102 protein-coding genes (1 of these 102 running past the window's edge) are annotated in these 114,256 nt (G+C 68.9%); 48 read left to right on the top strand and 54 right to left on the bottom strand.

Annotation, left to right across the window (positions count from 1 at the left end; genetic code table 11):
• The 4 genes from FNH13_RS07110 to FNH13_RS07095 form a co-directional block, all read right to left on the bottom strand.
• Positions 1–433, bottom strand: the beginning of a protein-coding gene (locus FNH13_RS07110) for an arsenate reductase/protein-tyrosine-phosphatase family protein (RefSeq protein ID WP_143782819.1). 578 nt of this gene lie to the left of the window's left edge; the window shows 433 of its 1,011 coding nt (coding positions 1–433); the start codon lies at positions 431–433; its stop codon lies off the left edge, out of view.
• On the bottom strand, positions 434–763 hold the full coding sequence (locus tag FNH13_RS07105; RefSeq protein ID WP_165700046.1) for an ArsR/SmtB family transcription factor: 330 nt from the start codon (positions 761–763) through the stop codon (positions 434–436).
• Positions 764–848: 85 nt separating this feature from the next.
• Positions 849–2,396, bottom strand: coding sequence for an arsenic transporter (locus FNH13_RS07100; RefSeq protein ID WP_321169225.1), 1,548 nt, complete (start codon positions 2,394–2,396; stop codon positions 849–851).
• A gap of 158 nt (positions 2,397–2,554) precedes the next feature.
• Entirely contained in the window at positions 2,555–2,827 is a 273-nt protein-coding gene (locus FNH13_RS07095; protein ID WP_143782817.1) for a DUF2180 family protein, read from the bottom strand.
• On the opposite strand from FNH13_RS07095, the gene FNH13_RS19235 reads away from it, so the two are divergent.
• Positions 2,735–3,268, top strand: coding sequence for an HAD-IC family P-type ATPase (locus tag FNH13_RS19235; protein ID WP_321169224.1), 534 nt, complete (start codon positions 2,735–2,737; stop codon positions 3,266–3,268). The two genes, FNH13_RS07095 and FNH13_RS19235, sit on opposite strands and share 93 nt — an antisense overlap.
• A gap of 662 nt (positions 3,269–3,930) precedes the next feature.
• Here FNH13_RS19235 and FNH13_RS07085 read toward each other — a convergent pair.
• The 3 genes from FNH13_RS07085 to FNH13_RS07075 all read right to left on the bottom strand — a co-directional run bounded on the left by FNH13_RS07085 (position 3,931) and on the right by FNH13_RS07075 (position 7,133).
• Positions 3,931–4,941, bottom strand: coding sequence for a DUF4037 domain-containing protein (locus tag FNH13_RS07085; RefSeq protein ID WP_143782816.1), 1,011 nt, complete (start codon positions 4,939–4,941; stop codon positions 3,931–3,933).
• Between the two features lie 324 nt (positions 4,942–5,265).
• On the bottom strand, positions 5,266–5,727 hold the full coding sequence (locus tag FNH13_RS07080; protein WP_143782815.1) for an arsenate-mycothiol transferase ArsC: 462 nt from the start codon (positions 5,725–5,727) through the stop codon (positions 5,266–5,268).
• Positions 5,724–7,133: an FAD-dependent oxidoreductase gene (locus FNH13_RS07075; RefSeq protein WP_143782814.1), complete on the bottom strand. Its 1,410-nt coding sequence runs from the start codon at positions 7,131–7,133 to the stop codon at positions 5,724–5,726. Before FNH13_RS07075 ends, FNH13_RS07080 begins: the two co-directional genes overlap by 4 nt.
• Positions 7,134–7,249: 116 nt before the next feature.
• On the opposite strand from FNH13_RS07075, the gene FNH13_RS07070 reads away from it, so the two are divergent.
• The 5 genes from FNH13_RS07070 (at position 7,250) to arsA (ending at position 12,221) form a co-directional block, all read left to right on the top strand.
• Positions 7,250–7,921, top strand: a complete 672-nt coding sequence (locus FNH13_RS07070) for a metalloregulator ArsR/SmtB family transcription factor (RefSeq protein ID WP_143782813.1) — start codon at positions 7,250–7,252, stop codon at positions 7,919–7,921.
• Positions 7,922–7,948: 27 nt separating this feature from the next.
• A complete protein-coding gene (locus tag FNH13_RS07065; RefSeq protein WP_143782812.1) occupies positions 7,949–8,611 on the top strand; it encodes an arsenate reductase ArsC in 663 nt (220 codons plus the stop codon).
• 256 nt (positions 8,612–8,867) lie between these two features.
• Positions 8,868–9,188 carry an ArsR/SmtB family transcription factor gene (locus tag FNH13_RS07060; RefSeq protein WP_143782811.1) on the top strand — a complete coding sequence of 107 codons (321 nt, stop codon included), beginning with the start codon at positions 8,868–8,870 and terminating at the stop codon, positions 9,186–9,188.
• Between the two features lie 16 nt (positions 9,189–9,204).
• Positions 9,205–10,452, top strand: a complete 1,248-nt coding sequence (gene arsD / locus FNH13_RS19495) for an arsenite efflux transporter metallochaperone ArsD (RefSeq protein ID WP_143782810.1) — start codon at positions 9,205–9,207, stop codon at positions 10,450–10,452.
• 2 nt (positions 10,453–10,454) lie between these two features.
• Entirely contained in the window at positions 10,455–12,221 is a 1,767-nt protein-coding gene (gene arsA, locus FNH13_RS07050) for an arsenical pump-driving ATPase (RefSeq protein WP_143782809.1), read from the top strand.
• Here the strand turns inward: arsA and FNH13_RS07045 are convergent.
• Positions 12,126–12,581 (bottom strand): MerR family DNA-binding transcriptional regulator, encoded by a 456-nt coding sequence (locus tag FNH13_RS07045; protein ID WP_228266634.1) that lies wholly within the window; start codon positions 12,579–12,581, stop codon positions 12,126–12,128. The two genes, arsA and FNH13_RS07045, sit on opposite strands and share 96 nt — an antisense overlap.
• Here FNH13_RS07045 and FNH13_RS07040 point away from each other — a divergent pair.
• Both FNH13_RS07040 and FNH13_RS07035 read left to right on the top strand, forming a co-directional pair.
• Positions 12,580–12,891, top strand: coding sequence for a thioredoxin family protein (locus FNH13_RS07040; protein ID WP_143782808.1), 312 nt, complete (start codon positions 12,580–12,582; stop codon positions 12,889–12,891). The genes FNH13_RS07045 and FNH13_RS07040 overlap by 2 nt on opposite strands.
• A complete protein-coding gene (locus FNH13_RS07035) occupies positions 12,891–14,243 on the top strand; it encodes a dihydrolipoyl dehydrogenase family protein (RefSeq protein ID WP_143782807.1) in 1,353 nt (450 codons plus the stop codon). Before FNH13_RS07040 ends, FNH13_RS07035 begins: the two co-directional genes overlap by 1 nt.
• A 72-nt stretch (positions 14,244–14,315) precedes the next feature.
• Here the strand turns inward: FNH13_RS07035 and FNH13_RS07030 are convergent, their stop codons facing one another.
• Complete coding sequence (locus tag FNH13_RS07030) at positions 14,316–14,846, bottom strand: DinB family protein (RefSeq protein ID WP_202878883.1); 531 nt, start codon at positions 14,844–14,846, stop codon at positions 14,316–14,318.
• A gap of 131 nt (positions 14,847–14,977) precedes the next feature.
• Between FNH13_RS07030 and FNH13_RS07025 the strand changes: the two genes are divergently transcribed.
• Entirely contained in the window at positions 14,978–15,292 is a 315-nt protein-coding gene (locus FNH13_RS07025; protein ID WP_143782806.1) for a hypothetical protein, read from the top strand.
• A gap of 275 nt (positions 15,293–15,567) precedes the next feature.
• On the opposite strand, the gene FNH13_RS07020 is transcribed toward FNH13_RS07025, so the two are convergent.
• Both FNH13_RS07020 and nrdR read right to left on the bottom strand, forming a co-directional pair.
• Positions 15,568–18,456, bottom strand: a complete 2,889-nt coding sequence (locus tag FNH13_RS07020; protein ID WP_143782805.1) for a vitamin B12-dependent ribonucleotide reductase — start codon at positions 18,454–18,456, stop codon at positions 15,568–15,570.
• Between the two features lie 148 nt (positions 18,457–18,604).
• A complete protein-coding gene (nrdR, locus tag FNH13_RS07015) occupies positions 18,605–19,105 on the bottom strand; it encodes a transcriptional regulator NrdR (RefSeq protein WP_143782804.1) in 501 nt (166 codons plus the stop codon).
• 531 nt (positions 19,106–19,636) lie between these two features.
• Between nrdR and FNH13_RS07010 the strand changes: the two genes are divergently transcribed.
• The 5 genes from FNH13_RS07010 (at position 19,637) to FNH13_RS06990 (ending at position 25,057) form a co-directional block, all read left to right on the top strand.
• Positions 19,637–20,272: a hypothetical protein gene (locus FNH13_RS07010; RefSeq protein WP_143782803.1), complete on the top strand. Its 636-nt coding sequence runs from the start codon at positions 19,637–19,639 to the stop codon at positions 20,270–20,272.
• A 115-nt stretch (positions 20,273–20,387) separates the two neighbouring features.
• A complete protein-coding gene (locus FNH13_RS07005; protein WP_143782802.1) occupies positions 20,388–20,867 on the top strand; it encodes a (2Fe-2S)-binding protein in 480 nt (159 codons plus the stop codon).
• Positions 20,864–23,338, top strand: coding sequence for a xanthine dehydrogenase family protein molybdopterin-binding subunit (locus tag FNH13_RS07000; protein WP_143782801.1), 2,475 nt, complete (start codon positions 20,864–20,866; stop codon positions 23,336–23,338). The genes FNH13_RS07005 and FNH13_RS07000 overlap by 4 nt, the downstream gene beginning before the upstream one ends.
• Positions 23,335–24,195, top strand: a complete 861-nt coding sequence (locus FNH13_RS06995) for an FAD binding domain-containing protein (protein WP_143782800.1) — start codon at positions 23,335–23,337, stop codon at positions 24,193–24,195. Before FNH13_RS07000 ends, FNH13_RS06995 begins: the two co-directional genes overlap by 4 nt.
• A gap of 4 nt (positions 24,196–24,199) precedes the next feature.
• Positions 24,200–25,057, top strand: a complete 858-nt coding sequence (locus tag FNH13_RS06990; protein WP_228266633.1) for an SRPBCC family protein — start codon at positions 24,200–24,202, stop codon at positions 25,055–25,057.
• Positions 25,058–25,554: 497 nt separating this feature from the next.
• Here FNH13_RS06990 and FNH13_RS06985 read toward each other — a convergent pair whose 3' ends face one another.
• Genes FNH13_RS06985 through FNH13_RS06970 form a run of 4 tightly spaced genes read right to left on the bottom strand, consistent with a single transcriptional unit; the run spans position 25,555 to position 29,427 of the window.
• The gene (locus tag FNH13_RS06985) at positions 25,555–26,688 is read right to left on the bottom strand and encodes an XdhC family protein (protein ID WP_143782799.1); all 1,134 of its coding nucleotides are present in this window, start codon (positions 26,686–26,688) and stop codon (positions 25,555–25,557) included.
• Entirely contained in the window at positions 26,681–27,844 is a 1,164-nt protein-coding gene (locus FNH13_RS06980) for a vWA domain-containing protein (protein ID WP_143782798.1), read from the bottom strand. The genes FNH13_RS06985 and FNH13_RS06980 overlap by 8 nt, the downstream gene beginning before the upstream one ends.
• 5 nt (positions 27,845–27,849) lie before the next feature.
• The gene (locus FNH13_RS06975; protein ID WP_143782797.1) at positions 27,850–28,797 is read right to left on the bottom strand and encodes an AAA family ATPase; all 948 of its coding nucleotides are present in this window, start codon (positions 28,795–28,797) and stop codon (positions 27,850–27,852) included.
• A 9-nt stretch (positions 28,798–28,806) separates the two neighbouring features.
• Entirely contained in the window at positions 28,807–29,427 is a 621-nt protein-coding gene (locus tag FNH13_RS06970; RefSeq protein WP_228266632.1) for a nucleotidyltransferase family protein, read from the bottom strand.
• A gap of 43 nt (positions 29,428–29,470) precedes the next feature.
• Here FNH13_RS06970 and FNH13_RS06965 point away from each other — a divergent pair, with 43 nt between their 5' ends.
• From FNH13_RS06965 to FNH13_RS06950, 4 genes are all read left to right on the top strand, one after another.
• Positions 29,471–29,860 (top strand): pyridoxamine 5'-phosphate oxidase family protein, encoded by a 390-nt coding sequence (locus FNH13_RS06965; RefSeq protein WP_202878882.1) that lies wholly within the window; start codon positions 29,471–29,473, stop codon positions 29,858–29,860.
• A 95-nt stretch (positions 29,861–29,955) separates the two neighbouring features.
• Positions 29,956–31,287 (top strand): aminotransferase class V-fold PLP-dependent enzyme, encoded by a 1,332-nt coding sequence (locus tag FNH13_RS06960; RefSeq protein WP_165700045.1) that lies wholly within the window; start codon positions 29,956–29,958, stop codon positions 31,285–31,287.
• A gap of 56 nt (positions 31,288–31,343) precedes the next feature.
• Positions 31,344–32,588 carry a CaiB/BaiF CoA transferase family protein gene (locus FNH13_RS06955; protein ID WP_143782795.1) on the top strand — a complete coding sequence of 415 codons (1,245 nt, stop codon included), beginning with the start codon at positions 31,344–31,346 and terminating at the stop codon, positions 32,586–32,588.
• A 64-nt stretch (positions 32,589–32,652) separates the two neighbouring features.
• On the top strand, positions 32,653–33,417 hold the full coding sequence (locus FNH13_RS06950; protein WP_143782794.1) for an enoyl-CoA hydratase/isomerase family protein: 765 nt from the start codon (positions 32,653–32,655) through the stop codon (positions 33,415–33,417).
• Between the two features lie 91 nt (positions 33,418–33,508).
• Here FNH13_RS06950 and FNH13_RS06945 read toward each other — a convergent pair whose 3' ends face one another.
• From FNH13_RS06945 to mhpA, 5 genes are all read right to left on the bottom strand, one after another.
• Complete coding sequence (locus FNH13_RS06945; protein ID WP_143782793.1) at positions 33,509–34,180, bottom strand: FadR/GntR family transcriptional regulator; 672 nt, start codon at positions 34,178–34,180, stop codon at positions 33,509–33,511.
• A gap of 50 nt (positions 34,181–34,230) precedes the next feature.
• Positions 34,231–34,608, bottom strand: a complete 378-nt coding sequence (locus FNH13_RS06940; RefSeq protein ID WP_143782792.1) for a nuclear transport factor 2 family protein — start codon at positions 34,606–34,608, stop codon at positions 34,231–34,233.
• A 102-nt stretch (positions 34,609–34,710) separates the two neighbouring features.
• On the bottom strand, positions 34,711–35,691 hold the full coding sequence (locus tag FNH13_RS06935) for an intradiol ring-cleavage dioxygenase (protein WP_143784987.1): 981 nt from the start codon (positions 35,689–35,691) through the stop codon (positions 34,711–34,713).
• Between the two features lie 69 nt (positions 35,692–35,760).
• A complete protein-coding gene (locus tag FNH13_RS06930) occupies positions 35,761–36,873 on the bottom strand; it encodes a maleylacetate reductase (protein WP_143782791.1) in 1,113 nt (370 codons plus the stop codon).
• Between the two features lie 56 nt (positions 36,874–36,929).
• Positions 36,930–38,567 (bottom strand): bifunctional 3-(3-hydroxy-phenyl)propionate/3-hydroxycinnamic acid hydroxylase MhpA, encoded by a 1,638-nt coding sequence (gene mhpA / locus FNH13_RS06925; RefSeq protein ID WP_165700044.1) that lies wholly within the window; start codon positions 38,565–38,567, stop codon positions 36,930–36,932.
• Positions 38,568–38,909: 342 nt separating this feature from the next.
• Here mhpA and FNH13_RS06920 point away from each other — a divergent pair, with 342 nt between their 5' ends.
• A complete protein-coding gene (locus FNH13_RS06920) occupies positions 38,910–40,541 on the top strand; it encodes an alpha/beta hydrolase (protein ID WP_165700043.1) in 1,632 nt (543 codons plus the stop codon).
• A gap of 49 nt (positions 40,542–40,590) precedes the next feature.
• Here the strand turns inward: FNH13_RS06920 and FNH13_RS06915 are convergent, their stop codons facing one another.
• Positions 40,591–41,142 carry a glycine cleavage system protein R gene (locus FNH13_RS06915; protein ID WP_143782788.1) on the bottom strand — a complete coding sequence of 184 codons (552 nt, stop codon included), beginning with the start codon at positions 41,140–41,142 and terminating at the stop codon, positions 40,591–40,593.
• Positions 41,143–41,306: 164 nt separating this feature from the next.
• Here FNH13_RS06915 and FNH13_RS06910 point away from each other — a divergent pair, with 164 nt between their 5' ends.
• The 8 genes from FNH13_RS06910 (at position 41,307) to FNH13_RS06875 (ending at position 48,577) form a co-directional block, all read left to right on the top strand.
• Positions 41,307–42,107 (top strand): hypothetical protein, encoded by an 801-nt coding sequence (locus FNH13_RS06910; RefSeq protein ID WP_143782787.1) that lies wholly within the window; start codon positions 41,307–41,309, stop codon positions 42,105–42,107.
• Between the two features lie 172 nt (positions 42,108–42,279).
• A complete protein-coding gene (locus tag FNH13_RS06905) occupies positions 42,280–42,720 on the top strand; it encodes a YdeI/OmpD-associated family protein (protein ID WP_228266631.1) in 441 nt (146 codons plus the stop codon).
• Positions 42,721–42,884: 164 nt separating this feature from the next.
• Positions 42,885–43,706 carry an amino acid ABC transporter substrate-binding protein gene (locus FNH13_RS06900; protein ID WP_143782785.1) on the top strand — a complete coding sequence of 274 codons (822 nt, stop codon included), beginning with the start codon at positions 42,885–42,887 and terminating at the stop codon, positions 43,704–43,706.
• A gap of 3 nt (positions 43,707–43,709) precedes the next feature.
• Positions 43,710–44,375, top strand: a complete 666-nt coding sequence (locus FNH13_RS06895) for an amino acid ABC transporter permease (protein WP_143782784.1) — start codon at positions 43,710–43,712, stop codon at positions 44,373–44,375.
• Complete coding sequence (locus FNH13_RS06890; RefSeq protein ID WP_143782783.1) at positions 44,362–45,150, top strand: amino acid ABC transporter ATP-binding protein; 789 nt, start codon at positions 44,362–44,364, stop codon at positions 45,148–45,150. The genes FNH13_RS06895 and FNH13_RS06890 overlap by 14 nt, the downstream gene beginning before the upstream one ends.
• A 126-nt stretch (positions 45,151–45,276) precedes the next feature.
• The gene (locus FNH13_RS06885) at positions 45,277–46,623 is read left to right on the top strand and encodes a cytochrome P450 (protein WP_143782782.1); all 1,347 of its coding nucleotides are present in this window, start codon (positions 45,277–45,279) and stop codon (positions 46,621–46,623) included.
• A 10-nt stretch (positions 46,624–46,633) separates the two neighbouring features.
• On the top strand, positions 46,634–47,497 hold the full coding sequence (locus FNH13_RS06880) for a DUF72 domain-containing protein (protein WP_143782781.1): 864 nt from the start codon (positions 46,634–46,636) through the stop codon (positions 47,495–47,497).
• Positions 47,498–47,557: 60 nt separating this feature from the next.
• Entirely contained in the window at positions 47,558–48,577 is a 1,020-nt protein-coding gene (locus FNH13_RS06875; RefSeq protein ID WP_143782780.1) for an LLM class flavin-dependent oxidoreductase, read from the top strand.
• 131 nt (positions 48,578–48,708) lie between these two features.
• Here the strand turns inward: FNH13_RS06875 and FNH13_RS06870 are convergent, their stop codons facing one another.
• Together FNH13_RS06870 and FNH13_RS06865 are read right to left on the bottom strand one after the other, a co-directional pair.
• Positions 48,709–49,308: a hypothetical protein gene (locus FNH13_RS06870; protein ID WP_143782779.1), complete on the bottom strand. Its 600-nt coding sequence runs from the start codon at positions 49,306–49,308 to the stop codon at positions 48,709–48,711.
• Between the two features lie 303 nt (positions 49,309–49,611).
• A complete protein-coding gene (locus tag FNH13_RS06865) occupies positions 49,612–51,789 on the bottom strand; it encodes a cell wall-binding repeat-containing protein (RefSeq protein ID WP_165700042.1) in 2,178 nt (725 codons plus the stop codon).
• A gap of 267 nt (positions 51,790–52,056) precedes the next feature.
• Between FNH13_RS06865 and FNH13_RS06860 the strand changes: the two genes are divergently transcribed.
• The 6 genes from FNH13_RS06860 (at position 52,057) to FNH13_RS06835 (ending at position 56,807) form a co-directional block, all read left to right on the top strand.
• Positions 52,057–53,577: an FAD-dependent oxidoreductase gene (locus FNH13_RS06860; protein WP_143782777.1), complete on the top strand. Its 1,521-nt coding sequence runs from the start codon at positions 52,057–52,059 to the stop codon at positions 53,575–53,577.
• A complete protein-coding gene (locus FNH13_RS06855) occupies positions 53,574–54,197 on the top strand; it encodes a GNAT family N-acetyltransferase (RefSeq protein ID WP_143782776.1) in 624 nt (207 codons plus the stop codon). The genes FNH13_RS06860 and FNH13_RS06855 overlap by 4 nt, the downstream gene beginning before the upstream one ends.
• The gene (locus FNH13_RS06850) at positions 54,194–54,724 is read left to right on the top strand and encodes an O-acetyl-ADP-ribose deacetylase (RefSeq protein ID WP_143782775.1); all 531 of its coding nucleotides are present in this window, start codon (positions 54,194–54,196) and stop codon (positions 54,722–54,724) included. The genes FNH13_RS06855 and FNH13_RS06850 overlap by 4 nt, the downstream gene beginning before the upstream one ends.
• Positions 54,725–54,728: 4 nt before the next feature.
• Positions 54,729–55,286 (top strand): hypothetical protein, encoded by a 558-nt coding sequence (locus FNH13_RS06845; RefSeq protein ID WP_143782774.1) that lies wholly within the window; start codon positions 54,729–54,731, stop codon positions 55,284–55,286.
• Between the two features lie 82 nt (positions 55,287–55,368).
• A complete protein-coding gene (locus FNH13_RS06840) occupies positions 55,369–56,472 on the top strand; it encodes an MBL fold metallo-hydrolase (RefSeq protein WP_143782773.1) in 1,104 nt (367 codons plus the stop codon).
• Positions 56,473–56,564: 92 nt separating this feature from the next.
• Complete coding sequence (locus tag FNH13_RS06835) at positions 56,565–56,807, top strand: hypothetical protein (protein ID WP_143782772.1); 243 nt, start codon at positions 56,565–56,567, stop codon at positions 56,805–56,807.
• A 54-nt stretch (positions 56,808–56,861) separates the two neighbouring features.
• On the opposite strand, the gene FNH13_RS06830 is transcribed toward FNH13_RS06835, so the two are convergent.
• The 3 genes from FNH13_RS06830 to FNH13_RS06820 form a co-directional block, all read right to left on the bottom strand.
• Positions 56,862–58,859, bottom strand: coding sequence for a cation:proton antiporter (locus FNH13_RS06830; protein ID WP_143782771.1), 1,998 nt, complete (start codon positions 58,857–58,859; stop codon positions 56,862–56,864).
• A gap of 160 nt (positions 58,860–59,019) precedes the next feature.
• On the bottom strand, positions 59,020–60,432 hold the full coding sequence (locus FNH13_RS06825) for a dihydrolipoyl dehydrogenase family protein (RefSeq protein ID WP_202878881.1): 1,413 nt from the start codon (positions 60,430–60,432) through the stop codon (positions 59,020–59,022).
• 164 nt (positions 60,433–60,596) lie between these two features.
• Complete coding sequence (locus FNH13_RS06820) at positions 60,597–61,505, bottom strand: cation diffusion facilitator family transporter (RefSeq protein ID WP_143782770.1); 909 nt, start codon at positions 61,503–61,505, stop codon at positions 60,597–60,599.
• Between the two features lie 111 nt (positions 61,506–61,616).
• On the opposite strand from FNH13_RS06820, the gene FNH13_RS06815 reads away from it, so the two are divergent.
• Positions 61,617–62,369, top strand: coding sequence for a response regulator transcription factor (locus tag FNH13_RS06815; protein ID WP_143782769.1), 753 nt, complete (start codon positions 61,617–61,619; stop codon positions 62,367–62,369).
• A 3-nt stretch (positions 62,370–62,372) separates the two neighbouring features.
• Here FNH13_RS06815 and FNH13_RS06810 read toward each other — a convergent pair whose 3' ends face one another.
• The 9 genes from FNH13_RS06810 to FNH13_RS06770 form a co-directional block, all read right to left on the bottom strand.
• Complete coding sequence (locus FNH13_RS06810) at positions 62,373–63,506, bottom strand: sensor histidine kinase (RefSeq protein WP_143782768.1); 1,134 nt, start codon at positions 63,504–63,506, stop codon at positions 62,373–62,375.
• 7 nt (positions 63,507–63,513) lie between these two features.
• Positions 63,514–64,077 carry a GNAT family N-acetyltransferase gene (locus FNH13_RS06805; RefSeq protein ID WP_143782767.1) on the bottom strand — a complete coding sequence of 188 codons (564 nt, stop codon included), beginning with the start codon at positions 64,075–64,077 and terminating at the stop codon, positions 63,514–63,516.
• A 6-nt stretch (positions 64,078–64,083) separates the two neighbouring features.
• Complete coding sequence (locus FNH13_RS06800; RefSeq protein ID WP_143782766.1) at positions 64,084–65,301, bottom strand: phenylacetate--CoA ligase family protein; 1,218 nt, start codon at positions 65,299–65,301, stop codon at positions 64,084–64,086.
• A gap of 127 nt (positions 65,302–65,428) precedes the next feature.
• Positions 65,429–66,271 (bottom strand): ABC transporter ATP-binding protein, encoded by an 843-nt coding sequence (locus FNH13_RS06795; protein WP_267873011.1) that lies wholly within the window; start codon positions 66,269–66,271, stop codon positions 65,429–65,431.
• Positions 66,268–67,473, bottom strand: a complete 1,206-nt coding sequence (locus tag FNH13_RS06790; RefSeq protein ID WP_143782765.1) for an ABC transporter substrate-binding protein — start codon at positions 67,471–67,473, stop codon at positions 66,268–66,270. The genes FNH13_RS06795 and FNH13_RS06790 overlap by 4 nt, the downstream gene beginning before the upstream one ends.
• An 82-nt stretch (positions 67,474–67,555) precedes the next feature.
• On the bottom strand, positions 67,556–68,626 hold the full coding sequence (locus FNH13_RS06785) for a branched-chain amino acid ABC transporter permease (protein ID WP_143782764.1): 1,071 nt from the start codon (positions 68,624–68,626) through the stop codon (positions 67,556–67,558).
• Positions 68,627–68,633: 7 nt separating this feature from the next.
• Positions 68,634–69,506 carry a branched-chain amino acid ABC transporter permease gene (locus FNH13_RS06780; RefSeq protein WP_143782763.1) on the bottom strand — a complete coding sequence of 291 codons (873 nt, stop codon included), beginning with the start codon at positions 69,504–69,506 and terminating at the stop codon, positions 68,634–68,636.
• A 70-nt stretch (positions 69,507–69,576) separates the two neighbouring features.
• Complete coding sequence (locus FNH13_RS06775; protein ID WP_228266630.1) at positions 69,577–71,625, bottom strand: AMP-binding protein; 2,049 nt, start codon at positions 71,623–71,625, stop codon at positions 69,577–69,579.
• Positions 71,618–72,595: an ABC transporter ATP-binding protein gene (locus FNH13_RS06770; RefSeq protein ID WP_143782762.1), complete on the bottom strand. Its 978-nt coding sequence runs from the start codon at positions 72,593–72,595 to the stop codon at positions 71,618–71,620. Before FNH13_RS06770 ends, FNH13_RS06775 begins: the two co-directional genes overlap by 8 nt.
• 178 nt (positions 72,596–72,773) lie before the next feature.
• Here FNH13_RS06770 and FNH13_RS06765 point away from each other — a divergent pair, with 178 nt between their 5' ends.
• Genes FNH13_RS06765 through FNH13_RS06755 form a run of 3 tightly spaced genes read left to right on the top strand, consistent with a single transcriptional unit; the run spans position 72,774 to position 76,260 of the window.
• Positions 72,774–73,562 carry an IclR family transcriptional regulator gene (locus FNH13_RS06765; RefSeq protein WP_143782761.1) on the top strand — a complete coding sequence of 263 codons (789 nt, stop codon included), beginning with the start codon at positions 72,774–72,776 and terminating at the stop codon, positions 73,560–73,562.
• Positions 73,555–75,405 (top strand): AMP-binding protein, encoded by a 1,851-nt coding sequence (locus tag FNH13_RS06760; protein ID WP_143782760.1) that lies wholly within the window; start codon positions 73,555–73,557, stop codon positions 75,403–75,405. The genes FNH13_RS06765 and FNH13_RS06760 overlap by 8 nt, the downstream gene beginning before the upstream one ends.
• 51 nt (positions 75,406–75,456) lie before the next feature.
• A complete protein-coding gene (locus FNH13_RS06755) occupies positions 75,457–76,260 on the top strand; it encodes a crotonase/enoyl-CoA hydratase family protein (RefSeq protein ID WP_143782759.1) in 804 nt (267 codons plus the stop codon).
• 5 nt (positions 76,261–76,265) lie between these two features.
• Here the strand turns inward: FNH13_RS06755 and FNH13_RS06750 are convergent, their stop codons facing one another.
• Both FNH13_RS06750 and FNH13_RS06745 read right to left on the bottom strand, forming a co-directional pair.
• Positions 76,266–76,589, bottom strand: a complete 324-nt coding sequence (locus FNH13_RS06750; protein ID WP_143782758.1) for a hypothetical protein — start codon at positions 76,587–76,589, stop codon at positions 76,266–76,268.
• Positions 76,590–76,593: 4 nt separating this feature from the next.
• A complete protein-coding gene (locus FNH13_RS06745; protein WP_143782757.1) occupies positions 76,594–77,007 on the bottom strand; it encodes a hypothetical protein in 414 nt (137 codons plus the stop codon).
• Positions 77,008–77,134: 127 nt separating this feature from the next.
• Here FNH13_RS06745 and FNH13_RS06740 point away from each other — a divergent pair, with 127 nt between their 5' ends.
• The gene (locus FNH13_RS06740) at positions 77,135–78,508 is read left to right on the top strand and encodes an amidohydrolase family protein (RefSeq protein ID WP_143782756.1); all 1,374 of its coding nucleotides are present in this window, start codon (positions 77,135–77,137) and stop codon (positions 78,506–78,508) included.
• Between the two features lie 96 nt (positions 78,509–78,604).
• Here the strand turns inward: FNH13_RS06740 and FNH13_RS06735 are convergent, their stop codons facing one another.
• Together FNH13_RS06735 and FNH13_RS06730 are read right to left on the bottom strand one after the other, a co-directional pair.
• Positions 78,605–80,434 (bottom strand): Type 1 glutamine amidotransferase-like domain-containing protein, encoded by a 1,830-nt coding sequence (locus FNH13_RS06735; RefSeq protein ID WP_165700041.1) that lies wholly within the window; start codon positions 80,432–80,434, stop codon positions 78,605–78,607.
• 184 nt (positions 80,435–80,618) lie between these two features.
• Positions 80,619–82,724, bottom strand: coding sequence for a RecQ family ATP-dependent DNA helicase (locus FNH13_RS06730; protein WP_143782754.1), 2,106 nt, complete (start codon positions 82,722–82,724; stop codon positions 80,619–80,621).
• 310 nt (positions 82,725–83,034) lie between these two features.
• Between FNH13_RS06730 and FNH13_RS06725 the strand changes: the two genes are divergently transcribed.
• The 4 genes from FNH13_RS06725 to FNH13_RS06710 all read left to right on the top strand — a co-directional run bounded on the left by FNH13_RS06725 (position 83,035) and on the right by FNH13_RS06710 (position 88,775).
• Positions 83,035–84,654 carry a S1C family serine protease gene (locus FNH13_RS06725; RefSeq protein WP_143782753.1) on the top strand — a complete coding sequence of 540 codons (1,620 nt, stop codon included), beginning with the start codon at positions 83,035–83,037 and terminating at the stop codon, positions 84,652–84,654.
• 133 nt (positions 84,655–84,787) lie between these two features.
• The gene (locus FNH13_RS06720; RefSeq protein WP_143782752.1) at positions 84,788–85,507 is read left to right on the top strand and encodes an HAD family hydrolase; all 720 of its coding nucleotides are present in this window, start codon (positions 84,788–84,790) and stop codon (positions 85,505–85,507) included.
• Positions 85,507–88,062 carry a glycoside hydrolase family 65 protein gene (locus tag FNH13_RS06715; RefSeq protein ID WP_143782751.1) on the top strand — a complete coding sequence of 852 codons (2,556 nt, stop codon included), beginning with the start codon at positions 85,507–85,509 and terminating at the stop codon, positions 88,060–88,062. Before FNH13_RS06720 ends, FNH13_RS06715 begins: the two co-directional genes overlap by 1 nt.
• Before the next feature lie 194 nt (positions 88,063–88,256).
• Complete coding sequence (locus FNH13_RS06710; RefSeq protein ID WP_143782750.1) at positions 88,257–88,775, top strand: hypothetical protein; 519 nt, start codon at positions 88,257–88,259, stop codon at positions 88,773–88,775.
• A gap of 78 nt (positions 88,776–88,853) precedes the next feature.
• Here FNH13_RS06710 and FNH13_RS06705 read toward each other — a convergent pair whose 3' ends face one another.
• Positions 88,854–89,279: a hypothetical protein gene (locus FNH13_RS06705; protein ID WP_143782749.1), complete on the bottom strand. Its 426-nt coding sequence runs from the start codon at positions 89,277–89,279 to the stop codon at positions 88,854–88,856.
• Positions 89,280–89,504: 225 nt separating this feature from the next.
• Here FNH13_RS06705 and lexA point away from each other — a divergent pair, with 225 nt between their 5' ends.
• Complete coding sequence (gene lexA, locus FNH13_RS06700) at positions 89,505–90,263, top strand: transcriptional repressor LexA (protein WP_143782748.1); 759 nt, start codon at positions 89,505–89,507, stop codon at positions 90,261–90,263.
• A 248-nt stretch (positions 90,264–90,511) separates the two neighbouring features.
• Here lexA and FNH13_RS19230 read toward each other — a convergent pair whose 3' ends face one another.
• The 5 genes from FNH13_RS19230 to FNH13_RS06675 form a co-directional block, all read right to left on the bottom strand.
• Positions 90,512–92,134, bottom strand: coding sequence for a PRC-barrel domain-containing protein (locus FNH13_RS19230; RefSeq protein ID WP_228266629.1), 1,623 nt, complete (start codon positions 92,132–92,134; stop codon positions 90,512–90,514).
• A gap of 234 nt (positions 92,135–92,368) precedes the next feature.
• Complete coding sequence (locus tag FNH13_RS06690; protein WP_165700040.1) at positions 92,369–93,196, bottom strand: response regulator transcription factor; 828 nt, start codon at positions 93,194–93,196, stop codon at positions 92,369–92,371.
• Positions 93,197–93,303: 107 nt separating this feature from the next.
• Positions 93,304–94,638 (bottom strand): patatin-like phospholipase family protein, encoded by a 1,335-nt coding sequence (locus FNH13_RS06685; protein ID WP_228266628.1) that lies wholly within the window; start codon positions 94,636–94,638, stop codon positions 93,304–93,306.
• Positions 94,639–94,825: 187 nt separating this feature from the next.
• Positions 94,826–95,890, bottom strand: a complete 1,065-nt coding sequence (locus FNH13_RS06680; protein ID WP_143782746.1) for an aminotransferase class V-fold PLP-dependent enzyme — start codon at positions 95,888–95,890, stop codon at positions 94,826–94,828.
• Between the two features lie 132 nt (positions 95,891–96,022).
• The gene (locus FNH13_RS06675; RefSeq protein ID WP_143782745.1) at positions 96,023–96,733 is read right to left on the bottom strand and encodes an AIM24 family protein; all 711 of its coding nucleotides are present in this window, start codon (positions 96,731–96,733) and stop codon (positions 96,023–96,025) included.
• A 108-nt stretch (positions 96,734–96,841) separates the two neighbouring features.
• On the opposite strand from FNH13_RS06675, the gene FNH13_RS06670 reads away from it, so the two are divergent.
• From FNH13_RS06670 to FNH13_RS06660, 3 genes are read left to right on the top strand one after another with little or no spacing between them, the layout of a single operon-like run.
• A complete protein-coding gene (locus FNH13_RS06670; protein ID WP_143782744.1) occupies positions 96,842–97,306 on the top strand; it encodes a hypothetical protein in 465 nt (154 codons plus the stop codon).
• A gap of 39 nt (positions 97,307–97,345) precedes the next feature.
• A complete protein-coding gene (locus FNH13_RS06665; RefSeq protein ID WP_143782743.1) occupies positions 97,346–98,293 on the top strand; it encodes a LysR family transcriptional regulator in 948 nt (315 codons plus the stop codon).
• A gap of 10 nt (positions 98,294–98,303) precedes the next feature.
• Positions 98,304–99,179 (top strand): NAD-dependent protein deacetylase, encoded by an 876-nt coding sequence (locus tag FNH13_RS06660; protein WP_228266627.1) that lies wholly within the window; start codon positions 98,304–98,306, stop codon positions 99,177–99,179.
• Positions 99,180–99,232: 53 nt separating this feature from the next.
• Here FNH13_RS06660 and FNH13_RS06655 read toward each other — a convergent pair whose 3' ends face one another.
• From FNH13_RS06655 to leuS, 4 genes are all read right to left on the bottom strand, one after another.
• Positions 99,233–101,722 (bottom strand): ComEC/Rec2 family competence protein, encoded by a 2,490-nt coding sequence (locus FNH13_RS06655; protein WP_228266626.1) that lies wholly within the window; start codon positions 101,720–101,722, stop codon positions 99,233–99,235.
• Positions 101,719–102,759 (bottom strand): ComEA family DNA-binding protein, encoded by a 1,041-nt coding sequence (locus FNH13_RS19490; RefSeq protein WP_143782742.1) that lies wholly within the window; start codon positions 102,757–102,759, stop codon positions 101,719–101,721. The genes FNH13_RS06655 and FNH13_RS19490 overlap by 4 nt, the downstream gene beginning before the upstream one ends.
• A 200-nt stretch (positions 102,760–102,959) precedes the next feature.
• Positions 102,960–103,829 (bottom strand): DegV family protein, encoded by an 870-nt coding sequence (locus FNH13_RS06645; RefSeq protein ID WP_143782741.1) that lies wholly within the window; start codon positions 103,827–103,829, stop codon positions 102,960–102,962.
• A gap of 56 nt (positions 103,830–103,885) precedes the next feature.
• Positions 103,886–106,783 (bottom strand): leucine--tRNA ligase, encoded by a 2,898-nt coding sequence (gene leuS, locus FNH13_RS06640; protein WP_143782740.1) that lies wholly within the window; start codon positions 106,781–106,783, stop codon positions 103,886–103,888.
• A 273-nt stretch (positions 106,784–107,056) separates the two neighbouring features.
• On the opposite strand from leuS, the gene FNH13_RS06635 reads away from it, so the two are divergent.
• On the top strand, positions 107,057–107,296 hold the full coding sequence (locus tag FNH13_RS06635) for a CopG family transcriptional regulator (protein WP_143782739.1): 240 nt from the start codon (positions 107,057–107,059) through the stop codon (positions 107,294–107,296).
• Positions 107,293–107,721 (top strand): type II toxin-antitoxin system VapC family toxin, encoded by a 429-nt coding sequence (locus FNH13_RS06630; RefSeq protein WP_143782738.1) that lies wholly within the window; start codon positions 107,293–107,295, stop codon positions 107,719–107,721. The genes FNH13_RS06635 and FNH13_RS06630 overlap by 4 nt, the downstream gene beginning before the upstream one ends.
• A gap of 74 nt (positions 107,722–107,795) precedes the next feature.
• Here the strand turns inward: FNH13_RS06630 and FNH13_RS06625 are convergent, their stop codons facing one another.
• From FNH13_RS06625 to FNH13_RS06605, 5 genes are all read right to left on the bottom strand, one after another.
• Positions 107,796–108,191, bottom strand: coding sequence for a PIN domain-containing protein (locus FNH13_RS06625; protein WP_165700039.1), 396 nt, complete (start codon positions 108,189–108,191; stop codon positions 107,796–107,798).
• Positions 108,188–108,448, bottom strand: a complete 261-nt coding sequence (locus FNH13_RS06620) for a type II toxin-antitoxin system Phd/YefM family antitoxin (RefSeq protein WP_202878880.1) — start codon at positions 108,446–108,448, stop codon at positions 108,188–108,190. Before FNH13_RS06620 ends, FNH13_RS06625 begins: the two co-directional genes overlap by 4 nt.
• 86 nt (positions 108,449–108,534) lie before the next feature.
• Positions 108,535–109,512, bottom strand: a complete 978-nt coding sequence (meaB, locus tag FNH13_RS06615) for a methylmalonyl Co-A mutase-associated GTPase MeaB (protein ID WP_143782737.1) — start codon at positions 109,510–109,512, stop codon at positions 108,535–108,537.
• The gene (gene scpA, locus FNH13_RS06610; protein WP_143782736.1) at positions 109,502–111,715 is read right to left on the bottom strand and encodes a methylmalonyl-CoA mutase; all 2,214 of its coding nucleotides are present in this window, start codon (positions 111,713–111,715) and stop codon (positions 109,502–109,504) included. Before scpA ends, meaB begins: the two co-directional genes overlap by 11 nt.
• A complete protein-coding gene (locus FNH13_RS06605; protein WP_143782735.1) occupies positions 111,712–113,577 on the bottom strand; it encodes a methylmalonyl-CoA mutase family protein in 1,866 nt (621 codons plus the stop codon). Before FNH13_RS06605 ends, scpA begins: the two co-directional genes overlap by 4 nt.
• Positions 113,578–114,256 lie beyond the last annotated feature (679 nt).

Below are 114,256 nucleotides of genomic sequence, written 5' to 3'. Positions count from 1 at the left end.
TACGCGAGAAGGTGGTCCGGAAGCGCTGTGCCAACTGGTCGGCGATCCGCCTGACCACCGCTGGGTATCCGCTCCAGTCGGTCTCGCGGGCCATCGGGAACCCCTGCGGAAGTCCCCCGGGGCCAGTCGACTTGGGGGCAATAATGGCGCGGAAATGCTGCCAGGAGTCCACGGTGAGGGTCACGACCTCATCTAGGAGCGCGACCAACCCGCTGTCGACCAGGACCTCGAGCTGCACCTCCAGGTCCGAAGGCGTCAGATGCAGCTGGGCCGCCAGGTCTGACTTGCTGAGTGCGTGGTCTGGCTCCTGGGCCAGGAAGGAGAGCGCGAGCAGCCGCACTGGCTCCGTCAGGGCTTGGAGCTGGGCCGCGCGCCGGCGCAGCACCTCGCTGGGCCCCGGTGAACCAGTGCCCGGAGGCGTTTCTCGTGTCATCTACGTCACGAGGTCGGTGACCGTGTCGATCAGGTCAGGGTGAATCGAGTACCAAACTTCCCGGCCGATGGGCTCGCGCTCCACGACCCCGGACTCGAGCATCAGATGTAGGTGCTGAGAGACGGTCGGCTGCCGCAGCCCCACGGCATCCGTCAGGGTACGCACCGTTGCCCGACCATCTGCAGCGCCCAGGATGCCGCTGAGCAACTGGAGTCGGGTGGCGTTGGCCAGGACCCGCAGAGATCGGGCCACCAAAGCAGCGTGCTCCCGCTGCAGTCCCCTCGGGGCTTCGTTGGGCGCTGAGGGCTCGGGTTTCCGCTGGGCACTCATAGCCATAGCCTATCGCCTATCTTTGAACCGCCTCCGCCGTCGACCTGCCCTTGTCGACCTCTGTGACGCGGGGTCGAGGCGCCGGTCACGGGCCGAGGATGGTGAGCCAGAGAGCCAGGGCAAGCAGCGTCACGGCGAGGACGGGGATGGTCAGGACGATCCCGACCTTGAAGTAGGTGCCCCACCCGATGTGCATGCCCTTGCGGTCTAGTACCGACAGCCACAGCAAGGTCGCTAGGGAGCCGATCGGTGTGATCTTGGGGCCGAGGTCGGCACCGATCACGGCGGCGTAGGCCATCATCTGTCCCGTCAGCCCGGTGGCGCCGGAGGCCTCAATGCCAAGGGCGGCGATCAGGGTCGTCGGCATATTGTTCATGACCGAGGACATCCCTGCCACGAGGAACCCGGTGCCCGTCGCGGTGGCCAGATCTCCGTGCTGGGCAAGGTTCGCGAGTAGCTGGCCCAGATGGTCGGTCAGACCTTCGCTCCGGAGGCCGTACACGACGAGATACATGCCCAGGCTGAACACCACGATCTGCCACGGCGCAGACTTCACCACCGACCACACTGCAATCTGGGGCTGAGCAGCAGGGATTACCGTCGTCCTGGCAGGATCTGCCCCTACGGTCAGCGGAGCGCCTCCGGTGGCCTGGGCCGCAACCAGACCCTCGTTCACGTCCGTGGCGCGCTCGACGCCGGACAGACGGCGAAAGAGTGCGTGTGGTTGGCGCGCCGCGATGAGGGCGAGGACCAGCGCGCACAGCACGGCGACAGCGGCAACGGGCACTCCGATGGCGTCCGTTGCGAAGTAGCCGCCGAGCAGGACAACCAGGACGACCACGCCAGCGCGGAAGGTCATCGGGTCCGTCACTGCCGCTCTGGGGCGCGGCAAAGCTGACACGTCATACGAGCCTGGGATGGACTTGCGGAAGAAGATCCGCAGCACAGCCAGGCTCGCGGCCAGAGAAACCAGTGCGACGGGCACCATCACTAACGCATAACGCGCAAAGCCGATGTCGAAGAAGTCAGCGACCACGATGTTGACCAGGTTGGAAACGACGAACGGCAAGCTCGCGGTGTCGGCGATAAACCCAGTGGCGATGACGAGGCCAAAAGCGACTTTCGGTTCGAACTTCAACCCCACGATCATCCCGAAAACGATGGGCGTCAGGGTCAGGGCGGCGCCGTCGTTGGCGAAGAGTGCAGCGATTGCTGCACCCAGAACGACGATCAGGTTGAACAGGGCACTGCCGTTACCCCGCGCCCAGCGCGCCACGTGAAGCGCGGCCCACTCAAAGAACCCAGCCTCATCGAGGATCGAGCAGATGATGATGACCGCGACGAAGGTGAGGGTGGCGTTCCACACGATGTCCCACACGACGGGGATGTCTGCGAGATGAACCACCCCGGCAAGCAGAGCAACAACCGCGCCACCCAGGGCGCTCCATCCAATGCCCAGGCCCTTGGGCTGCCAGATCACCAGCACGAGGGTGGCAAGGAAGATGATGACGGCGAGCAGCATCGTCAGTTCCTCCTCGTCGCCGAGGGTGTCGAGAAGACGTGCGTGAGGCTGGTCGCGCTGCGGGAGGCGCTCGACCCCCACCAGGATCCCGCCGTGGGGGGCAGAACGCACCGGGAGGACGGGCACGACGCGTTGCCGGGGCTGCCATAAGGAGTGCTCCAGTTCTTTGAGATGTCGGGGCTTGGGCGTAGCGACGCCCGCCACGCATAGTGGCGGGCGAGAGTGGCTGGTTCAGCCGAGCGAGGCGAGTGCCTACGCTCGCGAGTTTGCTACCGCGCAGCGGTAGCCGCAGCTATCTTGTGCGGGCGCGAGCCGGGCACGGCCGTGCGTGATCCGTTCATGGAGGCCTCTGCGCATGCCGCACAAGAGATCTCTCGGCTGTTGGGTAGCAGCCTCGACGGCGACCCCACTCCGTTCTGTCGGTACCGCTCCGTCTCGCGAACCGAGGCATGCTCCAAACAGACCCCCGCGCCACAGTGCATACACACAGCCACAGCCCTCACCGAGGCCTGACCACCCAACTCATGATCCCAACAGTTCATGGAAAACTCCTTGTATCGACGTGTGTCAATATGACATTACTCGACACGGCGCCACAGGTCAAAGTGGCAGATGATTCCACCAGAACCGTGGTGGCCGTGGCCGCCGACTGCGAACCGCTCGGGGTGATTGCTCCGGGGGATGAGATTCGCGCTGACGCCATCGAGGCCCTGGCCCAGATGCGCGACGCCGGCCTGGATCCGGTGCTGGTCACCGGCGACAACGAACGCGCTGCCCGCCACGTCGCCGCCCAGCTGGGCATCGAAGACGTCCGCGCCGGGGTGTTGCCCGAGGGCAAGCCGACATCGTCCGAGACCTCTAAGCCGACGGGACCCGGGTGGTTATGGGTCGGGGACGGCATCAACGACGCCTCCGCCCTCATGCAGGCCGACGTCGGCATCGCGATCGGGCGGCGGCACCGACATCGCAGTCGAGTCCGCTGACATCATCGTCGCGCGCGAGGACCTGCGCTCGGTCATCACCGCCCGGACAATTAGCCGCTCCAGCTACCGAAGCACCCGCCAGAACGTCGCGTTAGCCTACTTGTTCAACGGCGTCGGCATCCCCTTGGCCACCACCGGGCTGGTGTACCCGGTGTGGGCGATGGTCGCGATGGCCCTATCCGCCACAACCATCTTCATCAACTCCATCGGCGGACGACCCTCCCTGCAATTCCAGGCCATCGGCAGCGTTGGGCGCAGGGGCACTCCCTGTGACGTGCCGACGAGGACCCGGCTCACTCGCAAGGGTCGCAGTGGCCCGATAGACGACCCATTCGAACACCACGAACCACTTGAGCACAGGTAACGACGGGCGAGCGGGACAGCCCCCAAGGTCCTCGCCGCTGCATAGGTATGCAAGTTCTAGCGCCACCGGCAACACACGGATTTGCCGCGGGTCTGTCGTTCCGGAGGTGCGTCATATCGCCGCGTTTCGCCCGCTATGGCCTATCCTCGGGATTCGGGGATCTCGATCATCTGCCGATGTGCGGATGCTGAGCAGCCGGGCCATCGGTGGCCTGAATGCGCCGAGTTGCTGGTGTTCAAGCACCCTGGATGACGATGCGCCCTGGGTGTCGGCCTAGTCCGGGTTCCCGAGCGCTGTTCTAGTCGAAGAGACGCAGGAGCAGGTGGCGGTTCTTCGGTGCCCAGTACAGCTCTCGGAACTGGTCTACGGGTCCGACCGGCCATCTCTGCGCAATGGGCACGACCGCTGGGTCACGGAGTAGGGGGAGGAGTAGATCCGGGATCGCGGCCCAGGCGACTTTAAAGGGTCGGTTCCACAGGTGCACGACCTCCGTTCCTACCGGGGCGGTCAGGCCGAGTGAGTTGTGCATCAGGATCAGCATTTCGTAGGCCGTCATCAGGGCGGCTTCGCGGTCTTGCCAGGACTGCGCGCGGCTGACGTTCTGCAGGACCGGGGTGAGCTCCGGGCCACACCCGAGGCGTGAGAAGGCCGTCCCGAACCACTTCGAGTACGGCGCGTACTGCCGTTCCATCAGGAAGGGGAGCCGCATGAGATCACCGACAAGACGTGCCCCAATCAGTGCGGAGCCCAGTTCATCGCCCGCGGCTCCTGCTCTGCCTACCAGGTTCATCTCCGGGTGGACGCGCCACCAACCGGTGATGAGCAGGTACAGCCAGACGTCGTGGGGGTAGTAGGCCAGACGGTCCCGGGCTGACTGCAGGCCCACCTCGTCGGGGAAGACGACCCCCGCGGTGAACATGCGCAGACCGTGTTCCGGCAGTGTCAGCCAGTCGCGGGGGGCGAGGTCACGGTCGAGGTCCAGCTCCAGCTGTTGCCGGACGTAGCCGCGGACGGTGTGGACCTCGTAGTCGATCGGGCAACCGGCGAAGGTCAGCGGCAGATCCCCTTGCAGCGCCTCCCGGACCTGGGCGCCGCGGCGCGCCTCGTCGTCCTCGGCGAGAAAGATCAGGGCACGGGGCTTCCAGTCGTGGTCGGTCGATATCTCGTCGTCGAATCCGAGCACCTCCGACCCGCGGCCCAGCAGTGCCGCGGAGTGCGGCAGGTTAGGGAACCTGGCGCTCAGGATGGGCTGCACGACTTCCTCGTACAGCCGCCGACTCAAGACGGCCCCCGGAACGAACATGGACATGCCATCGGCCTCCTCAGGGAACTCAGTGTGGACCCATGCACCCCTCCGTGGAAACCTCAGGGGGCCGTTTCTGCGAACCGCGCGAGTTGCTAGTGAAGACCTACTGACCCAGCCACTACTCGGGCCGGCTTGTGAACGCTTGCCGGCCTCCACGGCAAGCGTGTCGGCGAGGTGCGTCATAACGCCGCGATCTGCCCACTATGACGCGCTCGAGGCGCTCGTCTTGGGGCCGATGCTCAGACGCCTGTCCGGATGCCCGTGTCGGCGGGGAGGGACCTTGGGCAATACCCGCGAGTTCGGGACACGTGGGACAGATCGACTAGTTCAGTGGCGGATGTGGGGACGCGCGATCAGGTGATGGGCCAGTCTCAGACCTCCCGGAGTAGGCGCGGGGCTTCCGTTTAAACCCAGGTCGGCGACCCGTCCGTCGATATGGTCTCGGAGCGGGCGGATGGCCTCCACGTCCCAGCCGTCCGGGTTCGGCAGGTCCCAGGTCTCATAAGAGATCCCCTCGATCTGCGGGACGTCCAGGCCGGGCTTCATCGAGATCACGACGGTCGCGTTGCGAACGAGCTCTTCGGTCACTTTGGTCGGAATGTATGCGGAGTCGTCAATGCCGATCTCCGCGAGGCTGGCGATGGTGCCGGCGCTTGCGGTCTCGGCCGGGTCGATGCCTGCGGAGAGCACGACGGCTCGGTCGCCGGCCTGTTCTCGTGCGAGCGCGGCGCCGAGGGCGGAGCGGCCGGCGTTGTGCGTGCAGATGAAGAGCAGGGTCGGCTTGGTCATCGGTTGTCCTTCTGGATGGTGGCGCGTTCGGTGTCGAGCTGGTGTTCCTTGACCCATGCTTGGGTGGCCATCTGGACGGCGTCCCAGGGTGAGCCCAGGGGTGGGGTGTAGGAGAGGTCGAGCTCGGTCATCGCGGAGACGGTCATCTCGTGGAACAGCGCGGTGGCATAGGTGTCGACCCGCTTGGAGATCTCGGCTCCGCGGGTGCCGATGAGCTGTGCGCCGAGCAGTCGGCCGGTGTTCGCGTCGCCGGTGATGCGGATGGAGATCGGCGTCGCGCCCGGGTAGTAGGCCTTGTGGTCGTCGGGGGTGGCCGTGGTGCTGATCGGGGCGAAGCCTGCCGCGAACGCTTCGTGGTCGCGCAAGCCTGTGCGGGCAGCGACGAGGTCGAAGACCTTCACGACCTGGGTGCCGAGGGATCCGGAGTACCTCACCGATCCGCCGAGCGCGTTCTCCCCGGCGACGCGGCCCTGCTTGTGGGCGGTGGTGCCCAGCGGCAGGTACGTGGTGCCGAGCAGGCGGTGATGCGTGACGACACAGTCGCCAGCGGCCCAGACATGCGGGAGCCCAGTGGACATGGTCTCGTCGACGAGCACAGCGCCCCGTGGGCCAGTCTTGGCGCCTGCCTCGACGAGGAGCTCAGTGTCGGGCCGAACTCCCACGACTACGAGGACGAGGTCGACGTCCCAGGCGAGCGTCTCGCCGTCGGTGGTGGCGCCGTCGACGTGCAAACCAGTGGCGGTCTTGCTGATCTTGGTGACGGTGGAGTTGGTGTGGACGTCGACGCCGTTCTTGACGAGCTCGTCGTGAACCAGAGCGCCGAGCTCGACCTCGACGGTGTGGAGGACTTCGGGGAGCATCTCGACCTGGATGACCTCGATCCCGCGCATCGTGAGACCTTCGGCCATCTCCAGGCCGACGTAGCCGGCCCCGACGATGAGCGCCCTCTTGGGCTGGATCCGGTCCAGGGATTCGGTGAGGGCGAAGGTGTCGCCCATCGAGTGCAGCAGGTGCACCCCGTCGACCGCGTCCAGGGAGTCGAGTCCCTCAATGGGCGGGCGGACCGGGACGGCACCGGTGCCAACGATCAGCTCGCCGTACTCCAGGAAGTCGCTGCTGCCATCGGGGTTACGGACCGCGAGGCGTTGCCCACCGACGTCGATCGAGGACGCCCAAGTGTCGAGGCGCAACTTCATCCCGGTGGCTTCGAGATCGGCGTGGGTGCGGTGGGCCAGGTTGCGCCAGTGGGTGACCTCCCCGGAGATGTAATACGGGATCCCGCAGATCGAGAAGTTGGGATAGGCGTCGGCGACGACAACGGTGACCTCGACCGACGGGTCGAGCTCTCGCGCACGCAGAGCAGCGGAGATGCCTGCGTCACTGCCGCCAATGGCGATGAGTCTCATGGTCTCGTCCTTGATGCTCGGAGGTCAGGGGTGTGCGGCGGTCGCAGCGTCGTCGGCACGGGCCGGAGCACGGCAACATCTTGACCTGTTGATATATCCCAGTCAAACTTGAGTCAATGAACTTTGAGTCTGATGGATCTCTTGATCGGCGGGCTGCCATCTATGCCGCGTTGGGCGATCCGGCGCGTCTGCGCATCGTGGACATCCTCACCACCGGGGATGCCGCGCCCTCGGAGCTGGCCGAGGCCCTGGGGATGCCGTCGAATCTCCTGGCGCACCACCTCAAGGTTCTGCGCGAGGTGGGCCTGGTCTCCAGTCACCGATCCCAGGGCGATGGGCGCCGGCAGTACCTGCGCCTGGTCGAGCACACCCTGAGCGTCGCTCCTCAGGCGGCCGTGCCGCCACCGCCGCGGGTGGTGTTCGTGTGTACGGCCAACTCCGCGCGGTCCCATCTGGCTGCCGCCCTGTGGCGACAGGCCAGTGATGTGCCCTCGACCTCGGCGGGCACGCACCCGGCCGCCCGGATCGATCCGGGCGCGATCGAGGTGGCCGGCCGCCGCGGGTTGCCGCTTCCACGCCTGCGACCGCGCGCACTGGCGGACGTGGTCGGCGAGGGCGACCTGGTGATCACGGTGTGCGACCTGGCGCACGAGGAGCTAGGCGTGTCTCACGAGTTGCACTGGTCGATCCCCGATCCAGTGCGGGTCGGCACCGGTGCCGCGTTTGACGCCGCCTATGAGCAGATCGAGAGTCGCGTACTCGCCCTCGCCCCTCGCCTCGCATCCTGATCTGCACCACGAACTGGAGGCTCCACGATGAGCACGAACCCGACCATCTCCCTTGACCAGCAGCTCGCCCTCAAGAGGTCCGCGTCACGACTGGCCGAGGAGTTCTCGACCGCCTTCAACACCGAGACGATCGAGCGGTTTCTGAACTCCTCCTTCGATGAGTTCGCCGACAAGTCAACGATCCCCAACTTCTTGCCGTTGCTGGCCGAGCGGTTCGCCCGCCAGCGCCTTCAGGCGCTGGCGCGGATCGAGGGACATGTCACCGACACCAATCCGGTGGTGCTGTTCCTGTGCGTTCACAACGCCGGCCGCTCACAGATGGCCCTCGGCTTCTTCACCCACCACGCCGCGGACCAGGCGATCGCCTGGTCGGGCGGGTCGGAACCCGGCACCGAGATCAACAAGGTCGCAGTCGCCGCGATGGCCGAGAAGGGCATCGACATCTCCGGGGAGTTCCCCAAACCGTGGACCGACGAGGTCGTCCAGGCCGCCGACGCCGTCATCACCATGGGCTGTGGCGACGCCTGCCCGATCTTCCCCGGCAAGAAGTATGAGGAGTGGGCCCTCGATGATCCGGCCGGGCAGGACATCGCCTCGGTACGACCCATCCGCGACGAGATCGAGCAGCGAGTCCTCAAGCTCTTGGATGAGCTCGGCGTCCCGCAGGCCGCCCGCCGCCAGCCGCTCTGAGAACGCGACCAACCTCGGTGAGTGGGGTACAGAGGCCGTGATCGAAGCGGTGCAGATCGGCGTGTGCCTGCTGACCCCGATCGCTTGTGTGGTCGCGCTGGTCGTCGTATGGCGCGACGACCACAAGTGGCTGTAGGACCCGGGACGGGACCCGCCCCGGGGGGCCGCGTCGTCGGCCGACCTTACCGGTCGAAGTGAGACCCTTTCAACAGTCATCACTGTTGACAGCAGTGATCGCTGATGTTACGTTCGATGTATGGCGACTCGAACCCGCACCACTCCGGCTGACCGAGCCCGACAGATCGCTCCGGTCCTCAAGGCTCTCTCGGATGAGAACCGGCTGATGATCCTGCTCGCGGTCGCGGACCAGGAGTCGACGGTCACCGAGCTGGTCGCGACCACGGGACTCGGACAGACCCTGGTGAGCCATCACCTCAAGAGCCTGCGCGAGAACGGCCTGGTCATCGCGACGCCGGTCGGTCGCTCCAACGTCTACGCCCTGTGCTGCGACGCCGTCGCCGAACCGATCGCCCTGCTGTCCACCCTGGCCGGCACCACCAACTGCCCCACCGACTGAGGAGCCGATCATGCCCATGAATCAAGCGGAAGACATCCGCAGCGCCGTCCAGGAACGGTACGCCGACGCGGCACGCAACGTGTCGTCCTGCTGCGGTCCGGCCGCCTGCTCCGACACTGACCCCTTCGGACAATCCCAGTACGACGACTCCGATCGGACCTCGCTGCCCCACGAGGCCGTCACGGCATCACTGGGCTGCGGAAACCCGACGCTGCTGGCTGCTCTCAAGCCAGGCGACGTGGTGCTGGACCTGGGCTCGGGAGGCGGCATCGACGTGCTGCTCTCCGCACGCCGGGTGGCCCCCGACGGCATGGCCTACGGCCTGGACATGACACCTGAAATGCTCGAACTCGCCAACGCCAACAAGGCCAAGGCCGGGGTCGAGAACGTCGAGTTCCTGCTCGGGACCATCGAGGACATCCCACTCCCCGACGACTCGGTCGACGTGATCATCTCCAACTGCGTGGTCAACCTGTCCGTCGACAAGGGCCAGGTCTTCCGAGAAGCATTCCGGGTCCTACGCCCCGGCGGACGGCTCGCGATCTCCGATGTGGTCTTGTCCCGGCCACTGACCCCGGAACTCACCGCGGTGATGGCGCTGTGGACCGGCTGCATCACCGGCGCTCTCGTCGAGGAGGAGGCCATCAAGCTGATGGAAGCCGCCGGTTTCGAGCAGGTGAGCATCGAACCGACGAACGTCTTCGGGCGCAGTGAGCTTGAAGGACTCGCCTCCGGTCTCAGCTCAGAGGATCTGGCTGGAGTCGGTGACCTCGGATCGCTTGTCGCGGACTTCGACGGCGTGATCCGCAGCGCTTCCCTGCGTGGGACCAAGCCCGGCACACTCGCCACCCGCCCCGCGACCGAATCTCGGGAGATCCACGTGCACAGCGTCCGCGTCTACGAACCGGCACTGTGCTGCAACACCGGAGTCTGTGGTGAGGATGTCGACCAACGGCTCGTCGAGTTCAGCGCCGACCTCAACCACCTGACCGAGCAGGGCGCCGACATCGCTCGACACAACCTGGCCAACGATCCCCTCGCCTTCGCCGCGGATGAGTCGGTCCGCGGTTTCCTCGAAGTCGCTGGTTCCGAGGGGCTACCGCTGACGACCGTCGACGGGGTCACCGTCCTGACCGGCACCTACCCCACCCGGGACCAACTGCTCCGCTACACCGGCCTGACCCAGGCGCCCGTCGTTCCGGCGGGAGCGATCGAGCTCACCGTCGCGGAGAGCACCGGCTGTGGCTCGACGGGTTGCTGCTGATCATGCAGTTCCTTCAGGACGCTCCCCAATTCCTGTTCTTCACCGGCAAGGGTGGTGTCGGGAAGACCTCGGTCGCCTGCGCCACGGCCGTCACGCTGGCCGGGCAGGGCAAACGGGTCCTGTTGGTCAGCACAGATCCGGCGTCAAACGTCGGCCAGGTCTTCGATGTCGTGATCGGCAACACCATCACGGCGATCGAAGGCGTTCCGGGACTGTCGGCGTTGGAGATCGATCCGGAACAGGCAGCCGAGGCCTATCGGGAACGGATCGTCGGCCCCGTGCGAGGACTCCTACCGGACAAGGAACTGGCCTCCATCACCGAGCAGCTCTCCGGGTCCTGCACCACCGAGGTCGCCTCCTTCAACGAGTTCACCGCCTTCCTCGCCGACCCGGCCGTCTACGGCGGCTACGACCATGTCCTGTTCGACACCGCACCCACCGGCCACACCGTCCGCCTGCTCCAGCTCCCCGGCTCCTGGACCGACTTCCTCCAGTCCGGCAAGGGTGACGCCTCCTGCCTGGGTCCGCTGGCCGGCCTGGACAAGCAACGCTCGACCTACGCCGCCGCAGTCGAAGCCCTCAAGGACCCGACCCGCACCCGTCTGGTCCTGGTCGCCCGCGCGCAGACATCCTCGTTGAAGGAGATCGAGCGGACCAACGACGAACTCGGCGAGATCGGCATCCACGCCACCCACGTGGTCATCAACGGCGTCCTGCCGCCCGAAGCCGGAGACGAGGCACTCGCCGCCGCCGTCCGAGCCCGCGAGACCGCGGCACTCACCGCGATGCCGGCCGGTGTCGCGACACTGACCCGAGACGTGATCGGCCTCCGGCCGACCAACATGGTCGGCCTGCCCGCGCTGAGGTCCCTGTTGAGCAACGACACGGTTGATGCGTCCGAGGACGCGGGCGCTGCAGCCCTGGAAGTCACGCTCCCGGGGCCGTTGGCAGCGCTGGTCGACGAGATCGAGAAGGGCGAGCACGGCCTGGTCCTGTGCATGGGCAAGGGCGGAGTCGGGAAGACCACCATCGCCGCAGCCATCGCCGTCGAACTCGCTCACCGAGGCCACCCCGTACACCTGACCACGACCGACCCCGCGGCCCACCTGGAGGAGACCCTGCACGGCTCCGTCACCGGTCTACGGGTTTCCCGCATCGACCCACTAGAGGCGACCAGGGAGTACCGCGACCGGGTCCTGGCTACCAAGGGCAAGAACCTCGACGAGGCCGGGCGCCGCAACCTCGCCGAAGACCTGCTCTCACCGTGCACCGAGGAAGTCGCGGTCTTCCAACAGTTCTCCAAAGCTGTGCACGAGTCACGGCGCGAGTTCGTAGTCATCGACACCGCACCCACCGGTCACACTCTGCTCCTGCTGGACGCGGCCGGGTCCTACCACCGCGACGTCGCACGGCAGATGGGAGATGCGATGGCTTACACCACCCCCCTGATGCGACTCCAGGACCCCACCCAGACCAAAGTCCTGCTCATCACCCTCGCCGAACCCACGCCGGTCACTGAGGCCGAGGTCCTCCAGCAAGATCTCGAACGCGCCGGAATTCATCCTTGGGCGTGGGTCATCAACAACTCGCTGCTCGCCGCACGACCAGAATCCCCGTTCTTGCAGGTTCGCGCACAGAACGAGGTCGACCAGGTCGCCCGCGTCGAGTCCCTGTCAGACCGGGTCGCGGTCGTTCCCCTGTTGTCGGATGAGCCGGTGGGCGTGGAACGGCTCGGATCGATCGTTACCGGACAGGTGGTCCCGGTGTAGCTCGCACCTGTGAACGTCGGGAACCGAGCCCCTTGAGGCTGCGTCCGTCGATGTCGCTGTGCTGGAGGGAGTCCTCAGATTGCCCCGAGGTTGAGGCGTCGGGCTTCGACGGCGGCGCGTTCGCCCGCGCGGGCGCGGGTGTAGCGGATGCGCCGCTCGCTGGAGGGCAAGGGCGCTGGACTCGTCGTAGTTCCGGTAGCCGTTGGCGCCCCGCTTGGGGCTGGGCAGGAGGCGCTTGCGCTCGTAGAAGCGAATGGTCTGGCCGTACAGCCCGGCCGCGTCAGCAAGCTCTCCGATCAGCACCTCTTCGTCCTTCCGTTTGACATTGCACCCCGGTACAACGTTTACGGTCGGTCTCATGGACATCACGCTGTTGTACTTCGACGACTGCCCGAACTGGGCGCTCATCGATCAACGCCTTGCCGCGATCGCCGCCGACCACGCGGACGTCGTCGTGAAGCGTCGCCGGGTCGAGACCCCGGAGGAGGCCGAACGGCTCGGTTTCCTCGGCTCGCCCAGCATCCTGGTCGACGGAGTCGATGCCTTCGCCGAACCGAACGCCGGGGTCGGGCTCTCGTGCCGGGTCTACCGCACCCGGGACGGCTTGGCCGGGGCGCCCACGCTGGAGCAGCTTCGGGTCGTTCTCGGCGTGGCGCAGAAGGACAACTAATGAGCCGCAGCTACGACCTGATCGTGATCGGCGCCGGCATGGCCGGGGTCGCGGCGGCCAACATGTGCGCGTCGCGGGGCTGGAGCGTCGGCATCGTCGACGCGCTGCCCTACGGGGGCACGTGCGCGTTACGCGGGTGCGACCCGAAGAAGATCCTGCGCCGCGGCGCCGAGATCATCGACAGCGCCCGGCTGATGCGCGGCAAGGGCATCACCAGCGACGGCCTGGCGATCAGCTGGGCGGACCTGATGAAACACAAGCACGGCTTCACCGACCCGGTCCCAGCACGTATGGAGGACACCCTCAGGGCCAACGGCGTCGACACCCTGCACGGTCCGGCCCGGTTCACCGGCAAGAACAACCTCGAGATCGAGGACGCCCACCACACGGCGAGACACTTCCTGATCGCCACCGGCGCCCGCCCGCGCACGCTGGGCTTCCCGGGCGACCAGCACCTGGTCGACAGCACCGACTTCCTGCAGCTGCCCGAGCTCCCGCAGCGGATCCTGTTCGTCGGCGGCGGCTTCGTCTCCTTCGAGTTCGCCCACATCGCGGCCCGGGCCGGTAGCGCCCCGACCATCATCGACCGCGGGCCCCGCCCCCTCAAGGCGTTCGACCCCGACCTCGTCCACCTCCTCATCGCCCGTGGCGCCGCCTCCGGGATCGAGCTGCTGCGCTCCACCACCATCACCTCGATCGAGAAGTCCGAGGCCGGCTACCAGGTCACCGTGGACCGATCCGGCCGCACCGAGACGATGGTGTTCGACCTGATCGTGCACGGCGCCGGCCGGACGCCCGAGCTGACCAGCTTGGACCTGGACTCGGCCGGCGTCGCGTGGGACGAGCACGGGGTGCACGTCGCGCCCCACCTGCAGAGCACCACCAACCCGGCCGTATACGCCGCCGGAGACTCAGCCGACACCCCGGGGATGCCGCTGACCCCGGTCGCCGTGATCGAGGGCAAGGTCGCCGCGTCCAACATGCTCAACGCCACCACGAAGGCACCCGACTACACAGGCGTCCCGACCGCGGTGTTCACGATCCCCGAACTCGCCCGGGTCGGGATGCTCGAACAAGAGGCCCGCGACCAGGGCATCGACCTCGAGGTCCGCCACCACGACACGAGCAGCTGGTACTCCAACTACCGCATCGGGGAGACGACCGCCGCGGCCAAGATCCTCATCGACCGCACTACCGACCGGATCGTCGGCGCGCACCTGCTCGGCCCCGACTACGCCGAACTGATCAACGTCCTCGGTCTCGCGATGAAACTCGATCTGACCACCCGTCAGCTCAAGTCCGTGACCGCCGCCTACCCCACGGTCGGATCAGACCTCGGCTCGATGCTCTGAACCCCACGGGCGGCCCTGTGTGCCGCCGACGCCGGTCGTGACATCCCCTGTCACCCGATGCCACGCGAGGCGTCAGAGCCGCAGCAGGGTGAGTTGGGCTCGATGGAAGTCGTAATGCTGGGTGCCGTAGTGGTAGACGTCCGCCACGGTCATCGAGTCGGCGAAGAAGGGGTCCCACCGGACCGGGACGTGCATCCGGCGTTGCAGGGAATCCTCGGTCTCGGCGTCCAAGCGGCGGTGGAGCTTGTCCACGGTGCTGTCGAGCAACCGGGTCAGGCGCGGACCGTGGAACACGAGCGTGCCGCCGCACCCGCCAAGATAATTGACCAGGTGGAAGGGACGCGTGGACGCGTTCAGGACCGCCGCGAACCGTCGACCGTACCCGTCGGGGAGCCGCCCGAACAAGCGAACAACGGGGAGTAACCGCCACACGATGAGGTAGCCGAACGCCATGTGCCACAGCATCTGCTCGTTGGTCCACCTGGTCCCGTCGGTGCACCGACGCAGATCGGATGCGGTGGCCTGCTCAACGAGACCGTGAAGGTCGAGGCGTGCACGCTCCAACTCCGCGTGAATTGGCTGACGGTCGAAAGCCGGCGACACCACCACAGTGTCCCACCTGGCAGCCGCGCTGCAAGCCAACGGCTGCTCATGCCCGGTTCCGCTCGTGTCGATGCAGCAGCGCTCACCCTCAAGGCTTCCGTCCGGCCCTGTGGACGCGCACACTGAGGCATATGAGCGCCGAGCCCGTCAACACCGCCATCGGTGAGCACGATGATGCGAGCGCCGAGTGCTGGTGCTGCGGCTCCACCGATGCCCCCGCCCGGATGGTTCAGCTCGGCGGCCACCCTGAGGTTCACCTCTGTCTGCAATGCGCGCACTTCGTGCACCAACGGGCGCGGGAGATCGAGGACGAGGGGAAGCGCGGGCCGGCCGTGCTCGTCCGGGATCAGTTCCGCAACCTGCGCGCTGAGATGATCCGCCGAGGGTGGCACCAGAACAGGGTCATCGGCGGAAAGCTGCGCTGGCTCGGCAAGTACCTCCCATAGGCTTGGCTTCCACATCGAAGTGCTAGTCGCACCCGGACTGTCCGACCGGGGACGCCGCCGCTGATCTGATCACGAACCGCCGCTCCAGACACCAGAGTGACAGACCACAGCCCACGATCCACGTGTTGCGTCCATCCGCCGCCTTTGACGTTGCCATAGAGAGACCGCACGATCGGCGACCCCTCCCGCCATGACCCCGGAATTGGCGCCGCCATGGTGCGGGGAAGGTTGGTTACTCCCCCGCACCACGACGGATCTCGTGGGCGGTCAGCCTGTCAGCTGCAACCGCTGGTGGAACCGCAGCCCTCGCACACGTAGCACGAGCCGGCGCGCTGCATCTTCGTGCCGCAGGTCATGCACATCGGGGCGTCGGCCGACTTGCCCTGGAACTTGTCCATCAGCTCGGCGGAGGAGTTGATGCCGCCCTCAACCGGGCGGGCCAGAGCCGCGCCGGTGGCGGCCTTCTCCTCGACCTCGGGCCGCTCCTTCTTGGTGGAGGTGGCCACGGACTGGCTGTAGGACTCCAGCTCGTCCTCCAGCGCCTCGTCGCCAGAGTCGTCCGAGCCCGAACCTGCCTGGTAGGACCCGGTCTCCAGCTCGCGGGACCGCTCCTCGGCGGAGTGGATGCCCATGTAGTCGCGGGTCTCGAAGTCCAGGTAGTCCAGCGCCAGGCGGCGGAAGACGTAGTCCATGATCGACTGTGCCATGCGCACGTCCGGGTCGTCGGTCAGGCCGGCCGGCTCGAAGCGCAGGTTGGTGAACTTCTCGACGAAGGTCTCCAGCGGCACGCCATACTGCAGCCCGATCGAGACGGCGATCGAGAAGGCGTCCATCACGCCGGCCAGGGTCGAGCCCTGCTTGCCGAACTTCAGGAAGATCTCGCCGAGGGTCTCGTCGTCATAGGTGCCGGCGGTCAGATAACCCTCCGCGCCACCGACCGAGAACGACGTGGTCTGGCTGGTGCGGCGCTTGGGCAGACGCTTGCGGACCGGGCGATATTCCACGACCTTCTCGACCTTGGCCTCGGCGGCGTCCTTGGCCTTGTCCTTGGCGGTGGAGCCACCGTCGGACAGCGGCTGACCGACCTTGCAATTGTCGCGGTAGACGGCCAGCGCCTTCAGGCCGAGCTTCCAGCCCTGCAGATAGACGTCACCGATCTCCTCGACCGTGGCGGTCTCCGGCAGGTTGACCGTCTTGGAGATCGCACCGGACAGGAACGGCTGCACGGCAGCCATCATCCGCACGTGGCCCATCGGCTTGATGGACCGCTCACCCATCGCGGTGTCAAAGATCTCGTAGTGCTCAGTCTTCAGGCCCGGGGCGTCGATGACGTGACCCTTGTCAGCGATGTGCTCGACGATCGCCTCGATGGTCTCCTCGGCATAGCCGAGCATCTTCAGCGCGCGCGGGATGGTCTGGTTGACGATCTGCATCGAGCCGCCGCCGACCAGCTTCTTGAACTTGACCAGCGAGAAGTCCGGCTCGATGCCGGTGGTGTCGCAGTCCATCATGAAGCCGATGGTGCCGGTCGGTGCCAGGACGGAGGCCTGGGCGTTGCGATAGCCCTGCTTCTCCCCCACCTTGACGACCGCGTCCCAGGCCTTGGTGGCGGCCTTGTGGATGTCGGAGTCCATCACGTGCAGGCTGCGGATCTCGTCGTTGGCCGCCTGGTGCTTGCGCATGACGCGCTTGTGCGCGTCGGCGTTGCGGGCATAGCCGTTGTAGGGACCGACCACACCAGCCAGCTCGGCCGAGCGCTTGTAGGCAGCGCCGGTCAGCAGCGAGGTCAGCGAGGCAGCCAGGGCGCGGCCACCCTCGGAGTCATAGCCGCGGCCGGTGGCCATCAGCAGCGCGCCAAGGTTGGCATAGCCGATGCCCAGCTGGCGATAGTTGCGGGTCGTCTCACCGATCGGCTCGGTCGGGAAGTCCGCGAAGCAGATCGAGATGTCCATCGCGGTGATGACCAGCTCGGCCACCGCCTGATATTTCTGCACGTCGAAGCTGTTGTCCTCGCGCAGGAACTTCAGCAGGTTCAGCGAGGCCAGGTTGCAGGACGAGTTGTCCAGCGACATGTATTCCGAGCACGGGTTGGACGCGGTGATCCGGCCGGTCTCGGGGTTGGTGTGCCAGTCGTTGATCGTGTCGTCATATTGAATGCCCGGGTCGGCGCACTCCCACGCGGCCTGAGCCATCTTGTTGAACAGGCCACGGGCGTCGACGGTCTCGATGACCGAGCCGTCCATGCGCGAGCGCAGGCCGAACTCATCGCCGTCCTCGACCGCGCGCATGAACTCGTCAGAGACGCGCACCGAGTTGTTGGCGTTCTGGTATTGCACCGACACGATGTCCGTGCCGCCCAGGTCCATGTCGAAGCCGGCGTCGCGCAGCGCGCGGATCTTGTGCTCCTCACGCGCCTTGGTCTCGATGAACTCCTCGATGTCCGGGTGGTCGACGTCGAGCACGACCATCTTGGCCGCGCGGCGGGTCGCCCCACCGGACTTGATGGTGCCCGCGGAGGCGTCGGCACCACGCATGAAGGAGACCGGGCCGGAGGCGGTGCCACCGGAGGAGAGCAGCTCCTTGGAGGAGCGGATGCGCGACAGGTTCAGGCCGGCACCGGAGCCGCCCTTGAAGATGAAGCCCTCCTCCTTGTACCAGTTGAGGATGCTGTCCATCGAGTCGTCCACGGCGAGGATGAAGCACGCCGAAACCTGCTGGGGGCTGGCGGTGCCGACGTTGAACCACACCGGGGAGTTGAAGCTGAAGATCTGGTGGATCAGCGCGTAGGTCAGCTCGTGCTCGAAGACCTCCGCGTCCTCGTCGGTCGCGAAGTAGCCGTGCTCCTTGCCCGCCTTGACATAGGTCAGCACGACCCGGTCGACGAGCTGCTTGAGGCCGGTCTCGCGGGCCTCGGTGCCCAGGGCGCCGCGGAAGTACTTGGTGGTGACGATGGTGGAGGCGTTCACCGACCAGAAGTCGGGGAACTCCACGCCGCGCTGCTCGAAGATGGTCTCGCCCGTCTTCCAGTTCTGCTGGACGACGTCACGCTTCTCCCAGGTCACCTCGTCGTAGGGGTGCACCCCGGGGGTGGTGTAGATGCGCTCGATCTTCAGGCCCTTGCCGGCCCGTCGGGAACGGGACCGTGCCGCGCTCGTCTCCGTCATAATCCTGACTCTCCTCTGGTGTGTGCTGACCCTGTTGTTTCAACGTCGTGCTCTGCTGTTCTAGTCCTGCTCCGGCGGTTCCCAACCACCGTCCCACCAACCACTGACAGTCCTTTCAAACCCCCGGTGACCTGCAGAAATACTGTTCCTACGGCGAACCCTGCGTCGCTTCTGCCTGCGCCTCGGAGTCACTCCCGGCCGCGTCCCGCTCGGTGCGCAACAAGGTGATCGCCCCCTCAAAGTCCTCCAGGGACTCAAACGCCTGATAGACGCTGGCGAAGCGCAGGTAGGCCACCTCGTCCAGGCACCGCAGCGGCGCCAGGATCGCCAGGCCCACCTCGTGGGCGTCGATCTCGGCCTGCCCCTGGGAGCGGATGGTCTCCTCGACCTGCTGCCCCAGGATCTGCAGCTCGTCCTCGGTCACCGGTCGGCCCTGGCAGGCCTTGCGCACGCCGGTCAGCACCTTCTCCCGGCTGAACGGCTCGTTCGCCCCGGAGCGCTTGATCACCGAGAGGGTGGCCGACTCGACCGTGCCGAACCGGCGCCCGCACTCGGGGCACTGGCGGCGGCGACGGATGACCGTCCCGTCCTCCTGGACGCGGCTGTCGACCACCCGCGAGTCCGTGTGACGGCAAAATGGGCAGTGCATCTCGAACCTCCTCGGGTGTTCGGGCTGGTGCGTCGTCGGTGGTGTTGCTGCTGGTCTCCCTGTGGGTTTCCATGGGGACGACCTGTGGATGACGTGTGGGTCACGCCGATCCGCTGTGCACAACATGTGGACGAACCACACTGCTGTAACTACTAGATGTAGGGATACTAGGCACGATGGGCACTAGATGCAATGCCCCCGGCCTGTCGGATTTTGTGACGGGTGTGACGTCGCAGGTCAGGGCGTTATGGGCGGGCGTGGCGCGTCCGGCGTGTCGCGGAACGGGCGCGCGTGTCGTGCGGACCGACCGCCTCTCAGACGCCCTCTCCGCACTGAGAGGATCACTGCATGCGACGTCACGGGGCCATGGTTGCCGCCCTCCTTCTCCTTACTGCCTGCTCATCAGACATGTCAGACTCCCCCGACGTCCACGACGTCACAGCGTCCTCTGCCGCCGTCACTCCCGATGAGGCTCCAACAACCAGTTCCCCGGCAGATGACGCATCACGGATTACAAGCCCGGCTCCGTCGGTGACCACCAGCGCCGAGCCGACAACCGATGACGATCCGGAGGAGAGCACCACACCTCCCCCAACTCAGACTGAGGCTGCGCCGTCTCCTGCCCCGGACCCGTGCTCGGCCTACGACATGGGCATCGACCTCGGCTATGGCGGGGCCGTTGAGATCTTTGAGTGCGAGGCAGGTTGGGCCTACGCCACGTCCATCGGAGGCACCGGCGACACTGAGTTCATCGCCCAGCGCGTGGATGGCGTCTGGGTCAGGGTGATGGGCATGGGATCGACCACCTGTCAGGACGAACTCCTGGACATGGGCGCGCCACCGTCCGTCGTGGTGGACGTGCTCCCGTGTGACGTGATGTATCCGCCCGACCAGCCACCACCGGCGGACAACCCACCGTCGTCGGATTGCACGGTCGAGACAGAGATCTTCGGCACGACATACGCAGACCTTGCTGCGGTCAGCTGCGAGGACGCGCGTGCCGTGTGGGCCGCCGCCGCGACAGGCCACCCTGGTTCCTGGGACGAACTCGTGCCGGCACCCGGAGGCTGGGAGTGCACAGTCGTGCCGTACGAGCCCTATCCGCCCATTGCTGGTGCCTGCTCTGGCCCAGGAGACGGCGAACAGTTTTTCGTGCTCAACCCCTGACGCCGCAGGCCTGAATAGCCGAGGGACAGACCGGGATCCACCTCTTGCGGGAACCTGGTTGGCAAGCAAAGATGACGAGGGACAACGATGTCCGTCCCCCGTGTTGGAGGCCCCAGTGACCAAGATCTCCGTGACCGTTGATGGCGTGAACTATCAGGACGAGGTCGAGCCCCGCACGCTCCTCGTCCATTATCTGAGAGAGCAGCTCGGCAAGACCGGCACGGTGGTGGGGTGTGACACCAGCAACTGCGGTGCCTGCACGGTCCACCTCGACGGGCGCAGCGTGAAGTCCTGCAACATGCTGGCCGTCCAGGCCGACGGGCACGAGGTGACCACGATCGAGGGACTGGCCGACGGAGACACCCTCTCCCCCGTCCAAGAGGCCTTCCGCGACTGCCACGCGCTGCAGTGCGGCTACTGCACCCCGGGGATGATCATGCAGGCCACCGACCTGCTCAAGGAGAACCCCTCCCCCGACGAGGCCTATGTGCGACAGCATATGGAGGGCAACCTGTGCCGGTGCACCGGCTATCACAACATCGTCAAGGCCGTCCTGCAGGCGGCCGACGCGAGCCCGAGCGGTGAGCAGGCATGACCATCACCGAGGAGCCCCAGACCGGCAACCGTGAGGTCGGCAAGGACCGGCGCCGCAAGGAGGACCAGCGTCTGATCACCGGCCGCACCAAGTGGACCGACAACCTGCAGATGACCGGGATGCTGCACCTGTCGATGGTCCGCAGCCCCTTCGCCCACGCCACGATCACCAACATCGACACCAGCGAGGCCAAGGCCGCGCCGGGCGTCATCGCCGTGCTGACCGGTGCGGACGTCAAGGACCTGCAGGGCTCGCTGCCCAACGCCTGGCCCGTGACCCCCGAGCAGAAGGCCCCACCGCACCCAGCGATCGCCGTGGACCGGGTCGCCTTCTCCGGCGAGATCGTCGCCTGTGTGATCGCCCGTTCCGCGGCTGCGGCCCGGGACGCCGCCGAGCTGGTCGACGTCGACTATGACGAGTTGCCCGCCGTGATCGACCTCAAGGCCGCAGCCGCCGACGAGGTCCTGGCCCACCCCGAGCTCGGCACCAACGAGTCAGCCCTGTGGATCTTTGACTCTGCCGAGGCCGGCACCGGCGAGGACGTCGAGGCCGCGATCCGCGACGCCGAGGTGCTCATCGAGCGGGAGTTCCGCCAGCAGCGTCTGATCCCCTCCTTCATGGAGCCGCGCAGCGTGGTCGTCGACCCCACGGGTGAGCAGTTCGTGATGTGGTCCTCGACCCAGGTGCCCCACATCCTGCGGCTGATGCTCGCCCTGACCCTGGGCGTGCCCGAGTCCAAGGTGCGGGTCATCGCCCCGGACGTGGGCGGTGGGTTCGGCGGCAAGCTGCAGGTCACCCCGGAGGAGGTGATCACCTTCCTGGCGGCCCGGCATACCGGCAAGCCGTGCAAGTGGAACGAGACCCGCTCCGAGTCCCTGCTGTCCGCGCACCACGGGCGCGACCAGTGGCAGAAGTTGACCCTGGCGGCCAAGAAGGACGGCACCGTCACCGGACTCAAGGTGCACCTGACCGCCAACATGGGTGCCTATCTGGGCCTGGTGACCTCGGGCGTGCCGGTGCTGGGCGCCTTCATGTTCAACGCGATCTACAAGTTCCCGTCCTATCGCTTCGAGTGTCAGAACGTCTTCACCAACCTGACCTGGACCGACGCCTACCGCGGCGCCGGGCGGCCGGAGGCGACCTTCGCGATCGAGCGGATGATGGACGAGCTCGCCATCGAGCTGGGACGTGACCCCCTCGAGGTGCGCGAGCAGAACTGGATCAAGCACGAGGAGTTCCCGTTCACCACCGTCGCCGGGCTGGAGTACGACACCGGCAACTATGAGGCCGCCACCGCCCGGGCCAAGGAGCTCTTCGGGTATGACGAGCTGCGGGCTGAGCAGGCCGCTCGCCGCGAGAGCGGCGACCGGATCCAGCTGGGCATCGGAGTGTCCACCTTCACCGAGATGTGCGGACTGGCGCCCAGCCGGGTGCTGGGCTCGCTGGCCTATGGCGCCGGCGGCTGGGAGCACGCGTCCGTGCGGATGCTGCCCTCGGGCAAGGTCGAGGTCATCACCGGGTCCTCCGCGCACGGCCAGGGCCACGAGACGGCCTGGAGCCAGATCGTGGCCGACGAGTTGGGCGTGCCCTTTGAGGACATCGAGGTGCTGCACGGCGACACCCAGATCTCCCACAAGGGCCTGGACACCTATGGCTCACGCTCCCTCGTCGTCGGCGGCCAGGCGGTCATCAAGGCGGCGCGCAAGGTCGTGGAGAAGGCGAAGCCACTGGCGGCGGACGCCCTCGAGGCCAACGTGGACGACCTGGAGTTCTCCGGCGGACGATTCACCGTCAAGGGCGCCGGCGAGGGACAGGAGGGCGTGGCGATCACCGACCTGGCCCTGCGCGTCTTCGCCGCCCACGACCTGCCCGACGGGGTCGAGCCGGGACTGGACGCGGACGCCACCTACGACCCGGTCAACTTCTCCTATCCGCACGGCACCCACCTGTGCGCCATGGAGATCGACACCGAGACCGGCGAGTCCACGATGCGCTCCTATGTCTGCGTCGACGACGTCGGCACCGTGGTCAACCCACTGATCGTCGACGGGCAGATCCACGGCGGTCTGGTCCAGGGCATCGCGCAGGCACTGTGGGAGGAGGCGGTGTATGACGATCAGGGCACCCTGATCACCGGCTCCTTCGTCGACTACACCCTGCCCACCTCGGCCGACACGATCAGCTTTGTCACCGACCGCACGGTCACCCCGTCGACGACCAACGACCTGGGCGCCAAGGGTGTCGGCGAGGCCGGCACGATCGCCTCCACCCCGGCCGTCGTCAACGCCGTCCTCGACGCGCTGCGACAGTACGGCGTCACGGACATCCTCATGCCGTGCACCCCCGAGCGGGTCTGGAACGCCATCCAGAGCGGCAAGGGAGACCAGCCAACCGTCGAGTCGGCCGCACCTCACTTCGAGGAGTCGGCGCCCAACCAAGACACCCCTGAGACGGAAGGCGGCACGCTGTGATCCCCGCGCCCTTTGACTATGCGGCACCGGCCACCGTCGAGGAGGCCCTGGCCCTGCTGGCCGAGCACGGCGATGAGGCCAAGGTGATGGCCGGAGGGCAGTCCCTCCTGCCGGTCCTGCGGATGCGCCTCAACGCCCCCGAGCTGGTCGTCGACATCTCCGGCATCGAGTCCCTCAAGGGGATCACCGACACCGGTGACGGCATCCGCATCGGTGCGGGTGCGACATACCAGGAGGTCCTGGACTCCGACCTGGTGCGCGAGCACCTGGGGTTGTTGCACAAGGCCGTCTCGGAGGTCGCCGACCCGCAGATCCGCCACCGCGGCACGGTCTGCGGGGCCCTGGCCCACGCCGACCCAGCCGGTGACGTCGGCGCGCCGGTGCTGGCCCTGGACGCCACCATGGAGGTCCAGGCACTCGGTGTCGTCGGTCCCCGTCAGGTGGCTGGGGCCGACTTCTTCGTCGACCTGTTTGAGACCGCCGTCGGCGAGGGCGAGCTGCTCACCGCGGTGACGATCCCCAAGCACACCGGGTGGGGCAGCCGCTATGAGAAGTTCGTCCGGGTCTCCCACCAGTGGGCGATCATCGGCATCGCGGCCGCGGTGCGGTCCGAGGGCGGCGTCATCGCCGAGGCCAAGGTCGGCATGACCAACATGGGCTCCAAGCCGCTGCGTGCCACAGCCGTCGAGGCGGCCCTGGCGGGGCAGCCGGCCACCGAGGAGGCCATCGCCGAGATCTGCGCCCGGGCCGGCGAGGGCACCGAGCCACCGTCGGACCTCAACGGCAAGGCGGACTATCGGCGGCACCTGGCGGGCGTCCTCACCCGGCGCGCGGTGCTGGCTGCGGCGGGAGGCTGAGCCGATGGGCATGGAGCTCAAGCACACCTTCACCGTCCCGGCCTCGCCCGAGAGCACCTGGGCGCTGCTGACCGACCTCAAACAGGTCGGGGGCTGCTTCCCGGGCGCGACGGTCACCGAGACTGACGGCGACACCTTCTCCGGGACGGTCAAGGTCAAGCTCGGGCCGATCCAGATGCAGTATGCCGGGACCGGCTCCTTCCTCGAACGTGACGACGCGGCACACCGGGCCGTCATCGAGGGCAAGGGCAAGGACAAGCGCGGCAATGGCACCGCCAGCGCCACCGCGACGATGACCCTGACCCCCGACGGGGACGGCACCAAGGTGGAGGTCCTCACCGACCTGACGGTCACCGGCAAGCCGGCACAGTTTGGCCGCGGCGTCATGCAAGACGTCTCGGACAAGTTGCTGGGCCAGTTCGTCGGGTGCCTGGAGTCCACGCTCGGGGCTGACGAGGAGCCGACTGCTGAGGCAGAAGCGGCTGAGGCAGCGGTGTCTGCGGCTGCGGCTACGGCTGCGGCGGTGTCTGCGTCGCCGGCTGCATCGGAGCCAGAGTCCGCATCGGAGCCAGCGTCTGCGTCGGAGCCCGTGATCGAACCCGCTGTCGGGTCAACGCCGCAGCCCGCGGCCGACCCGGCTCCGGGTCCGTCCGGCTCCGAGACCCCTCCCCTGGCCGAGCCACGGCGATCGGGCTCCGGGACACCGTCGGTGGGCGGCACACCGTCGTCCGTGGACGACGCGATCGACCTCGGCGAGCTGGTCGGGCCGGTGCTGCGCGAGCGTTACGGCATGGCGCTGGCCGTCGGGGTCGTCGGGCTGGTCCTGGGCATCGTGATCGGACGTGCGCTGGGCAGACACTGACGTCGCGCTGATGACGCTGGCCATGCCCGCGTGGTCCCACAAGCCACTGTGGCCACACGTCAGCGTCCACCTGCATGGATCCTTCACACGAGAAGGCGCGATCGTGTGAAGGATTCATGCACGTGCGCCATCGGCCGGGGTCGTCGGGCTGGTCGTCGGGGTCGTCGGGCTGGCCGCCGGGGTCGTCGGGCTGGTCGTCGGGCTGGTCGTCGGGCTGGTCCTGGGCATCGTGATCGGACGTGCCCTGGGCGGACACTGACGTCGCGCTGATGACGCTGGTCATGCCCGCGGTGGTCCCACAAGCCACTGTGGCCACACGTCAGCGTCCACCTGAACGCATCCTTCACACGAAAAGGCGCGATCGTGTGAAGGATTCATGCACCTGAACGCATCCTTCACACGAGAAGGCGCGATCGTGTGAAGGATTCATGCACGTGCGCCGCCGGGCGACAGCAGACAGGACACTGCCCGACAAGCTGAAGGGCTGCCGGAGCTGGTCATCCGTGCCGGTGGATCGCACCCTCGGTCTCGCTCAGCGGATCGCCCAACCCGCCCCAGCGCAGCGCGATGATCTCGGCAGCAACGCTCACCGCCGTCTCCTCTGGGGTGCGGGCACCCAGGTCGAGACCGATCGGGCTGCGCAGCCGGGACAGCTGCTCGCCGGTCAGGCCGGACTCGCGGAGGCGGGCCAACCTGTCGTCGTGCGTGCGACGCGATCCCATCGCCCCGACATAGGCTAGTTCGGGTGCGTCGTCGCCCAGCAGCACCTCGAGCAGTGGCACGTCGAACTTCGGGTCGTGGGTCAGCACACAGGCGACCGTGCGCGGATCGAGGGCGCCCTGCGCGACCTGCTCCTCGACATACTTGTGGGGCCACTTGACGATGACCTCGTCCGCGTCGGGGAACCGGCTGTGGGTGGCAAAGACCGGCCGCGCGTCACAGACCGTGACCCGATAGCCGAGGAAGGACCCGACGCGCGCCACCGCCGCGGCGAAGTCGATCGCGCCGAAGACGAGCATCCTGGGCCGCGGGGCGTAGGAGGCGATGAAGACGCGCATGCCCTCACCGCGGCGTTGCCCCTCGGGGCCGTACTCCAGTGTCGCGGTGCGGCCCTGGGCCAGCATGCCGCGCGCGTCGTCGACGACAGTGTCGTCCAACCGGTCCGTGCCCAGCGAGCCCGCGGTCGGCTCACCCTCGGGGCGCACCACGAGGTGCCGCCCGACCTCGGTCGGGTCGGGGTGCGCCGTGACCGTGGCGACAGCGACCGGACGTCCCGCCTCTATGTCTGCGACCACCTCCCCCAGCTCGGGGAAGTCCTCCGGAGAGATGCGCTCGACGAAGACATCCAGGATGCCGCCGCACGTCAGACCGACGCCCATCGCCTCGTCGTCGGAGATCCCATAACGTTGCAGGACAGGCGATCCCGAGGCGATCACCTCCTCCCCCAGCTGATAGACGGCACCCTCGACGCAGCCCCCGGAGACCGAGCCGACGGCCTCACCGCCGGGGCCGACGAGCATCGAGGCACCCGGCTGGCGCGGTGCGGACTTCCAGGTCCCGACCACGGTGCCGAGCGCGACGCTCTCACCGGCCTGCCACCAGGCCACCAACTCCTCCAGCACATCACGCACCCGAGACCACCTCCAGGACTTCCTCAAAAGCCGCGAGCGAGTGCCCCGCGACGAACTCATCGACGTGCGGCAGGGCCGCCACGATCCCCGCCTGCACCGGCAGATATCCGGCCTTGCCCCGGTGCGGGTTGACCCACACGACCCGGTGCGCCAGCGACCTCAGCTGACGCATCGCCTCCCCCAGCTGCTCGGGCCCCTCCCGCTCCCACCCGTCGCTGAAGACCACCACCACCGCGCCGCGCGCCATGCCGCGTCGACCCCACCTGCGCAGGAAGACGCTCAGGGACTCACCCAGCCGGGTGCCCCCGGACCAGTCGGGCACCGTCTCCCCCGCCGCCACGAGGGCCCGGTCCGCGTCCCGCTCGCGCAGGGCACGGGTGACGTGGGTGAGCCGGGTGCCGAGGGTGAAGACCTCAGTGGTGCGCGGGGCGGCCTGCACCATCCGGTGCGCCAGGCGCAGCAGGTTGTCGGCATAGGAGCTCATCGAGCCGGACACGTCCACCAGCAGCACGACGCGGCGCGGTCGCACCATCCGGCGGCGCCGGGCGATCTGGCCGGGCTCACCGAGCGCACGCAGGTGGGCGCGCACGGTGGCCCGCCCGTCGATGCTGCCCCGGTGACTGGGCGTATGCCGACGGGTCGGCCTCGTCGGCGGCCGCACCGTGAGCGTGGCGAACAGCCGGCGCAGGGTGGCTTGGTCCTGTGGTGAGAGTCCGGCGACGTCGCGGTGGCGCAACACCTCGGTGGCCGATGCGGCGACCTTGACGATCTCCTCCTCGTCCTCGTCAGCGCCGTCACCGCCGCCCTGACCCGGGTCCTCGAGAGAGGCCTGCAGGACGGTTGGCTGCGGGCGGTCCGGGCTGGCGACGCCGTGCATCGCCCGTCCGCCGAACCAGCTGGTGAAGACCTGGTCATAGGGCTCGATGTCGGCCAGGGAGGCGGTCAGCGTCGCCCGCCCGGCCCAGTAGACCGGGTCGCGCTCGGCCAGCCCGACGGCAGCGCACGCCTGCAGGAAGGTGCGCTCCCGATCGGCGGTGACGGGCAGGCCCGCGGCACGGCAGGCCCGCGCGAATCCGCCGAGGGTCTGCACCGCGCTCCACCCGGCGGCCTCAGTGCTCGTGTCCGGCGCGTTCGTGCCTGCTGCACCCGCGGTCATGTCGGTTACCTCGTGAGCATCCGGTCGAGGGCGACGCGGATGCGCTCGGTGTCCTCGCGGTACTTCACAGCCGCCCCCATCGTCGCGGCTGCCACCTCGGGGTCGAGCCGGCTGACACCGAGAGCGACCACGGCCCGCGTCCAGTCCAGGGTCTCGGCCACGCCCGGCGGCTTGACGAGATCCTCCTCCGAGCGCAGCCGCTGGACCAGGCGGACCACCTCAGCGGCGAGCGACTCCTCGACCTCGGGCAGGCGCGCCCGGACGATCGCCAGCTCGCGCTCCATCCCCGGGTGCTCGATCCAGTGATAGAGGCAACGGCGCTTGAGCGCGTCGTGCAGCTCGCGGGTGCGGTTGGAGGTGAGCACCACCAGCGGCGGCGTCTGGGCCCGGACCGTCCCGAGCTCGGGGATCGTCACCGACCAGGTCGAGAGCACCTCCAGCAGGAAGGCCTCAAACTCGTCGTCGGCCCGGTCGATCTCGTCGACCAGCAGCACGCAGGGTGCCTCGCGCAGCGCCCGCAGGACCGGGCGCGCCAGCAGGAACCGCTCGTCAAAAAGGTTTGCCTCGAGCTCGGCCACCCGCTCCGGTGCGGCAGCGCCTCCCCCGGCCTCGTCCGTGCCGACGCCGGCACGGCCGGAGCTGCCCTGCTCGGTCAGTGCCTGCACGGCTCGCAGGTGCAGGATCTGCCGCGGGAAGTCCCAGTCATAGAGCGCCTGGGACGCCTCGATCCCTTCATAGCACTGCAGGCGGATCAGCGGCACTGCCAGCAACTCGGCGAGGGCCTCGGCCAGCGCCGTCTTGCCTGTGCCGGGCTCGCCCTCCAGAAGCAGCGGTCGATCGAGGTGCTGGGCCAGCCAGGTGACGGTCGTCAGCCCCGCGTCGGCGAGATATCCCGTCCCCGCCAGGGCGTCGGAGAGTGCCTGTGGGCTCGCGAAGACGTCCTCGTCTGACATAGCGACACGCTAGCCCCGACAGGTGGGTTCGTCGACATCGGCCCCGCCGGCCAGGTCGCCGCACTCGACCAACAGCGGCGGGACCGTCCGCAGATAACCGCGGGCTCCGGCGTCGCCGTCGGCACGGCCCAGCACTCCCTCCCAGTGGTCACGCCCGATCAGCACCGGGTGGCCCGGACGACCGTCGTATGCCGCGCGCGCCAGGGCCGCGGTCCCCGCACCGGCGCTGGCAAGCACCCGGGCAACCACCTGGGCGCCGACGTCGGGCAGGTCGACGAGGTGCAGCAGTGCCTGCTGCGGGATGGTCCGACCACGGGTGGCCAGTGCGGTGAGGCCGGCCCGCAACGACTCCCCCATCCCCTGCTCCCAGGTGCCGCACCGGGTCGTCGTCACGGTGTCTAACTCAGTGAGGTCATCGTCCGCGGCGAGGAGCGCCTCGACGTGCTCGGCCTCGGCACCGGTGACGACCAGCACGTCGGCGCAGCCCCCGTCGAGCAGGGCTCGCGCGGCGCTGACCACCCAGGCGCCGTCGGCGTCCACCACGGTGCCCTTGGGCTGGCCGTAGCGGCGTCCGGCGCCGGCGGCCAGGAGCAGGCCGGTCGTGCGGGTGCGGGTCGGATGGGAGGTCACAGGCTCTAGTGTGCCCACCGCTCCACCGGCCATGATGGAGGGCATGAGCATCCCTGTTGACCTGGCCGCCCTCGGCGAAGCGCTCGGCCGTCACGACACGGCATACCTGCTGGTCTCTGGTGAGGCGCGACCGCACGTCGTGCAGGTCTCGCCCGAGCTGGTGGACGGGGTGCTGGTGGCGGCGCAGCCGGGCCGCACCGCGCGCCGGGTCGTCGTGGACCATCCGTCGGTGTCCCTGCTGCTCCCGCCGCGGGAGGCTGGCGGTTACAGCCTCATCATCGACGGAGAGGGGTCCCTCGACGCAGAGGGTGGGCTGCAGGTCGCGCCCTCGACCGCGGTCCTGCACCGGGCTGGAGCACACGAGCCACAGTCCGCGGCGAGCGACTGCGGCAACGACTGTCGACCACTTGAGGACGCAACCCCTGGATCGTGAGGGCGACGGCGCCGTCCGGCACGCCGCGCGGGCCTAGACCGGTGGGGATATTCGGCGGTACAGTTTTTTCGCTCTTTCCCGTGAGGCGGTCAGCCGTGGAAGCGCCCCAGTTTGTGGGCCAAGACGTGGAGGTCCTCTGCGCCGACGGCCAGTCACGCCGCTATGTGCACCTGGACAACACCGCGAGCACCCCGGCACTGACGGAAGTCGTGCGCGAGGTCGAGGAGTTCCTGCCCTGGTACAGCAGCGTCCACCGGGGCACCGGCGTCAAGTCGCGCCGGTCGACCGAGGTCTTCGAGTCGACCCGTGACACGGTGGCTGCCTTTGTCGGGGCGCGTCCGAGTGACCAGGTCGTGCTGGTGCGCAACACGACGGAGGCGATCAATGTCCTCTCCGGTGCGCTGCCCGCGGGCACCCGGGTGCTGGGCACACCAGTCGAGCACCACGCCAACCTCCTTCCGTGGCGGCGTCACGACTTCGAGATGCTGCCCTTCCCGGCGTCCGCGGACGAGCTGTGCGCATCGTGCGACCAGGCCCTGAGGGAGGCCGAGAGACCGTTTGACCTCGTCGCTGTCACAGCCGCGTCGAATGTGACCGGTGAGGTCTGGCCCCTGGCCCGCCTGGCGCAGATTGCCCACCGCCACGGCGCCCGGCTGTTTGTCGACGCAGCCCAGCTCGCCGCGCACCGGGCGATCCACATGGCGGCGGACGGCATCGACCTGTTGGCCTTCTCGGGACACAAGATCTATGCGCCCTTCGGTGCGGGCGCCCTCGTCGGTGATCTCGGCGCCCTCTCGCACTCCGCTCCTTTCATGCGTGGGGGTGGCGCGGTCCTGATGGTGACTGCGGACGAGGTCATCTGGGAGGTCGGGCCGGAGCGCCACGAAGCCGGGTCACCCAATGTCGTCGGTGCCGTCGCGCTCGCCGCGGCCTGCCGTGCCCTGTCAGCGGTCGGCATGGACGAGGTCGCCCGCCACGAGCGCGTGCTCGCTGCCCAGCTGCGCGCCGGACTGGAGCAGACCCCCGGGCTGGAACTGTTCGGGCTGTGGTCGGGTGCGGACATCGACCGGGTGGGTGTGGCCACCTTCCAGCTGCCCGGTTATCGACACCCGCTGCTGGCCGCCATCCTCAGCGCCGAGCACGCGATCGGCGTCCGAAACGGCTGCTTCTGCGCCCACCTGCTGATGGCACGACTGCTCGGCCTGACGACGGAAGAGCTGCAGGCGCTGAGTGCGCAGTTCCACGCCGGTCAGCAGCCGGCGATCCCCGGTGCGGTCCGGGCGAGCATCGGACTGGGGACCACGTCCGCCGACGTGGACCGGCTGGTCCAGGCTCTCGGTGACCTTGCTGACCACGGCCCCCGGGCGACGTATCACTATGAGCCCGACCACGACGAGTACCTGTGCCACCAGCTCAGCCCCGTCTAGGAGCAGCGCCGCTGTAGGGCATGCTGTGGACTTCACCAGGATCAACGCGAGGCCACATGACGACATCCCCGGGACATCCCGCTGACACAGCCCCACGGCATACACCCCCGGGCCGCGGCCCACTGGCCGGCACCCTGGTGGTCGACCTGAGCCGGGCGCTGGCGGGGCCGCACGCGGCGATGATGATGGCCGACCTCGGTGCCCGCGTCATCAAGGTGGAGTCTCCCGGGCAGGGAGATGAGTCGCGCACCTGGGGCCCGCTGGTGCCCAACACCGACGGCGAGGGCTCGACCAGTGCCTACTTCCTGGCGTGCAACCGCAACAAGGAGTCCATCGCCCTGGACCTGAAGTCCGACGACGGACGCGCGACCCTGACCGCCCTCATTGAACGGGCCGACGTGCTCGTGGAGAACTTCCGCACCGGAGTCCTCGACCGGCTCGGCTTCGACGCCGACCGGCTGGCCGAACTCAACCCGGCCCTGATCGTGCTCTCGATCACCGGCTTCGGGCACGACGGACCCGAGGGTGGCCGCGCCGGCTATGACCAGATCGCCCAGGGCGAGGCCGGCCTGATGTCGATCACCGGCTCCGGACCGCAGGACCCGCAACGGGTCGGTGTCGCGATCAGCGACCTGCTGGCCGGGATGCACGGCGCCTACGGGGTGCTGGCCGCGCTCTTGGAGCGGCAGCGAACCGGTCGCGGACAGATCGTGCGGACCTCCCTGCTGGCCTCCGCGGTCGGGGTGCACGCCTTCCAGGGCACCCGGTGGACCGTGGCCGGCCAGGTCCCCGAACCGTTCGGCAACCACCACCCCAGCATCGCCCCCTACGGACTGTTCCACTGCCAGGACGGCGCGGTGCAGATCGCCTGCGGCAACGACCGCCAGTGGCAGAGCCTGTGCGCGGCGCTCGCCCTGTCCGTGCCCGAGGGTGAACTGGCCACCAACACCGATCGGGTGCAGCGCCGCGGTGAGGTCATCACCCTGATCGAGGATGCGCTGGCCGCGCTAGACATCGCTGAGGTGCTCACCCTCATGAATGAGGCCGGCATCGCCGCCGGACGGGTGCGCGACATGCAGGAGGTCTATGACTGGGAGCAGACCCGCTCCCAGGGACTCCTCATCGACGTCGAGCACCCCGGGCTGGGCGACATCCAGTTGCCCGGACCGCCCCTGCGCTACTTCGAGCTGGAGGGCTCGGGTGAGGTGACTCGCACCGGGCACCAGGCGCCACCGCTGCTCGACCAGGACGGTGCGGCCATCCGTGCGTGGTTGGCCAGCACCGACCCCACGTCGTCCTGAGACCACTGGTCATCATCCCCACCTGTGGGTCAATGACTCACAGCCCACGTCCTGAGGAGGAACCATGTCTGCAGACACGGCCGGTGAGGTCCTGTCGCACGTCGAGGGGCAGGTGGCAACCCTGACGCTCTCCCGTCCCGGGAAGCACAACTCCCTCACCCGCGCCATGTGGCGCCAGCTGACCGAGTTGGTGCGCGAGCTAGACGATGACCCGCAGATCCGGGTCATCACCGTGCGCGGCAAGGGCTCGGTCTTTTCCTCCGGCGCCGACCTGCCCGAGGTGATCGAGGCTGCCGGGGCACGCGAGTCCGCCCAGGCGTTCTGCGAGGAGGTCGCAGCCGCTCTGGTTGCCCTGGCCACCAGCAGCAAACTCACCGTGGCCCTGCTGGCCCGGCACGTGTCCGGAGGCGGTGCAGAGATCGCGATGGCCTGCGACCTGCGCCTGGCCCAGGACGACATCCTCTTCTCCATCCCGGTGGCACGCATGGGCCTGGTGCCAGACCGGCTCACGGTCCGCCGACTACTCTCCCTCGCCGGCCCCGGCACCGCCCGAGCGATCCTGCTGCTCGCCCGGCGCCTGGACGCCGAGCACTGCCTGCGCGTGGGACTGGTCGATCAGATCGTCCCGGTCGGCGACCTGGATGAGGCGCTGCACGCAGTGCTCCGCGATCTGAGCGACACAGTGGACTACTCCGTCACCAACACCAAGGCCCTGCTGCTGCGCGAGGAAGCACTGACCAACGGCGACCTGGTCGAGGAGTTCGTGGAGTCACTGGTCTCCGGTGGCGTCGCCCAGAACGGCGCGCGCCACCTCGCTGGCCTGCGCTAACACTCTGACTGTCCCCCGCGCCCGCGCTGCCTCTCCAGCCGCACTCGCTTCTGGCGCGCACGTTCAGAGGCCCTCGGTGGGCGGCGCTCTGTCAGCCGCCCTCGACGTGGTGCGCGTGGGAAGCGCGGTCGCACTCCTCAGGGTCCTGTGACTCGATGGCATCATAGAGCGCCTGGTGCAGGGCGATCCGCTGCAGCTTCTGCTCCATGGTCTTGCCCACAACGGCATCTGTGCTGCGCACGATGATCTCTAGCAGCCCCAGAGACACCGACTTCAGGATCTCGTTGCGTCCGACGCTGCAGATGCCTCGGTGAAAGTCCCAGACTGCCTTGGCAAACTCCAGGTCGTCCTCAAGGACGTCCTTCATGTGCGTCATCTTGCCCTTGAGCATGCGCAGGTCAGCGGCCGTGCGGTGCCTGGCGGCCTCCCTCACCGTGAGCGGGTCGAGGGCATCGCGCAGTGGCAGCACTTCGGCAACCTGGGAACTACCCCGCACCCGGACCAGCGCCTGACCGATGCTGACAAGGGGGTCTGGCTCGGCGGTGAACACTCCCCCGTTGGGACCGGTCTTGAGCGTCAGCAGGCCCTGGGACTGCAGCATGCGGAGCGCCTCGTTCAGGGTCGCCGCGGCCACGCCCGTCTCAACCTGCAGTTCCTTCTTGGTGCCCAGCCTGGTGTTCGCCGGCACCTCTGCGCAGCGCGCGGACAGCCGCTCAGCCACCTCAGCCGCCAAGGAGCGAGGCACATCAACCAACAGAGACATCTGTTAACCCCTTTGTTTGCTTTCCCAGCATTCTCCCACCTAGGTCCGATTCAGGGGAGCAACGGCGTGGGCTGATACGCCACCAGGCGCCAGCCAGCGTCACCCCTGGCCCACACGGCGATGGCCGTGTTGTTGAGATTGCGCTCCTCGCCGTTGACCTCGACCCGTGCCCGCATGCCCCCGACCACGACCCCTGTCGAGCCGTTGATGATGACCTGGGCGATGGGGTGATCGATAGGTCCGTAGACGAAGACCTTGTCCGCGATCTTCTTCACCAGGGTTTCCAGGCTGTCCCGTGCACCGTTGGAGTGGGCGTAAGTCAGGTCGGGGTGGCAGAGGGCGGCGACCGCATCGGCATCGCCTCTCTCCATCGCCTGGTAGCGCGCATCCTCCAGGTCACGTAGTTGCTGCTCGTCGGTCGTCGTCATGTGTATCTCCTGCGTATCCGGGTCGTCGTTCGTGGCCGTCGTTCGTGGTCGTCGTTCATGACCGTCGTTCGTGGTCGTCGTGTGCGGCTGCCTGCGTCGGTGTCAGCGACCTGCCCCGGACCCGAGCACTGCGATCCGGTGGACGTCGGCGGTCTCCTCCGCCGGAGCCGGTGCCAGCACGATGTCGAAGCGGACGCTGGCCCACTCACGCTCGCCGATGTCGCGGCCGTCGGGGGTCGGGGTCCCGGGGGGCTGCAGCACGAAGTCCTTGATGAGCGACTCCTTGACCCCAAAGACGGAGTCCCGGTCCAGATAGTCGCAACCGTCCACGAAGATGTGCGTCACCAGGGTGCGCGAGCCTTCAGCCGAGACCATGAAGTGCAGGTGAGAGGTGCGCATCGGCGAGCGCCCAACGGCCTGCAGCATCTCCCCGACTGGCCCGTCATAGGGAATCGGGTAAGGGGTGGGCGTGATGCCCCAAAACCGGTAGGTCCCGTCCTGGTCACTGAACAGGTGGGCGCGGGCGGCGGTGCGGCCATCGTCATACTGCACGTCGTAGAAGCCATCCTCATCGGCCTCCCACACCTCGATCCGCGCCCCCGACACGGGGTTGCCGTCGGTGCCAGTGACCCGGCCCTCGACCCAGCACGGCTGCCCGGCGGCACCAAAGGCCAGGTCTGCGCCATTGTCGATGCGTGGCGCGCCCTCGACGAAGAAGGGACCGAACACCGTGGCCTCGGTCGCGTCCTGGTAGGCCTCATTGTTGATCGCGATCGTCTGCATGGATAGGCCCAGCGTGTCTGAGAGCAGGACAAACTCCTGCCGTGTCTCGGTCGTGATGTGCCCCGCCCGGGTGAGGAAGTCGATTGCGCCACCCCACTCCTCCTCGGTCAGCCGCACTTCCCGGGCGAACGCGTGCAGGTGCCGGGTGAGCGCCTGCATCAGCTGCTTCAACCGCGGCGATTCCGCCCCCTCGAAGGAGGCGACTACCTGCTCCACCAGTGCCGTCTCGCGGGCGGCCTGCTCGGCGGACACCTCCACCGTGTGGGTCCCCTCATCCCCCGGGGAGCGTTCCGGCGGCATCGGAGCGGGGTATGCCGTGGGGCTGCACTGGTTAGTCATGGCGACTCCTTGGTCGGTCACGGTGGTAGGTCACGAGCGGATCAGGGTCGGGGTGTCACCGGCCCAGGCTGCGCGCAGGAGCGCGCTCACCGAGGCTTCGGTCACCGGTGCGGGGTTGGAGGCGGGGATCACCGCCAGGCAGGCGACTGCGGCTTCGGCTAGGGCCGACTCGGCCAGGCCGGTTCCGGCCAGGTCGCGCGGTGCACCGAGGCTCACACGCAACTGCTCCAGCACTTCGATGGCTGCCGCCGCGGGGGCCTCCTCGACGCGACCGGGTGCCGCGCCGAGGGCGAGAGCCAGACGTCCGGCCTCGGCCGGGACGGCCCACGCGTTGTGCGCCAGCACATAGGGCAGCACCACCGCATGGGTCTGGGCATGTGGCAGGTCGTAGGTGCCGCCCAGCACGTGGCAGATCTTGTGGTGCATGCCAGATCCCGCGGAAGCAAACGAGAGTGCCGCAAGGTAGGCACCATAGAGACACCGCTCGCGCCCCTCCAGGTCGCCCGGATCAGCCACGACCGCAGGCAACCCGGTGGCAAGCGCGCGGGCCCCCTCCAGCGCCATGGCTGCGTTGATCGGATTGGCCCGGGGCGCCCAGAGCGAGTCGACGCAGTGCGCCAGACCGTTGAGCCCAGAAGCAACCGTCAGATCGACCGGCAGCGATGTGGTGAGCTCGGCGTCGTAGATGACGGTGGCCGGCAGCACCCGGGGATCATCACCCGTGGTCTTCGTGCCCCCGTCGGTCAAACCCCACATGGTGGTGGCTTCGGAACCGGCATAGGTCGTGGGCACTGCCAGGATCGGTGCGTCGACCTCCATCGCGATGGCCTTGGCGAGTCCCGTTGTCGATCCACCGCCGACGCTGACGATGACATCGATGTCCGCCCGCGCAGCCGCCGCTTGGGCACGTCTGGCCAACTCCAGCGGGACGTGCTGACGCACCTCACCCCACCGCAGGGTCACCTGCAGGCCCGCCGACACCAAGCCTTCAGCAATCTGGTCGGCAAGCCCAGCCTCGGAGCCGCCGGCGACCACCATCACCCGCCGGCGTCCAAGCCTGGTCACCTCATCTGCCACAGCCTGCGCCGCCAGACCCGACCCAAGGATGACTCGCTGGGCGAGTGTGTCGTGCACGAACGACATACCAACTCCCTCCTGTCCGAGTCGTGTTCTTGTCCCTGAAATATCAGGTGGCAATATCAGGTGTAGGCCAGCGACGACCTACTGAGGTGGTCCTGCGACAGGACTTTCTCGGCAATCCCGCGGACCAGGGCGTCGATGTCCTCACCGCGGCGGGCAGTTGCCGCAGTGTGGAAGTCCGGACGAGTCAGGATGTGCTCGACCTCGAGCTCGGCGAACCATCGCTCGTACACTCCGTCGACGTCCAGCACTCCCGCCCCCGATCCGGGCGGGCCGACCGTGACGGCGATGCCGCCCATGCGCTCGACCAGTCCGCGAGCCTCGGGCGAGACCTGACCCGCATCGTGCTTGGTGAGCAGCGCCCACCCTCGTGTCACGACCTGGTCAAAGCGGCCCACGACGCCGTTGTGGACCACGGCACCCTGCCAGGTGGGGAAGCCACCGCCAGGCGAGTTCTCGTCCCAGACACCGGGACCGAGCTTGGCGTCGTAAGGCTGCACGGGGCCGGTCTTCAGCTGCTCGGCCAGCGCCGCCTTCAGCGTTTCGTCACGCTGCTTCGCCTCCTCGGGGTCGCTCACGCAAATGACCTCGCCCAGACCAACAGAAAAGTCGATGAACCAGCGCGCGTGTGGGCCACGTTCGGCACCATAGGAGTCCAGGAGGTCCACGTCCGAGCGACCCGACAGGATCAGGTCCAGCCGCCACGACAGGCTCATGACGTCCCGCAGGCCGGCGCACATCCCCTCGCCGGCGAAGGGTGGCATCAGGTGTGCGGCATCTCCCGCGATTGCGACGCGTCCCAGCCGCCAGTCGTCGAGGTGGCGGGCCTGGAAGCGCCACACCTTGTGCCGGATGAGCTCGGCGTTGTCCGGGCGCACATCGAACTCCTCGAGGAGTTCCCAGATGCGCTCGGGCTTCTCGAACTCCTCAGCGCTCTCTCCCGGCAGGACCATGAACTCCCAACGACGACGGCCCGGGCCGCCAGGCACCACGGTCAGGGGACGCTCGGGCTTGCACACCTGGTAGTAGGGCGGGTCGTAGTCGTGCTCTTCGTGCTCGATGAGGTCAACCACCACCCAGTCGTAGTTGAACTCCAGGTCGGTCATCGTCAGTCCCAGTGACCTGCGCACGAAGCTGTTCGCCCCGTCCGACCCGACCAGGAGCTTGCCCTGGACGGAGTAGGTCGTGGCGTTATCCGCGATCCTGGTCCCCTCACCTCTGAAATCGGTGGGTTGGAAGGTCACGGACACTGAGTCCGCATCCTGGTCCAGGCCGGTCACCTCATAGCCCTCGAGCATCGTGACGTTGGGCAACGAGGAGGCCAGCACCCGCAGACGCTTCTCCAGCCCTGGCTGGTCGAACCAGTAGCGGTTGCGCCACCCGTCGGACGCCTTCGAGGCCCAGTCGATCACATTGAGCGGCTCCATCTCCCCGTTGTAGAGGTAGTAGAGCTTGTCGTAGTAGTCGATCGTCGGGTCATTCTCCGCGTCGATCCCCACCGCGTTCAGGATCCGGGCGATCTCGTGGTCGAACGTGACAGCGCGTGGCAACGCGTAGGGCGTGGGCCAGCGCTCGATCGCCACCACCCGGTGGCCCTTCTGGGCCGCGAGGATCGTGGTGAGCAACCCGACAGGGCCAAGTCCCACAACGATGAGATCGGTGTCCTGGTCGAGTGATGGGATCGACTCGTGTTCCATGTCGGGATTCCTCTCCGGGGGCGGCACCGTACCGCCTGTCTCCATTGACTGAACACCCACACTAGGGGCATGCCCTGTATTGAACCTATTCAATAGGCCTTTGTCAAGGTGTTCGACGGCTTTGCGCCACACGGGCCCCCCGACGCTCGCCGACCAGCGACGCTAACCTCTCGTCATGAGGATGCGACTCCGCCCATGACCAGCCACTCAGCGCAGTCCACGGATGACCCACGCCCAGCGCGTCCAGACCCACGATCGTCCGACTCCTCCGAGCGCCCTGGGCCTGGCACTCCTCCCCCGCAATGGTGGTCCCGACTCGCCCTGTCGATCCCCGGCTGCTGGGTGGCGCTGCTCTTTGCGTGCCTGTCCTTCTTGCCCTCGCTGATCCCCCGCCCCTCCCTCTTTCAGGGCGCCCTCGCCGGCGCGAGCGCGGCCATCGGCTACGGGCTGGGCGTGTTCGGCGCGTGGCTGTGGCGTGCCCTGGCTGACCGGGAGCCGCACCCGACCACGGACCGCCAACTGCGCGTCCTGGCGCTGGTGGCACCGGTTGCCCTGGTCGCGGCCGTGATCATGGGCGTATTCTGGCAGCGCTGGTCCGCCCCGCTCGTCGGTCTCGAGCCGGAGTCACCCCTGGCCGCGATCCTGGTCCTGCCGGTCGCGGTGCTGGTCCTCCTGCTGATCCTGGGCATCGGCCGCCTCCTGCGCGCCCTGACCCGCCTGGTCACCCGCTGGCTGGGCCGGCACATGGGACCCCGACCAGCACGGGTGCTGGGTGCGATCGCGGTCATCACCGCGGTGGCACTGCTCTTCAACGGCGTGATCTTCGACCGGCTCACCGTCGCCGTCAACAGCGTCTTCTCGCTCTCCAACGGAGGCACCCCCGAGGACCTGAGCGCCCCGACCAGCCCGTTGCGCTCAGGCAGTCCCGAATCCGCCATCGAGTGGGACACCCTCGGCTTCCAGGGGCGCGGGTTCGTCGCCCAGGGCCCCGGCGCCACGCAGATCGCGGCGGTGGCCGAGCGCTCCGGTCACCCCGCGCAAGAGACCATGGATCCGATCCGGGCGTATGCCGGGTTGGACTCCGCCCCTGACGTGGAGTCCCGTGCGCTGCTGGCGGTGCAGGATCTGGAGCGCGCGGGCGGGTTCGAGCGCTCCCACCTGCTGGTCGTGACGACGACCGGCACCGGGTGGGTCGAGCCGACCTCGGTGAGCGCATTCGAGCACCTCACCCTGGGTGATAGCGCGACCGTCTCGATGCAGTACTCCTTCCTGCCCTCGCCCCTGTCCTTCATCGCCGACAAGGACAACGCCCGCAATGCCGGGCGCGCACTCTTCGACGCCGTCTACAACCGGTGGAGCCAGCTACCCGCCGACAGCCGTCCTCAGCTCTACGCCTTTGGCGAGAGCCTGGGCTCCTACGGCGCGGAGGCAGCGTTCAGTGGCGAGTACGACATGAGTAACCGGCTCAGCGGCGCGGTCTTCACCGGACCTCCGCGGTTCAATCACCACTTCGGGGAGTTCCTGCGGGACCGGGAGCCAGGAAGCACGGAGATCGCCCCGGTCTATCGCGACGGCCGCACGGTGCGCTTCACCCAGGACCCGCGACTGCCAGCCGAGCCGGTCGACCAGCCGTGGGAGGGCACCCGGGTGCTCTACATGGTGCACCCCTCCGACGCGATCACCTGGTGGAGCACCGACCTGATGCTGCACCGTCCCGACTGGCTGGAGGAGCCCCGCGGCAGCGATGTGCCCGACCAGACCCGATGGGTGCCCTTCGTGACGTTCTGGCAGGTCAGCGCCGACCTTGGTCTGGCGATGGAGCCCGGCCCGGGCTACGGCCACAACTTTGCGGGCGAGCACGTCGACGCCTGGGCCCAGGTGCTTGGTCTCGAGGACTGGACACCCGAGCGCGCGGCGGTGATCCGCGAGGCGGTCCTGAACAAGGCCCGGGATCCGTTCGTCCCGAGCTCCTGACCCAGGGCCACCTCTGCCTACGCCGGCTCAGGCAGGTCAGGCACCTGGCTCAGGTCGGGTCAGGCACCTCGCCCCACGCCGAGGCCTCACCATCATCGAGCTGTATGTCGAGGCTCAAGCCAGCGGACACCTCATCCAACGCGGTGCGCAGGTCGGTGAGGTCGGTCCCCTCGGGCAGCCCCACGACCGCGAGGGCCTCGAACAGCCGGTCACCGGTCATCGGTGCGTCGCTGGTGGAGGTGTGGAACTCCTGGATGCTCAGTCCGCGCTGGGCGAGTGCCTGGGTGACCTCCCGCACGATGCCGGGCTGGTCCTGACCCACGACGTGCAGCCCCACCGGCTCGGAGCCAGCCTCCACGGCGCCGTCGCCAGCCTCGGAGACATCCACCACCCCGATCGCGCTGAGCCCCTGCAACGCCGAGGTCAACGCCTCCACCTGCTCCTCGGCGGCCTCGATCAGGACCGCGCCGGCAAACTTGCTGCCCAGTCGTCCCATCTGGCTCTCCAGCCAGTTGCCACCGTGCTCGGCAACCGTGCTGGCAAGCTCTGCGACCAGGCCCGGCCGCTCATCGGCAATCACGCTGACCACAAGAGTTCGCATACGTGGAGGTTAGCGCGTGGCACGCCGCCCCCGCCTCCCTCGCTGCCCGCTCGGGTCCGCCCCAGCGCTGCGTGCCCGCCGAAGAAAAAACGTGCTCTTGTCCAACCCTGCGAAAGAACATAGTCTGACGCCACTATCCACACTCTTTGTGCAAGGGGCTATCCGTGCTGACGAAGAATCGCCGGTTCGGCGTTTTCATCTCGACAACAATTTTCGTGACGCTGATCGCTGCTGGTTGTGGCAATGGCGGCCCGGACCCTGAGCCGGCAGCCGACGAGCCAGCGCCAGCGATCGAGGCGGACAACGACGCCAACGCTCCTGCTGACGAGGCCGACCAGGCCGATGCACCAGCCGACGAGGACTCAAGCATCTACAGCGGCGAGCTCGAGACCCTGGGGACGGCCCTCAAGGCGGGGACCGGCGCCGACAGCTTCAGCGTCGACGGCACGACCGTCCGGCTGCACTTCAGTGAGGGCAGCCGCGAGGACGTCTCCGCCCACATCAACTGCTCTGCTGCTGGCTCCGTCGTCGACGAGGGACACACCGTCATCCTGGTCTATCCCGATGGCGAGCGCGACTGCAGCCCAGAGGATTCCGCGGGAGACGCGGAGGTTGCCGACGGCTCGGGTGCCGCGACGGCGTCCTTGACCATCGGAGACCACAGCTGGGAGTTCGGGCAGGTCGTCTGCGCCTTCGGCGAGGAGGAGACCGGCGTCGAGGGATCGGAGTTCAACCTGCGGGCCAGCGACGGGTCAACCATGGTCTACGCCGCCATCGATCCGGGTTACACCTACATCGAGTTCAACGACTCAGCAGCTGCCGACCCAGGCCTGAGTGAGTTCATCACCGACGTCGATCCGACCATCGAGATCACGGGGCAAGAAATCTACGCCGACGCATCCTTCGTCACCTATGAGGACTGGGACACCGTGCAGACGGGAAATCTCACCGCAACCTGCCCTTAAACCCCGCACCACAATCCGCTCACCCTTTTGCGTCGAAACCCGCTCCCCGCGCCCGTGCCGACATGCGCTGAACCCGGGTCGGCGCAAAGAATTCTGTCCCGCTTGAGGTCACGAAAGAAGGCCTTCCCGTGCGGTGATGACCGCGGGGGCCGCCTGCCCCTACTGTGATGTGATGCTGACGCTGCAGACAACCCTTGAGCCCTTCGGTCCGGCGTGCGCCATCTTCCTCACCGACGAGCAGGTGGCCGAGCTGGCGAGCGTGAAGAACCCGCCGGTGATCGTGACCATCAGCGACAGGAGCGAGCGGCTTCGCGTCGCCCGGATGGGTGGGCGCAACTGCATCGGCCTGTCCAAGGCGGCCCGCGCCTCGCTCGGGGTCGAGATCGGGCAGGAGGTCACCGCCACCATCGCAGCGGACACGGCCGAGCGCACCGTGGAGGTCCCACCCGAGCTCGCCGCGGCGCTCGACGCGGACCCCAAGGCCAGAACCGCCTTCGAGGCGCTGTCCTACACCCAGCGCAAGGAGCACGCGCGTCAGGTGTCGACAGCCAAGGCCGCTGCGACCCGCGAGCGGCGGATCGCCAAGATTCTGGAGTCCCTCAACGGGGCATGACACACGCTCGGCCCGGGGGCCGGGCGGGCACGGGTGATGTGCCCTTCGACACATAACACGCACTAGGGATAGCTAGTGCACCATCTTGGGGAATGGGACCCGCGAGGGCGCGGTTGGCGCCTTCGGTAGCACCCACCTCACGACCCGAAGGACACCCCAACCCCATGTCTCTGCGCCGCACCCTGACCGCTGTCACCCTCACCGCTTCTGCCCTGATCCTGACCGCTTGCTCAAGCGACGGCAACGGAGGCGCCGACGGTGACGGCCAGACCGCCGGCGGCGACTCGGCATACGGCCTCGCCACCGAGGGTGTCCTCGTGGTCGCCACCGAGGGGACCTATCGCCCGTTCAGCTATCACGAGGGCGGCAGCGGCGACCTGGTCGGCTATGACGTCGAGGTGGTCGAGGCGGTCGCCGAGAAGCTGGACCTGGAGATCAAGTTCCAGGAGACCCAGTGGGACGCGATCTTTGCTGGCCTGGAGGCCGGACGCTTCGACGTGATCGCCAACCAGGTCTCGATCAACCCGCAGCGCGAGGAGGCCTACCTGTTCAGCACCCCCTACACCGTCTCCCCCGGTGTCATCGTGGTCGCCGAGGGCACCACCGACATCGCCGGCCTGGACGACCTGGCGGGCAAGACCACCGCGCAGTCGCTGACCAGCAACTGGGGCACGATCGCCGAGGACGCCGGTGCCAACGTCGAGTCCGTCGAGGGCTGGGCCCAGGCCGTGGCGCTGCTGGAGCAGGGCCGGGTCGATGCGACGGTCAACGACAAGCTGACCTTCCTGGACTATGCCAAGGAGCACCCGGACAGCCCGGTCACGATCGCCGCCGAGCTGGACGAGGTCTCGCTCAACGCCTTCGCCTTCGGCAAGGACAAGGAGGATCTGGTCACCGCCTTCGACGAGGCGCTGGACGAGCTGGAGGCCGACGGCACCCTCGCCGAGCTGGGCGAGAAGTACTTCGGCGCCGACGTCTCCCAGTGACGCATGCCTGACTCCGCGCAACTCTTCCTGGACTCGCTGTGGCCCATCGTCCGCGGCGGGCTGATGGGCACCATCCCGCTGGCGCTGGCCTCCTTCGCCATCGGGTTGGTGCTGGCGCTGGTCGTCGCCCTGATGCGGCTGTCGAACAACTGGTTCGTGTCGTGGGTCGCCCGGGCCTACATCTCGGTCATCCGCGGCACGCCTCTGCTGGTGCAGCTGTTCGTGATCTTCTACGGCCTGCCCTCTCTCGGCATCCTGATCGACCCCTGGCCCAGCGCGATCGTCGCCTTCTCCCTCAACGTGGGTGGCTATGCCGCCGAGGTGATTCGGGCCGCGATCCTGTCGGTGCCCAAGGGCCAGTGGGAGGCGGGCTACACGATCGGTATGTCGCATGCCCAGTCGCTGCGTCGGCTGATCCTGCCGCAGGCGGCCCGGGTGTCCGTCCCGCCGCTGTCCAACACCTTCATCTCGCTGGTCAAGGACACCTCACTGGCCTCGATGATCCTGGTCACTGAGCTGTTCAAGGAGTCGCAGAAGATCGCGGCCTTCACCCAGGAGTTCATGCTGCTCTATCTCCAGGCCGCCCTGGTCTACTGGGTGTTCTGCCTGGTGCTGTCGATGGCGCAGAGCGCCCTGGAGACCCGATTGGACAGGTATGTCGCACACTAACCCCACGAGCACCCCCCTGCTGCAGGCCAGCGGGCTGAGCAAGAGCTTCGGCGACCTGCAGGTGCTGCGCTCGATCGACCTCACCGTCACCAAGGGCGAGGTGGTCGTCCTGATCGGCCCCAGCGGCTCGGGCAAGACGACGGTCCTGCGCTCCCTCAACGGTCTGGAGATCCCAGACGGGGGACGCATCTCCTTTGCCGGTGGCCCGGACATCGACTTCGCCGCACCGCTGCGCAAGCGTGACCGGTTGGCGCTGCGCGGCCGCTCGGCGATGGTCTTCCAGCAGCACAACCTCTTCCCCCACTTCACCGTGCTGCAGAACATCATCGAGGGCCCGGTCCAGGTGCAGAAGGTGCCCCGGGCCCAGGCCATCGCCGAGGCCGAGGCCCTGCTGGACCGGGTCGGGCTGCTGGAGAAGCGCGACGTCTATCCCTTCCAGCTCTCCGGCGGGCAGCAGCAGCGCGTCGACATCGTGCGCGCGCTCGCCCTCCAGCCGAGCCTGCTGCTCTTTGACGAGCCGACCTCGGCCCTCGACCCCGAGCTGGTGGGCGATGTGCTGACCGTCATCAAGGAGCTGGCCGACGAGGGCTGGACCATGGTCGTGGTCACGCACGAGCTGAGCTTTGCCCGTGCCGCCGCCGACGAGGTCCTGTTCATGGACGGTGGGGTCATCGTCGAGCGCTCCGGCCCGAAGGAGATGTTCACCAACCCGCAGCACGAGCGGACCCGCCAGTTCCTGGACCGGATCCTCAACCCGCTCCACGAGGACCGCTGACCGACGCCCGCGACCACACGGCATACGAGAACTGTGTGGCATCGCAGGGCACACCAGAGCTGTGTGGCATCGGCGCACGGCCGGCCTCGCGTGGAGATCACCCGCCGCGTGTGAGCGACTGGCACCATGTCCACCGATTCGCTGTCCACCGATCCGCTGACCGACCGCAGCCTCGACTTCCTGCGTCACGGCTACCGCTTCGCGCAGACCCTGCGCGCCGAGTCCGACGACCCCCGCGCGCGCGGCCGTCTGCCGGTGCGTCTCCTCGGCTCGGACGCACTCCTGGTGCGCGGCGCCGAGGGAGTCCAGCTCTTCTATGACACCAGCGCGGTGCGACGGCGGGGTGCCATGCCCTCCTTCATCACGGGTGGGCTGTTCGGCCAGGGTTCCGTGCACGGGCTCGATGGTGAGCAGCACGGGCACCGCAAGGCGATGTTCGTCACCTCGCTGATGGGTCCGGGCGCGGCCGACAGAGTGCTTGAGCAGGCCGGGCGGGAGTGGGAGAAGGCCATCCGAGAGCGGTGGTTGTCCGGGGGCAGTGCCTCGGTGTATGACGTGGCAACAGAGGTCTACGGGCGCGCCCTGCTGCGGTGGGCCGGGGTGTCCACTCACCAAGGCACGGCGACCCGTCTGGCTCACGCCGAGGCCGCGATCGTCGACGGCTTCGCGGTGCCGGGTCCGGCCTGGGTCCGCACCCAGGTGATGCGCCGGTGGTGCGACCACTGGTTCCGCCACGAGGTCCGCCGCGCTCGCGCGGGCAAGGTCACCCCACCGGCGGGCACGCACTTCGCGACCGTCCTGGAGCACCGGGATCTTGACGGTCGGCCGCTGAGCGACGCCGTCGCCGCCGTGGAGCTGCAGAACGGCATTCGCCCGGGCATCGCTGTGGCCCGGTTTGCTGCCTTCGCGGCCCTGGCGATGCACGAGCACCCGCAGTGGCGCGAGCGGATCCACGACGAGGTCCTCTCGCGGTGGTCCACCCGGGGCGGGCCGGTGGCGCTGGCGTTCGCCGACGAGGTGCGGCGTTACTACCCCTTCGTCCCGATGCTGCCGGCCGTCGCCCGCCACAGCCTTGAGGTGGACGGCGCCTCGGTGCAGGAGGGGCAGCGGGTGCTCATCGACATCCTCGGCACCAACCGTGACGAGCGCCATTGGCAGGACCCCGACCTGTTCGACCCCGCCCGCTTCCTGGGGACCGACGGCGTCCCCTGGGATGACGAGCTCGGCGTCCACTACGCCGACCACTTCGTCCCTCAGGGCGGCGGCCGCCCCCAGACCGGTCACCGGTGCCCCGGTGAGCGGATCACGCTGGCGCTGCTCGCCCAGACGGTCAGCGAGCTGTCCACCCTGGACGCCCGGGTCGTGACCGACGGTCTGGGCTGGTCGACGCGGCGCATGCCGACCGGTCCCCGCAACGGGGTGCTGCTGACCTCCGTGCGGCGCCGGGAGGCACCGCCCTCCTCTGGCACCTAACGTCGATGGGGTGAGCAACCACCCGGTGCGCATCGGCATCTCCGGCTGGCGCTACCGCCCGTGGCGCGGGGTCTTCTATCCCACCGGGCTGCCTCAGCGCCGCGAGCTGGAGCACGCGGCACGGTGCTTTGACACGATCGAGATCAACGGCTCGTTCTATGCCCTGCAGCGTCCGTCGAGCTATCAGCGGTGGGCCGCCGAGACACCTGAGGGTTTTGTCTTCTCGGTGAAGGGTCCCCGGTTCATCACGCATATGCTCCGGCTGCGCCGGGCACGGGTGCCGCTGGCCAACTTCTTTGCCTCCGGGGTGCTGGCGCTGGGCGACCGGCTCGGGCCGGTCCTGTGGCAGCTGCCCGAACGCCACGGGTATGACCCCGAGCAGCTGGCCGACTTCTTCGCGCTGCTGCCCCGGTCCACGACCGCTGCCGCGGAGCTGGCCCGGGAGCACGACGACAAGGTCGCCGACCGCACCTGGTTGCAGACTTCCGCCGAGCGCGAGATCCAGCACGTCCTGGAGGTGCGCAGCCCAGAGTTCGCCGACAACCCGGAGTTCATCGGGCTGCTGCGTGAGCACGCCATAGGTCTGGTGGTCGCCGACACGGCGCACCGCTGGCCCGAGCTGGACGCGGTGACCTCTCCGGTGGTCTACGTGCGGCTGCACGGCGACACCGAGCTCTATGTCAGCGGCTACTCACCGGCGGCGCTGCAGCGCTGGGCCGAGCGGATCAGGAGCTGGCGGCGCACCCACGACGTCTACGTCTACTTCGACAACGACGCCAAGGTCCATGCGCCGTTCAACGCCCAGGAACTCGTCGGGCTGCTCGAGGTGGCCCCACCTCCCGCAGCCGGTGAGCCGCGCCACACCCCCCGGTGACCAGACCGTCCCGCAGCGCCACGGCGGGAACAAGTCAGGCTGAGGCGGGTTGACCTAGTCATGCCGACGAACTCACGTGTGCCTCTGTCCGTCCTCGAACTGGTTCCGCGCTCGCAGGGCATGACGCCCGCTGACGCGATGCGGCACTCGACGGCACTGGCCACGCGGCTGGACGAGCTGGGCTACGAGCGGCTCTGGGTGGCCGAGCACCACGGCACCGAGGCGTTCATGTCCTCGGCGACCTCCCTGATCCTGGGGCACTTCGCCAACCACACCCCGCACGGCATACGGCTGGGTTCGGGTGGGGTCATGCTGCCCAACCACTCTCCGCTGATGGTCGCCGAGTACTACGGCACCCTGGCCACCCTCCACGGTGACCGTTTTGACCTCGGGCTGGGCCGCGCGCCCGGCACCGATCCCCTGACCGCGGCTGCCCTGGCCCGCAGCGCCAGCGGCCTCAACGACTTCGCCGGCAACGTGCTCGACCTGGTCAGCTATCTCGGTGACGGCGCGACCACGCGGGTGCGCGCCCTGCCCGGCGAGGGCACCAACGTCCCGATCTGGATGCTCGGCTCGTCCACCGGCGGTGCGCAGGTCGCCGCCGCGCTGGGCCTGCCGTTCAGCTTTGCCAGCCACTTCGCCCCGCAGCAGATGCGCGAGGCACTGGCCATCTATCGCGACCGGTTCAACGCCGACGCCGAGACCGCCCAGGTCGACCGGCCCACCGTGATGGCCGGCATCAATGTCCTCGTCGCCCCGTCGGAGGCCGAGGCGCACTACCTGTTCACGACGGCCCAGCAGATGGTCGCGGCGATCCGGACCGGCGGCTCGGCACCGCTGGCTCCCCCGGTCGACGACCTGGCCACCGTGATCCCCGAGGCCGCTCTGCCGATGATCAACGAGTTCCACTCCGTCAAGGCGGTCGGCGACCCCACGCAGGTGGTGCCGGTGCTGGAGGAGTTCGCTGCGGCCTACGACCTCGACGAACTCATCATCACGACCTACACCCACGACCCCGGCATGCGGCAGCGCTCCTTCGAGCTCCTCGCCGACGCCTGGGGGATCACGCCCCGCGTCTGACCCTGCCGGGTCCCACCGGCCGGCGGCGCTCCAACCCGGGACTTACCGGTCGGCGGCGCCCCGACCCGGGACTTACCGGTCGGCGGCGCCCCAACCAGGGACTTGCCCGGCCAGCCGCGCTCCGACTTCCCTCAGGGGTGGCGGGGCGCTGCCTGGCGGGCCAGTGCCAGCGGCGCGATCAGCGCGACGTCGCTGTCTGCGATGGTGCGCAACTCTTCCTCGTTGAGGACCTGCTCACCAGGGTCCTTGGTGTTCACCTGCGGCGGGATGCGCAACTTGTCGCGATAGGGCGTGGGCTCGCCGCGCGTGGCGTCGAGGACTTCCTTGACGTGATAGTCACGGGCGTCCTGCGCGGTGCGCTTGCCCGTCACGATGTCGTGCACCAAGTTGAACTTGAGGGTGTCGCTGGCGATGCTGCGACACCGCACCGACACCTCTCCTGCCGTGCGGTCGACCCGGATACTGCCGTCGAAGAGGGCCAACTCGCTCAGCTTCTCCGGCGACACTGCGTAGTCGATGACGCACTCGATGCAGTCGACGTGTGGCACCGGGAAGTTGTGGTTTTCGTACCACTCGGTCGCCACGACCCGCTTCCACGGCGCCGCGCCGTGCCAGGTCAGTTCGGTGGCGCTGACCTCGTTGGGCTCGCCGAACTGCTTGATCACCAGCTGTGCCGCTGTGCGGCTCTCGTGCGGCCACTCCTGGACCGCGATGATGCTCCTTGACTTCATGACGTGACCTCCTGTCTACTTTTTTCACAATACGCCTGAAAAATGGTTTCCGTGAGCAGAGGGCACACCTGCCCACTCAAGTTCAGGCTCCCAAAGGCTCCTGCGGGCGGGGTGAGCACCGTGGCCACATCATTGGGGTGCAGAACCAGGCACCGGTGACCGGTTCTGCACCCCAATGATGTCGGCGGGACCGCAACCGAGGTCGCCGAGGCTGAGGATGCGGTCTCGCGCGCCTGATCCACGGCAGAGGGCGGGATCAACTGTGCCCGGGACGGAGACGTCGTCCCGGGCCCAGTCGTGCGCCTAGCGGACGTACTTCCCGAGTGAGATCGCGACGCTGTTGCTCACCGCCCCCGGTGCGCCGATCACATAGCCGTGCGCGGGCCGCAACCGGGTCAGCTGGGTTTGGATCGGCCCAGGCAGGGAAGTCGGCCTGGTCAGGAGCACCGGGCTGTTGGTGGAGCCGGCCAGGGCCGCGCTCGCGAGCGCGTCAGGGAAGTCCAGACCGGTGGCGACATACGCACCTGGGACGTTCGCCGGGAACCTCGCCGCCACAGCGGCCGAGGTCGCATAGCGGTCTGTCCCAGACACACGGGTGACCTTGTTGGTGCTCGCCGTGGCGTACTGCGCCAGGGACTGGGCGACCCCGCTCGACACTGCTCCCGTGCCGCCGAGAACGACGATGCGCTGCGGCTTGAGCCTCGTCAGCTCGGCGCGCACTGAGGCGGGGATGGCGTCGGCGTTCACGAGCAGCAGCGGCGACCCGTTCGCCCCAGCGAGAGCCGCACCTGAGAGCGCGTCCGGGAAGGCGCGTCCCGTCGCGATGTATGCCGTGGAGACGCCTGAGGGGAACAGCGCGCTGATCTTGGCAGAGGTCTCGTAACGGTTGCTCCCGGAGATGCGGGTCACTGCGTCGGATCCCGACGCCTGTGCGTAGGTGCGCAGTTGCTGCAGCACGGTGTTGTTGATGGCGCTCGCGCCGCCCAGCACGACGATGCGGTGGGGCTTGAGCCGTTGCAGCTCGGTGATGGTGGCGTTGGGTAATGACCCGGAGCGGGTCAGCAGCACCGGCGCATCCACGGCGCCGGCGCGGGCTGCCCCCGCCAGAGCGTCGGGGAAGTCTGTTCCGGCGGCGACGAAGGCCACCGAGGCTCCCGACGGGAACCGCTGGGACACCGCCGCAGCCGTGGCATAGCGGTCGGATCCCTGCAGGCGGGTCACCTTGCTCGGGTCGACACTCGAGCACACCTCACCTGCGGCACGCGCGCAGAAGGTGTAGGTGCCGGCTCCGTCGGAGTACCGCGGGACCACCCGCAGGTGGTAGCGCCCCGCCAGCGTCGGGACCGTGGTCAGGGTGCACGTGTTGCCCGAGGAGCAGCTCCTGCTGGCGACCTGCGTGCCAGCCTGGTTGTAGAGGCTCACGGTGGTGGACAAACCGGTCGCCGTGACGTCGACGATGTGCTCGGAACCCGGCTTGACCGGGAAGTTGAAGAAGTCGGAGTCTGCCCTGTCCCGGGTCCCGGATCGCCGTGTCTCCAGGACGGAGTCGTGGACCTCACCCCGCCCGACCGGATACCCAGTCATCCTCGTGTTGTTGGACTCGTGGACCGAGGTCCAGCTGTGGCCCTGGTCGTACTGCCGCAGGACCCGCAACTTGTAGGTGCCGCTGTCGCTGCTGTATCTGGAGGTTGCTCGGACGAAGTAGGTCCCCGGGATGGACACGTTGAACGCCACGTACTGCTCGACGACACCCGTGCCTCCGGTGCCGCTGGCGACCTGGTTGCCGCCGGCGTCCCAGCCAGAGGTCACCATCTGCATCGCCGCGTCCAGGTACTCGACGGTGTAGACGCCGGGCTGGGGTGCGTGGAAGCGGATCCAGTCGACGTCTGCTCCGGCACCCGTGTGGGCGCTCGAGACGGGCTCGATGGCACGGCTGACCACATTCGACTGGCCCACGGTCACGGCGGGCGCGAGCATCCGGTGGCCGTCGGGCTCACCGTTGGACCCCCAGGTCAGCCCCTGGTCATACTGCGGGAGGACCCGGATGCGATAGGTCCCACGCTGACTGGTGTAGCGGCCCGCGACCCGCACGTGGTAGGTCCCGGGGATGCTGACGTTGACCACCATGCGCTGCGAGACTCCCCCGTCGCCACCGGTGCCGCTGGCGACCTGGGTGCTGCCGTGGTAGCCGACAAGCCGCGTGTTCAGGGTCGAGGCGACCTCGATGGTCTCCACGACATAGGTGCCTGCCGTGGGTGCCGAGAACCTGAACCAGTCCATCTCCCCGGCAGGATCGATGGCATCGGCAAGGCCGGTGTGCGACCCGACGGTGATGGCCCTGGCCTGGTCCCGCGGAGCGTTGATCTCGTGCTCATCGGGGCCCAGGTTCTCGGAAGTCGTCTCGTCCGGCGACGCGGTGACCGCGACGTCGTCAGCAGGTGGGGCGGCGAGGGAAGTGCCGGGGACAAGGATGAGAACCATCGCGCACACGGGCGCTATGGCTCGTCTCCACAGGGAGGGTCGGCTGAGTTTCATACGGGGGCTGCCTTTCTCACACGGAGTGGTGCGTGGCACACGGCACGCGCGCTGAGTGTAGGGACGGTCGGTCGCACATCTGTCGCGCTCACGTCGCGCTCGCCCCGGCATGCTCACTTGCCGGCGTGCTCACTTGCCGGCGTGCTCACCTGCCGACGTGCCCACATGATGGGAGGGAAGCACCCAGCACCCGGAAGGGACCAGGAGGTAGCCATGCTCGACCTGCCCACCCCACGGTCGTTGTGGCACAGCGACACCCAGACCCCTGCACGCGGTGGGGAGGTGCCCACAGACAACGACGTCGTGGTCGTCGGAGCGGGGATCGCCGGTCTGACGACGGCGTGTCGCCTGGCCCGCGCCGGACGACAGGTCACCGTGCTGGAGTCGCGCCAGGTCGGCGCCGGGGTCACCGGCAACACCACCGCCAAGATCAGCGCCCAGCACGGGCTGCACTATGAACGGCTCGGTCCGGAACGGGGCAAGCACTATGCGAGCGCTCAGCTCGCGGCGCTGGACTGGATCGCCGAGGAGGTGGCCGCGTCCGACGTGGACTGCGGTTTCGAGCGCCGGGACTCCTACGTCTACACGACCCGCGCAGACCGCCGGGACACCCTGGCCCGCGAGGCGGAGGCCATGGCGCTGGCCGGGCTGACCGCGACCGAGTTGCTCGACGCAGTGGACCTGCCGTTCGACGTCGCCGCCGCCGTGCGCCTGCCGGGACAGGCCCAGTTCCACCCGCAGCGGTGGCTGCTGCACCTGGCCGACCAGATCGAGGCCGCTGGCGGGCAGGTGATCGAGGCAGTGGCGGTCGTGGGGGTGCACGAGAGGGACGGCATACGGCTGGTCGACACCGCCACCGAGCGCGACGGCGAGGTCCGCACCGTCTCAGCCGCCCACGTGGTGATCGCCACGCACTATCCGATCCTGGACCGGGCACTGTTCTTCACCCGCCTGGGTCAGACCCGGGACCTGGTGGTCAGCGGGCCGGTCGAGAGCCCGGTCATGGAGGGGATGTTCCTCGACGCCGACGACGGCTACTCGCTGCGCACGGCACCGGGGTCGGACGACCGACTCATCATCGGCGGCGGACAGCACCCGCCGGGCACCCGCGTGGCGCAGAACAGCCTGTTCGGCGACCTGGCCGAGTGGGCGCACCGCTCGGTCGGGCTCCGCGAGGTCACGCACCGGTGGTCCGCGCACGACCTGACCACTCCGGACGGGGTGCCGTATGTCGGTCCCTACCTGCCCGGGAGCACGAACCTGTGGGTGGCGGCCGGGTTCAACCTGTGGGGGATGACGAACGGGACCGCCGCCGGGCTGCTGCTGCACCACCTGATCACCGACCAGGCCGACCCCGAGCAGGCCGGGCTGATGAACCCGAGCCGGGTGTCGCTGGACATGGTGCCCGGTGTGGTCAAGGACCAGGTCGCCGTCGGCACGCACCTGGTCGGCGGCGTGGTGCGCGCTGCCACCTCCGGTGCCGACCCGGCCGACCTCGCGGACGGCGAGGGACGGATCCGGCACGTCGGAGCGAGGGCGGTGGCCAGCTATCGCGACGAGGACGGGATGCTCCACGAGGTCTCCGGCCACTGCACCCACCTGGGCTGCGTGGTGCAGTTCAACGACGCCGAGCGGTCCTGGGACTGCCCGTGCCACGGCTCCCGCTTCGACATCGACGGCACCGTGCTGAACGGACCGGCCATCAAGCCGCTGGCCCCGTTCGAGCCCTCGTGACCGCCAGCGACCGGTCGTTCGCCGACAAGCCGACGCTCGTCGGTGACCTGGTGACCCTGCGCCCGGTGGCGCCGGAGGACCTGCCTGTCCTGGCCGACATACTGCGTGATCCGGAGGTGCGGCGGCTGACCGGGAGCGTCCACAGCACCGCCGCGGCGGAGGCTGGCGACGCGGAAGGCGACGACGCACGGCTGCGGCAGTGGTACTCCACGCGCAACGAGCAGACCGACCGGCTCGACCTGATGATCGTGGACAACGCCACCTCACAGACCGTCGGCGAGGTCGTGCTCAACGACTGGGACCGGGGCAACCGCAGCTGCGGGTTCCGCACCCTCGTGGGACCCGCCGGACGCAACCGCGGCCTGGGCAGCGAGGCACTGCGGCTGCTGGTCGACTATGCCTTCGCCCACCTGCCGTTGCACCGCATCGAGCTGGAGGTCTTTGCCTTCAATCCGCGCGCGCAGCGGGTCTACGGGAAGGCCGGTTTCGTGGTCGAGGGGCGGCGCCGAGAGGCGCTCCTGTATGACGGCGAGCCGGTCGACGCGATCATCATGGGTCTGTTGCGCAGCGAGTGGGCGGCCCGCGCGTCAGGCACCGGAACCGGCAGGATGAGGCCATGACGAGCACCCAGATCGAGGCGGTCGAGGGCGACATCACAACCCAACGGGTGGACGCGATCGTCAACGCCGCCAACTCATTGTTGCTCGGCGGCGGCGGGGTCGACGGCGCGATTCACGCCGCGGCCGGCCCGGCGCTGCTGGAGGAGTGCCGAGCGCTGCGGGCCGGCCGCTGGCACGACGGGTTGCCGGTGGGCCAGGCCGTCGCCACCGGAGCCGGGGACCTGCCGGCGCGGTGGGTGATCCACACGGTCGGCCCCAACCGGCACCGCGGTCAGACCGACCCCGCGCTGCTGGCCAGCTGTTTCTCCGCCAGTCTGGCCGTCGCGCAGGAAGTCGGCGCCCGGAGCGTCGCCTTCCCGGCGGTCTCGGCCGGGGTTTATGGCTGGGACGCCGGCCAGGTCGCGACCATTGCGGTCGAGACCGTCCGGAGCTGGACGACACAGGAGAGTCACGGCATACAGCTCGTGCGGTTCGTGCTCTTCGGCCGACCCGTGTTCGAGGCGTTCCAGCAGGAGCTCGCGGACTGATCCCGTGGCTGAGGCTCAGGTGAACAAGGAACAGGCCCTCGACGCTCTGCGCCGCGCGGCGCACCGTGGCCGCAAGCGGCATCTGCGGGTCTTTGTGTTCCTTCTCGGGGTGCTGGCGCTCGGACAGTTCGCGTGGATTGTCGCCACTGGTGTCACCCTCGCCAAGGTCGTCTCGGCACTGCTGTGGGTGCTGCTCATGGGCCTGTTCCACGTCTGGTGGCTGGCCACTCCGGCCGAGCACACCTACGACCCGGAGCACCTCAAGCGCACGCTCAGCGGCGGTGAACTGGTCCGTGGTGAGGTCGTGAAGGTCGGCACCGACCACCGCCTGACGGTGCGGGTCGGCGGTGAGGAGGGCAGGCCGACGGACCTGGTCTGGACGACCGTCCGGCAGGTCCGTGCCCTGCGCGGGGGCGATCCGCTCTGGCTCAGCCCACCGGCCCGGCGCGGGGAGCACATCGTGGCAATCGCCGCCCGGCGCAGGGCCAGCGTCCCGCCCGACGACGAGCCGCTGGTGCTCTGGCCGCTCAGCGCCGCATGGACCACGGGCCCGTGGGACTGAGCTGTCGGCGCGTCTGCGGGACGTGCTGCGTGCACGGGATGCGGGTCGGCTGTCAAACCCCCGGGCCTGCCATGATGCCAAGGTGAGCACTCCCGACGCGAACGTCCCGACCGCACGCGCTATCTCGCCCGACTCGGGGACGCACTGGACCGCTGAGGGCGCCTGGCAGGTGCAGTCCGGGATCTATCGCATCCCGCTCCCCCTGCCGCAGGACGGGCTGCGTGCCGTCAACGTCTATGCCATCGAGACCGACAGCGGGCTGACGCTCATCGACGGAGGCTGGGCGATCGAGGCGTCCCGGGCGGTGCTGGAGCGCTCCCTGGCTCAGATCGGCTACTCCCCCAAGGACATTCGCTCATTCCTCGTGACTCACGTGCACCGCGACCACTACACGCAGGCGGTCGTGCTGGGCCGTGAGTTCGGCTCGCACGTCAGCCTCGGCCTGCCCGAGAAGACCTCTCTCGACATTCTGCAGAGTTCTCAGCCGGGTGAGAGCCACCACACTCCGCAACTCCGACTGGCGGGGGCCGTCGAGATCGCGGAGCAGTGGGCTGCCGCACACGTGGCCCTCCAGCACGAAGATCCGGGGCCGTCGGTGTGGGCCTATCCCGACACCTGGCTCGAGGGAGACCATCAGATCGCCGTGGGCACACGGTCGCTCGACGCGGTCTCGACCCCGGGGCACACCCAGGGCCACTACGTCTTCGCCGAGCAGGCCAGCGGCATCCTGTTCGCCGGTGACCACGTGCTGCCGACGATCACCCCCTCGATCGGCTTCGAGGGCTCCAACCCGGTGGAGCCGCTGGGTGACTTCATGGCCTCGCTGACCAAAGTCCGGGCCCTGCCGGATCTAACCGTCCTCCCGGCGCACGGACCGGTGGGTATGTCGTCCCACGAGCGGGTGGACCAGCTCCTGGAGCACCACGAGCACCGCCTGCGCCTCTGCCTGGACGCGTTCGCCGACGAGGCGCAGCAGAGCGCCGGGGGTGAGCACACGGCATACGAGGTGGCACAGGTGCTGCCCTGGACCCGGCACGAGCACGCCTTCGGCACGCTCGACCTGTTCAACTCCGCGCTGGCCACGATGGAGACCCGCGCGCACCTCAAGCTGCTGGTCGCCCGCGGTGCCCTTGAGGTCCGCGAGGTCGACGACGCGGAGATCTATCGCCGTCCCGCGACCCCGTGAGGAAGGAGCGCCAGGGATGAGTGCCCTGCGCATATCGCTGCTGACTCTGCTGGTGGCCGGGAGTCATCTCCTGATGGCCGGCTGCACCGGCAGTGACGACTCTCCCGTGGTGGACACCGATCCGCCCGTGGTGGACACCGAAGCGGCACCTGTCGTTTGACACCGGGGCGCGGGAGTCGGCACCCTTTGCCGTCCACGCCGACGAGCCGCTGTGGCTCTATGTCGACTATGTATTCCTCGATCCCGACAACGAGGGCGTCACCTGGGGCGGGGACGAGGAGCCGGGGCGAGCACTGTTCATCCACGCCTCCGACGAGGTGCGACCGATCAGCTGATCGACGACTGCGCGCCGATGCCTGCAGCCGGTCCGGGTCGCAGGCGCGCTGACGTCAGTGGTGCTGCCCCAGCAGCCGGTCCATCTGAGAGGGCACGGAGTGCGGTGCCAGGGTGAGCCGTCCCGGACCGGCGACGATCGCCAGGTTCTGGTCGGCCAGTGCGGAGGACAGCCGCAGGCGCCGGTGCACCGGCAGACCCGGCAGGAGGTATGCCGGCACCACCACCAGGTCTGAGGGCCGCACCTCGGCGAGGAGCACGTCTCCCGACCGGCTTGCGGGCCGGAAGTCATAGTCCGTCTTGGCGAGAAGCTGGCTGACCTGGGCCTGGTCGTCGCCGATCACCACCAGGTCGATGTCACTCTTGGCCGCGAGGCGTCGGGCCACCTCTAGGGTGAGCCGCGCATCCTCACCGTGCCACGAGATGCCACCGGTCCCCGGGACCACCAGCACGCGGTCCCATTGTGAGGTCAGATGAACTGCGACAGTGGGTATCTCGGCACCGGCACCGACACCGTCCAGCTCGCTGCCGAAGAAGTAGTTTGCGCCCGGTTTTGGCCCCTCCCAGCCGAGCAGGAGCAGGGTGGCGTCGGTCTCCTCGACGAGCTCGAGGGTCCCGTCGACGTAGGACTGGGACAATCGCACCATGCCCTCACAGTCATAGCCGGCCTCCTCAGCGGCCCGCTCGGCCTCCTCGACGCACCGGCGTGCGGCAGCCTTGCCCTCGCGCCTGGCCACGGCGAACGGGATCTCCACCCCGTCGTCCCCGCGGGCAACCCGTCCCGCGAGATCGACGAGGGGCCCGACGTCCTGGGTGGTCGAGCTCACGTCGACCAGCACCCGCTCCCCGATGGCCTCGGTGCTCGGCGGGACCGCGGGCATCTTCCTGATGAAGTGCTGCGTGCCAAAACTGGTCAGCAGCGCGGCGATGACGATGGTGACGATCGAGGCGTTGACCACCCGCTGCTCGAACAGCCCGATCTCGAGTCCGATCTGGCCGACTGCCAGCGTGGAGGCCGCCTGGCCGATGCTCAGCGAGCCGATGAGCCCGCGCTCGGCGGAGGAGTACTTGAAGAAGATGCCCGCCACGATCACCGCGAGGCCCTTGCCGACGATGACCAGCAAGATGAAGACCACGGCCATCAGGATCGTGCGCGGGTCCACCAGCGCCGCGGGGTCGATCCGCAGTCCGATGGACACGAGGAAGGCGGGGATGAAGACGCTGGAGCCGACGAAGTCGATGCGCTCCATGAGCTCGCTGTTCCTGGGCACCAGCGGGTTGAGTCCGATGCCGGCCAGGAAGGCCCCGATGATGCCGGCAACACCACCGAGCTCGGCCAGCGTGGCGGCCGCCGCCATCGCGGCGAGAGCAAACAGCACTCGTTGCATCCTGGAGCGGCCCACCCTGGTGAAGAACCACTCTCCGATCCTGGGCAGGAGCCACAGCGCAAAGAAGACCAGCAGCGGGATGCTCAGCCACAGCGGCAGGTTGGGGGCAGCGCCGACATCCACGTCCGGCTCGACCGCTTCCACCACCGCGTAGGTCGTGGCGACCGCCAGCACCAAGAGTGCCAGGACGTCGGCCACCACCCCACCGGACATGGCGTCCCGCACGGCACGGGTCTGCTCCAGGCCGGCCGCCCGCACGTCCGGGTAGGCGACCAGGGTGTTGGAGGCCCACATGGACCCCAGGAGTGCGGCGGCCAGGATCCCCGCCTCGAAGTAGGCCATCCCCGCCGCGACGCTCAGACCGAACGGGACGACGAAGGACAGCAGGCCAAAGCCCAGGGCGCTCTGCCGGTTCTCGTTGAAGGCCTTGATGTTGAATCCGAGGCCGGCCAGGAACATCAGATAGAGGATGCCGATCGAGCCGAGGTCGAACACCAGGTCGGCCCGCCCCATCCAGCCCAGCCCGAAAGGACCGAAGAGCATACCCAGGAAGATCAGGGCGAGCAGGCCGGGCACCCGCAACTTGGCACCCAGGATCGGGCCGGCCAGGATCGCCACCAGGAGGACCAGCAGGGTCATCTCGACCGTGCCGGACAACTGCGTCATCTCGCTGTGCCGAAGGGGTGCGCCATGACGGGAGAGTAGCGGAAGCTTCAGGGTGGCAAGCTCACAGTCGGGGCCCGGCGGCCGCTGCCGTCGGGCCCCGACCCGTGAGGGTGGGGACCGATCCGGTGCAGGCCGGGCCACGGGTCAGGACCGGACGCGGTCAGTCACGCGGGCTGGCCAGCACCTCGTTCAGGGCCTCCGTGGTCGACGGGTGCGTCCAGATCCCGTCCAGCAGTTGGTCCCTGGTGGTGCCCGTCCGCATCGCCAGCGCCACCAGGTTGATCATCTCCTGCGCATCGACGGTGTGCAGGGCTGCGCCGAGCACCTCGTCGGTGTCTGTGTCGACGACGAGCTTGATCAGGCCATGGGTCTCGCCGAGGGCCTTGGGGCGAGGCATGACCGCGATCTTGGCGACCGGCTTGGCATAGACCTCGAACGACCGCCCCTGCTCACGGGCCTGGTCCTCGGACAGTCCGACCCGGCCCAACGGCGGCGTCGTGAAGATCGTCGCCGGCACCGCCACCCGGTCCGCGCGACTGCGGACGCCCGACCGGTCACCGTCAGGCTCCTCGAGCTGGGACAACACGATGCGGTGATCGTCATAAGAGACGTAGGTCTGCTGCGACCCACCGTTGACATCGCCCACCGCCCAAACCCCGTCGGCGCTGGTCCGCAGCAGGTCATCGGTCACGACCTCACCGCCCTCCCCCACCTCGATGCCAGCGGCGTCCAGACCCAGACCCGCGGTCGCCGGCACCCGGCCGACCGCGACCAGCACGGCATCCGCGGTGACGTCCCCGGCCGTGGTGCGCACCGTCAGGGCAGGGCGCTGTCCAGTCGGGTGGGCGTCGGGTGCAGCATCGTCCTCGATCGCGGTGGTCTGCGCCCCGGTCAGGATGCGCACCCCGGCATCGGTCAGCGCCTCAGCCATCGAGGCGGCGACATCCGCGTCCTCCCCCCGCAGGATCCTCTCGCCACGCTCCAGCACCGTGACCACACTGCCGAAATGGGCAAACATGCTGGCGAACTCCAGCGCCACCGGTCCCGCCCCCACGATCGCCAGGCGCGCCGGGAAGGGCTCGACATGCTGGAGGCTGGTGGAGTCATGCACCCGGGGACCGTCCGCACCGGGCACGGGCAGGGTCCGGGGCACGGCTCCGGTGTTGATGATCACCGTGTCGGCCGTGATCATCAGCTCGTCCTCGCCCCCGGTCACCCGCACCTGGCGTGGTCCGACGAACTCCGCGACACCGCCGACCACTAGACGGACCTGCTCGACCGGCTCGAGCATGGCCCGGTTGGCGGCATTGAGCTTGTCGATGAGGGTGTCCCGTCCCGCCACCGCAGCACGGAAGTATGCCGTGGGGTCGTCCTCCTCGCGTCGCCCCTCGGCGCTGTAGACCAGGGCCTTGGTCGGCACGCACCCGATATTGATGCAGGTGCCGCCGACCATCGCGCCGGATCGCTCCACGAGCGTCACCGAGCGTCCCGCCCGCCCGAGGACGCCGGCCAGGGTCTTGCCCGCCTTGCCCCAGCCGATCACCAGGATCTGGGTGTGCAGTGTCTCGGTCATGGTCAGGACGTTACGCCGGTGGGCTGACGCAGGTGCTGTCGCGCGGCGGCTGGCACACGACATGACTCGTCTTAGAGCCGGAAATGTCTCTTGGAGCCGGTTGCAACCGGCTCCAAGAGACATTTCCGGCTCCAAGTCGGGTGAACTGCGCTGGCTCGGCATGCTCAGGCGTGGGTGTCACCCTCATGGTCGGCGTGGCCGGGAGGTTCGAGCTGGAAGGTGGCGTGGTCGATGGTGATCGAGAAGTGCTGGGCGACGCAGGCCTGCAGGGCATCCAGGATCTGCGGGGCGTGCCCGTCCAAGAAGCACTCGTCGTCCACCACCACGTGGGCAGTCAGCACGGGCACACCGGTCGCGATCTGGGAAGCGTGCAGGTCATGCACCCCCTGCACGTGCGGGACCTCGAGCAGGTGCTGGCGGACGTCTTCCAGGTCGAGGCCGGCGGGAGTGGACTCCAACAGGATCCGGGTCGTCTGTCGCAGCAGCACCAGCGAGCGCGGGATGATGAGCACCGCGATGAGCATGCCGGCGACCGCGTCCGCCCGGGTCCAGCCCGTCGTGGCGATGACGATCGCGCTGACGATGACGGCCACCGAGCCGAGGGCGTCGTTGAGCACCTCCAGGAAGGCCGCCCGCAGATTGAGGTTGGCATTGCGGCCACCAGCCAGCACGAGCAGGGCAGCGACGTTGGCGGCCAGGCCGATGATGCCGAAGATCAGCAGCCCGGCGTGGCCCACCTCGGGTGGGTCACTGAGCCGGCGGGCTCCTTCGATGAGGGCATAGATGCCGACGGCGAGCAGGACTGCGGCCTGTGCGGCCGCCGCCAGCACCTCGGTGCGCAGATAGCCCCAGGTGCGGGTGGGGGTGGCCGGCCGCAGCATTAGCGACGCCGCGACCAGGGCCATCAGCAGCCCGCCGGCGTCGGTGAGCATGTGGCCTGCGTCAACGAGCAGGGCGAGGCTGCCGGTGACGGCTGCTCCGATGATCTGGGTCACCAGGATGCTGGACGTGATGGCGAAGGCGATGGCGAGCCGACGGCGGTTCGTCAGCTGCTCCCCATGGTCATGGCTCACGACAGCGATGCTGTCATGGCCGGGGACGAGTCACACCGCCCCGGCACCGACGGGGCCGCTCCTCGGGCGTGGGATGTCCTGCCGTCGGCACCGGCAGGGCAGGATAAGGCTATGACGATCCCGGAGACCGACGACGCGGCCGCGCGGCAGACCGCGGCCCGCGTGCTGGTGGTCGATGACGAGAAGCCCCTGGCCGAGGTGGTCAGTCGCTATCTGCACCGGGCCGGTTATGACGTCACCCAGGCGCACGACGGCCTGCAGGCCCTCCAGTTGGCGCGCTCCGTGCAGCCCGACGTCGTCGTCCTCGACCTGAACCTGCCGGGACGCGACGGGCTGGAGGTGTGCCGCGAGCTGCGTGAGTTCTCCGACTGCTATGTCCTGATGCTGACCGCCCGGGTGGAGGAGGTCGACACCCTGCGCGGTCTGTCCGCCGGGGCCGACGACTATGTCACCAAGCCCTTCAGCCCGCGCGAGCTCGTCGCCCGTGTCGAGGCGATGCTGCGCCGCCCCCGGGAGGTGGTCTCCACCGAGACCACGCCGGACGAGGAGCCCGCAACACGGCGCGAGCTGGACGGCATGGTCATTGACTTCCAGAACTGGCAGGTCAGCGTCGACGGCGAGCCCGTGGAGCTGACCCGCACCGAGTTCGACGTGCTGGCTGCCCTGACCGTGACCCCCGGTCGGGTGCTCAGTCGCGCCAGCCTCATCCTCGAGGTGTGGGGTGACGACTGGTCCGGTGACGACCGGCTGGTCGATGTGCACATCGCGCACCTGCGTCGCAAGCTTGGCGACTCCGCCAGCGAGCCCCGCTTCGTCCGCACGGTCCGCGGTCGTGGTTACCGGGTCGGCGACGCCCCCACCTGAGCCTCAGATCGGCAGCCAGAACGCGACCGTCGTGCCCTTCCCCTCGCCCTCGCTGTGCACCTCCAGGCCTCCGTGGTGCGCACGCACGATGGCTCGGGCGATGGTGAGTCCCACCCCGGATCCCTCAGAGTGCCCCCTGATGGAGGGGCCGCGATAGAAGCGGGTGGTGACCAGTGGCAGGTCCTCGGGGCGGATGCCGTCACCGGTGTCCTGCACCTCCACGCGCACGGTCTGACCAGCTCTGCGGAGTCGCAGCGTCACCGACCCTCCGCTGGGGGTGTGTCGCAGCGCGTTGCGGAGCAGGTTGGCGAGCACCTGCTCCAGGCGTTCCCGGTCCCCCCGCACTGGGGGGACTCCGGTGTCGAAGTGCTGGTGCAGACTCACCTCGCTGGCCTGGGCGAGCGGGGAGACAGCCAGCGCGGTCGTGGTGAGCAGCTGACCGAGGGAGACTTCACTCATCTCCAACGCCGGCCCCTCCTCCGCTCGAGACACCAGCGCAATGTCGTCGGCCAGCCGCGCCAGGCGGCGGGTTTGTGCCCGCAGGACCGGCAGCGTCTGGTCATCGACCTCGGCGACCCCGTCCTCGAACGCCTCCAGATAGGCATCCAGCGTCGCGATGGGGGTGCGCAGCTCGTGCGCGAGATCTCCCAGCAGCTGTCGGCGATGCTTCTCGACCGACTGGAGCTGGTCGGCCATCCTGTTGAACGAGTCAACCAGTGCGTCGACGTCCTGGCCCAGTCGCGGCATGACCACCCGTGCGGCAAAGTCGCCGTCGGCGATGGTGGCGGCCGCCTCTGACACCGAGTGCACGAGCCGGTCGAGCCGACGCGCGATCAACACGCTCAGGACCATCGCCACGACGATGGCGACCAGGATGGCCACGACCCCCGCGACGCTGTTGGCCGAGCGGAAGGCGTCGGGAGTGCGCGACACCGGCGCCGAGTCCTCGGCAAAGATCTGGGACTCCAGGAAGGTGTCCACCACCCACAGGGTCCCCACCGCGACGACGATCACCAGCCCCAGCGCGCTGAAGAGGCGCAGGGTGAGCCCGCTCAACAGCGGCTGACGCCTCACCTCCGTCGGGGACTGCTGCCGCTCCGGTGCCTGGTGCTCGGGGTTGTGCGGGTGCGCGGCCATAGGCACATCATGGCGCAGCGGTCGTCACGGTGAACTGACGGTAACGAGTCGGCTGACCGAGATAGGTGCCGACCTCGCCCAGACCGGTCTCGGTCATGCCGAGTTCCTGCAGGATGCGGATCGACGCTCGGTTCGCGTCATAGGCCTCCGCCCAGATCTCACGCAGCCCCAGCTCCTCGAACCCGTGGGCGACCCCGGCCCGGGCGAGGGCGAGGCCCAGACCCTGGCCCCACCGCGACCGTGGACCCACCAGGAATCCCAGCTCACGGCGGTCCGGTTCGTCACCGTGGAGGTCGACGGTGCCGACCAGTCGGCCATTGAGAACGGCAGCAAACCGGAGCAGGTCGTGCGGTGGGGACGTCATGAGCCGGGTGTGGAAGGCGTGGTGCTGCTGCGCCGAGAGACCGACGGTCCATTCCGCGGCCCGGCAGAACTCCTCGTCGGCTGCCCAGTCGGCAAAGACATGGACGTCCTGGGACGCCAGCGGGCGCAGCAGGACGCCCCCGCGGACAGGTGACTGCCGGAACGCCGACCTGGCCCCGGGCGGACTGGACCCGGGCGGACTGCTCACCGTGGCTCAGTCCCAGTCCCGGGTGTCCAGGATCGGACCCTCACCCTCGGTCACGGACTCCACGACCGCGACGTCGGCCCGGAATCGCAGCCCGTCGCGCACCCGGGTAGCCACCTGCGTGGTCACCGACTCCGCGTCGGCGCCGGCGTCCAGGACCACCTCGCACCGCAAGGTGTCCACGTGGTCCTGCCGGCCCACGATGAACCGGTGCTGTGCCACCCCGGGCACACCAGCCATCACGGAAGCGATCTGGGCCGGGTGCAAGAACATGCCCTTGACCTTGACGGCCGACCCGGTCCGGCCCAGCACACCGCGCAGCCGCAGCGACCCGTCCGGGCCGAGCATCCACCCGGACAGGTCGCCGGTGCCGAAACGCACCAGCGGGTAGTCCGGTCGCAGGACCGTGACGACGACCTCGCCCTCGGTCTCATCGGTCAGCGGTGCACCCGTCGCGAGGTCACAGATTTGGACGAGGACGCCGTCGGCCAGCACCAGCCCGGCACCATCGCCGTTCTCATAGGCCAGCAGACCGGTCTCGCCGGTGCCATAGGCCATCCGCACCGTGGCCACGCGCTCGGCCAGGATCTCGCGCAGCGAGTCTGGCAGGGGTTCGGCAGTGACCAGCGCCTTGTCGAGCCGCCACTGCTCGGGCGGCGACCCGGCCTGGTCAAAGCGCTCCACCAGGGCCTTGAGATAACTGGGCAGACCGGCGTATGCCGTGACGCCGAGGTCAGCGATCGCGCGCACCTGCAGGTCCTGGTTGCCGATGCCGCCGGGGAGCACCCGCGCGCCGGTGGCCAGCGTGCCGGCCTCCATCATCGCCCCCGCCGGGGAGAGGTGATAGCCGAAGCAGTTAAGCAGGGTGTCCCCCGCGCCGACGCCGAGGTCAGCGAAGGCCTGGCCCCAGCGCCAGCTGTCCTCACCGGCTAGCTGCGGCTCGTAGAGGGGGCCGGGTGACTGGAATACCCGCACGACGTCGGCGCCCTCGGCGAGCATCCCGCCGAACGGCGGATGCTGGGCCTGCAGGTCGACGACGGCGTCCTTGGGCAGCACGGGGATCTCGGACAGCGCGGCGACCGAGGTGATAGCGGCGGGCTCGATGCCGGCCTGGGCACAGCGGTCAGCCAGACCGGGCACGGCCGCGGCCCGGGCCATCAACTCGGCAACGGCCTCGTCCAGACCACGGTCCCGCAGATGGGACTGCACGGCAGCATCAACAGACATCCCGACTCCTCAGGGGGTGGGTCTCAGGGGCACCAGCGGCCCCCGGGTGGTGGGTCCCCGGGTCACGGCCGCCGGTGCGTCAACCGGCGGCCGCGACACCCGGGGTGCGCGACGGCATACGGACGGCTCAGAGCCAGCGCTTGCGTCGCTTGTAGTGCTTGACCTCGCGGTAGCTCTTGCGGCCACCCTCCTCGCCCAGGCCCAGGTAGAACTCCTTGACGTCAGGGTTCTCCCGCAGGTCCGCCGCGCTGCCCTCGAGCACGATCCGGCCCTGCTCCATGATGTAGCCGTGGTCGGCCACCTCGAGGGCACGGCGGGCGTTCTGCTCGATGACCAGGACGGTCAGCCCGCGCTCTTCGTTGAGCCGCTTGATGTAGCCGAAGATCTCCTGGACCAGCAGTGGCGCCAAGCCCAGCGACGGCTCGTCCAGCATCAGCAACTTCGGGCGGGCCATCAGCGCGCGACCGATGGCCAGCATCTGCTGCTCACCGCCGGAGAGGTAGCCCGCGACCCGGCTGCGCATGTCGGCCAGCTTGGGGAAGTAGGTGTAGACCAGATCCAGGTCCTCCGCCGACCCCTTCTGGGTGTAGGCACCCGCCGTCAGGTTCTCGGCGATGGTGAGGTGCTCGAAGACGTGACGTCCCTCCATGCACAGGCTCATCCCGAGCTTGACGCGATCAGGCGCGTCCATCTTCGTGATGTCCTGCCCCTGGAAGGTGACACTGCCGTCCGTGACCTCACCGTGCTCGCTCGGCAGCAGCCCGGAGACCGCCTTGAGGGTGGTGGACTTCCCGGCCCCGTTGGAGCCGAGCAGAGCCACGATCTTGCCCTCCGGCACCGCCAGCGAGAGACCGCGTAGCACCAGGATCACGTCGTCGTAGATGACCTCGACGTTGTTCAGGGCCAGCATGGACCCCTCCCCCGGGGCGGCGACCGCCCCGGGGGTGGTGGTGTCGGGCTGCGAGGTCACGGCGTCGCGCCAGCCTCAAGCTCGACCATCGCGCCGCCCTGCGCCTGGTAGATGCCGGTGGCGGTGGTGCCACGGTGGCTGTCGGCGGAGAACTCCAGCGGGCCGCCACCGATGACCTCACCGGTGTCGATCGGGCCCATCGTCTCCAGGGCCTCGCGGATGTTGGCGCCGGTCAGCTCGTTGCCGTCGGCCAGGGTGGCCTCCATGCCCTCGGCCATGGCGTGCATGGCATACCAGCCCTGCACCCACGAGGTGCCGATCGTCTCCGGGTCGGTGCCCTCCTCCTCGAGGAACTCCTTGATCGGGTCGTGGCCCGGCTTCTCGGCGCTCATCGGGGCGAACGGCTGGATCAGGATGTGCCCCTCGGCGGCGTCGGCACCGGCGGAGTCGATGAACAACTCGTTGGCGCACCAGTTGAGGCAGACGATCTTCATGTCCAGGTTCTGGGCCGCGATGTCCTTGGCCACCAGGGCCGCCGGGGAGGCCACGTTCTGGATGACGATGTACTTGGCACCCTGCGACTGTGCCTGGGAGAGCAGTCCGACGTAGTTCTGCGAACCGCCGGGCATCGCGTAGGACTCGTAGCCCAGGTCGTAGCCCTTCTCCTCGACCCAGTCAGCACCGTCCTGCACGGGGGCCTGACCGAACGGGCTGTCGTTGTGGAAGACCGCGACCTCGCCGGTGCCACCGGAGTCCTCGTTGATCCAGTTCAGCGCGACCCGCATCTGGTCGGAGTAGGTCGGTGCCACGACGAAGTTGTAGGGCGCCTCCTCCGGGTCGGTCAGCGGCTCGGCGAAGGAGCCGGACATGAACGGCAGCTCGTCCTTGCCGACGCTGGCCGACAGGGCCTCGGTGTCGCCGGTGCCCCAGCCCTGGATGGCCACGACACCGTCGTTGACGTACTGCTTGTAGAGCGACTCGGCCTGGGGGACCTCGTAGGCGTAGTCGTTGGAGTCCGCATCGATCTGGCGGCCCTCGATGCCACCGTCGGCGTTGCGCCACTTGACGTAGGCCAGCATCCCCTGGTTGTAGGGGGTGCCGACGTCACCGGTGGCACCGCTGAGGTCGGCGATGATGCCGATCTTGATCGGCTCGTCGGAGTCAGCGTCGCCGCCACCCCCGTCGTCGCCGCCACACGCGGACAGGATGAGCGCGGTCGAGGCGGCCAGAGCCACCGCCACGTTGCGGGACTTTCCGAACATTTCGTTCTCCTTCATTTCGGGTGTGACTCGTGAGGGTGTGTCGTCGGGACCGGTGCGGGGACCGATCGGGGTGGGCAGGGAGTTAGTAGCGGAAGGGCCAGAACCTGACATAGTCCTTCAGCCGTTGCCAGATGCGGTCCAGACCGCGTGGCTCGAAGATCAGGAAGGCGATGATGATCGCTCCGAAGGTCGCGTTACGCACGGCCGGGAGCTGGTCGCCCAGGAAGGGCATGGATGACTCCAGCGCGTTGGCCAGGCGGCGGATCACCTCAGGCAGCAGGGTCATGAAGATCGCACCGTAGACGGCGCCGGCGACGCTGCCCAGGCCACCGACGATGATCATCGCCAGGTAGAGGATCGAGACGTCAAGGGTGAACTTCTCCCAGGAGATGACCTCGCTGTAGTGCGCGGTCAGCGACCCTGCCAGGCCGACGAAGCCGGAGCTGACGGCGAAGGCGGTGAGCTTGGCGCGGGTCAGGTTGACCCCGATAGCCTCAGCGGCGATGTCCTGGTCACGCACAGCCATGAAGGAACGGCCCAGCCCGGTGCGGAAGATGTTGCGTGCCGAGATCACCGCCAGGACGGCCAGGACGAGCAGGATCCAGTACCACTGCTGCTCGAAGACTTCCCGGCCACCGACCTCGAAGCCGAGGAAGGCGAACCGGTCGACGTTGATGTAGCCCAGGCCCTCGGTGAGGAAGTCACCGTAGTCGCGGCGGACCAGAAACTCGATGATCACCTGGCTGGCCAGGGTCGCGATCGCCAGGTAGAGGCCCTTGAGACGCAGACCGGGCAGACCGAAGAAGACGCCGACCGCGGCAGTGAGCAGCACCGCCAGGAGGATCGCCACCGGCGTCGGCAGCCCGATCCGGTCGGACAGGATCGCCGAGGAGTAGGCGCCGACGGCCATGAAGCCGCCCTGACCCAGAGAGATCTGCCCGGTGTAGCCGACCAGGATGTTCAGCCCGACGGCACCGATCACCGCGATCAGGATGGTGTTGGCGATCGAGAGCCAGTAGTTGTCCAGGACGAACGGCACGACCAGCAGCAGGACGAGCATGAGTCCCAGCCGGAAGTACTCCGTCTTGGTGGCCCGCAGGCGCAGCTCGGAGGTGTAGTTGCGGTGGTGGATTCCGGTTGATGTAGCAGCCATCGTCAGCTCACACCCTCTCGATCCGGGTCTCGCCGAAGATGCCGTACGGACGCACGAGCAAGATCAGGACGAGAGCGATGTATGGGACGACGCCGGCCAACCCGGCATCCCAGTAGGCCGCAGTGAACTGGTGCAGCAGACCGATCGTCAGTCCACCGACGATGGTGCCGGGCACCGAGTCCAGACCACCGAGGATGACCACCGGGAACACCATCAACCCGAAGGCGGCGATGTTCTGGTCGACCGCGGAGATGTCGCCGAGCAGCACACCGGCGATCAGTGCGCTGACGGCAGCCAGGGCCCAGGCCATCGCGAAGATGCGGCGCACCGAGATGCCCATCGTCATCGCTGCCTGCTGGTCATCGGCCACCGCGCGCATTGCGATGCCGTGCCGGGACTTGCGGAAGAAGATGGTGAAGGCCGTCAGCACCACCGCCGCGATCACGATCGCCAACAACCGGTTCAGCGGGATGCTGGCCCCGAGGAACTCCACCGAGCTGCGCGGCAGGATCGCCGGCTGGTTCTTCGGCGTGGTCCCGTAGAAGGCCTGGACGACCGCCTTGAGGAACATCGAGAGCCCGATGGTGACCATGATGATGCTGATCGGGTTCTCCCCGACCATCGGACGCAGGATCAACCGCTCCACCAGCACACCGATGATGGTGGCCACCACGACACCGAAGAACACTGCACCGATCAGCGGCAGTCCCATCACGACATACGCGGTGTAGAACATGTAGGCCCCGACCAGCAGGAACTCGCCCTGGGCGAAGTTGATGACGCCGGTGGCCTTGTAGATCAGGACGAAGCCGAGCGCGGCCAGCGCCAGGATCGACCCGTCCGCCAGCCCGTAGGCCAGCTGGTTGATGAAGTTGCTCATCGGGTCCTCCTGATGAGCTCCGCGGACCACTCCGGGCCTCGCAAGCTCGTGTCCTCGAGGGTCCTGTCGCTCATCGGCGACCACTCCAGACGGGTCGACGGCCCCGGCCCTGCGGGATCGTGTAGGTGGTCAGGTCAAAGATGTCCAGGGTCAGTTCGCGCTCGATGCTCGTGCCGTCCTGATAGGTGACGCGGCTGTGGATGGTCACGTCGTCGGCCCCGCGCTGCAGCGCCGAGATGATCTGCGCGTAGCGGTCGGCGATGACATTGCGCCGCACCTTGCGGGTGCGGGTGATCTCGTCGTCATCGGGGTCGAGCTGCTTGTGCAGCAGCACGAACCGGGTGACCCGGATCGTCTCGGGGAGGTCCTCGTTGGCCCGGGTGGTCTCCTCGGCGATGAGGTCATAGACCTCCGGCTTGGCCGCCAGGTCCGTGTAGGTCGTGTAGCTCAGCCGCTCGTGCTCGGCCCACGACCCGACGGTGGCCGGGTCGAGGATGATCAGCGCCGTCATACCGCCCGCGTCGTCCGGGGAGTCGCTCGGGGCAAAGACCACGGCCTCCTCGACATACGGGCTGAACTTCAGCTTGTTCTCGATGAACGCGCTGGAGTAGCGGGTGCCGTCGGCCGCAGTGAGCACGTCCTTGGCACGGTCGATGACCACCAGGTGCCCGTTGTCGTCCAGATAGCCCGCGTCACCGGTGTGCAGCCACCCGTCGGCATCGACCGTCTTGGCCGTCTCCTCCGGCTGGCGGTGGTAGCCGCGGAAGACCGAGGCCGAGCGCAGCAGGATCTCGCCGTCGTCGGTGATCCGCATCTCGGTGCCCGGGATCGGGGTGCCGACGGTGTTGAACGGCACGTCGTCGTCGCGGTGCACCACGGCGATGCCGCAGATCTCGGTCTGTCCGTAGATCTGCTTCAGGTTGACCCCGATCGCGTGATAGAAGCGGAAGACGTCCGGGCCCAGCGGGGCACCACCGGTGTAGCAGCGCCGGATCCGGGCCAGCCCGAGCTGGTCACGCACCGGCCGGGTGGCGACCGCGTCGGCCAGCTTGTGGCTCAGGGCCAGTGCCGGCCCCGGCTTCTTGCCGGTGACCCGCATCGCGGCCACCTTGTCGCCCACGTCATAGCCCCAGCCGAAGACCTTGCGCTTGAGCCAGCCGGCCTCGTCGATGCGGACCTGCACCTCCGAGAGCATCGACTCCCAGATCCGCGGCGGGGAGAACATGATGTCCGGCCCGATCTCGCGCAGGTCACTGCGCTGGGTGGCGCTGTCCTCCGGGAAGGAGATCGTCACACCGTTGGACAGTCCGCAGGCCACGGCGAGCATCTGCTCACCGATCCAGGCGAACGGCAGGAACGAGACATAACGGTCCTTGGTGCGGATCGGGTCGATCTGCGTCAGGTTCTGCCCCATCGTCAGCAGATTGCTGTGGGACAGCTCACCCAGCTTGGGCTTGGACGTGGTGCCCGAGGTGGTGCAGATGACCGCGATGTCCTCGGCACTGCCCGAGGCGATCTGCTCCTCAAACCAGGTCGGCTGCTCGCTCGCGCGCTCGCGACCCATCGCCTCCAGGTCGGTGAACTCCAGCAGGACGGCGTCGTCATACTGCTCGAGCCCGTGCGGGTCGTAGTAGACGATCCGCTCGATCAGCAGCGGCTCGCTGTCGGCCGGGTCCTCCTCGTCGAGGAGGCGCAGCAACTTGTCCACCTGCTCCTGGTCCTCGGCGACCACGACACGGGCCCGGGCCGTGGTCAGGATGTGCCGCAGCTCCTCACCGATCGAGGTGGGATAGATCCCCACCACCGCACACCCCATGGACTGCGCGGCGAGCTCGGCGATCAACCACTCCGGCCGGTTGTCACCCAGCACCGCGACGATCTCGCCGCGCTCGATGCCCAGCGCCGCCAGCCCGTGCGCGGTGTCCTTGACCCGCTCGGCATAGCCCGCCCAGGTGATCGGCTGCCAGATGCCGTACTGCTTCTCCTGCATCGCCACGTCGTCCGGACGCTCCCCCGCCAGGTGCAGGAGCAGCCGCGGGAACGTGTCTCCGCCCAGTTGTGGGGAGGTGTGGACCGCCTCCTGCGCCTTCGTGGGAAGGTTCTGCTCGTTGTCAGCCACGGTTCTCCTCCGACTGGCCCTGCTCGACCTGCTGGTCGTGCTCGATCTTGGCCACGGCCTCCCGGACCTCGGCGTCCTCGTCCTCAGCACCCAGGTAGGCCTCGATCACCGCAGGGTCGGCCTTGACCTCATCCGGGGTGCCGTCGGCGATCTTGGCCCCGAAGTCCAGGACGCTGACCCGGTCCGAGATGTCCATGACGACGTTCATGTCGTGCTCGATGAGGACCACGGAGACGTGCGCCAGCTCGTGCACATCCAGGATGTAGCGCGCCATGTCCTCCTTCTCCTCGGCATTCATGCCCGCCATCGGCTCATCCAGCAGCAGCAGCGCCGGCTGCAGGCACAGTGCTCGGCCCAGCTCGACCCGCTTCTGCACGCCATAGGCCAGCGCGCCCACATGCTTGTTGCGCACCGCCTGCAGCTGCAGCAGGTCAATGACCTCCTCGACCAGCTGGCGGTGCTCGATCTCCTGCCGACGCGCCGGCCCGAGCCACAACATCGAGGCCAGCACGCTCTTCTTCATGTGGATATGCCGGCCGAGCATCAGGTTCTCCAGGACCGTCATCGCCGAGAACAACTCGATGTTCTGGAAGGACCGCGCCACCCCCAGCCGCGCGATCTTGTATGGCGGCAGCCTGGTCAGCGTGTGCGTCTGGAGCTCGCCGGTGGCTCGGTCCGCAGACTCCTCCTCGCCCACCGCGGCCTCAGGGCCGGACCCGGTCGTCGTGTGCAGCCGGATCTGCCCCTCCTGCGGGTGATAGAGCCCGCTGATGCAGTTCAGCAGGGAGGACTTGCCGGCACCGTTGGGACCGATGACCGCGTGGATGTCCCCCTCGGTGACCGTGATCGAGATGTCCCGCAGCGCCTTGACGCCACCGAAGCGCAGAGAGATGTTGTCGATCTCCAACAGCGGCTGACCGGCCGGAAGATGGCTGCCGCGCAGTGAATGCTGATAGGCCCTGGTGAGCACTAGCCGCTCCTGATGTTCGTTGGTGAAGCTCAGCGGTGGGCTTTCCAGATCACCTGGCGTGCCCGTCGAGGACTGACTCTAGGTTTCCACTATGTGAAATGCAAGCACCGTCACCGGAAAGTTATATCGAAGTGTGATTCACTGGCCCGAACAGGCGGAAACCGGAGGCAGAGGCGAGATGAACGCAGGGCAGGTTGAGTCGACCGCACGGGTCGAGGAGGCCAACGCGGGGGGTCGCGGTGGGTTAGGGACGGTGCGCAACGCAGTCCGGCTGCTGGAGCTGTTGGGCGAGGGCCCGGCATACCAACAGCTCACGGACCTGGCGGAACGCTCCCAGATGTCCATCCCCACCGTACACCGACTGCTGCGCTCCCTGGTGCTCGCCGACCTCGTCGTCCAAGACCCGCGGTCCTCGCGCTACGGGCTCGGGCCGGAGCTCACGCGCCTGTCCAACCACTACCTCTCCCGGCTGCCCCTGCTCGGAGCGCTCGGGCCCTATCTGGGCCAGTTGCGCGACCAGATCGGCACCACCATCCACGTCGAGACCCTCGTCCACGGTGAGGTGGTCTACGTTGACCGCGTCGACGGCTCGGACCGAGGTCCCTATCGCGACACCCACCGGGTCGCTCCGGCCCTCAGCTGCGCCGGCGGCCGGCTGCTGGCCGCGCGCAGCACCGACGAGGAGTGGACGCGCGCGCTGGAGCGGGCCGACGAGATCGATCGGACCACGGCGCAGGCGGAGGGCGCCCGGGACGAGTGGGCCGCAGCCGACCACCTGGCGCACGAGCCGGACGACCCGACCCAGCCTGCCGAGGTGGCCGTGCCGCTGGTGGACGGTCAGGGACTCACGGTGGCAGCCCTGGCGGCCACCCTCGAGCGACCCGACGACACGGACACCGTGACCCGGGTCGCGACCCACCTCGCCCGAGCAGCCCGCGCGGCAGGAAGGACCCTGGGGCATGTCTGAGGCCAGGCTGACCACTCCCCCGTCCGACCAGTGGGCCGACCTCGCCGACCTGATCACCTGGGACAGCCCCTACTCCTCCCTCTGGGAGCCCGACGAGCGCTCAGGGCGCTGGTTCACCGGCGGCACCCTCAACCTCTCGGTCAACTGCCTGGACCGGCACCTGGCCGACCACGGCGAGCGGGTCGCCGTGCTGTGGGAGGGCGAGCCGGGCGACCGCCGTTCCATGACGTATGCCGAGCTGCACGAGCAGGTGTGCGCCCTCGCCCGGGCGTTGCGCGGGATGGGCGTGGGTCAGGGCGACCGGGTGGGGCTGCACCTGGGATGGCTGCCGGAGACGGTCGTCGCCATGCTCGCCTGCGCCCGGATCGGTGCCGTCCACACGGTGCTGCCGGCACCGCTGCCGGTCGAGCCGCTGGCCGACCGGCTGGAGATGCTGGACCTGAAGGTGCTGTTCACCCAGGACGGTGCCTGGCGTCACGGCACCGTCCTGCCGCTCAAGGCGCGCGCCGATGAGGCCCTGCTGGCCGGCGGGTCGGTCCAGCACACCATCGTCGTGCGTCGCACCGGCATGGACGTCGCCTGGTTCGAGGGCGACCGGTGGTATCACGACCTGGTGGCCGCCAGCCGTCCGGGTCAGGCGGTGGTCGATCCCGATGGTGAGGCGTCCGCCCCCGTCGCGCTCCCCGCCGACCATCCGATCGCGTCCGTGCCGCTGGCCAACAAGGGCGGCCAACCGGTCACCGTGGTGCACGGGACTGCCACCATGCTGGCCGCCGCGCTGGCCGTGCACCGCGAGCTGCGCACCGGCGGGGTCTTCTGGTGCGCGGGCGACATCGCCTGGGCCGTCACCCAGTTCCATGGCATCTATGGCCCGCTGTCCTATGGCGACTCCGCGGTGATGTTCGAGGGCACCCTGGACGTGCCCAGCCAGACCCGCGCGTGGGACATCATCAGCCGGTATGCCGTGGAGCACATGGTGACCAGCCCCTCGGTGGTGCGCACCGTGCGCGGTTGGGCCCGGGAGCTTCCCGAGGTCTCGGCCCTGCCCTCCCTGCGCCGGGTCACCACCGCCGGGGAGCCGGTCGATGAGGAGCTGGCGCAGTGGCTCCGCGAGGCCTTTGCCGCCCAGCACCTACACGTCTCCGACGCCTGGGGCCAGCTCGAGCTCGGCGGCATCGTCCGGGTGACCGACAGCGGGCCGGACGGCGCCGGGACCGATGTCGGCACCCTGCCGGACTGCGGGCTGGACATCGTGGACCCCGACGGGCACCCGTTGCCGGACGGCATGGTCGGCGAGGCGGTGTTGCGTCTGCCCTGGGCCGGGACCATGGTCGGCGTCGAGGGCTCTCAGGCCGCGGTGACCGACTCGCACTGGACCCGTCACCCGGGCTCCTACTCCACCGGCGACCTCGCGGTGCGCGACCGCAACGGCGGGGTCTCGTTCCTGGGGCGCACTGACGACGTGGTCTCGGTCTCCGGACAGCTGGTGTCGCTGCGGGAGGTCCGCGAGGTGCTGGCCGAGCACCCGTTCGTGGCAGGTGCGGAAGTCACCTGGCGCAAGGATCCTGAGCTGGGGAGGGCGATCGTGGGTGCCGTCGCGCTCAGCAGCGCCGTCGGACCCGACCCGGACCTGGACGCTGTGGCCGTCGAGCTCATGGATGCCGTCCGGGAGGTGATGGGCGGTCTCGCCCGACCCCGTGCGCTGCTGGTCGTGGACCGGTTCGGCGACGAGCTGGGACGCACCGAGCGCGCCCGTGCCATCGGCACACTGGCCACCCCGGACCGTGCTGGCGCCCCACGCCAGGTCACCTGGGCCCAGATCCTCGCCGCCGCCGGCCAGTAGCCTGCGCTCGTGCCTGGTGCACCACCTGGATCCCCACACCCGAGGACAGACATGAGCGAGAACGCCCTGCTGGTCGAGCGTGACGAGCACATCGAGACCTGGACGATCAACCGTCCCGAGAAGCGCAACCCGATCTCCGACGAGGAGGTGGTCGCGGCGCTGGTGGAGGCCGTGGACCGGGTGAACCGCGACCGTGACGTGCGGGCGGTGGTGCTCACGGGTGCGGGCACGGCCTTCTCCGCCGGAGGCGATGTGAAGAAGATGCGGGATCGGGAGGGCATCTTCGGCGGCCACCCGTTCCAGGTGCGGGAGGGCTACCGCTACGGCATCCAGCAGATCCCCCTGGCCTTCCACCGATGTGAGGTGCCGATGGTCGCGGCCGTCAACGGCCCGGCGGTCGGGGCCGGGTGCGACCTGGCGCTGATGTGCGACCTGCGGGTGGCGGCAGACACCGCCTGGTTCGCCGAGTCGTTCGTCAAGCTCGGCATCATCCCCGGGGACGGCGGGGCCTGGCTGCTCCCCCGCGTCGTCGGCCCGGCCCGGGCCGCCGAGGTGGCGCTGACCGGGGACCGGGTCGATGCGCAGACCGCGCTCGCCTGGGGCCTGGTCAACCAGGTCGTCCCTGCGGCGGAGCTGCTCGAGGCTGCGACGACGCTGGCCCGACGGATCGCCGTCAACCCTCCGCACGCCGTGCGGATGGGCAAGAAGCTCCTGCGTGAGTCCGGCCACCAGAGCCTGGCCTCACACCTGGAGATGTCGGCTGCCATGCAGGCTCTGGCTCACCACGCACCCGACCACACCGAGGCGATCGGTGCCTTCCTGGACAAGCGGGAGCCAACGTTCACCGGTGAGTGAGGGCTTCAGGACCCGACGTCGGTCCCGAAGAACACGCTCGCACCGAAGACCCACGCGAAGACCAGGCTGATCGTCAGGTAGGTGCCCCACCCCCAGCGACTCGGTGACCGGGCTGCCAGGAAGGCCGTCACCGGATAGATGAGCACACCACACAGCCCGAGGTTGACGGCCGTGGACTCACCCCGCCTCGCGTGGTCGCTGAGCAGCAGCCCGGCCACGACCAGCACCACGGTCCAGGCCAGGGTGCACACCAGTGACCGCCACCAGAAGCCGACGTTCGCTCCGGGGAAGAGTCGGTGCCACCAGGTCCTGTCCGACCGATCACCCACGAGCTCAGGCGTTGCCGGCGTTGCCGATGGCCGCGAGCAGCACCGTGATAGCGACAAAGGTCAGCACATAGCGCCCCCAGCCCCACGGCTTGCGAGAGAAGAACGCCCACACCGCGGTGATCAGGAAGGCCACCAGCGCCCGACCGGCGAAGGAGCCGATGACCTCCGCGAGATTGTCCGCACCGCCGACCAGCGGAAAGATGGCCAGGATCGCCACGGAGATGGCGGCGATGACCGCGGTCCGTCCCCACGCGTTGCGGTTCGGCCGCCCACCCGTGGCACCGCCCGCCTGCGTCCAGAACTCCCACCCCTCCGGCGCCGGTCCCCACGCGGGGTCGGGTTGCCAGCCCTCCGGCGGCGTCCAGCCCTCGGGGGGCACTGGCCAGTTGGGCGGGGAGTTGTACTCAGGATCAGCCACCGGGCGATCCTGCCAGTTTTGCGGCCCAGCCCCTAGTCGGCGGCGGTGGCGGTGGATGCACCACCCGTCGCTGGCGGGCCGAGCACGCCCGACAGCAGCCCGGCGCCGACACGCTAACGTCGGCGCGATGAGCACACCTGCAGCGATCACCATTCGGGACGTCCGCCCCTGGGGTGGCCCAGCGGTGGATCTCGTCGTCACCGACGGGGTGGTCACCGCAGTCACCCCCACCACTGCGTATGCCGAAGGCCCGGCCACCGCTGCTGCCTCCCCCGACCTCGCACGCACACTCTCCCCCGACTCCGCGACCTCCCCCGACTCCGCGACCTCCCCCGACTCCGCGACCTCCCCCGACTCCGCGACCTCCCCCGACTCCGCGACCCCTCCCGACCCCACGTCCTCACCCGACGCAGTGGTCCAGGGCCGCGGACGGATCGCCCTGCCCAGCTTCACCGACGCGCACTGCCACCTGGACTCCACCCGCGTGGGCCTGCCCTTCCGGCCGCACACCGGCGGGCCAGGCGTCTGGACGATGATGCTCAACGACCGGGCCAACTGGCGCGACGCTGAGGTGGGAATCACCGAACGGGTCACGGACCTGCTGGGTCGCGAGATCGCCCACGGCACCACGACCGTGCGCTCCTTCGCCCAGGTGGATGTCGACGCCGGGCTGGAGCGTCTCGAGGCGGTGCTCACCGCGCGAGAGGTGCACCGGGACCGTGCCTCCGTGCAGGTGGTGGCGTTCCCGCAGGCCGGACTGTTGCGCGAGGACGGCTCACCGCAGGTGCTGGAGGACGCGTTACGGGCAGGGGCGGATGTGGTCGGCGGCATCGATCCGTGCACCCTGGACCGCGACCCGGTCCGTCACCTGGACATCGTCTTTGGCCTGGCAGAGAAGTACGGGCTGCCCGTCGACGTCCACCTGCACGAGCCTGGTGACCTCGGCATGTTCAGCGCCGACCTGATCATCGAGCGCACCCTGGCCTTGGGCATGCAGGGGCAGGTGCTGATCTCCCACGGCTACGCGCTGTTCGATGACCCCACCAAGGTCGACGGGCTGCTCGATCAGTTGGCCCTGGCGGACATTGCCATGGCGACGATCGCGCCCGGCGGCAAGTCCCGGGTCCCGGTCGACCGACTGACCGAGGCGGGCGTGCGGGTCGGGCTCGGTCAGGACGGGCAGCGCGACTACTGGTCGCCCTACGGCAATGCCGACATGCTCGACCGCACCTGGCAACTGGCCTTCACGATGGGACACCGCGCCGATCACCTGATCGAGCACTGCGTCGCGGTCGCCACCCGCGGCGGCCGCTCGATCATGGAGCCGCAGACGCCGGCGTTGAGCGCACTCTCGGACCGCCCCGGTGTGAGCGTGGGCGACCCCGCTGACCTGGTGCTCGTCGCCGCAGAGACCGTCACCTCTGCGGTGATGGACCGACCCTCGGACCGGACCGTGGTGCGCGCCGGACGGGTTGTCGCGGACGGGCTGCAGCTGGTGTGACCAGGGCGTCGCGAGCCGCTCCCGCCCGAGCGCCCCGGTGCTGGTCACCCGATCGCGTCACCAGTGCTGGTCACCGGATCGCGTCACCGGTGCTGGTCACCCGATCGCGTCACCAGTGCTGAACACGTCCAGCCACACGACGGAGGCACCGAGGGCGCCATTGCTGCCGGTGGACCAGAACGCGTCCGAGCCGTCCACGGCGATCACCGAGCGCTCACCCACCACGGTGGCGCCGTGGCGGGTCACCTCGAGCGCGGTCAGCTCGCTGATGCCGAGCGAGATCACCTCCGGCTCGTCGTGGGCCGCACCGAACAGCCGGCCCCAGCGGTAGTCATAGGTCAGCGTCGGCTCCAGGGTGTAGCCCTCGACCAGTCCCAGCCCGGGAGCCGTGCTCACCTCGTCGGCCCGGAACATGGCGATCGCCTCGTCCTCTGTCGTGGGGTCCACGTCGGTGACGTACTGCTCACCCAGGATCGCCGTGGCCGCCCCGTCGGTCAGCACCGAGGTGGGGCGCTGGATGGCCTGGGATAAGGCGCTGCGCAGCTGCGGGTCGGCCACCTCCTGCGCCATCAGGGACTGGTCACCGCCGACCACCAGGACGCCCGCGGCCCGGGCGACCACGCTGGCGGGGATGGCGTCGGTCCCGTGGACGCGGACGTCGACGTCACCGGTCCAACCGAGCTCTGCCGCAGCCTCGGTGTATGCCGTCACCTCAGCCAGCGCGTCCGTCTCGTCGGCGTAACCCAGGGCGAGGACCAGCAGGGAGGTCTTGCCCTTGCCGCGCGTGGCGTCCTGGGCCTGCGCGACGAAGTCGGCCAGGGCCGGCGAGTCGGAGGAGTCGTTGTCCCCGCCGCCCAGCCAGAGCGTGCCCCGGCCACTGGTCGCCAGTGGCGGCAGCGCCGACCGCTCGGGCACCGGCACGGTGCCACCGTCCTGTGCGACAGCGCGTGCTGTGATGTCGTAGGTCGCCCCCGTGTCGGGGGCCACCAGGTGGGTCATCACGTTGCGCACCGAGAGGGTCTCGCGCGGCCCCACCCAGTCCAACTCCGTCGCGGTGCTGAAGTCGAGCAGGGCCACCGAGCTCGCCCCGAAGACGTCGGTGATCACGGCATCGTCACGGATCACGGGGGCCGTGCCCCAGTCGACGCCGACGCCCAGCTTGCCGGCTCCGCCGTAGCGCTCGACGGACTGTGCGGTCCAGGACAGGAGCCGACCAAAGCGACCGCGCTCATAGAAGTGCTGGTCGAGGATGATCTGCTGCGAGCCGAAGGACAGCCCGCGCTCCTCGCTGCCCAGGTCGTCACCCCAGAAGATCAGCGACATGTCGCGCTCGAGGGCGTTCCAGGGATAACCGGGCTCGGGATAGCCAGCACCCATGGAGCGGGACTGGACCGCGTTGCCCGCGCTCGTCCCGCTGATCACAGCCCCCTGGGAGTAGGCCGTGGCGAGGCGCTCCTCGGCCGGGGAGTTGGCCAGCACGTGCATGGCCAGGACCTGGTCACCGCCGAGGATGTAGACGCCGTCGGTGTCCGGGTCGTCCAGCCCTTCGGAGGCCGCCGGGTCGAGGGCGTCCTCTCGCGCCAGCAACGGCAGGAGAGTCGCCTCGCAGCCGCCACTGAACTCGGCGAGATCGACCACGTCATCGCACGCCGCCTCGATCTGGTCGGTGCGTTCCTGGGCCAGGGCGAGGTTCTCCTCCCGGTCCTGGGGCGCGTCCCCATAGCTGGACGGGATCACATAGAGGTCGACCGTGTCGCCGCTGCCTGCGCTCATGGCCTGCACCGCGAATCCCTGCAGCGACTCGGTGGAGTAGCCGCCTCCGATCGGCACCAGTGTCTGCGGGGCGTCGGAGTGCGCGGCCGTGGCAGCAAAAGGTGCTGCCAGGCACAGGACGAGCACGAGCGAGACAGCGGGTCGACGACGCATGGGGACCTCCGGAGATGATGGGTGCACAGCAGTGCTGCTCCGGCAAGGTACAACCACGCAGGGGCGGCGGACCCCCTCAGGACGCAAGATTGACGAGAACCTTACCCACGGCATACCCGGGGAGTCACGGGCCCGTCGCGCGCCCCTGTCGTGCCTGCCCAGGACAGAGCGTCGGCGGCGCTCCTCAGCCGGCCTGGGCGAGGGCCAGTGGGAGGACCGCGTCAGCGCCGGCCAGCCGCAGCGCGCGGGCGGCCACTGTCATCGTCCAGCGAGAGTCGACCAGGTCGTCGACGAGCAGGATCGGGCCGCGCAGCCCGGCGAGCTGCTGCGCCAGCTCGGGTCCGACGTCGAACTGGTCCCACACACCGGCCAGGCGGAAGGCGCTGTTGCCGCCCGCCTCCCCCGTGGGTCCGCCGTGCGGAGCGGTGAGCTCGCCCAGGTAGGGCAACCGCCCCAGCTCGCCGAGTCGTCGGGCGAAGGAGCCGACCAGCTCGGGGTGGCTGCGGGAGGGGACCGAGACGATCGCCACCGGGCGCTGAGCCCAGTCCCAGTCAGCCAGCACCTTGGTCACCGCGTTGACGATCTGCTCGGGCACCGCGGTGTCCGGCCCCTGGACGAGCTCACGGACCCGCTGCCCCCACCCCAGGTCGGAGACCCGGGCCAGCGCCCGCCCGGTGGTCATCGACTCCTCCGGGGAGATCTTGCCGCGGACCGGCACCCCGAGGCGGTCCATGCCGGAGGGCCACTGCGCTCGCGCCTGCAGCGGCACCCCGACCCGGGCGAGCTGTCCCATCGCCAGGTCAACCGCCTCGGTCGGGATCTCGGTGGGAAACCACGCGCCGGCGCAGGTGTCGCACCGGCCACAGGGCGCCGCGGTCGCGTCGTCCAGCGTCCCCTGCAGGAAGGCCATCCGGCAGCTCTGGGTGCGCTGGTAGTCCAGCATCAGCTGCTGCTCACGCTCCCGCGCCTCCGCGACCCGCTCATAACGCTCAGCGTCATAGGTCCACGGTTGGCCGGTCGAGGTCCACCCACCCTGGACCTTCTCCACGGCACCCTCGACGTCGAGCACCTTGAGCAGCAGCTCCAAGCGGGTGCGACGCACGTCGACCTGCGTCTCCAGCGAGGCTGTCGACAGTGGCTTGGCGGAGCCGGCGAGCGCCGTGAGCACAGCGTCGGCGTGCTCCTGCTTCGGCATCGACGCGGAGGCGAAGTAGGCCCAGATGTTGCGGTCCTCCACTCCCGGCAGGAGCAACACTTCGGCGTTGTCGGTGGCCCGCCCGGCACGGCCGACCTGTTGGTAGTAGGCGACCGGGGAGCTCGGGGCCCCGAGGTGGACGACAAACCCGAGGTCGGGCTTGTCAAAGCCCATGCCCAGCGCGCTGGTGGCGACCAGGGCCTTGACCTCGTTGTCCCGCAGCCGGCGCTCCAGCTCGAGCCGGTCTGCGGGGTCGGTGCGGCCGGTGTAGGCGGCGACGGTGTGCCCTGCTCGAGTCAGGGACGCCGCCAGGTCCTCGGCCGCAGAGACGGTCAGCGCATAGACGATGCCGCTGCCCGGCAGATCTCCCAGGTGCGCGAGCAGCCAGGCGATGCGCCGCTCCGGAGTCTCCAGCTCGAGCACGCCCAGCCGCAGCGAGGCCCGGGCCAGCGGCCCCCGGATCGTACTGACCTGACGGGTCGACCCGTCGGCACCGACGGACAGCTGCTCGACGACGTCGTGCACCACACGCTCGTTGGCGGTCGCGGTCGTGGCCAGCACGGGGGTCTGTGCGGGCAGCCCAGCCAGCAGGGTGCGGATGCGGCGGTAGTCGGGACGGAAGTCGTGGCCCCAGTCGCTGATGCAGTGCGCCTCGTCGACCACGAGGAGTCCGCACCGGGCGGCCAGGTCGGGCAGCTGCTCTTCGCGGAAGCGAGGGTTGTTGAGCCGCTCCGGGCTGACCAGGAGCACGTCGACGGCGTCATCGGCCAGTTGCTGCCGGACCGCGCCCCACTCCTCGGCATTGGCGGAGTTCATCGACACGGCGCTGATGCCGGCTCGACGGGCCGCCTCGATCTGATCACGCATCAGCGCCAGCAGCGGGGAGACGATGATGGTCGGTCCCGCCCCCTGCTGTCGACGCAGCGCCGTGGCCACGAAGTAGACGGCCGACTTGCCCCACCCGGTGCGCTGGACCACCAGGACCCGCTCCCGACGCTCGACCAGCGCCTCGACAGCCTCGAGCTGGCCGTCACGGAAGTCAGCGTCGTCGCGGCCGACGAGCCGTCGGAGTGCCTGCAGCGCCTCATGAGTCATGCTGCCAACCTACGGTCCGCGCCTGACACAGGCAGCACCCTGTCCACAGAGTGCCGTGCGAGCGTCCACAGCGTGCCCGCGTGAGCGCCCTGCCCGCCAGCACCCTGGGTCATCCTCTAGGCCTACGCCGAAACCTCCTCCTCGCCACGGTCATCATCCTCAAGGCCGACGCGGGTGGCTCTGAGCCAGCCATAGCCTCAGTGAGGCCCCGCTTAGAAGCGGGGCGGGGTCGGATCCACGCACGTGTGGGGAGCCGGTCCACCACCCTCCCGGATCAGGAGCAAATCCCGTGCACCGCAAGAGAATCGTCATGACCGCCACCATCCCGTTGCTCGCCCTGCTCGCAACCGCGTGCAGCAGCGACCCGTCGCCGGGGGTGGATCCGGTCTCCGACGCGCCCACCTCGGATGCAGCCCCCGTGACGGCAGCACCGGCCGACGCTCCGGACCAGGCGCCGGTGACCGCCGCTCCCGTCGCTGCCCCCGGCAGCTCGATCGCCGCCTTCAGCGACGCCCAGCCGGCCATCATCCAGATCGAGGCCATGGGGGGCACCCGCGACCCTGAGCTGGGCGGCATGGTCACCGGTGGGCGCGGCAGCGGCTTCCTGCTCAGCGCCGACGGCCTCGCGCTGACCAACAACCACGTCGTGACCGGCGCCGCCACGCTCAAGGTCTATGTCGGCGGGGACACCACCAAGAGCTACAACGCCCGGGTCATCGGCGCCTCCGAGTGCAACGACCTGGCACTCATCGACATCAGCGAGGACGCTCCCCTGCCCTACCTGGACTGGGCGACCGAGCCCGCCACCGTCGGGCAGGAGATCTACGTCGCTGGCTTCCCCCTGGGCGACCCGGAGTACACCCTGACCCGCGGCATCATCTCCAAGGCCCAGGCCGACGGCGAGGGCCTGAGCTGGGCCTCGATCGACCGCACCATCGAGCACGACGCGCAGGCGCACCCGGGCAACTCCGGTGGGCCGCTGTTGAACCCGCAGGGTCAGGTGATGGGCATCCACTACTCCGGGGCCGCCACCGAGCACCAGACGCGTCTCGGCTATGCCATCGACCACCAGCTGGCCCAGATCGTGCTAGGTCACCTGCAGCAGGGTGACTACGAGTCGCTCGGCATCGCCGCGACCCCCGTTTTCGACGAGGGCCTGGGCATCAGCGGCATCTGGGTCAACGGCGTGAAGCCTGGGTCACCCGCAGCCAAGGCCAAGGTTGTCCCCGGCGACATCATCACCGCCCTGAACGGTCTGCCGATGGCGATGGACGGCGACATGGACGACTACTGCGACGTCCTGCGGACCGCCGGTGACAACGCACCGATGGCCATCGAGGTGCTGCGCTGGGACACCCAGGAGGTGCTGCGCGGTGAGCTGAACAACCCCAACGAGCAGGACCAGGCCATGGTCCCGGTGATGTCCTTCGCCCAGGAGATCGGTGACGACATGTCCGACGGCGGGGAGGATGAGTACACCTACGAGCAGGTCGTCGACGACACCAACTCGATCCTCATCGAGGTGCCCACGGAGTGGTCCGACCACCTCACCACCCCAGGAGTGATCAGCCCTGGTCAGCCCTTCATCCAGGCAGCTGCCAGCATCGAGGGCCTGGACACCACCTGGACCGAGCCCGGTCTGATCTACACCGTGGTCGAGACCACCGAGGACCTTGAGGGCCTCATCGACGGCCTGGACTTCGCCGCCGACTGCGAGGACGACGGACTTCAGGAATACACCGACGGGCTCTACACCGGCTTCTACCACCGCTACAGCAACTGCGGCGGCTCCGGCAACCAGGTGATGGCCCTCGCGGCCACACCCAACGACCAGTCGTTCACTGCGCTGCTGCTGGTGCAGATGATGTATGACCGGGACGCCCTGGCCCTCGACCACGCCTTCGCCACGTTCAACTACTACGCCGACTGAAGCGCCTCAGCCTGACCATCTCAGGCTCCACCCGGGGTGAGGTGCCGCGCCCAGCCAGGCATCCGGCATACCGCCCCGCTTCCACCGGTCCCGTGATCACGCGTCCACCCCAGGCCTCGCCTAGGGTGGGCGCGTGCAGTGGGACAACTATGACGCCGCCCTGTTCGACCTGGACGGGGTCCTGACACCCACGGCCGAGGTGCACATGAGCGCCTGGGCCCGGATGTTCAGCGACTTCCTGACCGCTCGGGGGGTGAGCCAGCCCTACACCGAGGACGACTACTTCGCCCACATCGACGGCCGACCCCGCTATGAGGGGGTGGCCGCGATGCTGGCCTCGCGGGGCATCGAGCTGCCGCACGGCAGCCCCGAGGACAGCCCGAGCGTCGAGACGGTGTGCGGCCTGGGCAACCGCAAGAACGAGCTGTTCACCGAGGTGCTGCGCAGCGAGGGCATCACCGCGTATGCCGGGTCGCTGGCCCTGCTGGACCACCTCGAGCAGGTGGGGGTCAAGATGGCGGTCGTGTCATCCTCCAAGAACGCTCCCGAGGTGCTGCGCGCCGCCGGCATCGCGGACCGCTTCCCGGTCGTCGTCGACGGGGTGGTGGCCACGGAGCGGGGACTGCCCGGCAAGCCCCGACCCGACACCTACACCCATGCGGCCGAGCAGCTCGGCGTGCCCTCGACCCGCTCCGTGGTGCTCGAGGACGCGGTCAGCGGGGTCCAGGCGGGCGCGGCTGGTGACTTCGGACTGGTCGTGGGCGTCGATCGTGGGGCGGGCGCGGAGTCGCTGCGCCGCCACGGTGCCGAGGTGGTCGTGAGCGACCTCGCCGAGTTGATCGGAGACAACTGATGGGCACGACCCCACCCTCGTCCTACGGGACGCCGCACTACGCAACGGGCGAGTCGCCGGAGTACACCGCCGACCATGAGCGCCCCCTCGTGGACCCGCCGATCGACCCGTTGGACCGCACGCGCTTCCCGGCCGATGAGTGGCGTCTGGTCGAGACGGCCTACTCCGGTGCCGACCTCGGGGTCACCGAGACGATCTTTGCCGTCGGCAACGGCTACCTGGGGCTGCGTGGCAACGTCGAGGAAGGGCGCGACACCCACGCGCACGGCACCTTCGTCAACGGCTTCCACGAGACCTGGAAGATCCAGCACGCCGAGGACGCCTTCGGCCTCGCCCGGGTCGGGCAGACGATCGTTAACGTCCCGGACCCCAAGGTCCTCAAGCTGTATGTCGAGGACGAGCCCCTCCTGCTGGCCACGGCTGACCTGGAGCACTACGAACGGTCCCTGGACTATCGCGACGGCCAACTGCGCCGGGAGCTGATCTGGCGGACCTCCTCGGGCAAGCGGGTGAAGGTCACGACCACCCGGATGGTCTCCTTCACCGAGCGGCACCTGGCGCTGATGACCATGGACCTGGAGATGCTCGACGGGGACGCCCCGATCGTGATCTCGAGCCAGCTGCTCAACCGCCAGGACGGTTTCGACGAATACCACGTCAAGGCGGCAGCGATGGGCGAGGGCCTAGACCCCCGCAAGGCCGAGGGCTTTGACCGGCGCGTCCTGGACCCGCAGATGCAGTGGGTGGACGGCAGCCGAGCACTGCTGGGGTATGTCTGCCACGAGTCCCGCATGACGCTGGCGGTCGCCACCGAGCACGTCCTGGAGACGGAGAACCGGTGCGAGGAGCACCTGGCCGCCGGGGAGGACAGCTCCAAGCACGTCTTCCGCATCGACGCCAAGCAGGGCGTGCCGATCCACCTGGAGAAGTACGCCGTCTACCACACCTCACGCGGGGTCCCGGTGCGGGAACTGTCCGACCGGTGCGTGCGCACCCTCGACCGGGTCCGCACCACCGGCCTGGCCCAACTGCACACCGACCAGCGGGACTGGCTGACCGACTTCTGGGCCCGCTCCGACGTGGAGACACCCGGCCAGCCCGAGGTGCAGCAGGCCATCCGGTTCAACCTCCTCCAGCTCGCTCAGGCCTCGGCCCGTGCCGAGGCGCACGGCATCTCCGCCAAGGGGGTCAGCGGCTCCGGTTATAGCGGCCACTACTTCTGGGACACCGAGATCTATGTGCTGCCGTTCCTGACCTACACGGCCCCGCAGACCGCGCGCAACACGCTGCGCTTCCGGCACCTCATGCTGGACTCCGCCCGGCTGCGGGCCCGGGACATGTCGCAGCACGGGGCACTCTTTCCGTGGCGCACCATCAACGGCGCCGAGGCGTCGGCATACTTCGCGGCCGGGACCGCGCAGTATCACATCAACGCCGACGTGGCCCACTCCCTCATGCAGTATGTGCGTGCCACGGGCAACCGTGAGTTCCTCCTCAACGAGGGCCTGGACATCCTCGTCGAGACCGCCCGGATGTGGGCCGACCTCGGCTTCTGGTCGCATAACGGCGACAAGCACTTCCACATTCACGGGGTGACCGGGCCGGACGAGTACACCACCGTGGTCAACGACAACCTGTTCACCAACGTGATGGCCCGCGAGAACCTGACCAATGCCGTCGCCGCGGTCACCGAGCTGCGCGCCTCGGACCCGCGCGACTATGCCCGGGCCGTGATGCGGCTGGGGCTGGAGGATGAGGAGGTCCACCAGTGGCAACGTGCTGCCGAGGCGATGTTCATCCCGTTCGACACCGAGCTGGGTGTGCACCCGCAGGACCTGCACTTCCTCGAGCGCGAGGTGTGGGACCTGTCCCAGACCCCCAACGACAAACGTCCGCTGCTGCTGCACTTCCACCCGTTGGTGATCTATCGCTTCCAGGTTTTGAAGCAGGCGGATGTGGTGCTGGCGATGTTCCTGGCTGGCCAGTCCTTCACGCTGGAGGACAAGCGGGCAAACTTCGAGTACTACGACCCGATCACCACCGGTGACTCGACCCTCTCCGCCGTGGTGCAGTCCATCGTGGCCGCCGAGGTCGGCTATCACGAGATGGCGCTGCGCTACTTCTATGACGGCCTGTTCGTCGACCTGGACAACCGCCACGGCAACACCCCGGACGGCATCCACGTGGCCTCCACAGGAGGTGTCTGGGCAGGGCTCGTGTCCGGGTTCGGCGGGATGCGTGACCACGAGGGCGTCCTGCGCTTCGACCCGAGGCTGCCCGAGTCCTGGCCGGAGCTGCGCTGGCGCCTCCAGTGGCAGGGCTCGCGGCTGCACGTCGTGCTGCGCTCGGACGAGATCCGCTTCCAGGTCACCGACGGAGACGGGGAGGTCCCGCTGGAGGTGCGTGGCCAGTCCCTGCTGGTGGGCACCGACGAGGTCGTGGTGGCCCTCGAGGGCATGGGCCCCCGCATCGACGGCATCCTTCCTGCAACCCCCGTGATCGGCGCCCGCACCCAGGAGGGTCAGCGACTCATCCCGGCCCACCCACGCACCTGAGTTCGTCGCGGAGCCGCGGACCGGTGCTCTCGGACCGCGTTGCGGAAGCGCGGACCGGTGCTCTCGGACCGCGTTGCGCACCTACTGACCCGTGATTGTCAGAGCCGGTCCGTGCTGGTCCTAGAAGGTCACAATTCCTCCGGAAACCGCGACTGCTGGCCGCGTCCGCCCCCATCATGTGATCGACTGTGGGCATGACCGAAGTAAACGCAGGTGCCCTCGAGGATGCCGGAGACGGTGCCGCGGCCCGCCCTGGAGCCTCTGCGTCGCACGAGGACGCCCCCGCTCCGAGTGAGACTGACCGCCTCGCGGCCCAGGTCACCGGACCGGAGGACCAGGTCGGCATGACCGCTCTATGGCGCTTGACGATGGGCCTGGACCACTGGTGGTTCGTGGCGGTCGGCGAGCAGGGCAACGAGTCTCCGGCGGCAGCTGAGATCGAGGGGCAACTGATGTTGCTGACCTTCACCAACTCCGAGCGGGCCCGCGACTTCGCGGTGCAGCAGGAGATGATCGCAGCCACCGACGACCTCAACGCGATCGCCCTCCCGCCCGCTGAGGTCGTGGCCTCCAGCGGCTCCTACCTCAGCGCCAGCATCGCCGGGCTCATGTTTGATCCGCACATCAGCGGCTTCTTCATCCCCAGTGAGCAACTGCCCGTGGTCTGGGACGCAGTGACCAGCACCCGGGACACCGACGAGGACGACGACTGACGCTGTCTGAGGAGGACACCGACGGCAGACTGCTGACAGCAAGCACCACCGATCGTGACCACCTGGCGCATCGCCGGGTCAGGACCCAGGGATCTCCAGGTCCATGCCCGCCTGCACCTGCCGGGTGTTCATGTCGTTGGCCACCTGGATCTGCACGATGGCCCGATCCATCGGCAGCTCCGGCAACTCCGTGACAGCGATCTGGGACAGCGTCTGACCCGGCTGCACCGTGATTGTGTGACCGCTCGCAGCCGTTGCTGGGAACATCCCGAACGCAGCGATGACCGCCAGCACCAGGGCCGTGGCGACTGTCATCGTGATCGCGAGCCGACCCCGTCGCGTCAGCGTGAAGCCTCCTGCGCCCGGAGCGTCCGTGCGAGCACCGACGTGAAACCCCTCGTCCATGCGTTCCCCGGGCTGAACGAGCCGCAGGTGATCCCGCTGACGCCGCCGCGCCCGAACCGGCTCAAGGTCCTGCAGGTCGTGCAGTGCGATCGCGCTCATGATGCCTCCATCTCCGCAACTCCGAACGCTTGTGCGATCGGACGCATGTTCCATGTGTAGCACAGTCGTGCGACAAAATCGACACGCCGCATCGAACTAGTGTTTGCCTCACTGTTCGAATGCTCGTACGATTGGTGCACGCGACATAGACAACCAGGGACCACTGACACAGCTGCTGACCTGCAGGTTAAGCACTCTGAGGCGGTCAGGAGAGGGGCAGGACCGATGGCAGACATCCACGAGATGCCGGACCGCGACGGGCGGGCGGACCTCACGGCGCGCCAGGAGAAGGTGCTCCACGTCATCAAGGACTCGGTGGACCAACGCGGCTATCCGCCGAGCCTGCGGGAGATCGGGACTGCGGTGCAGCTCGCCTCCCCCTCCTCCGTGGCCTACCAGCTGCGGATGCTGGAGCGGAAGGGTTATCTGCGGCGCGACCCCAACCGTCCGCGCGCCATCGAGGTCATCCTGCCCGGCTCGGGAGAGGGCAGTGTCGCCGGTTATCGGCGCAGCACCTCAGGTCAGCCCGACGGCTCCGAGTTGGTCAGCACCACCGCGGGAGCCGGTGAGATCGACTATGACGAGACCGGCATCGGGGACGCCCGTCCCGAGGCGACCTATGTCCCGGTGGTTGGGCGCATCGCGGCTGGCGGGCCGATCCTGGCCGAGCAGGCCGTCGAGGACGTCTTCCCCCTCCCGCGCCAGCTCGTGGGCGATGGCGAGCTCTTCCTGCTCCAGGTGGTCGGTGACTCCATGATCGACGCCGCCATCTGCGATGGCGACTGGGTCGTCGTGCGACGCCAGGAGGACGCAGTCAACGGCGACATCGTCGCGGCGCTGCTCGACAGCGAGGCCACCGTCAAGACGTTCAAGCGCACGGACGGCAAGTTGTGGCTGCTCCCCCACAACGAGGCCTACGACCCCATCGACGGCGACGATGCCGTCGTGCTCGGCAAGGTCACCGCCGTGTTGCGACGCGTCTGACAGGTCTGCTCGGGCGCGAGCCGATCGACCCACGACACCTGAGGCACCAGCAGGAACACCGACAATCCGGTGCGCGTTGTCCACAGTGTCCCCCGTGCCGGTGCCGCCTGGCGGCCCTCCCCCCTCTCCGCCAGACGGCACCTACAACACCGCAGCGCCGCCCGACCTGGTCGGGCGGCGCTGCCATGTGTTGTCTGTCAGCTCAGAGGACCTGGTGAGGTCGGCTCATAGAGCTTGACGAGGTCGACTCACAGAGCCCCACGAGCCCGGTTGAGTTCCTCGCGCTCCTCGTCCGTCATGCCAGAGCCGTCGCGGTCGGGCCGATAGCCCTCCGCGCCGAACGCCTCCTCATCGCCGCTGCCCGGGTCGAACTCGCCAGCGTCCGCATCGGGCTCACCGCTGTCCGCGCCCTGATCCGTGCCGGACGGCAGGGTCGCGCCGTCCGCAGGCGACTCAACATCCTCACCCAGCGCGGCACCCGGGACGGCGCCAGTGATCGGCGCACCCTGCTCAGCCCCCGGCACCTCATAGGCCGTGGTCTCGGTGTCGCTGGCAGCGAACCCTGCCGCGGCGCCGCCGACGACGGCCCCACCCAGGGCAGCACCGCCTGCACCGCCGCCCGCAGACTCGTCGACGTCCGCGGGATAGCCAGTGCCGGTCTGCGCTGCCGCGCCACTCACTGCGGCGTCGGAGGCCGGGTCACCCGTAGCCGCCTGGACCGTGCCGAACTGTCCGGCATCGACGTCCCCGGCGGCATCGCTGTCGCCCGTGAGAGTCGCCTCGGCGTCTGCGGCATACACGGCACCTTCGTCGACGGTCGGGTCGAGCGCACCTAGCCCACCACCACCAGCTGTGGTCTCACCAGCCGTGGTCTCAGCACCAGCCGTGGGCGGCGCGGCTCCCGCGGTCGTCTCGACCGCTCCGGCGCCACCGTGGCCCTCATAGGCGGAGGAGTGGGCAGCCGGCCGGTCCGACGAGTAGCCACCCCTGTCCACGTCCGTCTTCTCCTCGACAGCGGGGTCCGTGGTGGGCACTGACCACTCGGTCGAGACCGGCTCCTCCGGTGTCTGCTCCGCAGCCCAGTCGGCCTGGGCAGCGGGGTTGGTCTGCTGGTAGTGCGCCTGGTGGGTCTCAGCCCAGTCCGGATTGCCACCTGCGGCATGCACGTCCTGCTCGGCGAGGCCGGACACGGGATCGAGGTCGTCCTGCGCCGGTGAGTCCGCATCGCTGCGGGGACCATCACTCGTCGTCGCAGCCCCTGCTGCGGCACCGGCACCGATGGCGGCGGCGTCCCGGTGCGACGGAGCAGACTGCGGCTCAGCGGCCACCTCACCGCTCCCGAGGTCGCTGCCCCCGTCCGCGACCATGACCTCGGACGGGTCGTCGCTACCACCCGGAGTGGTGTACTCCGTGGTGACCGCACCATCGGCTGCGTCCTCGACGGCGACGGGTGCACCCTCGGTGCGTCCGTCATACAGCTCCTGGGCCGTCTCCTCGCTGCCAAAGGCTGCGGTCGTGTCCGGGGCGTCCGAGTCGGGCTCGCTGGGAGCCTGCGACCGGTCCACCCCGTAGTAGGAGAACAGCGTGGCCTGCTGGCTGTCGTCCAGGTGGTTCTCGGCGTCGACGCGCGGGGCGTCCTTGATGAAGTCCTTGGTGTAGGGCACCTTGATGTTGCCGCCCGCGGCCTCCGCGGCGGCAAGCGGCACAAACGACTCACGCAGGCCAAAGAGTCCGCTCTTGACGCTCACCCACGCTGGCTGACCCGTGGCGTCATCGAGGTAGATCTGCCCGACCCCGCCAACCTTGTCACCGTTCTGGTCGATCACGTCGGCATCAGTGAGGCTTGCAAGGTGTTCGCTGTTGATCGGCACGTGCACTCTCCTTGCTCGGATTGCCCGGCGGGTGCCGCCAGGCTTCTCCCCGAACGTATCCCGGGCAGCAACCGGCCGCCACCGGTGGCCGACCGGTGCCGGCTCGTGCGCTGCGGTCCGCGTGTGCCGGACGGCGCGCCCCGGGAAAGAGACGCCGTCCGGCTGTCACGGGCCGTGGGTGCCGTGGGACCGATCACCCGTGACAACTGTGCCGCACCCGCCCAGGGCCGCGCATCATCCTGGAGAGTGATTGTGCGCCAACTGAGGGAGGTGGTGCTGCGGATCCTCGGAAGGTATGTCGGCCGCCTCGATGGCGATCATGCCGAGCAGATGTGCCTGGTTGACCGCGCTCAGCCGGTCGCTGACACCCAACTTGTCGTAGATGTGGCCCAGGTGTCGGTGCACCGTCCTGGTCGAGCAGCCGGCCAGCCGGCCGATCACCGCCGCCTTGTAGCCGTGGGCCAGGAGTTCGAGAACCTGGGCCTCGCGATCGGTCAGGCCAGAATCAGCCGCGTCGCGCGCGGGCTGCGAGGCGGTCGTGCCTGGCAGCCGCAGCAACACCCCGAGACCGGTGACGACAGGCTGGACCGCACGCAGCAGCGCCAGGTCCTCGTCCGTGAAGTCCTGCCCCGCCCGGCCCACCAGGAAGGCGACCACATCGGACTGACCGTGCACCGGAAGGGCGGCCACCTGCTCGACCCCGAACGAGATCAGGCAACCGGCCCGGGCCTTGGACAGCTCCCAGGCCCGGACCCCGTAGGCACGCTGTGCCGTGGTTGGTCGGAGGTCACCGCGCGCCATCGGCCCCAGCAACGGATCAGAGAGCTGGTCCCGCACCTGGGCCGTCAGGCTCCTCGTCGCCCCGGGACGCATCATCCGGCCGACCACCTGCACGTGCAGCCGTGCCAGGTCGGCCCTAACCAGGAGGCCGACCGTCGCAGTCAGTTCCAGCAACAGGATGTCGATGATGGCGTCGACCCGCTCCTCGAGACGGTCGGGGGCCCGCGAGACAGCCGTCACGATCTCGACGACGACCTCGAACGGGTCACGGCCAGTAGGCACGCCTTTCATTGTGACTCAAGCGGGCAGCGCTGTAAACGGGGTTGCGTCTCGCCACGAGTCAGCCCGTCAGTTAGCGCGCCAGTTGGTGCGTCGGACAGGAACCTCGGTCAGCGACGGCCCAGGGCCCGCACCTGGCCCGAGTCACGCAGCTCGCGACCGACGGTCTCGGGGTCGGCCACCTCGGGGTGTGGCGGCTCGAAGTCGGCCTCCCGGGCGACCAACTGCGGGCTGTGCCGGCGCACGGAGGCGTCCGCGACGGCATACCCGTGGCGCTCGAGGATGTGCTGCTCGGCGGGGCGGAAGGCGTCCAGGTCGGTGCGCATCTGGTTGATCTGGTCGACCAGGTGGGGCGGATAGCTCTCCCGTTCGCCAGGAGCCGGTCCGTGACCGGGCACCCGCGACACCGTGTTGGTGGACTCCAGTGACCAGGTCGCCCCCTGCACCAGCCCCGCTGAGAAGCTGGCCCGCAACCAGCGCAGCCGGGTGGTCTGCGCTCCCGACCCCGCGATGGACAGGGTGTGCAGCAACCGGCCCACGAGGGACCCGGCGGGACGCGAGCGGAAGACGGCCCCACCGTCGCTGACCAGGACCGCCGCGTGGTCGGACCAGACCGGCTCGACCCCCAGGTTGTCGTAGATGCCCCCGTCGGCCAGCTGGATCCTCGAGAGCAGACCATCGCTGACCTCCGGTGCCTCGCTGGGGTCAGGAACCCCTCCCTGGAGGGCAAGGGTGCGACCGTCCAGCTCCATCGGTGGGAAGAACGGTGGGTAGGCGCAGGACGCGGCCACCGCATCGGCGATCCGCGGCCCGGGAGGCGGCGCGGCATGCCCCAGCCGGTAGTCACCGATCCGGCCGCGCGGGGTCACCGAGCGGGAGTCCGCGAAGACCCAGCTCACGCCATAGCCGATCTCGGTCGCTGACGTGAGGATCACGGGGCCGGAGCGGTCGGTGTAGCGCAGGTCGCTCCCCCACCAGGGCACCAGCTCGGTCAGCTGCTGGGCCAGGCTCTCGACGCTGGCGTCCGGACGAGTCCACCCGCTCGGGCGAAGTCGGGAGAGCAGCGCCGGGGTGCGCACGTTGCGACCGGTCAGCCTCCGCAGCGGCTCGGCCACGCACTCCTCAAAACCTCCCACCTGGGCCGGCTCGCCCTGTGGGTCCGGCCAGGTCAGGCGGGGGTCGGCCAGCAGGTTGGCCACGATGGCCCCGCCCGAGACCGCGCTGATCGTGCGCAGCCGACCGAGTATGCCGAGCTCGTTCAGTCTGCGCTTGGCCCCCAGGTGGAACAGGGCGGCGCGGAAGCCGCCGCCGGACAAGCACAGGGCCGACCCGCTGCGCGGCCCCGGCGCCGACGGGCCGTGATGCGCGGTAGCCCGCGCGGCGTCCATCTGGGCCGACTGCGGATCCCCCGGTGTCACCGGGCCGTGGGGCTGGTGCTGCAGCACCCCCTCAGGGAAGCGGGGCCGCGTGACCAGAGGGTGAACAGCATGCCGACCCGCAGGTGACCAACAGGCGAGGGTGCAGCGACCGCACTGGTCAGGCGCAGGCGACAACCGGCCGGACGGTGCGGTCCTGGGTCACGCGAGCGCCGCGACCACCGGCCGTGCGGTGGTGCGGTGGTGCGGTCCTCGGTCACCCCAGCGCGTCGATGACCAGGTCGACGTCGTCGTCGGTGTTCCAGACGTGGAAGGAGAGCCGGACGCGGCCCGCTCGACTGGCGCAGCGCACTCCGGCGGCCTCCAGTTGCGCGATCCGTGAGCCGTCACCGTCCTCCAGAGTGACCACGGGTCGGGCACACGTCTCCAGGCCCAGTCGCTCACGCAGGGCATTGGCCAGGCGCACGTCGTGCTCGCGCACCTGGACAAGGTCCAGCTGCGCGAAGGTCTCTGCGGCCGCTGCGGCGCCGACCCAGCACAGCCAGGCCGGCGAGACGTCGAAGCGTCGCGCGTCCCGGGCCAGCGACATCTGCGGTCCGTAGACGGACTCCCAGACCGACTGTCCGGCATACCAACCGGCATTGTTGGGCACGAGACGATCAGCAGCCTCCGGACGCACGGTGAGATAGGCAGTCCCCCGCGGCTGACACAGCCACTTGTAGGCCGAGCACACCGTGATGTCGAACAGCCCCGCGTCCACCGGCATCCATCCCGCCGCCTGCGTCACGTCACAGAGGGTCAGCGCCCCGTGCCGGGCGGCCGCCTCGCAGACTGCGGTCACGTCCGCGAGGTCACCCGTGCTGCTCTGGGCCAGGCTGAAGGCGACGAGATGAGTGCGCGGGGTGATCTCCTGCGCCAGCTCCTGCAAGGGCACGTGGCGGACGGTGACGCCGCGCTGTGCCTGCACCTCGAAGGGGAAGGTCAACGAGGTGAAGTCGCCTGAAGGGCAAAGGATCTCAACCCCATCGGGCAGCGAGGTGGCGACGGTGCCGACGAGGACCGACGTGTGTGAGCCGATGGCAACGGTGGCGGCGGGGACGCCCATCAGCTCGGCATAGCGCCTCCGCGCCTGCTCTGCCAGATCTCCGTAGCGCGTGGGGCAGGCCTGGCCGCTCTGCCACTCGAGGAGAGCCTCCTGCATCACGTCGATGACGATGCGCGGAGGCAGCCCGAGGGTCGAGGCATTGAGATATCCAGGCACCGGCGCCCACAACTCACGAGCCAGGCTGGCGACAGCGGAAGGTTCCGTCACGGCAGTCATGGTCCAACCGTGACGGAACCACAGCGATTACACAACCCCACAGTTATTAGGATTTGCATAATTACGTGTTATATCTGCGCCTCTGAGCCAGCGAGCCTCTGCGCGGCACCGCTGCGCAAGCGCCGCCTCACGTCACTGGCCAAAGAAGCTCGCGCTGCTCGTCTTCTCCGTGCCGCCGGTCACGACGCCCTCGGACGGCTGGATCAGCACGTGCCCCTGTCCCCCAAAGGCCATCTGCAGCATCTCGCCGGTGCCGCCACGGATCATGGACTTCAGACCGCCGGTGTCCACCTTGAGGTCCATGGTGACCCCTGAGGTCCACAGCACGACAGCCTGGGCGTCGCCGAAGGTTGGCGCGCTGCCCACGTCGAGGGCGACTGGCTCGCCGTGCGTCGTGACGGCGACGTAGCCGGTCCCGCGCAGCGTGACGTTGTAGAGCCCGCCGGTCATCATGCCTCCGCGGGCCTGGATGCGGTGGATGTCCCAGTCGATGGACGCAGAGAACGCCAGGACGCTGTTGCCATTGACCGAGATCGAGTCGTTCTCCAGATAGATCACCTGGATGTCAGCGGCGTCATGAGCCAGGAAGAGTTCGCCCTGGCCGGTGCACTCCATCAGGTCGACACCCTCACCGGTCATCGCGGACTTGAGCATCTTGTTGAGCCCGCCGGACCCCTTGTTCTTGAAGTTGACGCTGCCCTGGTAGGCCACCATCGACCCTGTCCGCGCAAGCACCGGGCCGTAGGCCATCGAGACCTTGAGCAGCTTCTTGTTCTGTTGGACGAACGGGTCGGTCGACTCGTTCTCGGCGTGCTGGCTGAACAGTTTTCCGTGAATCGTCATAGCGCTTGGCGCTCCCTCTCCCTGTGTGCCGGCCATCTCGCGACCCGCTCAAGATCTGTGCCCGCGAACGACGTGTCGTGGACATCCCGCCGGGCTATGCTCCCAGCCATGGGATTTCTGGACAAGGCCAAGGCCGCGGCGACTGATCTTGCCGCCAAGGCAGACTCCGCACTCAACCAGGCGTCGACCAACTGGACCAGCAGCGGGGACGCAGAGCGGCTCCTGCGCGACTACGGTCTCCTCACCTGGCGCGAGCAGCACGGTCAGCCGATCGACCCCGCAGAGCTCACCCGGTTGCGCGAGGCGTTGCAGCAGCAGGAGGTGGGCGGTCACCTGCAGAATCTGACACTGCACACGACTCCGCCGCCTCCGCCGGGCAGTTATCAGACGCCACCTCCGCCCGGTGGTCAGACGCCACCTCCGCCCGGTGGCCAGACGCCGCCTCCGCCCGGTGGTCAGGCATCGCCGATGGGTGGCCAGCAGGCACCGCCGATGGGTAGCCCCTCCACCCCGGGGCAGCCCGAGGCTCGTCCCTCGGCTCCCCCGCCGCCTCCGCCCTCGTCGGACTTCTGAACCTGGCATCAGCCATAAGTTCGCGTTATCCTTACCGGCATGCTTGATGTTGCGGGTTTGCGAGTGATGAGGGCGGTCGCTGCCGAGGGGAGCTTCACCGCGGCGGCGCGCTCGCTGGGTTACACCCAGCCTGCCGTGTCACAGATGGTGCGCAGGTTGGAGCAACGCGTGGGGACCGTGCTAGTCGAACGGAACGGTCGCGCGGTCCGGCTCACGGAGGCTGGTGAGGTCCTCGCCCGCCACTCCGTGTCCGTCCTGGCTGCGCTGGACAACGCCGAGTCCGAAGTCGCGGCCATCGCCGGGCTGGAGAGCGGACGGGTGCGGCTGATGGCCTTCCCCTCCTCCTCTGCCACGCTTGTCCCGACGGCTCTGGCCCGCGTGAAGACCGAGCACCCGGGCGTCACCGTCACCTTCTCCGAGGCCGAGCCCCCGGAGTCGCTGGCTGCCCTGCGAGAGGGCACCTGTGATCTCGCGGTGGCCTTCACCTGGGAGGGCACCGATGCCGGACGCGGCGAGGACGACCTGGAGGGTCTGGAGGTCATCGACCTGCTCAGCGACCCCGTCAGCGTCGCGCTGCCGGTGGACCATCCGCTGGCCGCCCACGACGTCATCCACATCAAGCAGCTTGCCGAGGAGCCCTGGATCGCCGGCTGCCCGCGTTGCCGAGGGCACCTGCTCGCGCTCAGCGATCTCGCAGGCTTTCGTCCCGACGTGAGTTTCGAGACCGAGGACTACGTCGCCGTGCTGGGCCTGGTCGCCGCGGGACTCGGCGTGGCGCTCGTGCCGCAGCTGATCCTGGCGTCCATCTCCCATCCCGGCGTCCGCACCATCCCCCTGAGCCCGGCATCAAGCCGCTCCGTGCAGGTCGTGACCACCCCGGATCTGCTGCGGGTGCCGGCGGTGCGCGCCACGGTCGACGCCCTGTGCGCCAGTGCCCGAGATCTCGACCTGACGCACCATTCCGTCAGCGTCGCCACCGGTGGTTAGGCTCACTACCGTGAGCATCACCAACCCGATGCCACCGCCCACCACGGTGGCGGAGGACGACTACCGACGGCTCCGCGACCTGGTCGCCGCCGGCGGGGTGACGGTCCTGACCGGCGCCGGGGTCTCCACCGCATCAGGCATCCCCGACTACCGCGGCCCGGACGGCAACCGACGTGTCCAGCCGATGCAGTACGCCGAGTTCCTCGCCTCCGCGGAGGCCCGCCGTCGCTACTGGGCGCGCAGCTATGTCGGCTGGGCGCACTTTCGGGCCGCCCGGCCCAATGATGCTCACCGCGCCATCGCTGCGCTGCAGCACGGCGGCCAGGTCGAGAGCCTCATCACCCAGAACGTGGACGGTCTGCACCAGGAGGCCGGATCACGCGAGGTCATCGAACTGCACGGCAACCTCAACGTCATCGTCTGCCTGCGGTGCGAGGAACGCTTTGACCGCGCCGAGGTGCACCGGTGGATCGCCGACGCCAACCCGGGATTCACCGCGCAGAGCGACGAGATCCGTCCCGACGGCGACATCGTGCTGGCCGCGCAGGACTTCACCGAGTTCCGTCTGGTCCGCTGCGTCACCTGCGGCTCCGACCTGCTCAAGCCGGACGTCGTCTTCTTCGGAGGCTCGGTCGCCAAACCCCTGGTCGAGCAGGCCTATGCGGCAGTCGAGGCCGGGGACGGCCTGTTGGTCCTGGGCTCGTCGCTGCAGGTGATGAGCGGACTCCGGTTCGTCAAGCGCGCCCACGCCCTCGGGATCCCGGTCGCCGTCGTGACCCGGTGGGCCACCCGGGGCGACGAGTGGGCGACCCTGCGCATCGACGCCCTGCTCGATGACGTGCTGCCACGGCTGGTGGCGGACTGCACCCAGGACGCTCAGGGCTAGGTGGAAGCCACGGGGCACCACCCCGGCCCGCTAGCGCCGTCACGCCAGATCCCTCACTGCGGGTTCACGGCATCTTCACGACCTCCCTGGCGCTGCACCACGCCGAGCCGCTGTCCGTCGTGGACCACGGCAAAGGTGCCGTCCCGATCCGTGCGCAGCACGACGGTGCCGGTCTCGGCGAGCAGCGACAGCACCGTCCGGCTCGGGTGCCCGAAGGTGTTGTCCTCCCCCACCCCGATCAGCGCCACAGTGGCACCGACCCCGGTGACCAGCGCCTCGTCCTGCGCAGCGCTGCCGTGGTGGGCTACCTTCAGCACGTCGAAGCGCTGCCCCTCCAGGGCACGCCGCACACCTCGGGCCGCGCCCGGCTCGATGTCACCGGTGAACAGCAGGCGGAGGCCGTTCCCCATCGTCGAGGCGGTGAAGTCGAGCACCACGCTGCCGTCGTTCGCACCGAGCGATTCGCCAGCAGCCCGCTCTGCAGGAGGCCACACCACCGTCGCGCTCACCTGACCCACGTCGCCCCAGAGGAGGTGGTCGCCAGCGGTGACGGCATACGTCGGGATGTTGTTGGCGGCGAGCGCGGACAGGACCTGGTCAGCCTCCCCGGGCGGGTCGCGGACGGGCGTGACATAGGCGGCCGCCACGGGGATCCGCCCGACCACCGCGTCCAGACCTCCGACGTGGTCGGCGTGGAAGTGACTGAGGACGAGGCCGTCGAGGCGGCGGACGCCGAGCAGGTCCAGGCAGGCAGCGAGGAGCTGCGGGTCGGGTCCGGTGTCGACCAGCAGTGCGCTGTCCGGCCCGGTCGCCACCACGAAGGCGTCGCCCTGGCCGACGTCGCACCCGGCGACGACCCAACCCTGCGGTGGCCATCCGTGGCGCCCGGGGGTGGGCCACAGCAGCGCCAGGGTGAGCAGGAGCACTGACCACGCCGCCAGTGGGTGGCGGCCGGCCTGCCAGCGCAGCCACCGTCCCGCTGCCAGCACTGCGACGGTCAGCCCGGTCAACAGCCAGGCACCGCCGACACCCTCGACCCAGCCGATCGTGCCCATCGGCACGGTAGCGCCCCAGCGGGCCACCGCCCCGATCAGCCAGGCGGGCACCGCGCCGATCCATGCGACGAGCATCCCCAAGGGCACCCAGACAGTGCTGGTGAGGGCGGCGCCGATCCCCAGGACCGTCGTCGGTGCCACGAACGGGGCCGCGAGCAGGTTGGTCAGGACCGCGATGGTGCTGACATTGCCCTGAAGCAGCACGATGACCGGGGCACAGACCACCTGGGCAGCCAGGGGTATGGCGATCGCGTCCCCCAGCAGGGACAGTCGCCTCGGCAGGTGGCGGGCGATGGCGTCGCCCCAGGGTCGGGCGAAGACCACCAGGCCGAGGGTCGCGAGGGTGGACAGTGCGAAGCCGTAGGAGCGGGCGAGCCAGGGGTCCCAGCAGAGCAGGGCCAGGACCGCGGTCGCCAGGGCCGGCAGGCTCACCGAGCGTCGTGAGGAGCTCAACCCGATCAGGCCGACCACACCCATCGCTCCGGCGCGCAGCACGCTCGGCTCGGGCCGGCAGAGCAGGACGAAACCGACCAGGCAGGCCAGGGCCACGACCGGGCGCCACCGCCGGGGCACTCCGAGCCAGCCGCACAACAGGATCGCAGCGCCGAGGACGATCGCCACGTTGGAGCCGCTGACCGCACTCAGGTGTGTCATGCCCGTGGCGAGCATGGCGTCAGTCAGGTCACTCGGGGTGAGTGACGTGTCACCGATGACGAGGCCAGGGATCAGGGCGCGGGCGTCGACCGGGAGGGGGCCGACGGCCAGCCGAAGGCGCTCGCGCACGCGCTCGACGCCGGTGAGGACCGGGCTGGTGTCGCCGTGCAGGGTCGGCGGATCCAGCGGAGTGAGGACTGCGACGACCGAGTCGCCCGGGTCGGGCGGAGCGAGCCGGGCCAGGGTCGTCACGGTGCCGCGCCACGGGACGTCCTGCCAGGTCGGGTCGGCAAAGACCACCACCGGGGTGCGGACAGCGCTGCGCATGCCCCGTGCCTCGACGCTGCGCAGGCCGAGCTCCAGGACGACCAGGTCGGGTCGTTCGTCCCCGCGGTCCAGCAACCGCGGCTCGGTGAGCACGGTGCCGGTGATGGTCACCACGGCCCGCTCCTGCGCCAGCTCCGGGACCGGTCCGGCCTCGTCGGTGGCCCGGTGCGCCGCACCCGAGAGCAGCACGAGCGAGGTCGCGACCAGGCTCAGGGCTGCGAGACCCCCCAGGGGCAACTGGCGCGGACGCGACGTCGCCCTGTCTATTCGCGCCCTGCGAGTCCACGGCATACCCACCCGTGTCGTGCTGCCCACTCGCGTTCGTCCGCCCACGCGGGTCAGCCCGATCATCGCGATCGCGGCGGCAAGTGTGGCGAGGCCGAGCGTCAACTGGGCACGGGCACTCTGCACGACCATGGCCACCATCACGGCCCAGGCCACGAGGGCGGGCACCAGCAGCCGCAGATCCAGCCGGGGAGTGTCACCCACCGGGGCCGCGGCGTTCACAGCGTCACGTGCGGACGCAGTTTCTCCAGGGTTGCCTCCCCGATGCCACTGACCTCCAGCAGTTCGTCGGGGGTGCTGAATCGTCCGTGCTCCGTGCGCCACTGGATGATCGCTGTGGCCGTCACGGGACCGACCCCGGGCAGCTCCTCCAGGAGGGCCTGGTCGGCGGTGTTGATGTCGATCTGCTGGTCTGCGCCTGCACCCGGCGCCGGGGCAGAACCACCGCCCGCATGGTCACCCGGGGCAGCACCGCTGGAGTCGATGACCTCGGGCACATCCTCTCCCGGGCGGGGCACCCAGATGCGTTCCCCGTCGGCCACCGTGCGCGCGAGGTTGAGCCGGCTGGTGTCGGCATCGGGGGCCAGCCCGCCGGCTGCGGCGAGCGCGTCGTGGACGCGGGCACCGGGCTCGAGACGCACGACACCGGGGCTGCGCACCTCTCCAGCGACATGGACGAGCAGTTCGGACGCCGTCGGAGCGCCGGCCACCTCTCCGACGGCCTGGCCTGTCGGCATACCCTCCTCGGAGGCACCCGTGGTCCCTGCTGATCCTGCGGTCGCGGCCGCCGCGTCACCCTGCCTAGGAGATGCCGGAGCCTGGGCGGCCAGCGGTGCCAGCGGCTGTGGGGTGCTTCCCCGCTCGGCCTGCCACCAGCGCAGACCGAAGATGCCCGCGGCGGCGAGCGCCACGACCAGCAGTGCCAGGACCGCGAGTGGCCGGACACCGAGGGTCACCGACCGCAGCGAGCGGGGCACCGTCAGGACGGGCGGCCGCGCACCGTCGGTGCGGTGTCGACCGGGATCCGGTGGCAGCCACTCACCGCCGGTGACCTGCTCACTGCTGTCTGCGGTGTCGCTCGGCTCCGCGGACCACTGGCGATCATCGTCCTCCTCCAGCCAGCCCTCGAGGAGAACCTCGCCTGGTGGGCCGGCTCGTGGTCGGCTCGGCAGATCGTCCTCGGACCGGTTGTGGTCGTCTCCCCGACGCTCACGCGTGGCACGCTCGAGGAGCTCCGCCAGCCGATCCTGCTCTCCCATGTCCGTGACGCTAGGCAGCAGTCCGGGTCGCCCGACCCGCTGTGGCAGTTCCTGTGGACAGGCGCGGTGGAGGTCGCCGACTGTGGACAGCGTCCGGAGGGCACGACCGAGCGCTCAGTCCCCCCGAGGGGACAACACGCGACGTCAGGCCACCCGGAGAGAACACCACGGTTCGCTGGGGCGAGGTCAGGCGCCCGGTGTTAGGCGCGGGGGGCGACGGTGACGGCGAGCGTGCCCGGGCCGGTGTGCACCCCAGCGACGGCGCCGAGCTCCACCAGGTCCCAGCGACCCCCGGTCGGCAACATGTTCCGGAGGTTGTCCAGGAGCTTCTCGGCCTCGTCCGGCCAGGCCAGATGATGGACGGCCACGTCCACCACCGTCCCCGTGCTTTCCGCCGCGATAAAGGCCTCGACGCACCGGGACTGCAGCTGGATCAGCGCCTTGGCGCGGGTGCGCACCCGCTCGGCCAGCTGCACCTCCCCGTCGGCCAGGGTCAGCAGCGGCTTGATCGCCAGGGCTGAGCCGAGGATGGCCTGGGCCGTGCCGACCCGGCCCCCGCGCCGCAGGTGCTCCAGGGTGTCGACATAGAAATAGGTCGAGGCCGCCGCGGACCTGGCCCGAGCGATCTCGGCGCACTCGCTCAGGCTCGCCCCGGCATACGCAGCATCAGCGGCAGCAGCGGCGGCATAACCCATGCCCATGCCCAGGATCCGGGAGTCGACCACCTCGACGGTGACCTCGTCCCGCACCGCCTGGGCGGCCAGCTGCGCAGCCTCGACCGTGCCGGAGATCGCCCCGGAGATGAGCACCGCGACGATCGAGTCCGCCCCGGAGATCTGGGCCACCTCACGGAACCGCTCGACGAACTCACCGGGTGCGGGCCGGGAGGTGCCGACCTTCTCCTTGCCCGCCCGCAGCAGGTCGGCGACCTCCGAGACCGTGATGTCCACGCCCTCGGCATATGTCTGTCGGCCCACCTGGACGTGCAACGGGATCACGAAGACCCCGGCCTCGGTCGCCAGCTCAGGAGTCAGGCAGGCGGTCGAATCAGTCAGCACAGCGGTGGGCACGACAGCAGTCTCTCAGGTCACGGGCGGGTCGGGCTCACGACAGTGGTGTGGTCCGCTCAGGCGGGGACGATGTTGACCAGCTTGGGCGCGCGCACGATCACGGTGCGCAGCTCGCCGTCACCGATCAGCTCCTTGATCCGCTCGGAGCCCAGCGCCAGCTCGCGCAACTCGTCCTCGGAGATGTCGGGAGCCACCTCGATGCGGTCCCGGACCTTGCCCTTGATCTGCACGACGCAGGTCACGGTCTCCTCGACCAGCAGCGCCGGATCCGCCTCGGGGAACGGCTCATAGGCCAGCGACTCGGCGTGACCCAGCCGCGACCACAGCTCCTCGGCGATGTGCGGCGCGACCGGTGCCACCATCTGCACCAGCGGTTGGATCGCGGCGCGCGGCACCCGGTCCAGCTTGGTCAGATGGTTGTTGAACTCGATCATCTTGGCCACCGCAGTGTTGACGCGCAGGTGCTCGAAGTCGGTCTTGACCCCGTCGGCGGTGCGGGCCAGGAAGCGCGCGGTCGTCTCGTCCAGCTCGTCGTCGGAGACGGTCACCTCCCCGGTCTCCTCGTCGATGACGTTGCGCCACAGGCGTTGCAGGAAGCGCTGGCTCCCGACGACGGCACGGGTCTCCCAGGGGCGGTACTGCTCCAGCGGGCCCATCGACATCTCGTAGACCCGGAAGGTGTCGGAGCCGTACTGCGCGCGCATCTCGTCGGGGGTCACGACGTTCTTGAGGGACTTGCCCATCTTGCCGTGCTCCTTGGTCACGGGCTGGCCCTGCCAGGTGTATGTCGGGTCGCCGCTCTCCGCGATGGTCTCCTCGACCTCCGCGGCCGGGACCGGCTGGCCCCGGGGGTCGCGATAGACGTAGGCCTCGACCATGCCCTGGTTGATCAGCCGGCGGAACGGCTCCTCGCTGCTGATGTAGCCCAGGTCGAACAACGCCTTGTGCCAGAAGCGGGAGTAGAGCAGGTGCAGCACCGCGTGCTCGGCACCGCCGATGTAGAGGTCGACGCCACCGGGATCGCGCGCACCCTCAGGCGCACCGGCGACCGGCTGGTCACGCGGCCCGATCCAGTAGGCCTCGACCGCGGGGTCGACCGGCGCCTGCGTGTTCTCCGGGTCCTGGTAGCGCAACTGGTACCAGCACGACCCGGCCCAGTTGGGCATGGTGTTGGTGTCGCGGCGGTAGCGCTTGGGGCCATCCCCCAGGTCCAGCTCGACGTGCACCCACTCGGTCGCCCGCGCCAGCGGCGCCTCCGGCATCGAGTCGGCATCCTGCGGGTCGAAGGTGCGCGGGCTGTAGTCCGGCACGTCCGGCAGCGTCAGCGGCAGCTGGTCATCGGGCAGGGCGTGCGCGACACCGTCCTCGTCCCAGGCGATCGGGAAGGGCTCGCCCCAGTAGCGCTGCCGGCTGAACAGCCAGTCACGCAGCCGGTAGGTGATCGTCCCCTCGCCCAGACCCTTGCCGGCCAGCCAGTCGATGATGGTCGCCTTGGCCTCATCGACCGGCAGACCGTTCAGGTCGATCTCGTCGTTGGCCGAGTTGATCGCCGGCCCCTCCCCGGTGAACGCCTCGTCCTCCGGGTGCTCTGGGGTCGGCTGCACGGTGCGGATGATCGGCAGGTCGTAGGCCGTGGCAAAGGCCCAGTCGCGTTCGTCCTGTCCGGGGACGGCCATGATCGCGCCGGTGCCGTAGCCCATCAGCACATAGTCGGCGACCCAGACCTGGACGGCCTCGCCGGTGGCCGGGTTGATCGCGTGGGCGCCGGTGAAGACGCCGGTCTTGGCCAAGGCGTCGGCCTGCCGCTCCAGGTCGGACCTGGTCGAGGCGGCGCGCTGGTATGCCGCGACGTCATCCTTGTGGGACTGCGGGACGATGTGCTCCAGCAGCGGGTGCTCGGGGGCCAGCACCATGAAGGTGGCGCCGAAGATCGTGTCCGGGCGGGTGGTGAAGACCGTGATCGGCTCGTCGTGGCCCACGACCGGGAACGAGACGTTCGCGCCCTGGCTGCGCCCGATCCAGTTGCGCTGCTGGATCTTGATCTTCTCCGGCCAGTCCAGCCGGTCCAGGTCGTCGATCAGCCGGTCGGCATAGGCGGTGATCCGCATCTTCCACTGGCTCAGGTTGCGCTTGAAGACCGGGAAGTCGCCACGCTCGGAGCGGCCCTCGTTGGTGACCTCCTCGTTGGACAGCACCGTGCCCAGCCCGGGGCACCAGTTGACCGGTGCCGACGAGACGTAGGCCAACCGGTGCTGCGCCAGGACCTGCTCGCGCTCGGTCGGGGTCAGCTGGGCCCACGGCTGACCGGACGGGGTCTGTCGGTGGCCCCCGGCATACTGCTCGATCAAGGAGGTGATCGGGCGCGCGGCGCCCAGTTGGCCGTCGGCGCGGACGGCCGACTCGTCATACCAGCTGTTGAAGATCTGCAGGAAGATCCACTGGGTCCAGCGATAGAAGTCGGGGTCGATGGTCTCGATCGACCGGCGCTGCTCATGGCCCATGCCCAGGGCCCGCAGCTGGCGGCGATAGGTGACCATGTTGGCCTCGGTGGTGGTACGCGGGTGCTGTCCCGTCTGCACGGCATACTGCTCCGCCGGTAGGCCGAAGGCGTCGAAGCCCATGGTGTGCAGCACGTTCTTGCCGGTGGTGCGCTGATAGCGGCTGAAGACGTCGGTGGCGATGAAGCCCAGCGGGTGACCGACGTGCAGCCCCGCGCCCGAGGGGTAGGGGAACATGTCCATCACCATCACGTGGCCGCGCTGCAGACGCGGGTCGTCCGGCTCGGCCCAGGGACCAGCGGGGTTGGCGGAGTGGAACGTGCCCTCAGCCTCCCAGCGGTCCTGCCAGGCGTCCTCGATCTGGTTGGCCAACTGCGCGGTGTAACGGTGCGGCGTGGCCTTGTCCCCCGCCCCGGCGCTCCCGTGGCTGGTCTGCTCGCTCGTGCTGTCAGTCATCTCGTCCTCAGGTGTGGTGCGTGCTGCGTCGTCCTGCTGCGTCCTGACACAAAAAAGCCCCTCGCCCAGGAGGGGTCAGCCGCGCCGGCTCGTGTCGTGCTCAGCGCGGCTGCATAAGGAGGAGCGTGCAGCGCATGTTCACAGGTTACCGCAGGTCGCGTCAGCGACGGGTGCGCAGGCCCGCGCCGCCGGAGTCCAGCAGAGGGTGCACGCGCACGGATGCTTGACATCAGGGATGCCGCTCCCGTGCATCAGTGATGCTAGCGTCTAGGTATGAGGACGACGGTGCGACTCGACCCGGAGGTCGCCGCAGCCGCAGAGCGGCTACGGCGGGAACGTCACATCGGCCTCGGTGAGGCCGTCAACGAACTCGCCCGTGCCGGCCTCGAACGTGGGCAGAGGACAACGCGATTCCGGCAGCGAACGGCGAACGTCGGACTGAAGATCGATGTCACCAACGTCGCCGATGCCCTTGAGCAGCTCGACGCCTATGACGTGCAGACCGAACGATGATCGTCGACGCCAACGTCCTGCTATACGCCGTCGATGAGCAGTCCCACTTCCACGACACCTCGCGGGACTGGCTGGACGAAGCCATGAACGGCGTCGAACGGGTCGGGCTGCCGTGGGTGTCCTTGATGGCGTTCCAGCGGATCATCACCCACTCCCGCGCCACCGCGAACCCCCTCACTCCCGCAGAGGGATGGAGCTACATCACCGACTGGCTGGCCGCCGACCTGTCCTGGGTGCCGACACCCGGCACCCGCCACCGCGAGATCCTCGGCCGGCTCCTCGTCGACGGAGACCTTCGCGGCAACCTTGTCACCGACGCCCACCTGGCCGCACTCGCCATCGAGCACGGCACCAGCATCTGCTCGTTCGACAGCGACTTCGCCCGCTTCCCCGCGCTCAGTTGGATCAACCCCGACCAGCGGTGACACCGACGCGCTGCCGCGCTCGGGCCCGGTCGTAGGGCCCGAACTCCAGCTGTCGCCGGGCCCGCTTTGTCGGGTCAGACCCGGACGAGGTCGATCAGGCCACGTGTGGCGAGCACCTCAAAGTCATCGTCCTGAGTGACAACAGGCAACCTGTTGGCACGGGCAGTGGCTGCGATCCAGAGGTCGTTGACATTGAGGCGCTTGCCCGCTCGAGCGACCTCGACTCGCAAGAGTGCCCACTCCTGCCCGACGGCCGCGTCAACCGGGAGGGGCTCGCTCTCTTGTGCCAGCTGGAGGGTCCGCAGCCGCGTGGAGACGCTCACTGGATCGGAGGCTGCCAGGACCCCAGCCTGGAGTTCCGCCAGGGTGATGACGCTGACGCGCAACACATCCGGGAGCCTGGCCCGATCAAGCCGCCGGCCCACCTCGGCGGAGATCCAAACGCTGGTGTCCGCCAACCCTTCAGTCATCCGAGCGGACCAAGCTCGTCGGTCGAACCCGCGGAGATCCAGGCGATGTCGTCGGCGAGCGTGGGATCTGGCTGCTGACGGTCCAGGTGAGCCAGGAGTTCAGCCTTGGGCAGACCAGTGCGTCGCTGGTGTCGCGGCCGGGTGATGAGGGCCGCCGGCTCACCGTGGACAGTGACAGTGACCTCCACACCATCAGCCACCTGTTTGAGCACGGCGGCAGTGTGGTTCCGGAGATCGCGGGAAGCAATGGTCGTCACGTAGCGAAGTGTAGCACTCTCGCCACAGCCTTCCGCGTGACTTGAGATTTCGTGTGGGTGATGTTGGGCGAGGACAGCGCGGTCACTCAGCCCCGGTCGTAGGCCTCGAGGATCAGATCCGCAGCCGCGACCGCCGTCAGGTCGCCTGCGATGACGCGCTCACGGATCTCTGCACGCACCCGTTTGACCTCGGCGTCGCCCGCCAGCCGGGCGTCGAGCTCGGCGCGCACCAGGGCCAAGGTGAACTCCAGCTGCTGGGCTGCCCGCTTGTCCGCCAGACCGCGGTCGCCCAGGAACGCCCGGTGCCGCAGCACCCGCCGCCACACCGTCTCGATGCCGGTCCCCTCGACGGCCGAGCAGGTCAGCACCGGCGGCACCCACGACTGGGTCCCGGCATAAACCAGCCGGAACGTGCTCGCCAGGTCCTTGGCCGTGACCTCGGCCTCCCGCACCCGGTCCCCGTCGGCCTTGTTGACCGCGACGACGTCAGCGAGTTCGAGGATCCCCTTCTTGATGCCCTGCAGCTGGTCACCGGTGCGCGCGATGGTCAGGAACAGGAAGGTGTCGACCATGCCGGCGACCGTCACCTCCGACTGTCCAACCCCGACGGTCTCCACCAGCACCACGTCGAAGCTGGCCGCCTCCAGCACGGTGATCGACTGGGCCGTGGCGCGGGCCACGCCACCGAGGGTGCCCGCGCTCGGCGAGGGACGGATGTATGCCGAGGGGCTGGCTGACAGCTCCGCCATCCTGGTCTTGTCCCCCAGCACCGAACCTCCAGTGCGCACGCTGGAGGGATCGACAGCCAGCACCCCGACCCGGTGGCCCTGACCGATCAGCCAGGTGCCGAGCGCCTCGATGAAGGTGGACTTGCCGACGCCGGGCACCCCGGAGACCCCGACCCGCACCGCTCCCCCGGCGTGCGGGGTGAGCTCGGCCAGGAGCTCGCGGGCGGCGAGCCGGTGATCGGGCCGACTGGACTCCACGAGCGTGATGGCGCGGGCGACTGCCGTGCGGTCGCGGGCCAGCACGCCCTGGGCCAGGGCGGCGGGGTCAGGAGCCATCCGTGTCCGTGTCCGAGTCCTCGTGCCCGAGGGTCGCGCTGAGCCGCTCGAGCAGCGACAGCGCACTGTCGGCGATCACCGTGCCCGGCAGGAAGACGTCGGCGGCACCCATCTCCCGCAGTGTGGCCACGTCGTCGGGCGGGATCACGCCGCCGATGACGACCATGATGTCCTCCCGGCCCTGGTCGGCCAGCGCCTGGCGCAACGCGGGCAGCAGGGTCAGGTGACCGGCAGCCAGCGAGGAGACCCCGACCACGTGCACGTCGGCGTCGACCGCCTGCTGGGCCACCTCCTCCGGCGTGGAGAACAACGGGCCCACGTCGACGTCGAAGCCCATGTCGGCGAAGGCGGTGACGATGACCTTCTGGCCGCGGTCGTGCCCGTCCTGGCCCATCTTGGCCACCAGGATGCGCGGCCGGCGCCCCTCGGCGGCCTCGAACCGCTCGGTCGCAGCGACGACCTGCTCGACGTTGCCGGCTCCCCCGGCCTCCTGGCGATACACACCGGAGATCGTACGGATCACCGCCCGGTGCCGGCCATAGGCCTGCTCCAGCGCGAGCGAGATCTCCCCGACGGTCGCCTTGGCCCGGGCGGCGTCCACCGACAGGGCGAGCAGGTTGCCCTCCAGCGATCCGTCCTTGCCACCGCCGGCCTCGGCGCTGGCACGCAGCGCGTGCAGCGCGGAGTCCACCGCGGACTGGTCCCGCTCCGCACGCAACCTCTCCAGCTTGGCCAGCTGCGCGGCATACACCGCGTTGTTGTCCACCCTGAGCACCTCGAAGGGCTCCTCGTCGGTGACCTGATAGGTGTTGACGCCGATCACCGCCTGCTGTCCGGAGTCGATCCGCGCCTGGGTGCGCGCGGCCGCCTCCTCGATGCGCATCTTGGGCAGCCCCTCCTCGATCGCCCTGGTCATGCCGCCGGCGGCCTCGACCTCCTGGATGTGGCCCCAGGCGCGGGCGGCCAGGTCGTGGGTGAGCCTCTCGACGTAGTAGGAACCGCCCCACGGGTCGATGATCTCGGTCGTGCCGGTCTCCTGCTGGATGAGCAGCTGGGTGTTGCGGGCGATGCGCGCGGAGAAGTCGGTCGGCAGCGCGATCGCCTCGTCCAGGGCGTTGGTGTGCAGACTCTGGGTGTGCCCCTGGGTCGCGGCCATCGCCTCGATCGCGGTGCGCTGCACGTTGTTGTAGACGTCCTGCGCGGTAAGGCTCCACCCGGAGGTCTGGCTGTGGGTGCGCAGCGAGCGCGACTTGGGGTTGCTCGGGTTGAAGTCGGCGACCAGGCGCGACCACAGCGCCCGGGCCGCGCGCATCTTGGCGACCTCCATGAAGAAGTTCATCCCGATCGCCCAGAAGAAGGACAGCCGCGGCGCGAAGGCGTCGATGTCCAGGCCCGCGTCGAGCCCGGCGCGGATGTATTCGACCCCGTCGGCCAGCGTGTAGGCCAGCTCCAGGTCGTTCGTGGCCCCGGCCTCCTGGATGTGGTAGCCGGAGATCGAGATCGAGTTGTAGCGCGGCATCTTTGCGGCGGTGAAGGAGAAGATGTCGCTGATGATCCGCATCGACGGTGCCGGCGGATAGATGTAGGTGTTGCGGACCATGAACTCTTTGAGGATGTCGTTCTGGATGGTCCCGGACAGCTGCTCGGGGGCCACGCCCTGCTCCTCGGCGGCGACGATGTAGAGCGCGAGCACCGGCAGCACCGCGCCGTTCATCGTCATCGACACGGACATCTTGTCCAGCGGGATGCCGTCAAAGAGGGTGCGCGTGTCATAGATCGAGTCGATCGCGACCCCGGCCATGCCGACGTCGCCGCGCACCCGCGGGTGGTCGGAGTCGTAGCCGCGGTGGGTGGCCAGGTCGAAGGCGACCGACAGACCCTTCTGGCCCGCGGCCAGGTTGCGGCGATAGAAGGCGTTGGACTCCTCGGCGGTGGAGAAACCGGCGTACTGCCGGACGGTCCACGGCTGGGTGGCATACATCGCCGGGTAGGGGCCGCGCAGGTAGGGCGCGAGGCCGGGGTAGGTGTCGAGGGCGTCGAGGCCGGCCAGGTCGTCGGCGGTGTAGAGGGCCTTGATGTCGATGCCCTCGGGGGCCGCCCAGGGCTGGGTGTCGGTCACTGCCTGGGCGTATGCCGAGGGGTCGGGTGGCGTGGGGTGCTGGCTGCGCAGCGGGAAGGCGGCGAAGGACTTGGGGATGTTCACTTCTCGACCTCCGTGGTCGTGCCGGAGCTGGGTTCGACGCCCGGTGCGGCACCTGGCTCGACACCCAGGCGCTCGCGGGTGCGGTGCAGGAAGGCCAGGGCGTCCAGCCCCATGGCCGCGTGGTCGTCGACGGCCAGGCCTTCGACCGGCCTGCCGGCGAGGACGACGTGCTCGGCTCCGGCCTCACGGAGGGCGGTGACCAGGTCAGGTCCCCACTCGGCATACGCCTGGTCGGTCCCGGCCAGGGCGACCACGGCCTCGTGGCGGTAGGCGGCGAGCACGTCCTCGACCCCGGTGGTGGTGCCGACGGTGCGGGCGGTGATCCCGCCGGCGGTGAGCAGGTTGGCCAGGAAGGAGGCCCGTGCGGTGTGCTGGGCGACCGTGCCCATGGTGGCGACGAAGACCGGGGTGGGGGCGGGCTGGTCACGCAGAGCCTCGAAGTCGGCACCATTGCGCACCACGTCGCGGGGCACGGCATACGGCCGGCGGTGCGGCAGCGTCTCGGCGACCTGGGGGAACTCGCTGAGGCCGGTGATCGGGCGGGTGCGGCGGGCGACCTGCTCGCGGCGGCGCTGCACGACCTCGGTGATGGCGCGGTCCCACTTGCCGTCCTTGAGGTTGTGGATCAGGCCGCCGTCCTCCTCGACTCGGCCGAAGAGCTCCCAGGCGGCGACGGCGAGGTCCTCGGTGAGGCGCTCGACGGCGTGCGACCCGCCGGCCGGGTCGGTGACCTCGGCGATGTGCGCCTCGGCGGCGAGCAGGCTGGAGGTGTTGCGGGCGATGCGGCGGCTGAACGTCTCGGGCAGCCCGAGCGGCTCGTCGAAGGGCAGGACCGTGACGGCGCTGGCGCCGCCGACGCCGGCGGAGAAGGCGGCGACGGTGGTGCGCAGCATGTTGGTGTAGGGGTCGTAGCGGGTCATCATCGGCCGCGAGGTGACCGCGTGCTGCGACTGACCGCGGAGGTCGGGCTCGACGTGCGAGAGCTCGAGGACGCGGGCCCACAGCTGGCGGGCGGCGCGGAGCTTGGCGATGGTGGGGAACTGCTCCGCCGTTGCGGCATAACGGAACTCGATGAGTCCGGCGGCGGTGGCCGGGTCGTGGCCGGCCTGGGCGAGCAGTCGCAGGTATTCGGCGCCGGCGGCGATCGTGTAGGCCAGCTCCTGGACGTCGGAGCCGCCGCGGTCGTGCACGGCGGTGCCGTCGACCATGATCGCCCTGAGGCCCTCGCGCACGGCGAGGTCGGCGACGTCGCGGACGACCTCTCGCGACATCGGGCGCTTGTCGCGGTGGCCGATCGGGTTGGCGCCGAGGTTGGTGCCCGGTGCGGGCTGGACCCCTCGGTGGACCAGGTGGCGGACAAACTCGGACGCGGCGAGGACGGGACGCTCTGGGGCGTCGAGGATGACCGGTGCGAGGTCGAGCAGGACGGGCTCGAGGACCGTGTCGAGGTCCTCGAGGACGAGGCCGCCCTGACCGAGGACGAGCCAGACGGAGTTGACGCCATTCTCGAGGTCCTCGGTGATGTGCTGGGCGGTCAGCTCGGCGTCCGGGTCCTCGAAGCGGGCGCGGATGTCCCACGCGCCGAACGGGCGGGTCGCGGCGGCGCCGCGGGTGAACGGAGCCTGACCGGGCAGACCCGGGTCGGGCAGCTTGGCCGCCGTGTCCGGTGTGCCCAGTGGCAGGACGGGGATGCCGTCCAGGGTGGTGCGGGTCAGCGCGCTCCACGCGGCGGAGTCGGGGTCGTCACTGGTCAGGCGCCCGCTCTTGCGCAGCACCGCCGCGACAGCACCCTCCCACTGCTCCTGGGTCGCGGCGCCGTCCGGGGCGAGGGGGAGCTGGTCGGCGCTGGGTGGGGTCGACATGCTCCGATCGTAGTTCCCCCCCCCCAATTCTTGGGGAGGATCGGACCGCCTCTCACGCCTCTTTGGGGAGGTTCGGTACGCCCCTGCGCCTACTTGGGGCGTCGAGATGCAGCGAACTCTGCATAAACGCCCTTCGCATGTCGCATAACTGCCACTTACTCTTCGAGTAAGCAAGAGTTTGGTTTCGATGAACTCATGGGCGGATGTCGAGATGCGCTGAACGTTGCACGAGGGAGTGATGCTTCATCACGACGGCCCCATCCGCTGCCTGCCGCGACCTTGCCCACCGCCCTTATGGGCAAGATTTCAGCCGCGACGCCGCGCTCACACGAGCGAAACGTGGACCGTAAGCGGATCCGCTTGCGAAACGGAATGGACCAGAGCTTCGAGCGCCAGGCGGCCCCGAGTTGACAGTCATACGCGGCGGAAGGACGCACCGGGTGGGACCGGCCGGACGAGCGGCTCGCGACAGTAGCGTGAGACCACGCTCCATGCGGCAGATTGGGACGTTTGCGAGGTCTCCCAGTGTGTGCATAGTTATGCAGTCGGAGGTCCCAGTCGACGTAGCCTTCGACGGTTCGACTGAGCATCGGTTTGGCCAGCATGTCGCGCCGCGTCTGTCTGACGTTGGTGTCCGGAAGGGGATCCCCATGCGGGCCATCCGTCGGCGGCTGCTTGC

The sequence above is a fragment of the Ornithinimicrobium ciconiae genome, assembly GCF_007197575.1.
GTDB lineage: Bacteria > Actinomycetota > Actinomycetes > Actinomycetales > Dermatophilaceae > Ornithinicoccus > Ornithinicoccus ciconiae.
The sequence above is the reverse complement of the archived record's forward strand: the minus strand, read 5'-3'. Positions and strand labels throughout refer to the sequence as shown.

What these genes read in the sequence shown, in the direction of transcription:
- FNH13_RS07105 (WP_165700046.1), bottom strand. Translation starts at nt 763, where the DNA reads ATGAGTGCCCAGCGGAAACCCGAGCCCTCAGCGCCCAACGAAGCCCCG.
- FNH13_RS19235 (WP_321169224.1), top strand. Translation starts at nt 2,735, where the DNA reads ATGCTCCAAACAGACCCCCGCGCCACAGTGCATACACACAGCCACAGC.
- FNH13_RS07095 (WP_143782817.1), bottom strand. Translation starts at nt 2,827, where the DNA reads ATGAACTGTTGGGATCATGAGTTGGGTGGTCAGGCCTCGGTGAGGGCT.
- FNH13_RS07085 (WP_143782816.1), bottom strand. Translation starts at nt 4,941, where the DNA reads ATGTCCATGTTCGTTCCGGGGGCCGTCTTGAGTCGGCGGCTGTACGAG.
- FNH13_RS07080 (WP_143782815.1), bottom strand. Translation starts at nt 5,727, where the DNA reads ATGACCAAGCCGACCCTGCTCTTCATCTGCACGCACAACGCCGGCCGC.
- FNH13_RS07075 (WP_143782814.1), bottom strand. Translation starts at nt 7,133, where the DNA reads ATGAGACTCATCGCCATTGGCGGCAGTGACGCAGGCATCTCCGCTGCT.
- FNH13_RS07070 (WP_143782813.1), top strand. Translation starts at nt 7,250, where the DNA reads ATGAACTTTGAGTCTGATGGATCTCTTGATCGGCGGGCTGCCATCTAT.
- FNH13_RS07065 (WP_143782812.1), top strand. Translation starts at nt 7,949, where the DNA reads ATGAGCACGAACCCGACCATCTCCCTTGACCAGCAGCTCGCCCTCAAG.
- FNH13_RS07060 (WP_143782811.1), top strand. Translation starts at nt 8,868, where the DNA reads ATGGCGACTCGAACCCGCACCACTCCGGCTGACCGAGCCCGACAGATC.
- arsD (WP_143782810.1), top strand. Translation starts at nt 9,205, where the DNA reads ATGAATCAAGCGGAAGACATCCGCAGCGCCGTCCAGGAACGGTACGCC.
- arsA (WP_143782809.1), top strand. Translation starts at nt 10,455, where the DNA reads ATGCAGTTCCTTCAGGACGCTCCCCAATTCCTGTTCTTCACCGGCAAG.
- FNH13_RS07040 (WP_143782808.1), top strand. Translation starts at nt 12,580, where the DNA reads ATGGACATCACGCTGTTGTACTTCGACGACTGCCCGAACTGGGCGCTC.
- FNH13_RS07045 (WP_228266634.1), bottom strand. Translation starts at nt 12,581, where the DNA reads ATGAGACCGACCGTAAACGTTGTACCGGGGTGCAATGTCAAACGGAAG.
- FNH13_RS07035 (WP_143782807.1), top strand. Translation starts at nt 12,891, where the DNA reads ATGAGCCGCAGCTACGACCTGATCGTGATCGGCGCCGGCATGGCCGGG.
- FNH13_RS07025 (WP_143782806.1), top strand. Translation starts at nt 14,978, where the DNA reads ATGAGCGCCGAGCCCGTCAACACCGCCATCGGTGAGCACGATGATGCG.
- FNH13_RS07020 (WP_143782805.1), bottom strand. Translation starts at nt 18,456, where the DNA reads ATGACGGAGACGAGCGCGGCACGGTCCCGTTCCCGACGGGCCGGCAAG.
- nrdR (WP_143782804.1), bottom strand. Translation starts at nt 19,105, where the DNA reads ATGCACTGCCCATTTTGCCGTCACACGGACTCGCGGGTGGTCGACAGC.
- FNH13_RS07000 (WP_143782801.1), top strand. Translation starts at nt 20,864, where the DNA reads ATGACCATCACCGAGGAGCCCCAGACCGGCAACCGTGAGGTCGGCAAG.
- FNH13_RS06990 (WP_228266633.1), top strand. Translation starts at nt 24,200, where the DNA reads ATGGGCATGGAGCTCAAGCACACCTTCACCGTCCCGGCCTCGCCCGAG.
- FNH13_RS06980 (WP_143782798.1), bottom strand. Translation starts at nt 27,844, where the DNA reads ATGACCGCGGGTGCAGCAGGCACGAACGCGCCGGACACGAGCACTGAG.
- FNH13_RS06975 (WP_143782797.1), bottom strand. Translation starts at nt 28,797, where the DNA reads ATGTCAGACGAGGACGTCTTCGCGAGCCCACAGGCACTCTCCGACGCC.
- FNH13_RS06965 (WP_202878882.1), top strand. Translation starts at nt 29,471, where the DNA reads ATGAGCATCCCTGTTGACCTGGCCGCCCTCGGCGAAGCGCTCGGCCGT.
- FNH13_RS06955 (WP_143782795.1), top strand. Translation starts at nt 31,344, where the DNA reads ATGACGACATCCCCGGGACATCCCGCTGACACAGCCCCACGGCATACA.
- FNH13_RS06950 (WP_143782794.1), top strand. Translation starts at nt 32,653, where the DNA reads ATGTCTGCAGACACGGCCGGTGAGGTCCTGTCGCACGTCGAGGGGCAG.
- FNH13_RS06945 (WP_143782793.1), bottom strand. Translation starts at nt 34,180, where the DNA reads ATGTCTCTGTTGGTTGATGTGCCTCGCTCCTTGGCGGCTGAGGTGGCT.
- FNH13_RS06940 (WP_143782792.1), bottom strand. Translation starts at nt 34,608, where the DNA reads ATGACGACGACCGACGAGCAGCAACTACGTGACCTGGAGGATGCGCGC.
- FNH13_RS06935 (WP_143784987.1), bottom strand. Translation starts at nt 35,691, where the DNA reads ATGCCGCCGGAACGCTCCCCGGGGGATGAGGGGACCCACACGGTGGAG.
- FNH13_RS06930 (WP_143782791.1), bottom strand. Translation starts at nt 36,873, where the DNA reads ATGTCGTTCGTGCACGACACACTCGCCCAGCGAGTCATCCTTGGGTCG.
- mhpA (WP_165700044.1), bottom strand. Translation starts at nt 38,567, where the DNA reads ATGGAACACGAGTCGATCCCATCACTCGACCAGGACACCGATCTCATC.
- FNH13_RS06915 (WP_143782788.1), bottom strand. Translation starts at nt 41,142, where the DNA reads ATGCGAACTCTTGTGGTCAGCGTGATTGCCGATGAGCGGCCGGGCCTG.
- FNH13_RS06905 (WP_228266631.1), top strand. Translation starts at nt 42,280, where the DNA reads ATGCTGACGCTGCAGACAACCCTTGAGCCCTTCGGTCCGGCGTGCGCC.
- FNH13_RS06900 (WP_143782785.1), top strand. Translation starts at nt 42,885, where the DNA reads ATGTCTCTGCGCCGCACCCTGACCGCTGTCACCCTCACCGCTTCTGCC.
- FNH13_RS06895 (WP_143782784.1), top strand. Translation starts at nt 43,710, where the DNA reads ATGCCTGACTCCGCGCAACTCTTCCTGGACTCGCTGTGGCCCATCGTC.
- FNH13_RS06890 (WP_143782783.1), top strand. Translation starts at nt 44,362, where the DNA reads ATGTCGCACACTAACCCCACGAGCACCCCCCTGCTGCAGGCCAGCGGG.
- FNH13_RS06885 (WP_143782782.1), top strand. Translation starts at nt 45,277, where the DNA reads ATGTCCACCGATTCGCTGTCCACCGATCCGCTGACCGACCGCAGCCTC.
- FNH13_RS06875 (WP_143782780.1), top strand. Translation starts at nt 47,558, where the DNA reads ATGCCGACGAACTCACGTGTGCCTCTGTCCGTCCTCGAACTGGTTCCG.
- FNH13_RS06870 (WP_143782779.1), bottom strand. Translation starts at nt 49,308, where the DNA reads ATGAAGTCAAGGAGCATCATCGCGGTCCAGGAGTGGCCGCACGAGAGC.
- FNH13_RS06865 (WP_165700042.1), bottom strand. Translation starts at nt 51,789, where the DNA reads ATGGTTCTCATCCTTGTCCCCGGCACTTCCCTCGCCGCCCCACCTGCT.
- FNH13_RS06860 (WP_143782777.1), top strand. Translation starts at nt 52,057, where the DNA reads ATGCTCGACCTGCCCACCCCACGGTCGTTGTGGCACAGCGACACCCAG.
- FNH13_RS06850 (WP_143782775.1), top strand. Translation starts at nt 54,194, where the DNA reads ATGACGAGCACCCAGATCGAGGCGGTCGAGGGCGACATCACAACCCAA.
- FNH13_RS06830 (WP_143782771.1), bottom strand. Translation starts at nt 58,859, where the DNA reads ATGACGCAGTTGTCCGGCACGGTCGAGATGACCCTGCTGGTCCTCCTG.
- FNH13_RS06825 (WP_202878881.1), bottom strand. Translation starts at nt 60,432, where the DNA reads ATGACCGAGACACTGCACACCCAGATCCTGGTGATCGGCTGGGGCAAG.
- FNH13_RS06815 (WP_143782769.1), top strand. Translation starts at nt 61,617, where the DNA reads ATGACGATCCCGGAGACCGACGACGCGGCCGCGCGGCAGACCGCGGCC.
- FNH13_RS06810 (WP_143782768.1), bottom strand. Translation starts at nt 63,506, where the DNA reads ATGGCCGCGCACCCGCACAACCCCGAGCACCAGGCACCGGAGCGGCAG.
- FNH13_RS06800 (WP_143782766.1), bottom strand. Translation starts at nt 65,301, where the DNA reads ATGTCTGTTGATGCTGCCGTGCAGTCCCATCTGCGGGACCGTGGTCTG.
- FNH13_RS06790 (WP_143782765.1), bottom strand. Translation starts at nt 67,473, where the DNA reads ATGTTCGGAAAGTCCCGCAACGTGGCGGTGGCTCTGGCCGCCTCGACC.
- FNH13_RS06785 (WP_143782764.1), bottom strand. Translation starts at nt 68,626, where the DNA reads ATGGCTGCTACATCAACCGGAATCCACCACCGCAACTACACCTCCGAG.
- FNH13_RS06780 (WP_143782763.1), bottom strand. Translation starts at nt 69,506, where the DNA reads ATGAGCAACTTCATCAACCAGCTGGCCTACGGGCTGGCGGACGGGTCG.
- FNH13_RS06765 (WP_143782761.1), top strand. Translation starts at nt 72,774, where the DNA reads ATGAACGCAGGGCAGGTTGAGTCGACCGCACGGGTCGAGGAGGCCAAC.
- FNH13_RS06760 (WP_143782760.1), top strand. Translation starts at nt 73,555, where the DNA reads ATGTCTGAGGCCAGGCTGACCACTCCCCCGTCCGACCAGTGGGCCGAC.
- FNH13_RS06755 (WP_143782759.1), top strand. Translation starts at nt 75,457, where the DNA reads ATGAGCGAGAACGCCCTGCTGGTCGAGCGTGACGAGCACATCGAGACC.
- FNH13_RS06740 (WP_143782756.1), top strand. Translation starts at nt 77,135, where the DNA reads ATGAGCACACCTGCAGCGATCACCATTCGGGACGTCCGCCCCTGGGGT.
- FNH13_RS06735 (WP_165700041.1), bottom strand. Translation starts at nt 80,434, where the DNA reads ATGCGTCGTCGACCCGCTGTCTCGCTCGTGCTCGTCCTGTGCCTGGCA.
- FNH13_RS06730 (WP_143782754.1), bottom strand. Translation starts at nt 82,724, where the DNA reads ATGACTCATGAGGCGCTGCAGGCACTCCGACGGCTCGTCGGCCGCGAC.
- FNH13_RS06725 (WP_143782753.1), top strand. Translation starts at nt 83,035, where the DNA reads ATGACCGCCACCATCCCGTTGCTCGCCCTGCTCGCAACCGCGTGCAGC.
- FNH13_RS06715 (WP_143782751.1), top strand. Translation starts at nt 85,507, where the DNA reads ATGGGCACGACCCCACCCTCGTCCTACGGGACGCCGCACTACGCAACG.
- FNH13_RS06710 (WP_143782750.1), top strand. Translation starts at nt 88,257, where the DNA reads ATGACCGAAGTAAACGCAGGTGCCCTCGAGGATGCCGGAGACGGTGCC.
- FNH13_RS06705 (WP_143782749.1), bottom strand. Translation starts at nt 89,279, where the DNA reads ATGAGCGCGATCGCACTGCACGACCTGCAGGACCTTGAGCCGGTTCGG.
- lexA (WP_143782748.1), top strand. Translation starts at nt 89,505, where the DNA reads ATGGCAGACATCCACGAGATGCCGGACCGCGACGGGCGGGCGGACCTC.
- FNH13_RS06680 (WP_143782746.1), bottom strand. Translation starts at nt 95,890, where the DNA reads ATGACTGCCGTGACGGAACCTTCCGCTGTCGCCAGCCTGGCTCGTGAG.
- FNH13_RS06675 (WP_143782745.1), bottom strand. Translation starts at nt 96,733, where the DNA reads ATGACGATTCACGGAAAACTGTTCAGCCAGCACGCCGAGAACGAGTCG.
- FNH13_RS06670 (WP_143782744.1), top strand. Translation starts at nt 96,842, where the DNA reads ATGGGATTTCTGGACAAGGCCAAGGCCGCGGCGACTGATCTTGCCGCC.
- FNH13_RS06665 (WP_143782743.1), top strand. Translation starts at nt 97,346, where the DNA reads ATGCTTGATGTTGCGGGTTTGCGAGTGATGAGGGCGGTCGCTGCCGAG.
- FNH13_RS19490 (WP_143782742.1), bottom strand. Translation starts at nt 102,759, where the DNA reads ATGGGAGAGCAGGATCGGCTGGCGGAGCTCCTCGAGCGTGCCACGCGT.
- leuS (WP_143782740.1), bottom strand. Translation starts at nt 106,783, where the DNA reads ATGACTGACAGCACGAGCGAGCAGACCAGCCACGGGAGCGCCGGGGCG.
- FNH13_RS06635 (WP_143782739.1), top strand. Translation starts at nt 107,057, where the DNA reads ATGAGGACGACGGTGCGACTCGACCCGGAGGTCGCCGCAGCCGCAGAG.
- FNH13_RS06630 (WP_143782738.1), top strand. Translation starts at nt 107,293, where the DNA reads ATGATCGTCGACGCCAACGTCCTGCTATACGCCGTCGATGAGCAGTCC.
- FNH13_RS06625 (WP_165700039.1), bottom strand. Translation starts at nt 108,191, where the DNA reads ATGACTGAAGGGTTGGCGGACACCAGCGTTTGGATCTCCGCCGAGGTG.
- meaB (WP_143782737.1), bottom strand. Translation starts at nt 109,512, where the DNA reads ATGGCTCCTGACCCCGCCGCCCTGGCCCAGGGCGTGCTGGCCCGCGAC.
- FNH13_RS06605 (WP_143782735.1), bottom strand. Translation starts at nt 113,577, where the DNA reads ATGTCGACCCCACCCAGCGCCGACCAGCTCCCCCTCGCCCCGGACGGC.